The 85,682-nt window shown below is 72.5% G+C and carries 90 protein-coding genes and 1 riboswitch; of the genes, 28 read left to right on the top strand and 62 right to left on the bottom strand.

What is annotated here, in order from left to right:
- Positions 1–74: 74 nt before the first annotated feature.
- From ABTZ99_RS22045 to thyX, 6 genes are all read right to left on the bottom strand, one after another.
- Entirely contained in the window at positions 75–1,757 is a 1,683-nt protein-coding gene (locus tag ABTZ99_RS22045; RefSeq protein ID WP_498780758.1) for a ribonuclease J, read from the bottom strand.
- Positions 1,754–2,650, bottom strand: coding sequence for a 4-hydroxy-tetrahydrodipicolinate synthase (dapA, locus tag ABTZ99_RS22040; protein WP_499613446.1), 897 nt, complete (start codon positions 2,648–2,650; stop codon positions 1,754–1,756). The genes ABTZ99_RS22045 and dapA overlap by 4 nt, the downstream gene beginning before the upstream one ends.
- A 38-nt stretch (positions 2,651–2,688) precedes the next feature.
- Positions 2,689–3,309, bottom strand: coding sequence for a TIGR03085 family metal-binding protein (locus tag ABTZ99_RS22035; RefSeq protein ID WP_498780755.1), 621 nt, complete (start codon positions 3,307–3,309; stop codon positions 2,689–2,691).
- A gap of 9 nt (positions 3,310–3,318) precedes the next feature.
- Positions 3,319–4,770, bottom strand: coding sequence for a serine/threonine-protein kinase (locus ABTZ99_RS22030; protein WP_498780753.1), 1,452 nt, complete (start codon positions 4,768–4,770; stop codon positions 3,319–3,321).
- A 67-nt stretch (positions 4,771–4,837) separates the two neighbouring features.
- Complete coding sequence (locus ABTZ99_RS22025) at positions 4,838–5,227, bottom strand: ACT domain-containing protein (protein WP_498780751.1); 390 nt, start codon at positions 5,225–5,227, stop codon at positions 4,838–4,840.
- 6 nt (positions 5,228–5,233) lie between these two features.
- Positions 5,234–5,986 carry an FAD-dependent thymidylate synthase gene (thyX, locus tag ABTZ99_RS22020; protein WP_499613442.1) on the bottom strand — a complete coding sequence of 251 codons (753 nt, stop codon included), beginning with the start codon at positions 5,984–5,986 and terminating at the stop codon, positions 5,234–5,236.
- A gap of 166 nt (positions 5,987–6,152) precedes the next feature.
- Between thyX and ABTZ99_RS22015 the strand changes: the two genes are divergently transcribed.
- Both ABTZ99_RS22015 and ABTZ99_RS22010 read left to right on the top strand, forming a co-directional pair.
- On the top strand, positions 6,153–6,677 hold the full coding sequence (locus tag ABTZ99_RS22015; protein WP_498780749.1) for a toxin-antitoxin system HicB family antitoxin: 525 nt from the start codon (positions 6,153–6,155) through the stop codon (positions 6,675–6,677).
- Positions 6,678–6,686: 9 nt separating this feature from the next.
- A complete protein-coding gene (locus ABTZ99_RS22010) occupies positions 6,687–7,577 on the top strand; it encodes a DUF4097 family beta strand repeat-containing protein (protein ID WP_498780748.1) in 891 nt (296 codons plus the stop codon).
- A gap of 54 nt (positions 7,578–7,631) precedes the next feature.
- On the opposite strand, the gene ABTZ99_RS22005 is transcribed toward ABTZ99_RS22010, so the two are convergent.
- From ABTZ99_RS22005 to ABTZ99_RS21990, 4 genes are all read right to left on the bottom strand, one after another.
- A complete protein-coding gene (locus tag ABTZ99_RS22005; RefSeq protein WP_498780747.1) occupies positions 7,632–8,219 on the bottom strand; it encodes a TetR/AcrR family transcriptional regulator in 588 nt (195 codons plus the stop codon).
- A 72-nt stretch (positions 8,220–8,291) separates the two neighbouring features.
- Positions 8,292–9,305 (bottom strand): aldo/keto reductase, encoded by a 1,014-nt coding sequence (locus ABTZ99_RS22000; protein WP_499613439.1) that lies wholly within the window; start codon positions 9,303–9,305, stop codon positions 8,292–8,294.
- A 63-nt stretch (positions 9,306–9,368) separates the two neighbouring features.
- Positions 9,369–10,580, bottom strand: coding sequence for a winged helix-turn-helix domain-containing protein (locus ABTZ99_RS21995; protein ID WP_498780744.1), 1,212 nt, complete (start codon positions 10,578–10,580; stop codon positions 9,369–9,371).
- Positions 10,570–11,466, bottom strand: a complete 897-nt coding sequence (locus tag ABTZ99_RS21990) for an EamA family transporter (protein WP_498780743.1) — start codon at positions 11,464–11,466, stop codon at positions 10,570–10,572. The genes ABTZ99_RS21995 and ABTZ99_RS21990 overlap by 11 nt, the downstream gene beginning before the upstream one ends.
- Positions 11,467–11,596: 130 nt before the next feature.
- Here ABTZ99_RS21990 and ABTZ99_RS21985 point away from each other — a divergent pair, with 130 nt between their 5' ends.
- Entirely contained in the window at positions 11,597–12,148 is a 552-nt protein-coding gene (locus tag ABTZ99_RS21985; RefSeq protein ID WP_499613434.1) for a GNAT family N-acetyltransferase, read from the top strand.
- Positions 12,149–12,169: 21 nt separating this feature from the next.
- Complete coding sequence (locus ABTZ99_RS21980) at positions 12,170–12,670, top strand: hypothetical protein (protein ID WP_498780740.1); 501 nt, start codon at positions 12,170–12,172, stop codon at positions 12,668–12,670.
- On the opposite strand, the gene ABTZ99_RS21975 is transcribed toward ABTZ99_RS21980, so the two are convergent.
- From ABTZ99_RS21975 to rimP, 21 genes are all read right to left on the bottom strand, one after another.
- Positions 12,618–12,995, bottom strand: coding sequence for a hypothetical protein (locus ABTZ99_RS21975; RefSeq protein WP_498780739.1), 378 nt, complete (start codon positions 12,993–12,995; stop codon positions 12,618–12,620). The two genes, ABTZ99_RS21980 and ABTZ99_RS21975, sit on opposite strands and share 53 nt — an antisense overlap.
- Positions 12,996–13,059: 64 nt before the next feature.
- Complete coding sequence (locus ABTZ99_RS21970) at positions 13,060–13,839, bottom strand: cellulose-binding domain-containing protein (protein WP_499613431.1); 780 nt, start codon at positions 13,837–13,839, stop codon at positions 13,060–13,062.
- 226 nt (positions 13,840–14,065) lie between these two features.
- The gene (locus tag ABTZ99_RS21965; protein WP_499613428.1) at positions 14,066–14,521 is read right to left on the bottom strand and encodes a tetratricopeptide repeat protein; all 456 of its coding nucleotides are present in this window, start codon (positions 14,519–14,521) and stop codon (positions 14,066–14,068) included.
- A gap of 36 nt (positions 14,522–14,557) precedes the next feature.
- Entirely contained in the window at positions 14,558–15,316 is a 759-nt protein-coding gene (dapB, locus tag ABTZ99_RS21960) for a 4-hydroxy-tetrahydrodipicolinate reductase (RefSeq protein WP_498780734.1), read from the bottom strand.
- A complete protein-coding gene (locus tag ABTZ99_RS21955) occupies positions 15,313–16,620 on the bottom strand; it encodes a M16 family metallopeptidase (RefSeq protein WP_498780766.1) in 1,308 nt (435 codons plus the stop codon). The genes dapB and ABTZ99_RS21955 overlap by 4 nt, the downstream gene beginning before the upstream one ends.
- A 95-nt stretch (positions 16,621–16,715) precedes the next feature.
- Positions 16,716–18,953, bottom strand: a complete 2,238-nt coding sequence (locus ABTZ99_RS21950; RefSeq protein ID WP_498780732.1) for a polyribonucleotide nucleotidyltransferase — start codon at positions 18,951–18,953, stop codon at positions 16,716–16,718.
- A 226-nt stretch (positions 18,954–19,179) separates the two neighbouring features.
- Complete coding sequence (rpsO, locus tag ABTZ99_RS21945; RefSeq protein ID WP_498780731.1) at positions 19,180–19,449, bottom strand: 30S ribosomal protein S15; 270 nt, start codon at positions 19,447–19,449, stop codon at positions 19,180–19,182.
- 122 nt (positions 19,450–19,571) lie between these two features.
- Positions 19,572–20,024, bottom strand: a complete 453-nt coding sequence (locus ABTZ99_RS21940) for a 2'-5' RNA ligase family protein (protein WP_499613424.1) — start codon at positions 20,022–20,024, stop codon at positions 19,572–19,574.
- A gap of 12 nt (positions 20,025–20,036) precedes the next feature.
- Complete coding sequence (locus ABTZ99_RS21935) at positions 20,037–20,525, bottom strand: helix-turn-helix domain-containing protein (RefSeq protein ID WP_498780728.1); 489 nt, start codon at positions 20,523–20,525, stop codon at positions 20,037–20,039.
- Between the two features lie 91 nt (positions 20,526–20,616).
- Positions 20,617–21,558, bottom strand: a complete 942-nt coding sequence (locus ABTZ99_RS21930; RefSeq protein ID WP_499613419.1) for a bifunctional riboflavin kinase/FAD synthetase — start codon at positions 21,556–21,558, stop codon at positions 20,617–20,619.
- Between the two features lie 47 nt (positions 21,559–21,605).
- Positions 21,606–22,055, bottom strand: coding sequence for a hypothetical protein (locus ABTZ99_RS21925; protein ID WP_499613416.1), 450 nt, complete (start codon positions 22,053–22,055; stop codon positions 21,606–21,608).
- Positions 22,056–22,072: 17 nt separating this feature from the next.
- On the bottom strand, positions 22,073–22,990 hold the full coding sequence (truB, locus tag ABTZ99_RS21920; protein WP_499613413.1) for a tRNA pseudouridine(55) synthase TruB: 918 nt from the start codon (positions 22,988–22,990) through the stop codon (positions 22,073–22,075).
- An 11-nt stretch (positions 22,991–23,001) separates the two neighbouring features.
- Positions 23,002–24,351, bottom strand: coding sequence for an MFS transporter (locus ABTZ99_RS21915; RefSeq protein ID WP_498780721.1), 1,350 nt, complete (start codon positions 24,349–24,351; stop codon positions 23,002–23,004).
- Between the two features lie 110 nt (positions 24,352–24,461).
- On the bottom strand, positions 24,462–25,736 hold the full coding sequence (locus ABTZ99_RS21910; protein WP_499613451.1) for an MATE family efflux transporter: 1,275 nt from the start codon (positions 25,734–25,736) through the stop codon (positions 24,462–24,464).
- Between the two features lie 132 nt (positions 25,737–25,868).
- Positions 25,869–26,846 carry a DHH family phosphoesterase gene (locus ABTZ99_RS21905; protein WP_498780764.1) on the bottom strand — a complete coding sequence of 326 codons (978 nt, stop codon included), beginning with the start codon at positions 26,844–26,846 and terminating at the stop codon, positions 25,869–25,871.
- A 127-nt stretch (positions 26,847–26,973) separates the two neighbouring features.
- The gene (gene rbfA, locus ABTZ99_RS21900) at positions 26,974–27,423 is read right to left on the bottom strand and encodes a 30S ribosome-binding factor RbfA (protein WP_123746043.1); all 450 of its coding nucleotides are present in this window, start codon (positions 27,421–27,423) and stop codon (positions 26,974–26,976) included.
- Positions 27,424–27,472: 49 nt separating this feature from the next.
- The gene (locus tag ABTZ99_RS21895) at positions 27,473–27,769 is read right to left on the bottom strand and encodes a DUF503 domain-containing protein (protein WP_498780717.1); all 297 of its coding nucleotides are present in this window, start codon (positions 27,767–27,769) and stop codon (positions 27,473–27,475) included.
- Positions 27,770–27,840: 71 nt separating this feature from the next.
- Positions 27,841–30,933: a translation initiation factor IF-2 gene (gene infB / locus ABTZ99_RS21890; protein WP_499613409.1), complete on the bottom strand. Its 3,093-nt coding sequence runs from the start codon at positions 30,931–30,933 to the stop codon at positions 27,841–27,843.
- 88 nt (positions 30,934–31,021) lie between these two features.
- Positions 31,022–31,447 (bottom strand): YlxR family protein, encoded by a 426-nt coding sequence (locus ABTZ99_RS21885; RefSeq protein ID WP_499613407.1) that lies wholly within the window; start codon positions 31,445–31,447, stop codon positions 31,022–31,024.
- The gene (gene nusA, locus ABTZ99_RS21880; RefSeq protein ID WP_498780712.1) at positions 31,389–32,411 is read right to left on the bottom strand and encodes a transcription termination factor NusA; all 1,023 of its coding nucleotides are present in this window, start codon (positions 32,409–32,411) and stop codon (positions 31,389–31,391) included. The genes ABTZ99_RS21885 and nusA overlap by 59 nt, the downstream gene beginning before the upstream one ends.
- Entirely contained in the window at positions 32,408–32,950 is a 543-nt protein-coding gene (rimP, locus tag ABTZ99_RS21875; protein WP_498780710.1) for a ribosome maturation factor RimP, read from the bottom strand. Before rimP ends, nusA begins: the two co-directional genes overlap by 4 nt.
- A 276-nt stretch (positions 32,951–33,226) precedes the next feature.
- Here rimP and ABTZ99_RS21870 point away from each other — a divergent pair, with 276 nt between their 5' ends.
- The gene (locus ABTZ99_RS21870; protein ID WP_499613404.1) at positions 33,227–33,670 is read left to right on the top strand and encodes a hypothetical protein; all 444 of its coding nucleotides are present in this window, start codon (positions 33,227–33,229) and stop codon (positions 33,668–33,670) included.
- Positions 33,671–33,707: 37 nt separating this feature from the next.
- Positions 33,708–34,142 (top strand): ferritin-like domain-containing protein, encoded by a 435-nt coding sequence (locus ABTZ99_RS21865; protein WP_230570292.1) that lies wholly within the window; start codon positions 33,708–33,710, stop codon positions 34,140–34,142.
- 613 nt (positions 34,143–34,755) lie between these two features.
- On the opposite strand, the gene ABTZ99_RS21860 is transcribed toward ABTZ99_RS21865, so the two are convergent.
- The 4 genes from ABTZ99_RS21860 to ABTZ99_RS21845 are packed head-to-tail and all read right to left on the bottom strand — an operon-like array spanning position 34,756 to position 37,858.
- Positions 34,756–35,511: a hypothetical protein gene (locus ABTZ99_RS21860; protein ID WP_499613402.1), complete on the bottom strand. Its 756-nt coding sequence runs from the start codon at positions 35,509–35,511 to the stop codon at positions 34,756–34,758.
- Positions 35,512–35,536: 25 nt separating this feature from the next.
- A complete protein-coding gene (locus tag ABTZ99_RS21855) occupies positions 35,537–36,544 on the bottom strand; it encodes an aminotransferase class V-fold PLP-dependent enzyme (protein ID WP_498780701.1) in 1,008 nt (335 codons plus the stop codon).
- Between the two features lie 7 nt (positions 36,545–36,551).
- Complete coding sequence (locus ABTZ99_RS21850; protein WP_498780699.1) at positions 36,552–37,031, bottom strand: DUF4442 domain-containing protein; 480 nt, start codon at positions 37,029–37,031, stop codon at positions 36,552–36,554.
- Between the two features lie 41 nt (positions 37,032–37,072).
- A complete protein-coding gene (locus ABTZ99_RS21845; RefSeq protein ID WP_499613399.1) occupies positions 37,073–37,858 on the bottom strand; it encodes an SDR family oxidoreductase in 786 nt (261 codons plus the stop codon).
- A gap of 49 nt (positions 37,859–37,907) precedes the next feature.
- Here ABTZ99_RS21845 and ABTZ99_RS21840 point away from each other — a divergent pair, with 49 nt between their 5' ends.
- Positions 37,908–38,315 carry a YjbQ family protein gene (locus ABTZ99_RS21840; RefSeq protein WP_498780695.1) on the top strand — a complete coding sequence of 136 codons (408 nt, stop codon included), beginning with the start codon at positions 37,908–37,910 and terminating at the stop codon, positions 38,313–38,315.
- On the opposite strand, the gene ABTZ99_RS21835 is transcribed toward ABTZ99_RS21840, so the two are convergent.
- The gene (locus tag ABTZ99_RS21835) at positions 38,211–39,242 is read right to left on the bottom strand and encodes an ABC transporter permease (RefSeq protein WP_498780693.1); all 1,032 of its coding nucleotides are present in this window, start codon (positions 39,240–39,242) and stop codon (positions 38,211–38,213) included. The two genes, ABTZ99_RS21840 and ABTZ99_RS21835, sit on opposite strands and share 105 nt — an antisense overlap.
- A 127-nt stretch (positions 39,243–39,369) precedes the next feature.
- On the opposite strand from ABTZ99_RS21835, the gene ABTZ99_RS21830 reads away from it, so the two are divergent.
- From ABTZ99_RS21830 to ABTZ99_RS21820, 3 genes are read left to right on the top strand one after another with little or no spacing between them, the layout of a single operon-like run.
- Positions 39,370–40,287, top strand: coding sequence for a DUF8017 domain-containing protein (locus tag ABTZ99_RS21830; protein ID WP_498780691.1), 918 nt, complete (start codon positions 39,370–39,372; stop codon positions 40,285–40,287).
- Positions 40,284–40,985: a DUF8017 domain-containing protein gene (locus ABTZ99_RS21825; RefSeq protein ID WP_499613394.1), complete on the top strand. Its 702-nt coding sequence runs from the start codon at positions 40,284–40,286 to the stop codon at positions 40,983–40,985. Before ABTZ99_RS21830 ends, ABTZ99_RS21825 begins: the two co-directional genes overlap by 4 nt.
- Entirely contained in the window at positions 40,982–41,695 is a 714-nt protein-coding gene (locus tag ABTZ99_RS21820) for an HAD family hydrolase (protein WP_498780687.1), read from the top strand. The genes ABTZ99_RS21825 and ABTZ99_RS21820 overlap by 4 nt, the downstream gene beginning before the upstream one ends.
- A gap of 87 nt (positions 41,696–41,782) precedes the next feature.
- On the opposite strand, the gene ABTZ99_RS21815 is transcribed toward ABTZ99_RS21820, so the two are convergent.
- A complete protein-coding gene (locus ABTZ99_RS21815; RefSeq protein WP_498780685.1) occupies positions 41,783–43,528 on the bottom strand; it encodes a proline--tRNA ligase in 1,746 nt (581 codons plus the stop codon).
- A 140-nt stretch (positions 43,529–43,668) separates the two neighbouring features.
- Here ABTZ99_RS21815 and ABTZ99_RS21810 point away from each other — a divergent pair, with 140 nt between their 5' ends.
- A complete protein-coding gene (locus tag ABTZ99_RS21810; RefSeq protein ID WP_499613391.1) occupies positions 43,669–44,022 on the top strand; it encodes a VOC family protein in 354 nt (117 codons plus the stop codon).
- Positions 44,023–44,343: 321 nt separating this feature from the next.
- Positions 44,344–45,081: a peroxide stress protein YaaA gene (gene yaaA, locus ABTZ99_RS21805; RefSeq protein ID WP_498780681.1), complete on the top strand. Its 738-nt coding sequence runs from the start codon at positions 44,344–44,346 to the stop codon at positions 45,079–45,081.
- Positions 45,082–45,084: 3 nt separating this feature from the next.
- Here the strand turns inward: yaaA and ABTZ99_RS21800 are convergent, their stop codons facing one another.
- Positions 45,085–45,330: a hypothetical protein gene (locus ABTZ99_RS21800; RefSeq protein WP_498780679.1), complete on the bottom strand. Its 246-nt coding sequence runs from the start codon at positions 45,328–45,330 to the stop codon at positions 45,085–45,087.
- A gap of 86 nt (positions 45,331–45,416) precedes the next feature.
- On the opposite strand from ABTZ99_RS21800, the gene ABTZ99_RS21795 reads away from it, so the two are divergent.
- The 3 genes from ABTZ99_RS21795 to ABTZ99_RS21785 all read left to right on the top strand — a co-directional run bounded on the left by ABTZ99_RS21795 (position 45,417) and on the right by ABTZ99_RS21785 (position 48,172).
- Entirely contained in the window at positions 45,417–46,364 is a 948-nt protein-coding gene (locus tag ABTZ99_RS21795) for a helix-turn-helix domain-containing protein (protein ID WP_498780677.1), read from the top strand.
- Positions 46,365–46,430: 66 nt separating this feature from the next.
- A complete protein-coding gene (locus ABTZ99_RS21790; protein WP_499613386.1) occupies positions 46,431–46,967 on the top strand; it encodes a hypothetical protein in 537 nt (178 codons plus the stop codon).
- Between the two features lie 224 nt (positions 46,968–47,191).
- Complete coding sequence (locus tag ABTZ99_RS21785; RefSeq protein ID WP_498780673.1) at positions 47,192–48,172, top strand: serine protein kinase RIO; 981 nt, start codon at positions 47,192–47,194, stop codon at positions 48,170–48,172.
- Here ABTZ99_RS21785 and ABTZ99_RS21780 read toward each other — a convergent pair.
- Positions 48,135–48,692: a TetR-like C-terminal domain-containing protein gene (locus tag ABTZ99_RS21780; protein WP_499613383.1), complete on the bottom strand. Its 558-nt coding sequence runs from the start codon at positions 48,690–48,692 to the stop codon at positions 48,135–48,137. The two genes, ABTZ99_RS21785 and ABTZ99_RS21780, sit on opposite strands and share 38 nt — an antisense overlap.
- Positions 48,693–48,718: 26 nt before the next feature.
- Here ABTZ99_RS21780 and ABTZ99_RS21775 point away from each other — a divergent pair, with 26 nt between their 5' ends.
- A complete protein-coding gene (locus tag ABTZ99_RS21775; RefSeq protein ID WP_498780670.1) occupies positions 48,719–49,240 on the top strand; it encodes an HXXEE domain-containing protein in 522 nt (173 codons plus the stop codon).
- A gap of 318 nt (positions 49,241–49,558) precedes the next feature.
- Positions 49,559–50,911: a DEAD/DEAH box helicase gene (locus tag ABTZ99_RS21770; protein ID WP_498780669.1), complete on the top strand. Its 1,353-nt coding sequence runs from the start codon at positions 49,559–49,561 to the stop codon at positions 50,909–50,911.
- 177 nt (positions 50,912–51,088) lie between these two features.
- Here ABTZ99_RS21770 and ABTZ99_RS21765 read toward each other — a convergent pair whose 3' ends face one another.
- Positions 51,089–51,979 (bottom strand): 4Fe-4S binding protein, encoded by an 891-nt coding sequence (locus ABTZ99_RS21765; RefSeq protein WP_499613378.1) that lies wholly within the window; start codon positions 51,977–51,979, stop codon positions 51,089–51,091.
- An 81-nt stretch (positions 51,980–52,060) separates the two neighbouring features.
- On the opposite strand from ABTZ99_RS21765, the gene ABTZ99_RS21760 reads away from it, so the two are divergent.
- Entirely contained in the window at positions 52,061–52,531 is a 471-nt protein-coding gene (locus ABTZ99_RS21760) for a winged helix-turn-helix transcriptional regulator (protein WP_498780666.1), read from the top strand.
- Here ABTZ99_RS21760 and ABTZ99_RS21755 read toward each other — a convergent pair.
- A complete protein-coding gene (locus tag ABTZ99_RS21755; protein WP_499613374.1) occupies positions 52,521–53,375 on the bottom strand; it encodes an ArsR/SmtB family transcription factor in 855 nt (284 codons plus the stop codon). The two genes, ABTZ99_RS21760 and ABTZ99_RS21755, sit on opposite strands and share 11 nt — an antisense overlap.
- Before the next feature lie 114 nt (positions 53,376–53,489).
- Between ABTZ99_RS21755 and ABTZ99_RS21750 the strand changes: the two genes are divergently transcribed.
- The gene (locus tag ABTZ99_RS21750) at positions 53,490–54,431 is read left to right on the top strand and encodes a hypothetical protein (protein WP_498780663.1); all 942 of its coding nucleotides are present in this window, start codon (positions 53,490–53,492) and stop codon (positions 54,429–54,431) included.
- Here ABTZ99_RS21750 and cobA read toward each other — a convergent pair.
- The 10 genes from cobA to ABTZ99_RS21700 all read right to left on the bottom strand — a co-directional run bounded on the left by cobA (position 54,376) and on the right by ABTZ99_RS21700 (position 65,014).
- Positions 54,376–55,593 carry a uroporphyrinogen-III C-methyltransferase gene (gene cobA, locus ABTZ99_RS21745; RefSeq protein ID WP_499613371.1) on the bottom strand — a complete coding sequence of 406 codons (1,218 nt, stop codon included), beginning with the start codon at positions 55,591–55,593 and terminating at the stop codon, positions 54,376–54,378. The genes ABTZ99_RS21750 and cobA overlap by 56 nt on opposite strands.
- Before the next feature lie 51 nt (positions 55,594–55,644).
- Positions 55,645–55,932 (bottom strand): hypothetical protein, encoded by a 288-nt coding sequence (locus ABTZ99_RS21740; RefSeq protein ID WP_498780659.1) that lies wholly within the window; start codon positions 55,930–55,932, stop codon positions 55,645–55,647.
- A 71-nt stretch (positions 55,933–56,003) separates the two neighbouring features.
- On the bottom strand, positions 56,004–56,795 hold the full coding sequence (locus tag ABTZ99_RS21735) for a S1 family peptidase (RefSeq protein WP_498780658.1): 792 nt from the start codon (positions 56,793–56,795) through the stop codon (positions 56,004–56,006).
- 99 nt (positions 56,796–56,894) lie between these two features.
- A complete protein-coding gene (locus ABTZ99_RS21730) occupies positions 56,895–58,154 on the bottom strand; it encodes a cobalamin biosynthesis protein (RefSeq protein ID WP_498780656.1) in 1,260 nt (419 codons plus the stop codon).
- A complete protein-coding gene (locus tag ABTZ99_RS21725) occupies positions 58,151–58,993 on the bottom strand; it encodes a bifunctional cobalt-precorrin-7 (C(5))-methyltransferase/cobalt-precorrin-6B (C(15))-methyltransferase (protein WP_499613367.1) in 843 nt (280 codons plus the stop codon). Before ABTZ99_RS21725 ends, ABTZ99_RS21730 begins: the two co-directional genes overlap by 4 nt.
- A gap of 1 nt (position 58,994) precedes the next feature.
- On the bottom strand, positions 58,995–60,122 hold the full coding sequence (locus tag ABTZ99_RS21720; protein WP_498780654.1) for a cobalt-precorrin-4/precorrin-4 C(11)-methyltransferase: 1,128 nt from the start codon (positions 60,120–60,122) through the stop codon (positions 58,995–58,997).
- A 64-nt stretch (positions 60,123–60,186) separates the two neighbouring features.
- Positions 60,187–61,560, bottom strand: a complete 1,374-nt coding sequence (locus ABTZ99_RS21715) for a cobyrinic acid a,c-diamide synthase CobB (protein ID WP_498780653.1) — start codon at positions 61,558–61,560, stop codon at positions 60,187–60,189.
- Positions 61,557–62,171: a cob(I)yrinic acid a,c-diamide adenosyltransferase gene (gene cobO, locus ABTZ99_RS21710; RefSeq protein WP_498780652.1), complete on the bottom strand. Its 615-nt coding sequence runs from the start codon at positions 62,169–62,171 to the stop codon at positions 61,557–61,559. The genes ABTZ99_RS21715 and cobO overlap by 4 nt, the downstream gene beginning before the upstream one ends.
- An 11-nt stretch (positions 62,172–62,182) precedes the next feature.
- Positions 62,183–64,159, bottom strand: a complete 1,977-nt coding sequence (locus ABTZ99_RS21705) for a putative cobaltochelatase (RefSeq protein WP_499613362.1) — start codon at positions 64,157–64,159, stop codon at positions 62,183–62,185.
- 57 nt (positions 64,160–64,216) lie between these two features.
- A riboswitch (cobalamin riboswitch) is annotated at positions 64,217–64,288 on the bottom strand.
- A 150-nt stretch (positions 64,289–64,438) separates the two neighbouring features.
- Positions 64,439–65,014 (bottom strand): TetR/AcrR family transcriptional regulator, encoded by a 576-nt coding sequence (locus tag ABTZ99_RS21700; RefSeq protein WP_499613360.1) that lies wholly within the window; start codon positions 65,012–65,014, stop codon positions 64,439–64,441.
- A gap of 116 nt (positions 65,015–65,130) precedes the next feature.
- Between ABTZ99_RS21700 and ABTZ99_RS21695 the strand changes: the two genes are divergently transcribed.
- Positions 65,131–66,030 (top strand): quinone oxidoreductase family protein, encoded by a 900-nt coding sequence (locus ABTZ99_RS21695; protein WP_498780649.1) that lies wholly within the window; start codon positions 65,131–65,133, stop codon positions 66,028–66,030.
- On the opposite strand, the gene ABTZ99_RS21690 is transcribed toward ABTZ99_RS21695, so the two are convergent.
- Positions 65,950–67,191 carry a cytochrome P450 gene (locus ABTZ99_RS21690; protein ID WP_499613356.1) on the bottom strand — a complete coding sequence of 414 codons (1,242 nt, stop codon included), beginning with the start codon at positions 67,189–67,191 and terminating at the stop codon, positions 65,950–65,952. The genes ABTZ99_RS21695 and ABTZ99_RS21690 overlap by 81 nt on opposite strands.
- 36 nt (positions 67,192–67,227) lie before the next feature.
- On the opposite strand from ABTZ99_RS21690, the gene ABTZ99_RS21685 reads away from it, so the two are divergent.
- Positions 67,228–68,406, top strand: coding sequence for an 8-amino-7-oxononanoate synthase (locus ABTZ99_RS21685; RefSeq protein WP_499613353.1), 1,179 nt, complete (start codon positions 67,228–67,230; stop codon positions 68,404–68,406).
- Here ABTZ99_RS21685 and ABTZ99_RS21680 read toward each other — a convergent pair.
- Both ABTZ99_RS21680 and ABTZ99_RS21675 read right to left on the bottom strand, forming a co-directional pair.
- Positions 68,360–68,818, bottom strand: coding sequence for a GNAT family N-acetyltransferase (locus ABTZ99_RS21680; RefSeq protein WP_498780643.1), 459 nt, complete (start codon positions 68,816–68,818; stop codon positions 68,360–68,362). The two genes, ABTZ99_RS21685 and ABTZ99_RS21680, sit on opposite strands and share 47 nt — an antisense overlap.
- A gap of 153 nt (positions 68,819–68,971) precedes the next feature.
- Complete coding sequence (locus tag ABTZ99_RS21675; protein WP_499613350.1) at positions 68,972–69,691, bottom strand: serine protease; 720 nt, start codon at positions 69,689–69,691, stop codon at positions 68,972–68,974.
- A gap of 177 nt (positions 69,692–69,868) precedes the next feature.
- On the opposite strand from ABTZ99_RS21675, the gene ABTZ99_RS21670 reads away from it, so the two are divergent.
- Positions 69,869–70,477 carry a LysE family translocator gene (locus ABTZ99_RS21670; protein ID WP_498780640.1) on the top strand — a complete coding sequence of 203 codons (609 nt, stop codon included), beginning with the start codon at positions 69,869–69,871 and terminating at the stop codon, positions 70,475–70,477.
- A 186-nt stretch (positions 70,478–70,663) separates the two neighbouring features.
- On the opposite strand, the gene ABTZ99_RS21665 is transcribed toward ABTZ99_RS21670, so the two are convergent.
- Positions 70,664–71,416, bottom strand: a complete 753-nt coding sequence (locus ABTZ99_RS21665; protein ID WP_499613347.1) for a S1 family peptidase — start codon at positions 71,414–71,416, stop codon at positions 70,664–70,666.
- 72 nt (positions 71,417–71,488) lie between these two features.
- A complete protein-coding gene (locus ABTZ99_RS21660) occupies positions 71,489–72,511 on the bottom strand; it encodes a M48 family metallopeptidase (RefSeq protein ID WP_498780636.1) in 1,023 nt (340 codons plus the stop codon).
- A 70-nt stretch (positions 72,512–72,581) separates the two neighbouring features.
- Here ABTZ99_RS21660 and ABTZ99_RS21655 point away from each other — a divergent pair, with 70 nt between their 5' ends.
- The gene (locus ABTZ99_RS21655) at positions 72,582–73,514 is read left to right on the top strand and encodes an alpha/beta hydrolase (protein WP_498780634.1); all 933 of its coding nucleotides are present in this window, start codon (positions 72,582–72,584) and stop codon (positions 73,512–73,514) included.
- A 290-nt stretch (positions 73,515–73,804) separates the two neighbouring features.
- Here ABTZ99_RS21655 and ABTZ99_RS21650 read toward each other — a convergent pair whose 3' ends face one another.
- Positions 73,805–74,641, bottom strand: coding sequence for a serine hydrolase (locus ABTZ99_RS21650; RefSeq protein ID WP_499613343.1), 837 nt, complete (start codon positions 74,639–74,641; stop codon positions 73,805–73,807).
- Complete coding sequence (locus ABTZ99_RS21645; RefSeq protein ID WP_499613340.1) at positions 74,638–75,579, bottom strand: LysR family transcriptional regulator; 942 nt, start codon at positions 75,577–75,579, stop codon at positions 74,638–74,640. The genes ABTZ99_RS21650 and ABTZ99_RS21645 overlap by 4 nt, the downstream gene beginning before the upstream one ends.
- A gap of 92 nt (positions 75,580–75,671) precedes the next feature.
- Here ABTZ99_RS21645 and ABTZ99_RS21640 point away from each other — a divergent pair, with 92 nt between their 5' ends.
- Complete coding sequence (locus ABTZ99_RS21640; RefSeq protein ID WP_499613337.1) at positions 75,672–76,589, top strand: MBL fold metallo-hydrolase; 918 nt, start codon at positions 75,672–75,674, stop codon at positions 76,587–76,589.
- On the opposite strand, the gene ABTZ99_RS21635 is transcribed toward ABTZ99_RS21640, so the two are convergent.
- Complete coding sequence (locus ABTZ99_RS21635) at positions 76,590–76,781, bottom strand: hypothetical protein (protein WP_498780629.1); 192 nt, start codon at positions 76,779–76,781, stop codon at positions 76,590–76,592.
- A 98-nt stretch (positions 76,782–76,879) separates the two neighbouring features.
- Here ABTZ99_RS21635 and ABTZ99_RS21630 point away from each other — a divergent pair, with 98 nt between their 5' ends.
- On the top strand, positions 76,880–77,851 hold the full coding sequence (locus ABTZ99_RS21630) for a response regulator (protein ID WP_499613448.1): 972 nt from the start codon (positions 76,880–76,882) through the stop codon (positions 77,849–77,851).
- Here the strand turns inward: ABTZ99_RS21630 and ABTZ99_RS21625 are convergent.
- On the bottom strand, positions 77,848–78,429 hold the full coding sequence (locus ABTZ99_RS21625; protein WP_499613334.1) for a TetR/AcrR family transcriptional regulator: 582 nt from the start codon (positions 78,427–78,429) through the stop codon (positions 77,848–77,850). The genes ABTZ99_RS21630 and ABTZ99_RS21625 overlap by 4 nt on opposite strands.
- Positions 78,430–78,504: 75 nt before the next feature.
- Between ABTZ99_RS21625 and ABTZ99_RS21620 the strand changes: the two genes are divergently transcribed.
- On the top strand, positions 78,505–79,146 hold the full coding sequence (locus ABTZ99_RS21620) for a CatB-related O-acetyltransferase (RefSeq protein WP_498780625.1): 642 nt from the start codon (positions 78,505–78,507) through the stop codon (positions 79,144–79,146).
- A gap of 102 nt (positions 79,147–79,248) precedes the next feature.
- Here the strand turns inward: ABTZ99_RS21620 and ABTZ99_RS21615 are convergent, their stop codons facing one another.
- The gene (locus ABTZ99_RS21615) at positions 79,249–79,914 is read right to left on the bottom strand and encodes a hypothetical protein (protein WP_499613331.1); all 666 of its coding nucleotides are present in this window, start codon (positions 79,912–79,914) and stop codon (positions 79,249–79,251) included.
- Positions 79,915–80,308: 394 nt separating this feature from the next.
- On the opposite strand from ABTZ99_RS21615, the gene ABTZ99_RS21610 reads away from it, so the two are divergent.
- The gene (locus ABTZ99_RS21610) at positions 80,309–82,219 is read left to right on the top strand and encodes a patatin (RefSeq protein ID WP_499613328.1); all 1,911 of its coding nucleotides are present in this window, start codon (positions 80,309–80,311) and stop codon (positions 82,217–82,219) included.
- A 9-nt stretch (positions 82,220–82,228) separates the two neighbouring features.
- Here ABTZ99_RS21610 and ABTZ99_RS21605 read toward each other — a convergent pair whose 3' ends face one another.
- The gene (locus tag ABTZ99_RS21605) at positions 82,229–83,029 is read right to left on the bottom strand and encodes an SAM-dependent methyltransferase (protein WP_498780622.1); all 801 of its coding nucleotides are present in this window, start codon (positions 83,027–83,029) and stop codon (positions 82,229–82,231) included.
- Positions 83,030–83,182: 153 nt separating this feature from the next.
- Here ABTZ99_RS21605 and lon point away from each other — a divergent pair, with 153 nt between their 5' ends.
- Complete coding sequence (lon, locus tag ABTZ99_RS21600; protein ID WP_498780621.1) at positions 83,183–85,549, top strand: endopeptidase La; 2,367 nt, start codon at positions 83,183–83,185, stop codon at positions 85,547–85,549.
- The last annotated feature ends 133 nt before the right edge of the window (positions 85,550–85,682 follow it).

The following is an 85,682-nucleotide window of genomic DNA, read 5'->3' as shown; positions in this document are numbered from 1 at the left end:
GGCGCCCCCGCCGCCGCACACCCCCCCCACCACCAGGCAGTTCGCGCCGGCTGCCGCGGGAGGTCGACCGGCGGTCAGTTCACCGGGATGATGGTCGGCACGATCATCGGCCGCCGCCGGTACGTCTCGGCGACCCAGCGGCCCACCACGCGGCGCACGGCCTGCGCGATGCGGTGCGAGTCGGTGATGCCCTCGGCCTCCGTGCGGGACAGTTCCATCTCCACCAGCGAGATCGCCTGGTCCAGGGCCTTCGGGTCGTCGGAGAAACCCCGGCCGGACACCGTCGGCGGCGCGACCGCGCGACCGCTGCCGGAGTCCACGGCCACGGTGATCGCGATGAACCCGCCCTCGCCGAGCACGAGCCGGTCGGACAGGGTCGACTCGCCGACGTCGCCGACCGACAGGCCGTCCACGTAGACGTGGCCCACCTCGACCTTGCCGGTGATCTCCGCCTTGCCGTCGACCAGGTCGACCACCACGCCGTCCTCGGCGATGACGACCCGCTCCGGGTCCACCCCCGTCGCCACGGCCAGCGCCGCGTTGGCCCGCAGGTGCCGCCACTCGCCGTGCACCGGCATCACGTTCGACGGCCGCACGGCGTTGTAGAGGAACAGCAGCTCCCCCGCCGGCGAGTGGCCGGACACGTGCACCTTGGCGTTGCCCTGGTGCACGACCGTCGCGCCGAGCCGCGCCAGGCCGTTGACCACGCCGAACACCGCGTTCTCGTTGCCCGGAATCAACGACGACGCCAGCACGATCGTGTCGCCCGCCCTGATCGAGATCTGCCGGTGCTCGCCGCGCGCCATCCGCGACAACGCCGACAGCGGCTCGCCCTGCGAGCCGGTCGACACGAACATCACCTCGTCCTCGGGCAGCTCCATCGCCTCGTTGAGGTCGACGAACAACCCGTCCGGCACGTTGAGGTAGCCGAGCTCGGCCGCGATGCCCATGTTGCGCACCATCGACCGGCCGACCAGCGCGACCCGCCGCTCGTACTGCACGGCCACGTCCAGCACCTGCTGCACCCGGTGCACGTGGGAGGCGAAGCACGCCACGATCACCCGCTGGTTGGCCTTGCGGACCACGTTCTCCAGCACCGGCCCGATCTCGCGCTCCGGCGCGACGAACCCCGGCACCTCGGCGTTGGTCGAGTCGACCAGGAACAGGTCGACGCCCTCGTCGCCGAGCCGGGAGAACCCGGCCAGGTCGGTGAGCCTGCCGTCGAGCGGCAGCTGGTCGAGCTTGATGTCGCCGGTGTGCAGCACCAGCCCGGCGGACGTGCGGATCGCGACCGCGACCGCGTCCGGGATGGAGTGGTTGACCGCGAAGAACTCCAGCTCGTACGGCCCGTAGGAGCGCCGGTCGCCGTCGGTGATCTCGATCAGCCTCGGCGTCTGGCGGTGCTCCTTGCACTTGGCCGCGAGCAGCGCCAGCGTGAACCGCGAGCCGACCACCGGCAGGTCGGGGCGCAGCTTCAGCAGGAACGGCACCGCGCCGATGTGGTCCTCGTGCCCGTGGGTGAGCACCAGCGCCTCGATGTCGTCCAACCGGTCCTCGATGGCCCGGAAGTCCGGGAGGATCAGGTCGACGCCAGGCTGGTCGTCCTCGGGGAAGAGCACGCCGCAGTCCACGACGAGCAGCCGGCCGGCGTGCTCGAACACCGTCATGTTGCGGCCGATCTCGCCAATTCCACCCAGTGCGACGACGCGCAGACCTCCGTCGGGCAGTGCGGGCGGGGGTGAGTTCGGGTTGATCACGCGTTGACTCCCAATTCGGCCTCGACGGCCTCGATGTCCTCGGTTGAAGCGGGTACCAGCGGCAGCCTCGGGTCGCCGACGTCGAGGCCGCGCAGGCGCAGCGCGGTCTTGGCGTAGGTCACGCCGGGCATCCGCTTGAAGGGCCTCAGCAGCGGCAGCAGCGACTGGTGGATCGCGGTCGCGCCGGCGACGTCACCGGACTCGAACGCGTCGACCAGCTCGCGCAGCCGGTCCGCGGCGAAGTGCGAGATGACGCTGACGAACCCGACCGCGCCGACCGACAGCCACGGCAGGTTCAGCGGGTCGTCACCGGAGTAGTAGGCCAGGTCGGTGGCGGCGATGACCTTGCTGCCCGCGAGCAGGTCGCCCTTGGCGTCCTTCACCGCGACGATCCGCGGGTGCTCGGCGAGCCGCAGCAGGGTCGGCACCTCGATGGGGATCACGGTGCGCGGCGGGATGTCGTACAGCATCACGGGCACGCCGACCTGGTCGGCGACGGTGGTGAAGTGCGCGAACACACCCTCCTGGGTGGGCCGCGAGTAGTACGGGGTGACCAGCAGCAGGCCGTGCGCGCCCGCCGCCTCCGCCTGCTTGGCCAGGTGCGCGCTGTGCGCGGTGTCGTACGTGCCCGCGCCGGCGACCACGGTGGCGCGGTCGCCGACCGCCTCGACCACGGCGCGGACCAGGTCCGCCTTCTCCGCGTCGGTCGTGGTCGGGCTCTCGCCGGTGGTGCCGTTGACCACGAGACCGTCGTTGCCCAGCTCGACCAGGTGCTCGGCGAGCCGCTGCGCCCGGTCCAGGTCCACCGCCCCCTCCGCGTCGAACGGGGTGACCATGGCGGTGAGCACGCGGCCGAACGGGCGGCCGGGCGAGGCGGTAGGACTTCCGGTCATATGCGGAAATCTACCGCGTCACCCTCGGCAAGCTGCGACTACATGCTCCGGTCGAGGGCTCGCACCAGCCGCACGGCGTCGTCCGAGCCGTCGTACTCGACGCGTGCGGCGGCACGGCCGAACACGTGCACCAGCAGTTCCGAGACCTGCCCGGTCAGCACCACGGGGTCCGCTCCACGCTTGGCCACGACCGCCTCGCCGTCCGGGCGGCGCAGCACCACCCCGACCGGGCTCTTGCGGTACATGAGCCGGGCGGTGGGCGCGAGCCGCTGCCACAGCACCGCGTCTCGTACCGGATCGGGTGAACGCGGCTCCCAGTCGTCCCGCGCCCGGCGCACGTCCTCGTGGTGCACGAAGTACTCGACGGAGTTCACCAGCTCGTCGATGAGCGCGTAGGGCGAGAACCGGGGCGGGCCGACGCGGACCAGCTCGACCAGCTCGTCCCACGGCCTGGCCGCGTAGGCGTCCTGGACGCGCTGCGTGTGCCCGGCCAGCGGCTTGACCAGGATGCCGGCCGCCGCGTCCGGGCGGCGTTCCCGCAGCACGAGGTGCGCGGCGAGGTCCCGGGCGCGCCACGGGTCGCACAACGTGGGCGCGTCCGGCCCCACCTCGGCGAACAGCTCGGTCAGCAGCCTGCGTTCGTCCTGCGCGACGCCCATGGACCCACGTTACTTGGCGTACACCTGGTCCTTCAGCGCGGTGCCGTCCTTGTTCCACAGCACGCAGGCCACGTCGCGGTAGCGCTTGTCCGAGGACGAGGACTTCGACGGGTCCTCCGCCCAGACGCCCGAGGTCGGCACGACGGCGACGTAGCGGAGCTTGGACTCCTTGTCCTGCACGGGCACCCGCTCGGACATGAAGTACAGCGTGCAGTAGTTCTCCGCGTACCCGCGCAGCCACTCGTCGCCCGGGTAGGGCATCTTGTCCGACCCGAACGGCTCCGCCGCCGCGTAGACCTCGACCCGGTGCGGCTCGTCGCAGTCGGTGTAGTTGACCGTGGTGTTGGGGTCGACCAGGTTGTCGCCGCACTGCCCGGCGCCCGCCTTGAACTGGGCGGGCTCGATCGTGCCGCCCGGACCGTAGGTGACCGTCTCGGCCATCGCGGCGGGCGGCTGCTCGGTGAACAGCCACCGGCCCAGGAACACGCCGCCGACCAGCAGCGCGACCGCGGCCACCGCCGTGCCGGTGATCAGCAGGCCCTTGAGCCACGGCTTGCGCACCGCGGTGGGCTGCGCGTAGTGCATGGTCGGGTTCGGCGCGCCGAACCCGGTCGGCGGTGTCGGGTGGGCCGCCGCGCGTTCCAGCATCGCGCGCGCCTGCGGGCCGGTCAGCCGGGCGTTCGGGTCGGGCATCATCAGGCCGGTGATCACCGCGCCGAGCACGCCGTGCGCCCTGGTCAGGCGGGGCATCTCGTTCATGATCGCGTGCAGGGTGGACGCGGTGGTCGGCCGGTCGTACGGGTTGGCGCCCTCGACGGCGTAGCAGAGCGTCGCGCCCAGCGCCCACAGGTCGGAGGCGGGCGAGGCCTCGTTGCCGTGGATGCGCTCCGGCGACATGTAGGCGGGCGAGCCGATGAGGCTGCCGCTGGTGGTCAGCCGCGGGTCGTCCACGGCCTGGGCGATGCCGAAGTCGGTGAGCTTCACCCGGCCGTTGGGCGTGACCATGAGGTTGCCGGGCTTGACGTCGCGGTGCACGATCCCGGCCTGGTGCGCGGAGTCCAGGGCGGACAGCGCCTGGACGGCCATCGAGATGACCCGGTCCTGCGGCATCGGGCCGTGCGCGCTGATCAGCGTGGACAGCGTGGCGGCCTCGACCAGCTCCATCACGATGTAGTTCATGCCGTGCTCGGCGACCACGTCGTACACGGTGACCACGCCGGGGTCGTTCAGCCGGCCCGCGGTGCGCGCCTCGCGCATCACCCGTTCCTCCAGCACCCGGCGCTCTTCCAGCGCGATGCCGTCGGGCAGGTGCAGCTCCTTGATGGCGACCTGGCGGCCGATCACGTTGTCCTGGGCGCGCCAGACGACGCCCATGCCGCCGCGTCCCAGCTCGGCGAGCAGGGTGTACCTGCCCGCGATCACGCGGGGTTGCGCGCTCACACCTTGCGTCGGACCAGTCACCGTCACTCCTCGAAACCCGCGGACCGGGCGGAACGCTACTTCAGACCACGTGACGCCCGATCCGGTTTCACGGTTTCGTGACTTCGTGCCCGGACGACCGCAGCGCCTGCACGGCGCGGGCCAGGTCGCCCGACTTCACCAGCAGGTGGTCGGTGTCGTAGGTGGACAGCGCGAACAGGCTCACGCCCGCCGCGGCCAGTTCACCCGACAGGGCGGCCATGATGCCAGTGAGGGTGAACTCCAGCGGACCGCGCACGGTCAGCAACCGCCAGCCGGGCTGCGCGGTCTCCGCCTCGGGCGCGTGCTCGGCCGGGCACACGATCGACAGCTCGTCGGGCGTCCTGGTCACCGAGACCAGGCCGGGCGCGTCGAGCAGCCCCGCCGGGACGGGCGCGTCGGCGGGCAGCCGCGCGACCGTGTACTCCCCCGGCAGGACGTCGACGATCAGCCGCTTCACCGGCCGTCAGCCTTCGGTGACCAGCGGGCTGGAGGCGACCTCGGTGCCGTCGGCCAGGGTCGAGATGGTGAAGTCGGCGAACACGTTGGCCGCCGCCTTCTGCAGCTGGCGCAGGCACTCCACGGCCAGCGCGCGGATCTCCACGTCGGCGTGCTCGGTGGCGCGCATGGCGATGAAGTGCCGCCACGCGCGGTAGTTCCCGGTCACCACGATGCGGGTCTCGGTGGCGTTGGGCAGGATCGCCCTGGCCGCCTGGCGCGCCTGCTTGCGGCGCAGCGTGGCGCTGGGCACGTCGGAGAACTTCTCCTCCAGGCCCTTCAGCAGCTCGTTGTAGGCCTCGACGCTGGCCTGCGCCGCGGCGAGGAACTTCTCGTGCAGCTCCGGGTCGTTCGCGATGACGTCCGGCTCGACCATGGCGGCGTTGCGCTCGGGCACGTACCGCTGGGACAGCTGCGAGTACGAGAAGTGGCGGTGCCGGATCAGCTCGTGGGTGAGCGAGCGGGAGATGCCGGTCAGGTAGAAGCTGACCGAGCCGTGCTCCAGCACGGACAGGTGGCCGACCTCGATGATGTGCTTGATGTAGCCGGCGTTCGTGGCGGTGGCCGGGTTCGGCTTCGTCCACGACTGGTAGCACGCGCGGCCGGCGAACTCCGCCAGCGCCTCGCCGCCGTCGGCGTCGGTGGACCACGGGACGCCGTCCGGGGGGAAGAACTCCGTCTTCGCGATCAACTGCACCTTCGGCGCCACCGTCTCAGCCATGGCTCGAACCCTAACCGAAGCCGTCCGCGCCGTTGCCCGACACCGGCGCTCGGCCGCCGCCGTTCGGCCCACCGGGCGGCGGCCGTTCGCCGGTGCGCACCGTGACGTCATGAACGACATCACCTGCTTCCTTGACTGATGTCAGTTTTGACGTCATGGTGGTGTCATGGATCTGTCGCCGTACATCGCAGCACTGCGCGAGGACCTCGCGACGGCCGCGTCCGCCGGGGACGACAACACCCGGCGCACCGCGGCCCTGCTGTCCGCAGCACTGGAGCCCGCCGCGCGGCTCGCGCTCATGAACGCGCTGTCCGACCTGGCCGCGGAGGTCACCGCGGCCCTCGACGGCCCTGTCGTCGACGTGCGGTTGGACGGACGGGACGTGCAGGTGGTCGTCACCGGCACGGCCGCTCGGGAAGAACACGAACCCGAGCCGCAGGAAGTTCCCCGGCCCTCCGCCGGTGACGCCACGCGCGTCACCCTGCGACTGCTGGACGAGCTGAAGTCGAAGGCCGAGCAGGCCGCCGCGGCCCAGGGGATGTCGCTGAACACGTTCGTCGCGCAGGCCGTGCAGGGGGCGGTCGGCGGGCGGCGCGGTGGTGGTGGCCACAAGCACTGGGGGCCGCCGAAGGACCAGTCGGGCGGCGAGTCGTCGTCGTCCTCCCGCGTCCGCGGCTGGGTCCAGGGCTGAGGGGGGATCATGGAATCGGATGTCGTCGTTCGGCAGCAGAGCTTCGAGGTCGACGGGGTCGTGGAGGTCGACGTGGCGCTGCTCTCCGGCCGGGTGCGGGTGCACCTGGTCGACGAGCCCGGCGTGCACGTCGAGGTCAAGCACGACCCGTCGCCGGGCGAGTCCTGGGCCGCGGGCCTGTCGGGGCTGCTGAGCTGGGTGAACGACCAGTTCGGCAACGGCCGCGGGCAGCCGGCGGGACCGGCCGAGGCGGTGCGCGACGCCCGGCTCGAGCTGACCGGCGGGCGGTTGAGGGTGCACTCCTCCAAGGCGCTGCCGCTGCGCGCCGTGCCGTTGAGCGTGACGGTGCGCGCGCCCGCCGGCTCCCACGTGATCACCAAGGCCGGTTCGGCGGAGGTGACCGTGACCGGCGCGGCGGGTCGGCTGGAGGTCCAGACCGGCACCGGTGACGTGACCGCGGATCGCGCGGACGCGTCGTCGCAGGTCAACTCGGGTTCGGGCAAGCTGAGGCTCGGTCCGATGCTCGGCGGGCTGCGGGCGAAGACCGGCAGCGGCGACGTCGAGGTGTCGTCGATCGGCGGGAACACCGTGATCTACACGGGCACCGGCGACGTGTGGCTGGGCGCCGTGCAGGGCGACGTGCAGGTGCGGACCGGCGGCGGTGACGTCACCATCGCCGACGCCGCGTCCGGCAAGGTCCAGCTGGGCACCGGTTCGGGCGACGTCCGCGTCGGCGTTCGGCCCGGCGTGGCGGCGCAGGTCGACCTGGCCTCCAGCTCGGGCTCGGCGCGCAGCGACCTGGACGTCTCCGACACGCCGCCGGCGGACGAGCCGTCCCTGTTCATCACCGGCCGGACCGGCAGCGGCACCGCCCTGGTGACCACGGCGACCACGGCCTGACCACCGGACCACGCCGCGGCGTGCGCACCCCCGATGCGCGCGCCGCGGTTTTCCCTACTCGCGGGCCCTCAGTCCCGCCACCAGGAGTGACACCACCGCCTCGAAGCTCGCGTCGATGCCCGGCGTCGACCACAGGGGCGCGTGGACCGGGTCGTGGAACCGCGCGGTGGCGGCCAGGACGGCCTCGGCCGCGCCGGCCGGGTCGTCGGTGGCGAAGTCGCCGGACGCCACGCCGTCCTCGACGATCCGGGTCAGGTCCTCGACCAGCGTCGCCACGTGGGCGTCCACCACGGCGCTGTTCTCGGTCACCAGCACCGAGTACGTGGCGAACAGCTCCGGGTCGTCCAGCGCCTTCACGCGCTTGGACTCGAAGAGCGCCGCCAGCCAGTCGCGCAGGCGCCGCGGCGCGGGCGTGTCGGCGGTGGCGAGGTCGGTCAAGCCCGCGTGCGCGCGGGCGAGCCACCGCTGCGTGACCGCCTCGCGCAAGGCGGCCTTGGTCGGGAAGTGCCGGTAGACGCTGCCGTGGCTCACGCCGAGGGCGCGGGCCACGTCCACCACGGTCGCCTTGGCCGGGCCGAAGCGGCGGAGGACGTCCTCCGTGGTGCGGAGGACGTCCTCCGCGGTCAGTGCGCCTTCCGCCACGTGGTGCTCCCTGGTGTCGCCGGCTGGTCCCCGGTCAATTGTGCGCGCACCGGCCGGCGACCCCGACCACGGTCAGCGCTCGCTGTCCAGGTGCGCCATCAGGGCCGGCGCGTAGCGCTCGCCCGCCGCGGCGTCGGCCGGGACCGCGGCCTCGATCCGGGACAGGTCCGACTCGGTGAGCGTGACGTCCAGCGCGCCGAGGGCCTCGGTCAGCCGGTCGCGGCGGCGTGCGCCCACCAGCGGGACGATGTCCTCGCCCTGGGCCAGGACCCAGGCGATGGCCAGCTGCGCGACCGTCGTGCCCTTCTCCGCGGCCACCGCGCGCAGGGCCTCCACCAGCGCCAGGTTGTGGCCGAGGTTGTCGCCCTGGAACCGCGGCGAGACGGCGCGGAAGTCGTCGACCTGCCTGGCCGCCGTCCAGTGGCCCGAGATCAGGCCGCGCGACAGCACGCCGTACGCCGTGATGCCGATGCCCAGCTCGCGGGCGGTGGGCAGGATCTCCTCCTCGATGCCCCGGGAGATCAGCGAGTACTCGATCTGGAGGTCGACGATCGGGTGCACGGCGTTGGCCCGGCGCAGCGTGTCCGCGCCCACCTCGGACAGGCCGATGTGGCGGACGCGGCCCTTCTCGACCTCCTCCTTGATCGCGCCCACGGTCTCCTCGATCGGGACGGCCGGGTCGAGGCGGGCCGGGCGGTAGACGTCGACGTGGTCCGTGCCGAGCCGGCGCAGCGTGTAGGCGAGGAAGTTGCGCACGGCCTCGGGCCTGGCGTCGTTGCCGTGCCAGCCGCCGTCCGCGTCGCGCAGCGCGCCGAACTTGACGCTGATCGCCACGTCGTCGCGGTTGCGGTCGCGCAGGGCCTGGCGGATCAGCAGTTCGTTGTGGCCCATGCCGTAGAAGTCGCCGGTGTCGAGCAGCGTCACGCCCGCGTCGACGGCGGCGTGGATGGTGGCCACGCTCTCCGCCTCGTCGGCCGGGCCGTACAGGTCCGACATGCCCATGCAGCCCAGGCCGAGCGCCGACACCTCGGGACCGGTCTTGCCCAGGACCCGACGCCGGGTCACGCGGTGGGTGGAGTTCGTCATGACTCCACTATGAGACTTGGGCTGACAGATTTCAACTTCTGTCAGTCCATCGAGTGGCCGGTCTCACCGCGCCACCGTCTTCAGCACTCCTGCGAGGTCTCCCTTGAGCACGACCTCGACGTCCTCCAGCTCCAGCCAGTCCGCCATGTGCCGCAGCTCGGCGGCCAGCTCGACCGCGACCCGGCCCACGTCCGCGCCCGGCTCGGCGTACGCCGCCTGCACCCGCAGCACGCCCGCCGCCCGGTCCGCCTTCAGGTCGACCCGCCCCACCAGCTCGCCGTCCAGCAGGAACGGGAACACGTAGTAACCGTGCACGCGCTTGGGCCCGGGCACGTAGATCTCGATCCGGTAGAAGAAGTCGAAGATCCGCTCGGTCCGGGCCCGCTCCCAGATCAGCGGGTCGAACGGGCACAGCAGCGCCCGCCCGGTGATCCGCCGCGGCACGCGCGCCTCGACGTGGCGGTACGCGGGCACGCCCCACCCCCGCACCTCGACCGGCTCCAGCACCCCCGCCTCGACCAGCTCCGCCACGGCCTGCCGGCTGCGCGCGGGCTGCAACCGGTAGTAGTCGCGCAGATCGGGCTCCGTCGCCACGCCCATCGCCGTCGCCGCACGCGTCACCAGCTCGCGCGCGCCCTCCTCCGCCGTCACCGACAGCCGCCGGGCCAGCACCTCCGGCGGCAGCACGCGTTCGCTCAGGTCGTACAGCCGCTCGAAACCGCGCCGCGTCCCGGTCGTCAGCACGCCCTCGCCGAACAGGTACTCGCACACCTTCTTGACCTCGGACCAGTTCCAGCCCCAGTGGTCCTTGGCCCGCGGCCCGCCACCGGCCAACGCCTTCTCGATCGCGCCCGCGCCGAGCGGCCCCAGCTCCTTCACCACCGCCAGGATGTCGTCCACGAGCTGCGGCGAGCGCTCGGCGACCGTCGTGTAGTTCTTCCACCAGCCGGGGCGCTTGGCCCCGGAGTGCAGCAGCGGCCAGTCCTCCACCGGCACCAGGCTCGCCTCGTGCGCCCAGTACTCCACCAGCAGTCGCGGCTTGCGCGCGCTGTGCGACCACGACGCCTCGTCCACCAAGGACGGCGCGTAGGCCCCGAGCCTGCTGAACAACGGCATGTAGTGCGCGCGGACGGCCACGTTCACCGAGTCCAGCTGCAACAACCGGATCCGGGACAGCACCTTGAGCAGGTGCCGCCGGTTGGGCGCGGAGGCGGGGCGCGCGTCGGCGAAACCCTGTGCGCCCAAGGCGATGCGGCGAGCGACGTCAGCGTTCATCTTCTGCACGGCTGGATACTCCCACCGGGGTACGACGTTTCCGCTCGGCCCGGACCACCAGCACCACCGCCAGGACCACCAGCAGACCGCCGAGCAGCTGCGACACCCCGAACCGCTCGTCCGCCAGCCACACCCCGAGCACCACCGCGATCACCGGGTTCACGTAGGCGTAGGTCGCCACGGTCGACACCGGCAACTGCCCCAGCACGTACACGTACGAGCTGAACGCCAGCAACGACCCGAACACCACCAGGTAGCCCCACGCCGCCCACGACGTCGTGGTGATCGCGCCGAACGACACCCGCTCCCCCGCGACCAGCCCCACCACCGTCAACGCCGCCCCACCGGCCAGCATCTCCACCGCCGACAACGCGAACGGGTTCGCCGGCGTGTCCAGCCGGCTGCTCAGGAACGACCCCAGCGCCCACCCGAACGCCGCCAGCAGCACCACCCACGGCCCCCACCACGACGACTCGCCCAGGTCGTCGGACAACAACACGGCCAGCCCCACCAGGCCGATGGTCACACCCGCGTACGTCACGCCGTGCGGCCGTTCACCGGCGATCCGCCGCATCAGCACCACGTACAGCGGCACGGACGCCACCAGCAGCGCCGCCAACCCCGACGCCACCGACTGCTCGGCCAGCACCACGAGCCCGTTGCCCCAGGCGGGCAGCAGCAGTCCCAGCAGCACCGACGAGCCGAACTGCCGCCGCGTCATCCGCAGCCCGCCGCGCCACGCCACCACCGCCGCCAGCACCGCGCCCGCGAGGAGGAACCGCGTGCCGCCCGACAACAGCGGCGGCATCGACTCGATGCTGAACTTGATGCCCAGGTAGGTCGAACCCCAGACCACGTACACGACGCCCAACGCTGCCCACCGCACGTCACCGACGCTTCCACGCCGGCACGGGTGCAATCACGCGGATTTCCGCCCTGCAGCCGTGAGATCGGACTCCCCCGCACGCCGACCCGCCTCCGCACCCGGCGTGCCGAGCGGCGGATAGGGTGCCGGCATGGCCGACGCCACCGTGCGCACCGCACAGCCCGACGACGTGGCGGAGATCGCCCGCATCCACCGAGACACCTGGCGCACCGCCTACCGGGACATCGTCCCCGCCGAGGTGCTGCAAGCCATCGACGTGGACGAGACCGCGCCCGCGTGGGCCGAGGCGGTCGGGCACGGTCAGGTGTTCGTCGCCGCCGAGGGCACGTGGACGGTGGGGTTCTGCGTCGCCGGGCTGGCGCCCGAAGAAGAAGTGGCGCACGCGGACGGCTCACTGCCCGAGGACGCGGCGACGACGGCTCTGGTGAGCGTGCTCGTGGAGCCGCGCTGGGCGCGGCGCGGGCACGGCGGCAGGCTCCTCGCCACGGCCGCCTCCGACCTGCGTGAAGCCGGCGCCACGAGGGGTGTCGCGTGGGTGCCCGAGGCCGACAAGGCGTCGATCGGCTTCTACGGCAAGGCGGGCTGGGAGGCCGACGGCACGGTCCGCACCCTGGACGCGGGCGGGCGGCCGTTGCGCGAAATAAGGGTTACCGGGGGGCTGACCCTACTGCTCGAGCCGTGACCGCACGGGTAGCCTCGCCAAGTGCTCGGGTGGTTGTGCCTCACGTTCGGCGTCGCCTTCGGCTCCGCGCTGGTACCCCTCATCAGCATCGAGATCTTCGTCATCGGTCTGGTCACCCAGCAACCGGGCATCTCGTGGTGGTGGATCGGTATCGCGGTCGCCGTCGGCCAGGTGCTGGGCAAGATGTTCTACTTCCTGGCCGCCCGCGGCTCGCTGCACCTGCCCGCGTTCATGAGGCGCGAGGTGAAGCCGGCCAAGGCGTTATCGCCGTGGCGGCTGAAGTGGAAGGCCAGGCTGGAGTGGGTGCGCGTGCGCTGCCACCGCCACCCGCACTGGATGTTCGGCACGCACGCGGTGAGCTCCGTGGTCGGCCTGCCGCCGTTCATGTTCACCACCGTGCTGGCGGGCCTGGCCGGCATGTCGTCCTGGCTGTTCATCTCCACCAGCGTGGCCGGCCGGTTCGCCCGGTTCAGCGTGCTCGCCGCCTCGCCTGCCGCGGTGGCTGGCTGGTGGGTGCACTGACGGCGCGCTGGTGGCGCACCAGGCGCTGCTCGGGCACGACCAGGCCGTAGTGGTCGTGCAGCTCGGCTTGCTCGGCCTCCGAGAGGTCGCGGTCGCCGACCTTCGGCGCGTCCTCCACCTCGCGCTTGTCGACCGGCACCACGAGCCTGCGGTCGCGGACCTGGGCGCCGCGGATCGGGACGAGCGTCGTGCCGCCGTCGCTGCGCACCGAAGCCCACAGCGGCCGGTCACCGGCCAGCCACACCCCCGCGACCGGTCCGATGGGCCGGCCGTGCCGATCCAGCACGTCACAGTCGTAGAGGCGGTCCACCGCTGTGCGATCCATGCCTCATCGGCTACCCCGCCACTCGGCTGAGCGCACGGTGAACCACCCGGTCGTGTGACCCCGCTCAGGGCCGTTCGTCGGGCCGCTCACCCACCCGTCCGAGGTGGCGGCGCACGACGAGCAGGACGGCGATGCCCACGGCCGCCACGAGCAGGCTGATGACCAGGCCGAGGCGCAGCGCGTCCACCCCGCTGTCGGGGCTCACGTCCGCGGACAGCACGACGGCGGGCTTCGGCGACGCGGTGGGCCAGGTGAACGTGCCCGAGGCCGCCGCCGACGACTCCGACGGCCCGGTCGTGGCCGAGGACGAGGCCGAGGACGCCGACGTGGTCGTGGTCGTCGTGGTGGTGGTCGTGGCGGACGGCTCGGTCGTGAGGGACGGCGTGGACGACGACGCCGGGGCGCCGGTCGTGGTGACCGCGGTGACGGGCGAGCCCGTGCACGGCACGCCGTTCACGGTGAACGACGTCGGCGCGGGGTTGCTGCCCGACCAGGAGCCGTTGAAACCGACCGTCACCGACCTGCCCGTGGCCACCGCGCCGTTGTAACCGGTGTTCGTCACCCGCACGGTGCTCCCGCTCTGGGTGAACACGCCGTTCCACGTCTCGGAGGTGATCCGCTGCCCGGCGGTGAACGTCCACTCCAGGGTCCAGCCCGACAGCGGGTCGCCGAGGTTGGTCAGGGTGACGCGCGCGCCGAACCCGCTGCGCCACTGGTCGGTGACGTCGTAGTCGACGTCGCAGCCGACCGCGGCGTACGCCGTGGCCATCGGGGTGACGAGACCGGTCGCGACCAGGGCCGCGGCGACGGCGAGGGCCGCCCGGACGATCCGAGCGAAGGGCATGGGCACTCCTGGGACGGGCGGCGGTTCGCCTGATTCTTCCCCAGGACGCCGGCGTGATCAGCCGATCGTGAGCGCGATGCCCAGCGCGACGACCACGACCAGGCAGGAGACGGCCAGCCGCAGGTTCTCGCAGGTCTTCGCCATGTACCCACAGTAACCACGCCTACCGGAAGAACCAAGGCAACAGAGCGTGAAGACCGAATGAATCGCGCCTCACTCGAACGGCTTACGCCCGATTCGTCGGCAGGGAGAACAAGTCGATCGCTTTCCGCATGGTCTCGCGGGCCCGGCCGCGGTCACCGGCCAGGTCGTAGGCCTGCGCCAGCAGGAACCACGCCCGCCAGTCCTCCGGGCGCGCCTCGACGTCCACGCGGCGCTCCTCGAACCAGGCGTCGGCCGCCTCGCGGTCCACCCGGCCGGACGGGCGACGCGGCAGCCCGGACGTGTCGAGGAGACCGCCCTCGGCGTCGAGCTGCCGCGCCATCCGCTCCGTGGTGAAGCCGAACCTGAGGTTCGTCCACGCGATCCACGCGCCGATCAACGGCAGCAGGAGCACGCCGACGCCGAGGCCGACGCCGACCGGGTCGCCGGTGCCGAGCAGCACCACGGCCCGGCCGCCGAGCAGCACGAAGTACACCGCCAGCGCGGCGGTGATCACGAACGCGACGGTGCGGGTCTTCACGGTGTCGGCTTCACGGTGTCGGCTGCCCCGGGCGGGTCAGAGGTCCATGTACTTGTCGAGCCCCACGGAGAGCCCGGGGTGCCGCGCGATCGACCGCACGGCCAGCAGCACGCCCGGCATGAACGACTTGCGGTCCAGCGAGTCGTGCCGCAGCGTCAGCGTCTCGCCCTCCGTGCCGAACACGACCTCCTGGTGCGCGATCAGCCCCGCCACGCGCAGCGAGTGCACCCGCACGTCGTCCACGAGCGTGCCGCGCGCACCGGGGGCCTCCTGCGTGGTCGCGTCCGGCATCGGGCCGACGCCCGCCGCCTCACGCGCCTGCGAGATCAGCCGGGCCGTGTGCGCGGCGGTGCCGGAGGGGGCGTCCACCTTGCGCGGGTGGTGCAGCTCGATGACCTCGGCCGACTCGTAGTACGGGGCGGCCAGCTCGGCGAACCGCATGGACAGCACGGCGCCGATGGCGAAGTTCGGCGCGACCAGCACGCCCAGCCCCGGCTTCGCGTCGAGCCACTCGGAGACCGTGCCCAGCCGCTGCGCGTCGAACCCGGAGGTGCCGACGACGGCGTGGATGTCGTTGTCCACGCAGAACCGGATGTTGTCCATGACCACGTCGGGGCTGGTGAAGTCGACCGCGACCTGCGCGCCGGCGTCGGCCAGGTTGAACAGCCAGTCACCCGCGTCGACCATGGCGACGACTTCCAGGTCGCCGGCGGCCTCGACCGCGCGGCACACCTCGGCGCCCATGCGGCCCCTGGCCCCGATGACGCCTACGCGGAGTGGTTCTGCGGAACTCAAGAGATCACCTCGTGCACCTGGGACGGCAGATCGTCGGCGTGAGCGTAAGGGCCGACCACGGCGGCGGCGACGGGACGTCGCAGCAAGTCCTTCGCCAGCGTGGCGACATCGGCCGCGGTGACCTCGTCGATGCGCGCCAACGTCTGCTCGACGGACAGGTAGTCGCCGTAGTTCAGCTCGCCCTTGCCGATGCGCGACATCCGCGAGCTGGTGTCCTCCAGGCCGAGCACGAGCCCGCCGCGCAGCTGGCCCTTGCCGCGGGCCACCTCCGCCTCGCTCAGCCCGTCACGGGCCACGGTGGACAGCACGTCGCGCACGACGCCCGCCACGTCGCCGAGCCGGTCGGGCTGGCAGCCCGCGTAGATCGACAACGTGCCCGCGTCCGCGTAGAGGCCGACCGACGAGTACACCTGGTAGGCCAGGCCGCGCCGTTCCCGGACCTCCTGGAACAGCCGCGAGCTCATCCCGCCGCCCAGCGCGGCGTTGAGCACGTTCAACGCGAACCGGCGCTCGTCGTGCCGGTCGAGCCCGCGCACGCCCAGCATCAGGTGCGCCTGCTCGGTGTCGTCGGAGTGCAGCACCAGCTTGCGCGAACCCGGGATGCGCGCCCGGCCGACGCGCGGCGCGACGGGCGTGCCCACGCGGTCGAGCCGGTCGCCGATCTGCTTGCGCACCAAGCGCATCACGTGCGCGTGGTCGATGTTGCCCGCCACCGCGAGCACCATCCGCGGCAGCGTGTAGCGCTTCTTGTAGAAGCCGAACAGCGCGTCGCGGTCCATGTCCCCGATGGACTGCTCGGTGCCCAGCACCGGCCGTCCCAGCGCGTGCTCGCCCAGCAGGGCGTCCAGGAACGCGTCGTGCAGCAGGTCTTCCGGGTCGTCGTCGCGCATGGCGATCTCTTCGAGCACCACGCCGCGCTCGGTCTCGAAGTCGCGCGGCTCGCACAGCGCGTCGAACACCACGTCGCACACCAGGTCCATCGCCAGCGGCAGGTCCTCGTCCAGGACGTGCGCGTAGTAGCAGGTGTGCTCCTTGGCGGTGAACGCGTTCAGCTCGCCGCCGACCGCGTCGATCTCCTCGGCGATCTGCGCCGCCGTGCGGTTCGCCGTGCCCTTGAACAGCAGGTGCTCCAGGTAGTGCGCGGCGCCCGCGACCTCGACCCGCTCGTCGCGCGACCCGACCTGCACCCACAGGCCGACCGACGCCGACCGGACGCCGGGGATGCGCTCGGTGATGACCCGCAGGCCGGAGGGCAGCACGCTGCGGCGCACGGCGACGCCCGCGTCACCGCGTTCCAGCGACATCGTGCTGCCCGGCTTCTGCAGGTGCCCGAGCCTGCGCGTAAGCGGACGGCCGCGGGTGCCCGAAGCACCCGCGGCCGTCCCGTTGACGCTCGTCGTCACTGCGCGTTGGCCTCGGCAGGTGCGGTGTCCTGCACGGGCGCGTCGCCGGCCGGGGCCTGCTCCGCGTCGTCGCTGACCAGGACCAGGCTGATCTTGCCGCGCTGGTCGATGTCGGCGATCTCGACCTGGAGCTTGTCGCCGACCTTGACGACGTCCTCCACCTTGTTGATGCGCTTGCCGTTGCCCAGCTTCGAGATGTGGATCAGGCCGTCCTTGCCCGGGAGCAGGGACACGAACGCGCCGAACGCCGCGGTCTTCACCACGGTGCCCAGGAAGCGCTCGCCCACCTTCGGCAGCTGCGGGTTCGCGATCGCGTTGATCAGGCCGATCGCGGCCTCGGCCGACGGGCCGTCCGCCGCGCCGACGTAGATCGTGCCGTCGTCCTCGATGGAGATGTCGGCGCCGGTCTGCTCGGTGATCGAGTTGATCATCTTGCCCTTCGGGCCGATGACCTCGCCGATCTTGTCGGTCGGGATCTTGACCGACGTCACGCGCGGCGCGAACGGGCTCATCTCGTCCGGGCTGTCGATGGCCTCGGCCATGACCTCCAGGATGGTCAGGCGCGCGTCGCGGGCCTGGCCCAGCGCGCCCGCGAGCACGTCGGACGGGATGCCGTCGAGCTTGGTGTCGAGCTGGAGCGCGGTGACGAACTCCTTGGTGCCGGCGACCTTGAAGTCCATGTCGCCGAACGCGTCCTCGGCGCCGAGGATGTCGGTCAGCGCGACGTACTCCGTCTTGCCGTCCACCTCGTCGGACACCAGGCCCATGGCGATGCCCGAGACCGGCGCCTTCAGCGGCACGCCGGCGTTGAGCAGCGAGATCGTGGACGCGCAGACCGAGCCCATGGACGTCGAGCCGTTGGAGCCCAGCGCCTCGGACACCTGGCGGATCGCGTAGGGGAACTCCTCGCGCTTGGGCAGCACGGGCATCAGCGCCCGCTCGGCCAGCGCGCCGTGGCCGATCTCGCGGCGCTTGGGCGAGCCCACGCGGCCGGTCTCACCGGTGGAGAACGGCGGGAAGTTGTAGTGGTGCAGGTAGCGCTTGTGCGTCTCGGGGGACAGCGAGTCGATCTGCTGCTCCATGCGCAGCATGTTCAGCGTGGTGACACCCAGGATCTGGGTCTCGCCGCGCTCGAACAGCGCCGAGCCGTGCGCCCTCGGGATGACCTCGACCTCGGCCGACAGCGACCGGATCTCGGTGAGGCCGCGGCCGTCGATGCGCACCTTGTCGCGCAGGATGCGCTGGCGCACGAGCTTCTTGGTCAACGAGCGGAACGCCGCGCCGACCTCCTTCTCGCGACCCTCGAACTGCTCGGCCAGCTTCTCCAGCACCGACGCCTTGATCTCGTCGATGCGGGACTCGCGCTCCTGCTTGCCGCCGATGGTCAGCGCCTGCGCCAGCTCGCCGGCACCGGCCTGCTCGACGGCCTCGAAGGCGTCGGCCTGGTAGGCCGGGTAGGTCGGGAACTCGCCGGTGGCCTTGGCCGCGACCTGCGCCAGCTGGGCCTGCGCCTCGCACAGCACCTTGATGAACGGCTTGGCGGCCTCGAGACCCGCGGCCACGACCTCCTCGGTCGGCGCCTGCGCGCCGTCGCCGATCAGGTCGACGACGTTCTCGGTGGCCTCGGCCTCGACCATCATGATCGCGACGTCGTCACCGACGACGCGGCCGGCGACGACCATGTCGAACACGGCCTTCTCCAGCTGCTCGTGGGTCGGGAACGCCACCCACTGGCCCTCGATCAGCGCCACCCGGACGCCGCCGATCGGGCCGGAGAACGGCAGACCCGCGAGCTGCGTGGACGCCGACGCGGCGTTGATCGCCACGACGTCGTACAGGTCGGCCGGGTTCAGGCTCATCACCGTGATGACGACCTGGATCTCGTTGCGCAGACCGTCCACGAAGGACGGGCGCAGCGGCCGGTCGATGAGGCGGCAGGTCAGGATCGCGTCGGTCGACGGGCGACCCTCGCGGCGGAAGAACGAGCCGGGGATGCGGCCCGCGGCGTACATGCGCTCCTCGACGTCCACCGTGAGGGGGAAGAAGTCGAAGTGCTCCTTGGGGTGCTTCGACGCCGTCGTGGCCGACAGCAGCATCGTCTCGTCGTCCAGGTAGGCGACGACCGAGCCCGCCGCCTGGCGGGCCAGGCGACCGGTCTCGAAGCGGATGGTGCGCGTGCCGAACCGACCGTTGTCGATCGTGGCGGAAGTCTCGTGGACCTCGATGTCCGTCATATGGGTACTCCTCGTCATGCGGGTCACAGCGCGCTCAGGGCGCGGGATCGCGGTTCGGACGAGGCCGGTCTTCGATCGAAGTCCCCTGGGGTTTCCTCTACCAGGGGGCCACTACCGAGGACCGGCGAACTGTCGTCCCGTGCGCCGCGCGTGCTTCCCTCGTCTTTTGTTCTCGAATTAACGCCAAGGGGGAGTGACCTTGGTGGTCACTCCCCCTCGGCAGGTCTCACCTGCGCAGGCCGAGCCGCCCGATGAGGGCGCGGTAGCGCTGGATGTCCACCTTCTGGAGGTAGTTGAGCAGCCGGCGGCGACGGCCGACCAGCAGGAGCAGGCCACGACGCGAGTGGTGGTCGTGCTTGTGCTGCTTCAGGTGCTCCGTCAGGTCGGCGATGCGCTTGCTCAGCAGCGCGACCTGGGCCTCGGCCGAACCGGTGTCCGTGTCGTGGACGCCGTACTCGGAGAGGATGGTCTTCTTCTGTTCGGTGGTCAGTGCCACGTGCTCGTTGCTCCTTGTGCTGGTTAAGTGCCGTGCGGCCCCACGTGAGCGGGGTAGTCGGTACTGGCCGCCACGGACCGCAGCCAGACCCAAATGTCGAGGTTACCAGCAGTGGCGACGCGTTACCCGTTTGCCGTGCTCAAGGGCACTCGGTCGAGCACCGAGTAGCCCTCGGCCGGGTGGCTGCGGACCAGGGCGACCTCGGTGGCCGTCCACTCGCGACCGGTGAACTCCACGTGCGGCAGCACGGCGCCGCGGGCCACGGTGACGTGCGGTCGCCAGTCCGGCGGCACGCGGGCCGCCTCACCCAGCTCGGCCAGGTCGCCGGCCACCCCGATCCACAGCACCTGGCGGAACGTGCCGCTGCCGCGCAGCCTCAGCACGGGCGCGGTCACGCGGTCGAGGCCGTCGAGCTGACCGGCGGGCTCGGCCTCGCCGAAGAACCGGACGGTGACGTGCCAGCGGGCCGGGTGCTGCCAGCGCAGCCGGGAGTGCGCCGCGCGGAACGGGCGGAGGGCGTCGTGCAGCTCCTCGACGACGTCGGCGGGCGGGAAGATGGCGGAGAAGAGGCTCACGAGCGGGGCCGGTCAGGCGTCGCGGACCTTGCCCGCGCGGCGCAGCAGCTCCGCCAGGGCCGGGAAGTCCTCGCCGAGCACGTCGGCGGCCTGGGACAGCTCGCGGCCGTCCGCCAGGCGGCGCAGGAACGGGAACACCACGGCCTCGTCGTCCGCGCTGCCGTTCACCGGCAGTGAGTCGCGGCTCACGGTCGGCTTCGACTGGCGGACGTCCTCCAACGCGCGCTGCAACGCGTCGGGCGAGCCGGACGCGACGTCGGGGGTGAGGACCTTGCGCTCCAGCATGATCATCCGGGCCAGCACGGACGGGTTGCCGATCTTGGCCCGCCGTCCGCTCATGACCTGGCTCAGCATCGGCGCGCTGATGCCGAGCACGTCCGCGAGCTGGGCCTGGGAGATGCTGAACGCGACCACGAGCCGGCGCACCCGGTCGCCCAAGGGTTCCCCGTACCACTCCCGCTGCAACGCGAGATTGCGCTGGACGATCTTGTGGTCCTCCACCTTCGCCTCTCCCCTGACCGACGGACGTGTCAGGCATCTTGCCAGGTCGCCCGGTGTCGCACGGTGGGTTCCACCCACCTGGTTCAACCTGTCAGGCGTCACCCGGATCCAGCAGGAGGTCACGTGCGGTGGCCACGTCGCGGTGCATCTGCTCCAGCAGCGACTCGACGCTGTCGAACTTCACCATGTCCCGCAGCCGGTCCACGAAGTCGAGCGCGACCCGCTGGCCGTAGAAGTCCTCGTCCACGTCGAGCACGAACGCCTCGACCCGCCGCTCCCGGCCGGAGAACGTCGGGTTGGTGCCCACGCTCACCGCGGCCTTGAGGCGGCGGCCGGAGCCGTGCACGAACCAGCACGCGTACACGCCGTCCGCCGGCACCGCGGCGAACCGCGCGGTCGACAGGTTGGCCGTGGGGAAGCCCAGTTCCTTGCCGCGGCCGTCGCCGCGCACCACGATGCCCTCCAGCCGGTGCGGCCGGCCGAGCGCCTGCGCCGCGGCGGCCACGTCGCCCGCGTCGATGCACGCCCGGATGTAGGTCGACGAGTACGTGACGCCGTCGTCGGTCACCAGATCCGCCCCCTCGGTCACGAAACCGAATCTCTTGCCCAGCTCGCGCAGCAGCGTCACGTTGCCCGCCGCCTTGTGGCCGAACGTGAAGTTCTCCCCCACCACCACGGCCGCCACGTGCAGCCGGTCCACCAGCACCTCGTGCGCGAACTCGTCGGCCGGCGTGCGCGAGAGCTCGGCGGTGAACGGGATCACGCAGAACACGTCGACGCCGAGGCCCTCGACCAGCTCGGCCCGCCGGTGCAGGCTCGTCAGCTGGGCCGGGTGGCTGCCCGGCCGGACCACTTCGGACGGGTGCGGGTCGAAGGTGATGAGGACGCTCGGCACGCCCTTGTCCTCGGCCAACCCGACCGCGCGGTCGATCAGCGCCTGGTGCCCGCGGTGGACGCCGTCGAACACGCCGATGGTCACCACGCAGCGGCCCCAGCCGCCGGGCAGGTGGTCGAGCCCTCTCCAGCGTTGCACGCGGGCCAGCCTAGGCCGTCGGCCCCGGCGCGCCGGCCGAGGTCGGGCTAGTCGTGACGGATGTCGCGACCGGCCTGGTGGACGGTGCCGCCGTCGCGCGCGACCGCGTTCTGGTTGACCGTGGTCGGCGAGTTGATCGTGACCGGGCCGAGGTTGCCACCCTGCACGACGGTGCCGTGCACCGTGCCGCTGATGTTGTTGTGCACGTTCGCGGTGGACGGCTGCGACTGCGGTTGCGGTTGCGGCTCGGCGGTGGCCGGTTCGGTCGACCCCGCCGGTTCGGGTCGCTCGGCCGCTTCGGATCGCTCGGCCGGTTCGGCCGGCGGCGTCGGGGCCGGTGCTTGCACGCGCAGGGCGATGACCACGCCCAACGCGGTGAGCAGCACGACCGTCACCCACGCCCACGGGTTCGCGCGGCCGTCGGTGGCGAGGTTGATCGCCACCCCCGTGGCCGACGTCACCACACCGGCCGCGGCCGGCCACACCCATCTCGACATGTCGTCCACGGTAGGCCTCATCCGCTCGGCGTGAGTACCACCAACGGCTTGGCGATCGGACCCTCGTCCTTCGCCAGCGCCACCACGTGGCCGTCCGGGCCGAAGACGCCGTACGTGCCGTCCAGCCCGCCCGCGGCCAGCCGTTGGCCGTGCGAGAGGGCGACCGCCTCGCGGGGCGCGATCTCGCGGCGGGGGAACGCGGTGGCCACGGCCGAGTCCAGGTCCAGGGACAGGCCCGGCGCGCTCTCCAGCTGCTCCAGCGTCTTGGCCACGCGCAGGTCGAACGGGCCGACGCGCGTGCGGCGCAGGGCCGCCAGGTGGCCGCCGACGCCGAGGTCCGCGCCGAGGTCGCGGGCCAGCGCGCGCACGTAGGTCCCGGACGAGCACTCCACCATCACGTCGAGCTCGGTGACGCCCTCGCCCTCGCGGCGGATCGACAGCACGTCGAAGCGGTGCACCGTGACCGGGCGCGCCGGGATCTCCACCGTCTCGCCCGCGCGGACCCGCGCGTAGGCGCGCTTGCCGTCGATCTTCACCGCGCTCACCGCGCTGGGCACCTGCTCGATCGCGCCGGTCAGCTTCGCCACACCGGCCCGGATCGCGTCCTCGTCCACTTCGGACGCGTCGGCCGTGGAGAGCACCTCGCCCTCGGCGTCGTCGGTCGTGGTGGACGAGCCGAGGCGGATCGTCGACAGGTACGCCTTGCTGTCCAGCGCGAGGTGGCCGAGCAGCTTGGTGGCCCGCTCGATGCCGAGCACGAGCACGCCGGTCGCCATCGGGTCGAGCGTGCCCGCGTGCCCGACCTTGCGGGTGCCGAGGATGCGGCGGACCTTGGCCACCACGTCGTGGGAGGTCATGCCGTCGGGCTTGTCGATCACGACGAGGCCGGGCGGGACGGGTGGCCCAGAGGGACGAACACGAGAAGATGCGGACACGGACGAGGATCCTAGGCGTCGACCAAAGCGCGCTTGCCGGCCGCGCCGGTCGCCACGTCCCACCGGCGGCGGCGCAACTGCACGGGCACGGACTCGCCGCGGTCCTCGGCGGCGAACACCGCGGCGCGCGCCCGGCGCCACCACACCACCGTGCGCCACAGGCCCGCCAGCAACACCGCCACCACGGACGAGAACGCGACCCGGTACGCCTGCGGCGCCGAGAGCACGGGCTCGACCACGTCCAGCAGCACGCCGACGGCCAGGGCGGTGAACGTGATCGCGGCGAACCCGCCGACGTTGGCCACGCCGGTCGCCGTGCTCACCCGGTGCAGCGGGTTGTAGTCGCGCACCAGCGCGAACGCCACGCCGGACGCCGGGTTGCCCAGCGCCAGCACCGCGAACACCGCGTACAGCGCGGGCGTCGGCAGCACACCGCCCGGCCAGCCGAGCAGCACGGCCCAGGACAGCACCGCCACGGCGAGGTAGGCGCCGACGATCGGCATCCGCCACTCCGGCCGGTTGCCGATCACCGTGCCCATCACCGGCCCGGTCACGATCGCCACCAGCACCAGCGTGCTCAGCACCGCCGACGCCGACGGCCGCGACAGGCCCTGCGCCTCGACCAGGTACGGGAAACCCCACAGCAGGCCCAGCACGGCGGGCGCGGACATCGACGTGAAGTGCACCCAGAACCCGAGGCGGGTGCTCGGCTCGCGCCACGCCTCCTTCACCTTCGCGCCCACCGCGCGCAACGGCACCGGCTCGACCACGGGCTGCGGGACGCCGTCGGGCACCTCGCGCACGCGCCACGCGACCACCGCCGCGTACGCCGCCGTGGCCAGGCCCGCGACCAGGAACGTCACCGTCCAGCCCGCGTTGTCCAGCAGCAAGGTCAGCGGCACGGTGGCCAGCAGGTTGCCCGCGCCGCCCAGCGCGGCGGACAGCGTCATGACCACGGTGAACCGGCGGGGCGGGAAGTGGGCGGCGGCCAGGCGCAGCACGCTGACCCACGTCATGGCGTCGCCGACGCCGAGCACCGCGCGTGCGGCCAGGCCGAGCGGGTAGGACTCGGCGAGCGCGAACAGGGTCTGGCCCACGCCCATGAGCAGGGCCGCGGCGGTGAGCACGCGGCGCGGGCCGAAGCGGTCCACCAGCAGGCCGGTGGGGATCTGCATCAGCGCGTAGAGGCCGATCTGCAGCACGGTGAACGTGCCGAGCGCGGCGGGTCCGACGGCGAAGCGGTCGCTCGCCTCCAGGCCGGCGACGCCGAGCGAGGTCCGGTGGAACAGGGCGGCGATGTAGACGAGGACGGCGGTTGACCAGATCAGCCACGCTCGTTTGGTGGCACGATCGACCGGCAAGGGGTGTCTCCTAGGCTTCCGTGCGGCAGCACTCGCAGTATCGGGAAACAGTTGCCTACTGTTAACGATTCCGGAGGGTGCCGAACACCACATCACGCCTGGTCACCGCGTCACCACACGGTGCCGACGCGCGCCCACTTCCCCGATCTGGTGCGCATGAGGACCAGCACGAGCCGCAGCACCATGAACGCCGACAGGCCGCTCCAGATCCCGATCAGCCCCCAGCCGAACGCGTGCGACGCCCACACCAGCGGCAGGAAGCCGAGTGCCGCCGAGGCCAGCGTCGCGGTGCGCAGGAACGCCGCGTCGCCCGCGCCGAGCAGCACGCCGTCCAGCGCGAACACCACGCCGGCGATCGGCTGCAGGCCCACGAAGAACCACCAGGCGTGCGGGATCTCGTCCAGCACGGCCCGGTCGCTGGTGAACACCATCGGCAGCGGGCTGGCCAGCGCCGCGAACAGGACGCCGAGCAGCACGCCGAACCACAGCCCGTACCCGGTCACCTGCCAGGCGAACCGGCGCGCCTGCTCACGGCGTTCCGCGCCGAGCGCCGCGCCGATGATCGACTGCGCGGCGATCGCCAACGAGTCCAGCACGAGCGCGAGGAACGTCCACAGCTGCAGCACGACCTGGTGCGCCCCGACCGCGCCGACCGACGTGCGCGCGGCCACCGCCGCGGCGGACAGGAAGCACGCCTGGAACGCGAGGCTGCGCAGGACGAGGTCCCGGCCCAGGCCCAGCTGGGCCCGCATGCGGTGCCGGTCGGGCCGCAGGCTCACCCGTTCCGAGCGCAGCGCCTTGAAGAACAGCCCGGCGGAGAGCACCTGGGCGATCACGTTCGCGATCGCGGAGCCCTCCAGGCCCCAGTGCGCGCCGTGCACCAGGACCGGGCACAGCACGGCCGAGACGGCGTTGCCGACGAGCACGTACCGCAGCGGGCGCCGGGTGTCCTGCACACCGCGCATCCAACCGTTGCCGGCCATCGTGACCAGCACGAACGGCGCGCCGAACAACGCGATCCGCAGCCACGCGACGGCGTTGTCGGCCACCTCGCCGCCACCGCCGAGCAGCCGTGCGGCGGGACCGGCCAGCACCTGACCGAGCACGATCACCAGCGCGCCCACGGCCAGCGCCAGCCACGTCGCCTGCACGCCCTCCTCGACCGCCTCGCGCCGCCGGCCCGCGCCGAACAGCCGTGCCGTGCGCGCCGTCGTGCCGTAGGAGAGGAACGTCAACTGGGTCGCGACCTGCGTGAACAGCACGCCGCCGACCGCGAGGCCCGCCAGCGGCAGCGCGCCGAGGTGCCCCACGACCGCCGTGTCCACCAGCACGTACAGCGGCTCGGCCGCCAACACCACCAGCGCGGGCGCGGCCAACCCGACCATCCTGCGCGCCGGAACCCGCTCCTCCACCTGATCCCCTCAATGCACGACGAACCGTCCCGGACGCAGGACTCACCCGCGTGTCCTACGTCCGGAACGCGCGTGTCCTGCGCCCGGAACACCCGAGTCGAACGCTCAGGACGGCGCGGTCACGGTCTCCAGGGCGGCACGCAGGCTCGCCAGCACCTCGTCGGCCTCGCCGGCGGCGGTGAAGCCCGCGGCCAGCCGGTGGCCACCGCCGCCGAGCAGCTGCGCGACCTCGCGCACGTCCACCCGGCTCACCGCGCGCAACGACACCGACCACGACGACGGCCGCAGCTCCTTCAGCACCGCCGCCACCTCGGCCTCGGCCGTGGTGCGCACGAGGTCGACCACGCTCTCGACCTCCTCGGGCCGCAGCCCGGCGGCGTCCTCCAGCGTCACGACGGCGTGCACGAACCCCAGCCCACCCGCCGCGTCACGCTCCAGGCGCGCCCGGCTCAGCACCTTCGCCAACATGCCCAGGTACCCGAACGGGTGAGAGTCCATCAACGGCCGGGCCACGGCCTCGGCGTCCACCCCGGCCGCGAGCAGCCGGGCGGCCACCTCGTGCGTCGTCGCCGACGCGTGCCGGAACGACCGCGTGTCCGTCACCAGACCCGCGTACACGCACCGCGCCACCGGCTCGTCCAGCTCGACGCCCAGCACGTCCAGCAGCCGCAGCACCACGAGCGCGGTCGCCTCGGCCCGGTCGTCCACCACGTTCACGTGCCCGAACCCCGGGTTCGACACGTGGTGGTCCACCACGACCACCACACCGGCGGTGGACACCCGATCGGCCAACGGACCAAGCCGCCCGACACTGCCCGTGTCCAACGCGACCAGCACCGGCGGCGCGGCGGGCACCGCGGACGCGGGCACCAGCAGCCCCGCCACGTCCAGGTCCCGCAACGTCTCCGGCACCTCGGCCGGCGCGCCGAACGACACCCGGACCACCGCGCCCCGGCGGTGCAGGGCCAGCCCCAGCGCCAACGCGCTGCCCAACGCGTCCGCGTCGGGGTTCACGTGCGCCAGCAGCGTCACGTCGGTGGCGGTGGACAGGACGCGAGCGGCCTCCGCGAGTTCCGCGCTCAAGTCGCCGGTCGCGCGGAGGCCGTCGGACACCCGGGCGCCATCGGACGCGCGGACACCATCGGACGCGCTCGGGTCGGGAGACGCGCTCGGGTCGTTCAAGCTCGGATCGTTGTGCACGGCGAGAACGCTAGTCGGCGTCCTCGGCCTCGCGCGGAGGCTTGTACGGGTCCGGCTCGCCCGCCGGCTCCGCGCCGTGCGCGATGCGCGCCACCTCGGCGTCCAGCTCCCGCGCCTTGGCCAGCAGTTCGTCCATCCGACGCGCCTCGGCGGGCACGTTGTCGGTGACGAACGACAGGGTCGGCGTGAACCGGACACCGGTCTGCTGGCCGACCATGGTGCGCAGCACGCCCTTGGCCTTCTCCAGCGCGGCGGCGGCGCCCGCGAGGTCCGGCTCGGAGTCGAGCTTCTCGCCGAGCACGGTGTAGTAGATCGTCGCGTCGTGCAGGTCGCCGGTCACCCTCGTGTCCGTGATGGTGACGCGAGCCAGCCGGGGGTCCTTCACCTCGTGCTCCAGCGCGGAAGCCACGATCTGCGAGATCCGCTTGGCCAGCTTGCGAGCCCGTGCCTGGTCGGCCACGGCGCTCCCCTCCTGTCGTTGCGATTCGTCGCCTGCTCGGCGACGCTTGCTAGTCGTCCTCCGGCCCGACCAACCTGTGGCGGGCGGAGAGAAGTTCCAGTTCGGGCCGTCCGGCCACCAGCCGCTCGCAGGCGGCCATCAGGTCCCTCACATGCTCGGCGTCGGCGGCGACGGCCGCCACTCCGATCAGGGCCCGGCGGTGCAGGTCCAGGTGGCCCGCCTCGGCGACCGACACCTCGAACCTGCGGCGCAGCTCGGCCACGATGGGCTTGACCACGGACCGCTTCTGCTTCAACGAGTGCACGTCGCCGAGCAGCACGTCCAACTCAAGGGCACCGACGAACACAGATGATCACCAAGGGTGTCCAGAGGTGCGGGGCCGCCGGCTACGACGGCCCCGCACCTGGCTGAAGACGATCAGGCGCGCGGCTTCTCGCGCATCTCGAACGTCTCGATGATGTCGCCGACCTTCAGGTCGCTGTAGTTGCCGAGCGTCAGACCGCACTCGAAGCCCTCGCGGACCTCGGTCGCGTCGTCCTTGAACCGGCGCAGCGAGCTGATCGGCAGGTTCTCCTGCACGACGTTGTTGTCGCGCAGCAGGCGGGCCCGGGCGTTGCGCCGGATCTCGCCCGACATCACGAGGCAACCCGCGATCGTGCCGACCTTGGAGGACTTGAAGACCTCGCGGACCTCCGCGCGGCCCAGCTGGACCTCTTCGTACTCCGGCTTGAGCATGCCCTTCAGGGCCTGCTCGATCTCGTCGATCGCCTGGTAGATCACCGTGTAGTAGCGGACGTCCACGCCCTCGCGGTTGGCGAGCTCGGTGGCCTTGCCCTCGGCCCGGACGTTGAAGCCCAGGACGATGGCGCTACCCGCGACGGCGAGGTTGATGTCGCCTTCGGTGATGCCACCGACGCCGCGGTGGATGACCCGCAGCTCGACGTCGTCGCCGACCTCGATCTTCATCAGCGCGTCCTCGAGGGCCTCGACGGTACCCGAGTTGTCGCCCTTGATGATCAAGGTGAGGGCGCTCGTCTCCTTCAGCGCGGCGTCCAGGTCCTCCAGGCTGACGCGCTTGCGCTTCGCGGCGTTCATCGCGTTGCGGTTGCGGGCCTGGCGGCGCTCGGCGATCTGCCGGGCCACCCGGTCCTCCTCGACCACGAGGAACGTGTCGCCCGCGCCGGGCACCGAGGTGAGGCCGATGACCTGCACCGGACGCGACGGCGTCGCCACCGTGACGTCCGCGCCGTGCTCGTCGACCATGCGGCGCACGCGACCGTAGGCGGCGCCCGCCACGATCGAGTCACCCACGCGGAGCGAACCGCGCTGGACCAGCACCGTGGCCACCGGGCCGCGACCGCGGTCCAGGTGCGCCTCGATGGCGACGCCCTGCGCCTCCATCTCCGGGTTGGCCCGCAGGTCGAGCGAGGCGTCGGCGGTCAGCAGGATCGCTTCCAGCAGGCCGTCGATGTTGATGCCCTGCTTCGCCGAGATGTCGACGAACATGGTCTCGCCGCCGTACTCCTCGGCGACCAGCCCGTACTCGGTGAGCTGCTGGCGGATCTTGGCGGGGTTGGCCCCCTCCTTGTCGATCTTGTTCACCGCGACCACGATCGGCGCGTTGGCCGCCTGGGCGTGGTTGATCGCCTCCACCGTCTGCGGCATCACGCCGTCGTCGGCCGCCACCACGATGACCGCGATGTCGGTCGAGTTCGCACCACGCGCACGCATGGCGGTGAACGCCTCGTGACCCGGGGTGTCGATGAACGTGATCAGGCGCTCGTTGCCCTCGAGCTCCGTGTTCACCTGGTAGGCGCCGATGTGCTGGGTGATGCCACCCGCCTCGCCCTCGGCCACCTTCGCCGTGCGGATGGTGTCCAACAGGCGCGTCTTGCCGTGGTCGACGTGACCCATGACGGTGACGACCGGCGGGCGGATCTGGAGGTCCTCCTCGCCGCCGGCGTCGTCGCCGTAGGTGATGTCGAACGTCTCCAGCAGCTCGCGGTCCTCCTCCTCGGGGGACACGACCTGCACGTTGTAGTTCATCTCGGAGCCGAGCAGCTCCAGGATCTCGTCGGAGACGGACTGCGTCGCGGTGACCATCTCGCCGAGGTGGAACAGCACCTGCACCAGCGAGGCCGGGTTGGCGTTGATCTTGTCGGCGAAGTCGGTCAGCGAGGCGCCACGCGGCAGGCGGATCGTCTCGCCGCTGCCCTTGGGCAGGCGGACGCCACCGACCGAAGGCGCCTGCATGTTGTCCATGTACTCCTGGCGCTTCTGCCGCTTCGACTTGCGGCCACGACGCGCCGGACCACCGGGACGGCCGAAGGCACCCGCGGCGCCGCCGCGACCACCGGGACCGCCACCACCGGGACGACCGCGGAAACCGCCGCCACCACCGGCCGGTGCGCCACCGCCACCGCCGCCACCGCCGCCGGGGCGGAAGCCACCGCCGCCGCCACCGCCGCCACCGGGACGGAAGCCGCCACCGGCGCCACCGCCGCCGCCACCGGGGCGGAAGCCGCCACCGGCGCCACCGCCACCACCGGGACGACCGCCGCCGCCACCAGGACCACGACCACCGCCGCCGCCACCGGGACCGCCGGGGCCACGACCGCCGCCACCACCGCCACCGGGGCGGGGCGCGGGACGACCGGGCATCATGCCCGGGTTCGGCCGGGGCGGCATGTTGCCGGGGTTGGGCCGGGGACCGCCGGGACCGCCACCGGAGCCACCCGGACGGGGGCCTGCCGGACGCGAGTCACCGGGCTTGGGGCCGGACGGCCGCTCGCCGCCACCCGGCGCGGCCGGGCGGGGCGCCTGCGGACGCGGCGCCGGAGCGCCACCGCCCACGCCGAACGGGTTGTTGCCCGGACGCGGGGGCCGCGGGCCGGCGGGCTTGGGGGCCTGCGGGCGCGGCGGGACCACGGACGGGGGGTTCTGCGCCGCCGCGGGCTGCTGCTGCGGTGCGCGGGGGCCGGGACGAGGGCCGGGGCCACTGGTCCGCGGCGCCTGCTGGGGCGCCTGCTGGGGCCGCTGCTGCGGCTGCGGCGCGGGCGCCGCGGTCGGCTGCTGCTTGGGCGCCTGGACGGGCGTCGGAGCCGCGGCCGCTGCCGGGGCCGGGGCCTCGGGCTGCGCGGCGGGAGCCGGAGCCGCGGGCGCCGGAGCGGCGGGCTTGGCCACCGGCTTGGGCGCCATCGGCTTGGGACCGGGCACCGGGCGGGGACCCGGCTTGCCGGCGGTCGCCGGCGGGCGCGGGGCCTCGCTCTTGGTCTCGCCCGAGGCCGCGCTCGTCGGCGCGGGCTTCGGCGGCGCCGGGCGGGCGCCTGCGGGCTTGGGCTTGGACTCGCCCTTGGCGTAGGCGTCACGGAGCCGCCGGGCCACGGGGGCCTCGACGGTGCTGGACGCGGACTTCACGTACTCGCCCTGGTCGGCGAGCTTGGTGAGTAGTTCTTTACTCGTGACTCCGAGCTCTTTGGCGAGCTCGTGCACGCGGGCCTTACCTGCCACTGCACTCCTCTGTGAGGGAGGCCGGCGGGCAAGTCCCGTCGACCTCGTCTTAACGTCGCGCGTTCATGTCTTCAGCTTCACGGCTGACTCATGACGGGTCGACCTGCTTCCTTGCTTCCTGCTGGTCACGGGGCGATCCCGCGACCTCCTGCCCACACTGCTCGAGATGACCGCGCACGCGTTTCACGTCGAGCGGACCCTGGACCCTGAAGGCCCGGGGGAACGCCCGTCGCTTCTCGGCGTTGCGGAGGCAGTCCGGATCGGGGTGCAGCCATGCTCCCCTACCGGGCAACCGTCGACGTGTGTCCGGGACCACAGCCCCGTCCACGACCACCACGCGCAGCAGCTCGGAGGGCAACGTCCGAGAGCGGCATCCGATGCACGTACGAACCGGGCCGATGTGCGCGAGATCCGATCCCCGACGTTGAACCACTGAGAAGTCTATCCCCTGTTGCCTATTCAGCCGAACCGGATGCCGATGCGCCCGCCGGAGCGGCCCCGCCGGCCTCCGCATCACTGCGGATGTCGATGCGCCAGCCGGTGAGCCTGGCGGCCAACCGGGCGTTCTGCCCCTCCTTGCCGATGGCGAGGGAGAGCTGGAAGTCCGGGACCACGACCCGTGCCGTCTTGGCGCGCTCGTCGAGCACCTTGACGGAGACAACCTTCGCCGGTGACAAGGCATTCCCGACGAACGTGGCCGGGTCGTCGGAGTGGTCGATGATGTCGATCTTCTCACCGGCCAGCTCGCTCATGACGTTGCGCACGCGGGCGCCCATCGGCCCGATGCACGCGCCCTTGGCGTTGACGCCGGGGACGGTCGTGCGGACCGCGATCTTCGAACGGTGACCTGCCTCACGTGCCACCGCGGGGATCTCCACGGTGCCGTCGGCGATCTCCGGGACCTCGAGCGCGAACAGCCTGCGCACCAGGTTCGGGTGCGTGCGCGAAAGGGTGATCTGGGGGCCTCGCGAGCCGCGGGACACGCCGACGACGTAGCACTTGAGGCGCGAGCCGTGCTCGTAGGACTCGCCGGGCACCTGCTCGGCGGGCGGCAGCACGCCCTCGGTGTCGCCGACCTGGACCACGACCATGCCGCGGGCGTTGGCGCGGGCGTCGCGCTGCACGACGCCGGCGATGATCTCGCCCTCCTTGGCGGAGAACTCGCCGAACGTGCGCTCGTGCTCGGCGTCGCGCAGGCGCTGGAGGATGACCTGGCGGGCGGTGGTGGCGGCGATGCGGCCGAAACCCTCGGGGGTGTCGTCCCACTCCTCGGCCACGGTGCCGTCCGGGTTGAGCTCCTGGGCGAGCACGCGCACCGCGCCGCTCTTGCGGTCGATCTCGACGCGGGAGTGGGCGTGGTGGCCCTCGGTGTGCTTGTAGGCGGTCAGCAGGGCCGTCTCGATGGCTTCGAGAACGGTGTCGAAGGGGATGTCCTTGTCCCGTTCGATCGCCCTGAGAGCGGCGATGTCGACGTTCACTCCGACTCCTCCTTCAGGTGCTTGCCTTCGAGGAGCGCGAGCTCGTCGACCGGCGGCTGCTTGAACTCGACTTCGACGACGGCGCGCTCGATCGTCCGGTACTCGACGCGGCGCAGCTCGCCCTTGACCAGCAGCACGACGCCGGTGTCGTCGGCATCGCCGACCCGGCCGAAGAACTCGACCGGGTCCGGTTCCTTGGCAGGGGCCTGCGGCTTGACCTTCACCAGGCGCAGCCGGTTGCGCTTCCAGTGGCGAGGCTTGGTGAGCGGGCGGTCCGCGCCGGGCGAGGTGACCTCGAGCGTGTACGGCCCGGCGATCAGGTGCTCGTTGGCGTCGAGGGCGGCGGAGACGGCGCGGCTGGCCTGCGCCACCTCGTCCAACCCGATCCCGTCGTCGCCGTCCACGACCACCTTGACCAGCCTGCGACGCCCAGCCTGGTTCACGTCGAGCAGTTCGAGGTCGAAGCCGATCGCCTCGACCGCCTCCCGCACGACGGGTGTTAGCTGCGCGGCGAGTTCTCCGCGCGGCGGGCTGGACATGTGGTGACTCCAGGTTCTGTTCGAGTGCAGAGGGCACGGCAACCCCGGCCGACGCTGCACTTCGCCGGCCGTGGTCGCCCAGACTATCTCGTTCGGCGGGCTCCCACGTGCCACGGGCGAAGGCGGCACGTGGGGTGGGTGGGGTCGGTGGGGGTGGGTGGGGTCGGTGGGGGTGGGTGGGCGGATGGATGGGTGGGTGGATGGGTTGGGGTGGGAGGTGCGGTGGGGTTGGTGCGGCCGGGTTGGTGCGGTGCGGCTCTGGCAGGATCGGAACACGTGATCGGAAGAACGGCGTTCAGCAGGCGCGCGGTGCTGCTGGCGACGGCGACGGCGCCGTTGGCGGTTGCGTGCACCACACCCCCTCCCCCTCCGCCGCCACCGGACCCGCTGGCGGAGCTGGTGAAGGCGGCGCTGTCGGACGCCGCGCTCGCCACGGCGGTCGGAGCGCCCGAGACGGCCGCGGCGCGAACCGAGCACGCGACGCGGTTGCAGGCTGAGGTCGACCGGGCGACGCCGCGGGTGCCGGGGTCGTCGGTGGTGCCGACGACGTTGCCTTCGGTGGCGCCGCAGGCGGGGGCGACGCGGGAGGCGTTGGCGCCGGCGTTGCAGGCGGCGCAGAAGCAGGCGGCTGAGTTGGTGGCGAAGGTGGAGACGCACCGGGTGGGGTTGGTCGCCTCGGTGGCGGCCGGGTGCGCGAGCCTGGTGGAGGCGCTGTCGTGAGTGGCACGGGCGCTGTCGTGAGTGGTGGGGGTTTGTCGTGAGCGTGGACGCGGTGCAGGACGCGTTGGCGGCGGAGCACGCGGCGGTGTGGACGTACGGGCTGGTCAGCGCGTTCATCTCGGTGCCGCAGCAGTCGGCGGCGGTGGCGGACGGGGCGAACGCCCACCGGGCGCGGCGGGATGTGACGGAGCGGTGGTTGCGCGATGCGGGCGCGACGCCCAGGCCTCCGGCAGCGGCCTACCTGCCGCCTCAGCCGGTGGACAGCGCGGCGTCGGCGATCGCGGCGTTGATCACGGTGGAGACGGATGCGTGCGTGGCTTGGCGCGGGGTGTTGGAGCGGACTGATGACGCGGCGCTGCGGACGTCGGCGTTGGACGCGTTGACGGTGTCGGCGGTGCGGGCGACGCGGTGGAGGAAGGTGGCAGGGGTTACGCCGACATCGATCGCGTTTCCTGGTGCGGGGGTCGGTTGAGGTTGGTTGATGGTCGGCGAGATGTAGGAGCCTCAAAGATCAAAAGAGTCCTCGCCGGACGGGCAGATCAGCAGGATGACGACCGGTGGGTGGGTACGCGCCGGGTCCGTTGTGGGTCGGGTTTCGTGTCATCCCACCGACCTCCCTACGGGCTACCACACGTATCAAGGGGGGCGACATCAGTGAACGCCGAGGTATAGGTCGGACAGCGCCCCCCTTGACACGCGCGGTAGGGCGGAGCCAGGTCGGCGGGATGACACGAAGCCCTTCGTTTGGGGGGAGGGCGAGCGTGACGTGGCCCCTGGTTGGGGGGTGCGCGGTGCGGTGGGTGCGGTGGGTGCGGGCGGTGCGGTGGTGCGGGCGGTGAGGTGGTGCGGGCCGAGTGGGCGGTGCGGGCCGAGTGGGGGTGCGGGCCGAGTGGGGGTGCGGGCCGAGTGGGGGGTGCGGGCCGAGTGGGGGGTGCGGGCCGAGCGGGCCGAGCAGGCGGTGCGGGCCGAGCAGGGGTGCGGGCGGTGAGGGAGTGCGGGCCGAGCGGGTGGTGTGGTGGCGCGGGGTGCGGGCCGGGGGCGGCGCGGGCGGTGAGGGGCCTGGTGGGCCGAGGTGTGGGGGTTGGTTAGGCGTTCAGGTCGGCGGCGAGGCGGAAGGCGTCGTTGCTGATTCGCTTCATCAGCTGGTTGTGCGCGGTCTCGTCGGGGCCGTGTTTGACCGAGTCCGATTCGATGATGATCACGTCGCGGTCTTGCAGGCGGGCGGCGAAGCCGCCGTTGGCCAGGGTGGTCAGGTTCGGCACGCGGACGGCGCCGTCTTTGACCAGGTCGTTGACGTTGCCGGTGCCGTCGCGGGTGGTCAGGTCCTTCAGTTTGGCGGCGTCCTCGGGTGTCTTCATCCGCACGATTGACACGGACGTGTAGACCTTCACCCCGTCAGGGGTGGTCGTCGTGTACAGACCGCGCGTGAGTTGTTGGCACGGCGTGTTGGTCAGGAACGTCTTGGTCTGCCCGTACGCGTGCGACGCGCAGTCGCTGTCCTTCAGCGGCTCGGGGACGTCAGGCGACGCGGCGAAGGAGAACTCCCCCGACGGCGCGGACGTGGTGGTGGGGGTGCCGGTGGGAGTGTTCTTCGGCATCACGACCAGCCACACCAGGCCGGACACCACCGCCACGCCGAGCAGGCCGAGGCCCTTGAGCACCATCCCGCGGCGCGGGTGCGCCGTGGGAGCGGCGGGCCCGCGGCGTGGCGGGGGCGGAGGCGAGCTCAGCAGCGAGTCCAGCTGCCCGATCTCCGACCGCCACAGCGGGGCGGTGTCCGACGGTCGGACGGGCGGGATCCGCTGCGTCACCTCTTCGGGTGATTCGGGAGGAACCGACACAAAGACCCACGGTAACGGAAGCGGGTCAGCTGAGCGCCGTGAGCACCTGATCGACATCCTCGGCGGTGTTGTAGAGGTGGAAGGCCAGGCGGACGCGGCCGGCTCGGATGCTGGACCGCACGCCGGCCGCCGCGAGCCGGTCGGCGGCGTCGGGGAGGTCGAGGGAGACGATCGCGGTTCCGCGGGGAGGCAGGTCGAGGCCGGTGAGCAGGGCGTCGGCCAGGCCCACGTTGTGGTCGCGGACCGCCCCGAGGTCCAGCGAGGCGAGGTGGGGGAGGGAGACGGCGGCGCCGAACTGGGACAGCAGGACCGGGGAGAGGTCGAGGCGGCGGGCGTCGGGGGCCAGGCGGAGCGGGAGGCCGTAGACCGTGCTCCACGGATCGTCGCCGGCGTACCAGTTGGCCGCCACGGGCACCGTGCGCTCCAGGGCCGAGGGAGAGCACGCCAGCCAGGCGCAGCCCCGTGGCGCCATGAGGAACTTGTAGCCCACGGCGACGACCCAGTCGGCCCAGCCCAGGTCGAGCGGTAGCCAACCGATCGCCTGGGAGGCGTCCAGCAGGACCGGCACGCCGGTCGCGCGCAGGCCGTCCAGGTCGACGACGCGACCGTCGGCGGACTGCACGACGCTGACCGCGACGAGGTCGTGCGCGCCCGCGTGGGCGACGATCTCGTCCAGTTCGACTTCGGTGACCCGCAGGCCGCGGGCGGCGAAGGGGAACGTCAGGCTGGTGAACTCGCCGCGGGCGACGAGGACCGAGGCGTCGGCGGGCAGTCCGGCGGCGACGAGGGAGACGAGCTGGGAGCCCGACGCGCCCGCGGCGACGCGGTCGGACGGCACGCCGACGAGCCGGCCGAACGCCTCGCGCGCCGTCGTCACGTGCTCGTCGACCGCGCCCGGCCCGTCCGCGCCGGCCGACCACCGGCGCACGGCGTCCGCGACGGCCGTGGCGGCGGGGGTGGGAGGGACGCCGATGCTCGCGGTGTTCAGGTAGCCGAGGGGGACGTCGAAGGTCGTGCCGAAGGCTGAGCGCATGGGGTGATCACACGGTCTCGGCGACCCCGTCGTCCACCGAATTGCGGTTCTTGCGGCGGGCGTAGACCTGCTTGCGGGTGCGGGCGACGACCTCGCCGGCGGAGTCCACGACGTCGGTGGAGAACCACAGCAGGGCCTTGCTGTCCGAAGCGGCCCGGGAGCGCAGCTCGTCGAGGTGCTCGTCGGTCAGGTGGAACTCGGCGTGGACGGTGCCGCGGCCGGGCTTGACGAACTCGATCTCGCCCGCCCGGTCCCACACCAGGTGCTCGCGGCCGAGGTGGTGCAGCACGAGCAGCATCCAGAACGGGTCGGTCATCGAGAACAGCGAGCCGCCGAAGTGCGTGCCCACGTAGTTGCGGTTCCACCAGTGCAGCCGCATCCGGACCTTGGCGTGGCGGTAGTCGTCGGACAGCTCGACCACGCGGATGCCGGCGAACAGGAACGGTGGCCACAGGTTCATGCCGCGGCGCAGTCGGGATGCCTTCACGGCGACTATGTTACCAGCGGGTAATAGTCGGTCGGGTGGAATCAGTGCAGGGTGATGACGTTCTTCGTCACCTTCGAGGCGGCGTCCGAGCAGAGGAACGCGACCACGTCGGCCACGTCCTCGGGCTGGGAGACGTCGTGCGCGGCGCGCACCGCGTCGTTGACCCAACCGGTGTCGGTGACGCCCGGTTTGACGACGTTGGACGTGATGCCGTGCGGCCACAGCTCGGCCGCCGCGGACATGGCGTAGTTGTCCAGCGCCGCCTTCGCCGCGCCGTAGGACACCTCGCTCGGGAAGCCGAGCGGGCCGCCGGAGGTCAGGCCGACGATGCGGCCCCAGTTGCCGCCGCGGGCGATGTGCCGGCGGGCGAACTCGGCGATCAGGAGCGCACCGGCGCGGGCGTCCACGGCGAACTGCGCGTCGAACGTCTGGGGCGTGACGGCCTGCAGGACGCGGCCGAACTGGTCGGTCTCGACGGCCAGGAACGTGTCCTGCACCCAGCTGGAGGCGTTGTTGACCAGGATGTCGACCGGCCCGAAGAGCTTCTCCGCGGTGTCGAAGAGCGTGCCGGGCGCCAGCGGGTCGGTGAGGTCGATCTCCAGAGCGTGCGCCTTGCCGCCCGCCTCGGTGATGGCGGCGACCACGTCGGCCGCGTCCGACTCGCGGGCGGTGAAGTACTCGCGCGGCAGGCTCGGGTCCGGCGCGGGCGCGAAGCGCAGGAACGAGATGAGGACGTTGACGCCCCGGGCGGCGAGCGCCTTGGCGGTGGCCGCCCCGATGCCCTGGTTGGCCCCGGTGACGATCGCGGTGTGGATCACGTACGGCATCGTGCCTGATCGGGCGGCGGTGGCGCACCGCGATTTAAGCTCTGGAGGCATGCGCAGCGAAGAGATCGAGATCCGCACCGGCTCGGCCGAGGTCGTCCACGATCTGACCCGCGCCTGCGAGGACTTCCTGGCCGGCGTGGACGGCGACGGCCTGCTGCACGTCTGGGTGCCGCACGCGACCGCTGGACTGGCGGTGCTGGAGACCGGCGCGGGCAGCGACGACGACCTGCTGGCCGCGTTGCGCGAGCTGCTGCCCGCCGACGGGCGGTGGCGGCACCGGCACGGGTCGCCCGGTCACGGCCGTGACCACGTGCTCCCCGCGCTCGTGCCGCCCTACGCGACGATCCCGGTGCTAGGCGGTGTGCTGGCGCTCGGCACCTGGCAGTCGGTCTGCCTCGTCGACACCAACGTCGACAACCCCGTCCGCAAGGTCCGGCTGAGCTTCCTGGCCGGGTAGCAGCAGGACGGCCAGACCCGCGACGGCAAGTCCCACGAACACCCAGACCTGGGCGGTGTCCAGCGACCCACCGTGGAGCAGGGCGCGCACGCCCTCCGTGGAGAAGCGGAACGGCGTCCAGGACCAGAGCAGGGTCCGGTAGACGGGGTCGATCAGCTCCGGCACCTGGCCCGCGACGGCGGGCGCGATCAGGTACAGCGGGCCGAGCAGGGCCATCGCCCGGATGCCGAGCAGCCTCAGCAGCGCGCCCTGGACCAGCGCGAACGCCGCACCGACCAGGGCGAGGTAGCCGAGCACGGTGGCGGTGAGGGGCAGGGACGAGTCCCACAGGGCGAACAGGCCCGCGACCACCGCGACGCCGAGCACGGTCGTGGTGGCGACGCCCGTGAGCCGGCCGATCAGGGTCGGCTTGCGGACCACCACCGTGAACGCCGCCGCGGCGATCAGGCCGGTGATCCACAGCAGCGCGCTGGCGGCCGGCGGCGCCGTGCGACCGGCGGCGGACGCCGGGTCGAGCGTGACGACCTTCGCCTCCATCCCGGCCCCTTGGACGACGCCGCCGAGCACCTGCTGGGCGACCTGCGTGCCGGACGGGTTCACCGCGCCGGACAGCAGCACGGTCGCGCCGCCGGGCGCCAGCTCGAGCACCCCGTAGACCTCTTGGCGGGAGAGCAGCTCCCGCGCGTCGTCGGGAGTGGTCACCCGCCACGAGACTTCCGCCACGTCGCTGCCGCCCACCTTCTCGGCGACGCCGCGCAGCTGCGGTGGCGCGTCGGCGCCCACGGCGACCGCGAGCGGCACCGCGTCGGGGTGGACCGTCGCTTGGACGCCGAACGTCAGCAGGCCCAGCACGAGCGCGATCAACGCGCCCGCGACGGCGGTGGCCACCGCGATGACCGACGGCGGCCGGTCGTGCAGTGCGGCCATGGTGCCCTCCTAGGTAGTTCATCAAGTGTTGAATTAGAGGCTACGACCGACCGCCCACGGAAGTCAACGCGCGCTGAATTGATCGGAGCGGTCCGGGGCGCGAGCGGCACCGGGTACGGTTTGGGCCGTGACTTACCCAGGTGACGGGCAGTCCGGCTGGGGCGGCCAGCCCAACCAGGGCGATTGGGGCCGGCAGGACCAGGGCTACCCGCAGCAGGTCTTCCCGCAGAACTACGGCGGTTCGTACGGCGGTCTCGGCGTCTTCTCGGGCGGCGAGGAGCCCCCGCCCGAGAAGAAGAGCAAGGCCAAGCTGTGGCTGGTGATCGGCGCGGTCGTCGTCGTGCTGGTCGGCGGCGGCGTGACCGCGTACGTGCTGACCAGGCCGGACGCCACGCCGCCGGTCGCGCAGAACACCACGACGAGCAGCACGTCGACGACCACGACCACCACGGCGAAGACGACGCCGTCGACCCCGCCGAACGCCACCTGCGAGCCCGTCAAGCAGGGCTGGAACTGCCTGCCGGTGACCGCCCTGTCGTACAGCTACGACGTGCCCAAGGGCTGGTCGCCCGCGCAGGGCAGCGCGCCGGTCGAGGCGATGCCGGACGTGAAGCTGACCGGCCTCACCGTCAACGGCGCGTACGACTGCGGCGGCAAGGACTTCACCCGCGGCGGCGCGGGCGGTGTCGTGGTGCCGCAGACCGACCTCACCGCGGTGGCCAAGGACTTCGCCGAGAAGCTCGCCACGCAGTACTACAAGTCCGCGCCGAAGTCCGAGGTCAAGCTCGGCGAGCCGAAGCCGGTGAAGCTGACGAGCTCGCTGGGCGACATCGAGGGCGTGCAGGTCGACGCCACCGCCACCACGTCCGGCGACGAGTGCCTGGCCACCAAGGGCATGGTCAAGGTCCTGGTCCTCAAGGGGGACAAGGGCTTCCACGTGTTCATGGCGAACGGCGACCTCGAAGGCGGCCCGGCGGAGCCGAAGCCGCTGGCCGAGGCCGAGTTGCAGGGCATGGTCGACTCCGTGAAGCCGCTGAGCCGGTGAGCTACTCCGGACTGGGCGTCTACCAGCAGCAACCGCCGAAGCGGCCCAGCCGCGCGCCGCTGTGGATCGCGCTGGGCGTGGTCGCGCTGCTCGTCGTCGGCGGCGGCGTCACCGCGATCGTGCTGCTGAACTCCGACGACGGCCAGGCGGCGCGGCCCACCTCGACGTCGACCACGTCGGCCGCGCCCGAGCCGGACTGGCAGGCGGTGGAGGACGAGAAGGCCGGCCTGTCCTACGAGCTGCCGCCGTCCTGGGAGTCCAGCGGCGCCGGCTCGTCCGGGCGGGTCAAGCTGAGCACGACGTACGTGTCGCGGCCGTTCCAGTGCCAGGGCCGGAGCATGATCCAGGCGCAGGCGATGGCCGGTTCGGTCGTGCACGACGACCCGGAGCAGGTCGCCGCCGAGCTGGTGAACCGGATCGCCGCCGGCGGGTACACGGTGAACAACGCGCCGCCCGAGATCGGCGAGCCGCGCGTCGAGTCCGGTGACGACGGGGTGGTCCGGCTCAGCGTCGAGGTGACGCCCCAGTCCGCCAGCGCCTGCTACGCGCCCAAGGCCACGGTCAGCGCGGTGGCCATGAGCAACGGGTCCGAGGTGGCGGTGTTCGTGCTCAACGTCGCCGAGGGCGGGCCGCACGTGGCCGAAGGTCCCTCGGACGACGACGTGAAGCGCATCCTGGAAAGCGTGCGGCAGCCGTGAACACGTTGGTGCTGTGGGACATCGACCTGACGTTGATCGACGCCAGGGGCCTCGGGCACGACTGGTACCGCACCGCGTTGCGCGCGACGTCGGGCCTGGACCTCGTGCACGTGCCCAGCTTCCCCGGCCGCACCGAGCGCGCCATCACGCGCGAGCTGCTGACGGCGCACGACCTGGAGCCGACCGAGGAGCTGGTGGCCCGGCTGCACGCCGAGCTGATCGACGTGGCCACGCGGGAACGCGACCTGCTGCCGACCCGGGGGCACGCGCTCCCGGGCGCCTTGGCCGCGCTGAAGGCGTTGGGGGCGCAGGAGGACGTCGTGCAGTCGCTGGTCACCGGGAACCTCGTGGAGATCGCCCGGTACAAGCTGGCCGCGTTCGGGCTCGACGAGCACCTGGACTTCGAGATCGGCGGCTACGGCTCGGTGTCCGAGCACCGGCCCGCGCTGGTGCTGGAGGCGGTGCGGCTGGCCACGGCCAAGCACACCCGCGAGTTCCGGCCCGTGGTCATCGGCGACACGCCGCACGACGTGGACGCCGCGCTGCACCACGGCGCCGTCGCCATCGGCGTGGCGACGGGTCGCAGCGACGTGGCGGAACTGCGGGAGGCCGGCGCGCACGTCGTGCTGGAGGACCTGTCCGACACGGCGGCCGTGCTGGCCGCGGTGTTGAACGGCCGCTGCTCCGCAGACGGCGGCTCAGTCGCCTGAAAGTCGGTCGTCCACGCCCTGATCCCCCGACGATCGACGATCGTGATCGCGGGAGATCAGGACGCGAACAACGCGACCTCGCGGGAACTAGCCCTTGACGGCGTTCAGCAGGTGCTGGACCGCGTCGTCGACCGGCACCTCCACGCGCTCGCCCGTGCGGCGGTCCTTGACCTCGACCAGGCCGTTCGCCAGGCCGCGGCCGACCACCAGGATCGTCGGCACGCCGATCAGCTCGGCGTCGGCGAACTTCACGCCCGGGCTCGCCTTGCGGTCGTCCAGCAGCACCGCCAAGCCCGCCGCGGACAGCTCGCCCGCCAGCTTCTCGCCGCCCGCGAGCAGCGTCTCGTCCTTGCCGGCGACGACCACGTGCACGTCGGCGGGCGCGACGTTGCGCGGCCAGATGAGGCCGCGGTCGTCGTGGCTCTGCTCGGCGATCACGGCGACCAGGCGGGACACGCCGATGCCGTAGGAGCCCATGGTGATCCGGATGGGCTTGCTGTCCGGGCCGAGCGCGTCCAGCGAGAACGCGTCCGCGTACTTGCGGCCCAGCTGGAAGATGTGCCCGATCTCGATGCCGCGCGCGGCGACCAGCAGGCCCTTGCCGTCCGGCGACGCGTCGCCCTCCCGGACCTCGGCCACGTCGATCGTGCCGTCGGGGGTGAAGTCGCGGCCGACGACCAGGTCGACCACGTGGTGGTCGGCCTTGTCCGCGCCGGTCACCCACGCCGTGCCGCGCACCACGCGCGGGTCGGCCAGGTACTTCACGCCGTTGTCCTGGATCGCGGCCGGGCCGATGTAGCCCTTGACCAGGAAGGAGTTGCGGGCGAAGTCCGCGTCCTCCAGCATCGCCACCTCGGCGGGCTCGATCGCCGCCTCCAGGCGCTTGAGGTCGACCTCGCGGTCGCCGGGCAGGCCGATGGCCAGCAGCGACCAGTCCGACTCGCCGGGCGCGCGCGTCTTCACCAGGACGTTCTTCAGGGTGTCCGCGGCGGTGAAGGTGCGGTCGGTGTTGGCGTTGAGGAAGTCGACCAGCGTCTTGATGGTGGGCGTGTTCGGCGTGTGGTGCACCTGCGCCGCGGGGTGCGCCGCCGGGTCCTGCTCGGGGGGCGCGGGCGTGACGACGGCTTCCACGTTCGCCGCGTAGTCCGACTCCGTGCTGCGGACGAAGGTGTCCTCGCCGGTCGGCGCGACCGCCAGGAACTCCTCCGACGCCGAGCCGCCCATCGCGCCCGACGTGGCCGAGACGATCACGTACTCCAGGCCGAGCCGGTCGAAGATGCGGATGTAGGCCTCGCGGTGCCGCTGGTAGGACTCGGCCAGCCCTTCGTCGGCGAGGTCGAAGGAGTAGGAGTCCTTCATCAGGAACTCGCGGCCGCGCAGGATGCCCGCGCGGGGACGCGCCTCGTCCCGGTACTTGGTCTGGATCTGGTAGAGCGTGACCGGGTAGTCCTTGTACGAGGAGTACTCGCCCTTCACGGTGAGCGCGAACAGCTCCTCGTGGGTGGGGCCGAGCAGGTAGTCGGCGCCCTTGCGGTCCTTGAGGCGGAAGAGGTTGGGCCCGTACTCGGTCCACCGGTTCGTCGCCTCGTAGGGCTCCTTCGGCAGCAGCGCGGGGAACTGGATCTCCTGCGCGCCGAAGGCGTCCATCTCCTCGCGCACGACCTGCTCGATGTTCCGCAGCACCCGCAGCCCCAGCGGCAGCCACGAGTAACCGCCCGGCGCGACGCGGCGCACGTAGCCGGCGCGGACCAGCAGCTTGTGGCTGGGTACTTCGGCGTCGGCCGGGTCCTCGCGCAGGGTGCGCAGGAACAGCGACGACATCCTCGTGATCACGGTGGGTGCTCCTCGTGGGCGGGTTGTCCGGGAAAGGGTAGTGAACGTGCTCTGATCAGTTCCAACGGGTTAGGCCGGTGGGCGCGGGCGGCGGGCGTCCGGGGCGGGATTGTCGGTGGTCGTCGCTAGCGTGCCGGGCCATGACGCTCACCATCGGCATGATCACCATCGACACGACGGACCCGCAGCGGCTGGCGGACTTCTGGACCAAGGCGCTCGGCACCTCGATCCAGCACGACTGGGGCGAGTTCCTGGTCCTGGCGGCGGTGGGCGGCGAGGGCGGGCCGCAGCTGGGGCTGCAACGCGTCGACGACCCGACGCCGGGCAAGAACCGGGTGCACCTCGACGCCCACGTCGAGGATCGCGCGGGTGAGGTGGCCCGGCTGGTCGGGTTGGGCGCGACGGAGATCAGCGAGCACACCGTCCCGGGCCTGATCTGGACCGTCCTGGCCGATCCGGACGGCAACCAGTTCTGCGTCGGCCAGTCCGGCTGACCGGGGCGAGTAACCGGGGGCAGGTGACGGGGGGCAACCGGGGGCGGAGGGCAGGCGGCGGCAAGCAGCCCAGGAGGTGGGGGCACGCGGGCAGCGGCTGGAGGGCGGCGGCAGGCGGAGAGGCGACAGGCGACCAGCGGAGGGTGGCCGGCGAGGGCAGGTGCGGCGGGCGACCGGCCGGGGGGTAGGCGCGCGGGGGGCAGGCGGGGGCGAGTGCGGCGGGGAGCCGGCGGCGGGGATCTGGAGGCCGGTGGCGGAGCTGGTGTGGCGGGAGGGTGCGGCGGAGGGAGTGGCTGGTGGGGGCGCATAGGCTGGTCCCTCGTGTTGGTACTGCTCCCCCCGTCGGAGACCAAGGCCCCTGGTGGCTCCGGTGCGCCGCTCGACCTCGACCTGCTCTCGCACCCGGAACTCACGCCGGTTCGCGGGAAGCTCGTCGACGCGCTGGTCGAGCTCGCCGCCGACGTCCCCGCCAGCCTCGCCGTGCTCGGGCTCTCCGAACGCCAGGCCGGCGAGGTGGAGCGCAACGCCCAGCTGCGCCGCTCACCCACCCTGCCCGCGCTGGCCCGGTACACCGGGGTGCTGTACGACGCGCTCGGCCTGGACGCGTTGACGAAGACCGAGAAGTCACGGGCGTTCGCGCGCCTGTCGGTGGCCTCGGCGCTGTTCGGCGTGGTCGGCGGTGGCGATCCCATCCCCGCCTACCGGTTGTCGGGTGGCAGCGTGCCGCCGTCCGTCGGTCCGCTCGGCGGGTTGTGGCGCCCCGCGCTCGAACCGGTGCTGGCCGCGGTCGACGAGTTCGTCGTCGACCTGCGGTCGAGTCCGTACACCTCGCTGGCCCGCATCCCGGCCGCCGCGGTGATCCGGGTGGTCACCGAGGACGACAACGGGCGGCGCAACGCGGTCAGCCACTTCAACAAGGCGCACAAGGGCCGGCTCGCGCAGGCGATCGTCAAGTCGCGCTCCGAACCGGCCGACCTCAAGGGCTTGGTCAAGCTCGCGGGCCGGGCCGGGCTGCGGGTGGAGCCGACCGGCCCCCGGACCGCCGACCTCGTCGTCTAGCGGTCAGGCCGAGCGGACCGGGCGGGTCGAACGCACCGGCGCGACCGTGCGCCGGCGCACGGCGGGGCGGTTCGCGGTCGAGTGCGCGGCGATGGTGCGCAGGTCGGCCGCCACGCGCGGCACGTCGCGGTCGTCGGTGTCCGTGCTGCCCGCCAGGCGGGAGCCGAGGCCGAGTTGACGCCGGTGGTTGCGCTCCAGGCCGTAGACGACCAGTGCGACGACGGCGAGGGCGAAGAGGATCGAAGTCATGGCACTAACTGTGCGATGCGCAAGAAACTGCCACAACTGGCAGTCTTGCCGTTGTGCGTCAAAATCCTGCCAAGTACTGTGACGGCATGCTGCGCACCGTTGCGGCCGTCCTCATCGACGGCGCCACCCCGTTCGAGTTCGGCGTGCTCTGCGAGGTCTTCGGCGTCGACCGCACCGACGACGGCGTCCCGCTGATCGACTTCCGGGTCTGCGGCGAACGCCCGGGCGAACCGATCCGCACGGAGGTCGGCGCGTCCCTGATCGCCGACCACGGCCTCGACGCGCTGGCGGATGCCGACCTGGTCGCCGTGGCCGCCGCGCAGGTCCGCGACGAGTACCCGCCCCGCCTCCTGGAAGCCCTCCGCGACGCCCACCGGCGCGGCGCCACGCTGCTGTCGGTGTGCAGCGGCGCGTTCGTCCTCGGCGCGGCGGGCCTGCTCGACGGCCGCCGCTGCACCACCCACTGGCGCCACGCCGCCACGCTGGCCGAGCGCTTCCCCCTCGCCGAGGTCGACCCGGACGTGCTGTTCGTGGACGACGGCGACATCGTCTCCAGCGCGGGCACGGCCGCGGGCATCGACGCGAGCCTGCACGTGGTCCGCCGCGAGTTCGGCGCGGCCGCCACGGCGGTCATCGCGCGCCGCATGGTCGTCGCCCCGCAACGCGACGGCGGGCAGCGCCAGTTCGTCGAACTGCCGACGCCCCACCAGGCCGACAGCCTCCAGCCGCTCCTCGCCTGGCTCCAGGACCAGCTCGACCAGGAGCACACCGTCACGAGCCTGGCGGAGCGGGCCAACATGTCCGAACGCACGTTCGCCCGCCGCTTCGCCGCCGAGACCGGCACGACACCGCACCGCTGGCTCACCACCCAGCGGGTGCTGCGCGCCCGCCAGCTCCTGGAGGAGACGCGCCTGACCGTGGAGGACGTGGCCCACCGCTCGGGCTTCGGCACGGCGGCGCTGCTGCGCCACCACTTCACGTCCGTGGTGGGAGTGGCGCCGAAGGATTACCGCCGGTCCTTTTCGCACCGCTGACCGCCATCCGCGTGACCGAAGTCCGCGATTTGTCATCACTCGCGAGGGTGGTGACAGAATGACCGGGTGACCCCCGACACACCCGGCGACTCAGCGAGCACCACGTTCTCGGACCCGGTCACCGCGGCCCAGCTGCGGGGCGTCACCGAGGACCTGCGGACCGACGCGCTCGCCGCGCCGGAAGCCCTGAAGCGGGTGTGGTCCGGGGTGTGCCTGGCCCGGCTGCTCGGCCTGCGGCTCGCCCTGACCGACCCCACGTGGCAGCAGCGGCAGATCAACGCGGAGTCGGTGGAGCACCAGCTCGCCCGCGACCTCGGCACCTCGGCGACGTTCACCGACGTCGCCCTCTCGCTGCCCGACACCGCGACGCCCCTCCCGCTCGCGCCGGACGAGGTCGACGACGCGGTGGCCGCGTTGGTGGAGTTCAGCGGCACGGCCCGGCAGCGGATGCTGGCCGTCGCGCCGAAGGCGCCCCAGTGGCACGACGAACGCGTGCTGCGGCACGACTCGCTGGTGATCGCCCAGCTGGCCGCGGCCTGGATGGGCGAGCGCGGCAGCTACCGCGCGGAGTCGCGCCAGAGCGGCGGATCGTCCTCGCGGTAATTCGGTTGCGGCCGGGCCGGACGGCCCGGCAACCTGTGCACGTACGCGCAGAGCGCCGGTGGTGGCAGACCACGGCGGAGTCGAGGAGGTGCCAGATGGCGACAGCTGTCCGGGACGTGGCACCGACCCGTCCGCTCGCCCCGCTCGCCTGACGCGAACCCGCGCGAAAGACCACACCGCGCCGGGTGGGGGCGATCACTCCCACTTCACCTGGAGCACATCCAGTGCGCGAGCACGATCAGTACACCGAGTTCGAATCCGAGTTCGACCACGCCGACGACCTCAAGTGGCGTGCCAAGAAAGCGAAGAAGGCCGCCCAGGCACGGGGTGACGGCGACGTCGCGCCGGGCAGGCGCGGCCGCCTCACCGAGGAGAGCAAGGACCGCCTCGCCCAGATGCGGGAGGACGCCGTCGCGGCGGACGTCCCGGACGACGGCGACCGCTGGTCCACCTGGGGCGACGCCGACCAGGGCCCGAAACCGCACCCCGAGTGGCTGGTCACGGACCTGGCCGCGGTCGACCGCGAGCTGGGGATCGTGAAGACCGGCAAGGAGGCGGACGTCTTCCTGCTCGAACGCGCGATGCCCGGCACCGACCGGTCCTGCCTGCTGGCCGCGAAGCGGTACCGCAGCAACGACCACCGGCTGTTCCACCGCGACGCGGGCTACCTCGAAGGCAGGCGCATGCGCCGGTCGCGCGAGATGCGCGCGATGGCGAACCGCAGCGCGTTCGGCCGCAACCTCATCGCCGAGCGGTGGGCGGTGGCCGAGTTCGCCGCGCTGGCCAGGCTGTGGCAGCTGGGCGCGCCGGTGCCCTACCCGGTGCAGCGCGACGGCACCGAGCTGCTGCTGGAGTTCGTCGGCACGGACGGCGCGGCGGCGCCGAGGTTGGCGCAGCTGCGGCCGGAGCCGGACGAGCTGCTCGACCTGTGGCGGCAGCTCGTGGACGCGCTGGGCGTGATGGCGTCCGCCGGGCTCGGGCACGGCGACCTGTCGGCGTTCAACCTGATGGTGCACGACGGGCGGCTGATCGTGATCGACCTGCCGCAGGTGGTGGACCTGGTCGCGAACCCGCGCGGGCCCGAGTTCCTGGAGCGGGACGTGCGCAACGTGGCGGGTTGGTTCACCTCGCACGGCCTGTCACCGGAGCTGGCCGAGCCGCGCGGCGTCACCGAGATGCTGCTGGACCTGGCCGGACTGCGGTGAACAGGGGCCAGACCAGGTCGAAGACCGCGTCCGGCGAACGGCGGCCGTCCGTCGCCAGCCAGTGGTAGACGAGCGGGCCGAACAGCAGGTCGCGCACGAGCTCCGGGTCGACACCGGCCCGGAGCTCGCCGCGCGCCACCCCTCGCCGCACGACCTCGTCGACCAGCGCGTGCCGGTCGGCCAGGAAGCCGTCGACCAGGCCGGGCACGCGCCGGGCTTCCGCGTGCACCGCGAGCACCACCCACGACAGGCCGTCGACCAGCGCGGTCGCCAGCCGGAGCAGGTCTTCGCGCGCGCTGCCGGTGTCCGGGTCGGTCATCGGCACGACGTCGGTCAGCAGGACGTGCGCGACGAGGTGCAGCTTGGTCGGCCACCGCCGGTACAGGGCCGGTCGGCTCACCCCCGCGCGGGCGGCGACGGCGTCGAGCGCCAACGCGTCGAAGCCGACCTCCTGGAGCAGGTCGAGGGTGGCGCGGGTGAGCGCGCGGTCGATCTCGGCGTTGCGGGGGCGTCCGGCCATGCGTTACATCATGTAACGTAATTGCCATGACGAGCAAGAACGCTCCGGTCGACCAGGGGGTCGGCAAGAGGGTCACCTGGGGTCTGCTCGCCGCGTGGGTCGTGCACGACCTCGAAGAGCTGGCGACCATGGCCCGCTGGACGCGCGAGCGGAAGCACGTGCCGACGACCACGACGGCGGAAGCGGCGATCGCCATCGGCGCGGTCGGGGTCGTGATCGCCGCGGCGGCGGCCGACGGCGCGCGCACCTGCGGGAGGTCGAAGTTCTTCCAGTCGGCGCTCACCGGGTTCGGGCTGCACGCCGTCACGCACGTGGCGAGCAGCGCGGTGTTCCGCGGCTACACGCCCGGAGTGCTCACCGCGCCGACCGTCGTTGCTCCGTTCAGCTGGTGGGCGCTGCGTCGGCTCAAGCGCGCGGGTATCGAGGTGAACCCGTCGCCACGTGGCCTTTTGTGGTTCCCGGTGATCGTCGGCGGGGCGCACCTGATCGCCCGGCTCGCCACCCGTGTGCGCGAGAACACCGCCGGGGTGACGAACTCCGCCGCGTGATCAGCTAGACTGAGTGGTGCACCGCCCGGTGGCGCCACTGAGCGCCCCAGGCCGCCAGAGTGGCCGGTGGTGCTTCCCAACCACTATCGGCGCGATCCGCGCGCCGGGCCCGTCCCCGCGATCGCGCCTGCTCAAGCAGAGCAATCCTCGAGACGTGCCGTGTCCCGGAGGTTTGTTTTGCCGACAATGTCCCAAGGCCGTTCCGAGCGCCCGCAGTTCCGCAAGCCCCGCAGTAACAGGCGCCCAGGCCAGGGCAACCGTCGTCCCGCTCCCACCGCGGAGCCGGCGACCACCATTCCCGACCACGTCGAGAGCACCATGCCCGAGGGCCCGCTGCCCTCGTTCGCGGAGTTGGGCCTGTCCGACGAGCTGCTGCGCGCGCTCGAGCAGGCGGGCATCACCGAACCGTTCCCGATCCAGGCCGCCACGCTGCCGGACGCCATGGCGGGTCGCGACCTCCTCGGTCGCGGCCAGACCGGCTCCGGCAAGACGCTGGCGTTCGGCCTCGCCCTGCTGTCCCGCCTGAGCGGTGGCCGGGCCAAGCCGCTCAAGCCGCGCGCGCTCGTGCTCGTGCCCACCCGTGAGCTGGCGATGCAGGTCGAGGAAGCCCTCAGCCCGTTCGCCCGTTCGCTGGGCCTGTGGTGCCGCACGGTCGTCGGCGGCACGTCGTTCCCGCGTCAGGTCGACGCGCTGCGCCGCGGCGTCGACCTGCTGATCGCCACCCCCGGCCGGCTGTCCGACCACGTGCGGCAGGGCACGGCGGACCTGTCCGAGGTCATGTTCACCGCGTTGGACGAGGCCGACCAGATGGCCGACATGGGCTTCATGCCGCAGGTCCGGGCGATCCTCGACCTGACGCCGCAGGACGGCCAGCGGCTGCTGTTCTCCGCGACGCTCGACGGCGACGTGGACAAGCTGGTCCGCCAGTACCTGCACGACCCCGTGGTCCACTCGGTCTCGCCGCCCACGGGCAGCGTCACCACGATGGACCACCACCTGCTGTTCGTGTCCGCCGAGGACAAGCAGAACGTGGTCACCGAAGTCGCCGCGCGCGAGGGCCGCACGATCATGTTCGTGCGCACCAAGCACCACGTCGACCGGTTGGCCAAGAAGCTGCGGTCCATGGGCGTGCACGCCGGCGCGTTGCACGGCGGCAAGGCGCAGAGCGCGCGCACGCGCGTCCTCACCCAGTTCCGCGACGGCAGCATGCCGGTGCTGATCGCCACCGACGTGGCGGCGCGCGGCATCCACGTGGACGACGTGAGCCTCGTGGTCCACGTCGACCCGCCGGCCGACCCGAAGGACTACCTGCACCGCGCCGGTCGCACGGCGCGCGCGGGCCAGTCCGGCACGGTCGTCACCCTGGTCACGCACGACCAGCGGCGCACCGTGCAGGGCCTGACCGCGCGGGCGGGCGTCCGCCCGACCTCGACCAAGGTCCGCCCCGGTGACGAGGAGCTGGTCCGCATCACGGGCGCTCGCGTGCCCAGCGGCATCCCCGTGGTCGAGCCCGAGGTCCCGGTCCGCGCCCGTCGCGGTGGCGGTGGCGGCGGTGGGCCTCGGCGCAGTGGCGGCGGCAGCGGTGGCGGCTTCGGCGGCTTCCGCGGCGGCCGTTCCGAGCGCGATCGCGGCGGCAGCTCGGGTCGCCCGCGCCGGGTGGCCCAGCACTAGTCCGGCGCTCTTCGGCAACGGCACCTCGTCCACCGGGCGGGGTGCCGTTGCCGTGCGCGGGCTACAGGCCGTTCGAGACCCGGCGGACGGTCTTGTGGGGGAAGCGCTTGCGGACGTGGGTCTCGGCCGCTGAGCCCGGCACCACGTAGACCGGCTCTTCCTTGTCCTGCAAGGGTTTCACCACCGAGGTGAGGAAGGCCTTGCGGTCGTCCAGGAACGGGCCGATGACGTCCTCCCCCGCCGGCACGCCGCCATGCAGTACGCCGCCTTGTAGTTCGGGCGGAACGCCAGGCTCTGCCACATCGACGCCGATTCCGCCGGCGTCACGCGGCTGCGGTAGTCGTCGCGGTCCGCGCTGTCGGCGACGTTCTCCACCCAGTCGGTGAAGCCGCTCATGAACTCCCGGTAGTTGTGGGTGTAGCAGTCGCGGAAGTTGAAGGCGCCGTCCTTCGAGATCGCGCCGACCGGGCACGCCGCCACGCACAGCTTGCACTCCAGGCACGGGTTGAAGTCCGTCGGCCGGGAGTGCTCGTCCACGTCGAAGGCCGCCACGACCGTGCCGAGCAGGATGAAGTTGCCGAACCTCGGGTGGATCACGTTGCGGTGGATGCCGATCCGGCCCAGGCCCGCCGCCTGCGCCACCAGCTTGTGCGAGACGACCCACCCGCGTCCCGGGAAGTCGTCCATCTCCTGGGGGAACGCGGCGGCCGGGTGGACGGCCCGGTACCCGGCCCGCTGGAGGGCCTTGGTCAGCCGGTGCCCCACCGCGTCGGCGTCGTCCAGGGTCTGGTGGAACTCGGTGTTGGCGATGCTGCGCAGCGGGCTGCGCACGTTGTCCCGGTTCATCCGCACGCAGAACGCGATGTAGGTGCGGGCGCCCGGCAACGCCGTCCGCGCGTGCTCCCGGTCCACCTCGACGTCCGGCGAGTCCACGGCCACGAAACCGACGTCGTCGGCCCCCGCCTCCGCCGCCAACTCCCGCAACCACGCCGTGCTCACGGGCGAGGGCGGTGGTGGCGGCGGGTTGTCCCGGACGTGGCGCACGGTCGGGTGGTCTTCGAGTCGCATGGCGTCCCCTCAAGCTGAGTCCTTCTGCGCAACGTAGCCTGGCTGAGTTTCGATCGGCAACCCTGCGGTAGGGTCCGGGGCATGGGAGTCGTCATCGACAACGACCGGTGTTCGATCGCGCGGGCGCTGGCGCTGCTCGGTGAGCGGTGGTCGTTGCAGATCGTGCGGGACGTCTCCAACGGCGTCCGCCGGTTCGAGGAGCTGCGCGATCACCTCGGCGTCGCCAGGAACGTGCTGAGCAACCGGCTGTCCTCGCTGGTCGCGGCCGGGTTGCTGGAACGCGTGCCGTACCGGGAGTCCGGCTCGCGGCAGCGGTTCGAGTACGCGTTGACGCCGTCGGGGCGGGAGCTGTGGCCGGTGTTGACGGCGTTGATGGCGTGGGGTGACCGGCACCTGGTCGACGGGCCGCCGCCGGTCGAGCCCGAGCACGTCGGGTGCGGCGGGAAGGTGTCGCTCGTGCCGGTCTGCGAGCACGGGCACGTGGTGGAGCCCTCGCGGGAGCTCGGGCTCCGGCTCGGTTCGGCCCCGCCCTGGTCCGGGCTCAGCTCATGAGCGCGTCGGCCCGGGCGGTGCGCATGTGCAGCACGTGCCGGCCTTCGCGGCGCGTGGTGACCAGGCGGGCGGCCCGCAGCACGCCGATGTGCTGCGACACCGCGCCCGCCGTGACGCCGACCGCCGCCGCCAGGTCCGTCGTGCTCTTCGGCGCCTCCAGCAACGTGAGCAGGTGGGCGCGGGTCCGGCCGATGAGGGCCGCCAGGTCGTCCGGTGTCCCCCGGTCCTCCCACAGCGTGCCGATGCCCCGCGCGGGGTAGCGCAGCACGCCCTGGCCCACCGGGTCGATCGCGATCCACGCCTTCGGCCAGCAGAACACGCTCGGGCACAGGACGAGACCGCGCTCGGCCAGGTCGACGCGGTGCTCGGGCTTGCGGTGCAGGACCAGTTCGCCGTCGGCCCACGTGACCTCCGGGTGCAGGTCGTGGAACACCGCCTCCACGCCCTGGTCGGCCAGGGTCGCCGCACGTGCCGCGATGTCCGCTTCGAGGACGGCGGTGATGCGCTTCCAGTGCGGCGCGATGAGGCGGTCGTGGCAGCGCCGGATCACGTCGGCCTCGGGCGGCGCGACGTGGCGCAGCTCGGCGTCCAGGTCCGGCATCCGCACGTCCGGCACGGGCATCAGGTCGGCCGGTTTCGCCGGGCCCTCCAGCCGGGCCAGCAACGCGTCCAGGCCGGCGATCCCCTCGACCCTCTCCCGCGCCCACCGCACCCACGGCAGGTGCACGGCGTGCGCGCCCGGCGTCCGGAGGCCGTCGACCGCCATCACGGTCTCGAACGCCGGGGAGTAGGCGAACCGCACCTTGGCCAGCCCCACCCCGGCGAGCCGCACCCACACCGCCACGACGTCCCCGTTCCGCTCGCGGCCATTGTCCCACCGGGGGCATGGACAGCCCCACCTCGCACTGCCCGGTCAGCACCAGTGATCTTGACGGGTCGACGCCCGAGGCTGGTCGGCATGACGAAGACGTGGCACCGGCCCACCCTGTGGTTGGCCGTGGTGATGGCGGTGGGTGCGCTGGGGTGCGCGGTGGCGGTGGTGGTCGACGGGCGGTTGTTGCAGGACGTGCCGCTGTGGTCGAAGCCGTTCAAGTTCACGGTGTCGCTGGCGGTCTACTCGGCGACGCTCTCGTGGATGCTCTCCCTGCCCCACCGGGGGCGGAGGTGGACGTCCGGGACCGCGACGGTGATCGCGGGGATCATGTTCCTCGAAGTCGGGTTGATCAGCGTCCAGGCGGGTCGGGGCATGTTCACCCACTACAACGTCTCCGACGACCCGCTCAACCGGTTCGTGCAGGCGACCTTCGCGACGTTGATCCCGGCGATGTTCCTGGCGAACGTGGTGCTGGCGCTGGTGCTGTCGTTCCAGCGCTTCGCGCGGCCGGACGTGCGGTGGGCCGTGCGCGGTGGGCTCTACCTGGCCATCCTCGGCATGGCGTCGGGCTACCTGATGGTGGGCAAGCGCGAGCCCGTCACGGCGGTGGACGCCGGTGGCCGGGAGGTCGAGCTGGTGGGCGGGCACAGCGTCGGCGTGCTCGACGGCGGGGCGGGCATGCCGATCACGGGCTGGAGCACGACGGGCGGCGACCTGCGCGTGCCGCACTTCGTCGGCATGCACGGGTTGCAGGTGATGATCCTGCTGGCGCTCGGCCTGGCCGCGCTGGGCCTGGCCGAACGGGTCCGCACCCGGCTGGTCGTGGTGGCCGCCCTCGGGTACGCCGGGTTGTTCGCGGTGCTGGTCTGGCAGGCGCTGCGCGGTGAGCCGGCGGTCCACCCCGGCGCCACGACGTGGGCAGCCCTGGGCGGGCTGGCGGTGGTCGTGGCCGCCGGGGCGGGGTTGGCGCTCAGGAGCGGAACGGCAGTTCGTCCGCCAGCGCGGCAACCGGTCCCGCAACGATGATCGCGGGCGGGCGGATGCCGTGCTCGGCGATGTCCGCGGCCAGGGACGCCAGCGTGGACCGGACGACCTTCTGCGTGCGGGTGCCGCCCTCCTGGATCACCGACACCGGGGTGTCGCCCGGACGGCCCGCCATGAGGGCGTCCGCGAACGCCGCCGCCCGCTCGACCCCCATCAGGATCACGACCGTGCCGCTCAGCCGCGCCAACGCCGACCAGTCGACCAGCGACCGCTCGTCGTCCGGCGCCACGTGCCCGGACACGACCACCACCTCGTGCGACACACCCCGGTGCGTCACCGGCACGTCCGCCAGCGCGGGCACGCCGAACGCGCTGGTCACGCCGGGCACGACGGTGACCGGCACGCCCGCCTCGGCGCACGCGATCAGCTCCTCGAAGCCCCGGCCGAACACGTACGGGTCACCGCCCTTGAGGCGGACCACGAACCGGCCGGCCTTGGCGTGCTCGACCAGCGTGGTGTTGATGAAGTCCTGCGTCGCCGCGCGGCCGTACGGGATCTTCGCCGCGTCCACCACCTCGACGTGCGGCGGCAGCTCGTCCAGCAGCTCGCGCGGCGCGAGCCGATCGGCCACCACGACGTCCGCCCTGGCCAGGAGCCTGCGACCGCGCACGGTGATCAGCTCGGGGTCGCCGGGGCCGCCGCCGACCAGCGCCACGCCCGCCGGCTGGTCGTGGTGGTCGGCGATGGAGCCGTCGCGCAACGCCGAGAGCAGGCCGTCGCGCACCCCGGCGGACCGGCGGTGCTGCCCGCCCGCGAGGACGCCCACCAGCAGGCCGTCGTGCTCGCCGACCGCCGGCGTCACGGCGGTGCCCTTCACGGCGACGTCGGCGCGCACGCAGAACACGCGGCGCTCCTCGGCGTCCGCCGTGATCCGCGCGTTCACCTCGGGCGAGGACGTGCAGGCCAGCACGTACCAGGCGCCGTCGAGGTCGCCGTCGGCGTACTCGCGGGCGTGCCAGACGGCCTCGCCGCCGTCGACGAGGCCCTGGACCGCCGGGGTCACCTCGGGCGAGATCACCTCCACCCTGGCGCCCGCCGCGACCAGCCTGGGCAGCCTGCGCTGCGCGACCGTGCCACCGCCGACGACGACGACCCGCCGACCGGTCAGGTCCAGGCCCACGAGGTAGTGCTGTTCACCGTGCATGGGTAGAAGCATCCACACCGGACATGTCCTGTCCAACCCGGGTGCTTCACATCATGGGAACGTCGGCTCGCGCTGCTCGATCCCGGCGTGCACGGCGTTCGACCGGCAGTGCACCTTGGTCCTGGCGACGCCGTTGAGGACGGTGAGCCACGAACTGGTGACGGTCGTGCCGTCCGCGCAGGAGGCGACCAGGCGGAACGACCCGCGGCCCTCGCACCGCCCCGAGGCGGCCTTGCCGTCGATCGACGTGGCGCACGAGTGCAGACCTTCCGCCGCGGACGCCACACCCGGCACGGCGGACACCACGACCAGCATCACGAGCAGTAGTAGTCGGCGCATGGCACCGGATCGAACACGCCGGACGGGCCCACGACCGGCAAGCACCCGGTCGTGGGCCCGTCGCGGGGTGATTACAGCTGCGCGGTGATCACCGAGTAGTACGAGGCGATCCGCGCGTACACGCCGGGGTAGCCGGCGAGCGCGCAGCCGCGGCCGAACGAGGTGGCGCCGATCAGCTTGCCACCCGCGACCAGCGGGCCGCCCGAGTCACCCTGGCAGGTGTCGGTGCCGCCGTTCGGGTAGCCGGCGCACACCATCGAGGTCGGGCTGTAGTTGGAGTAGGCCGTGCGGCAGGTCGCGTCGGACGTCACCGGCACGGTCGCGCCGAGCAGGTACCGCGAGGCCGAGCCGCCGGAGGACGTGGTGCCCCAGCCGTAGATCCGGGCGCTCGTGCCCGCCGCGTACAGCGCGGTGTCGGACGGGGTGGCCAGCGGCAGGTAGGTCGAGTTGATGTTGGTGCCCAGGGTCAGCACCGCCACGTCGTAGCCCGAGCTCGCGGTCCGGTAGCTGGGGTGCACCCAGATCCGGCTCACCGTGGCCACGGTGCCCGCCGTGCTCTGCTTGTCGTCGCGGCCGTGCACCACGCGGGTGCTCGACGCGCTCCGGCCGCTGACGCAGTGCGCGGCCGTGACGACCTTGTTGGCCTTGACCAGCGTGCCGCCGCAGAACTGGCCGCCGGTGCTGGTGGCCAGGTAGACGACCCACGGGTAGGTGCTGGTGGACACGCGGGTGCCGCCGACGATGAACGGCGACACGCCGGTGTCGGAGGAGGTCTCGGCCGAGGCGGGCGCGGTGGTCATCAGACCGATCGCGGCCACCGTCGCGGCCAGGACGGTGAGCAGGCGACGCAGGGTTTTCGCCATGTCGATCCTTCCGGTGCAGGGACGCCCTGTGCGGGCGCACCTCCAGCTAGGACCAAGACGACGGAGCCGACAACCGCCTTTAGACGGCTCGTCGGCACTTCACAGTTGACGAGTGACACCCGTCACGCGCACGACATCGGCGTGAATCGGCCCGGAAACGTCCGGCCCGGCGCCCGCCTCGACGAACGCCACCGCCGCGCCGTCCTCGGCCAGCCGCACCGCGCCGTCCGCCACCACCCTGGTGCCCGGCCGCAGCAGGTGCCGCACCTGCGCCACGCACTCGGCGCTGCCCACCACGACCGACGCCCGGCGCAGCTCGGCCTCGGCGCGCGGCGTGCGCTCGTCCGCGTCACCCGGGCCCAGCCCCACCAGCGCCAACCGGCCGCGCGGCAGCACCCGTGCGGCGGCGACCGTCACCCCGACGCCCTTCACCTTCTCGGCCGCGATCTCCACCCGGCCGCCGGCGGAGAGCTCCATCGCGCCGCGCAACGCCGCCGCCTCGGCCACGCTCGGGATGCCGATGGCCAGCTCCGCCGGGTTCGGCACCGGGATCACCGCCAGCTCCTCGCCCGGGTAGGACAGCAGCGGCGCGGTGGTCGAGTCGTGCCAGAAACCCCAGTCCTCCAACGCGTCCGCGATGCCCTGCTCGGCGACCTTGCGGTCCAGCGTGGCGAACGCCCGGACGGCGCGCAGGTCCAGCCCGCGCTCCTCCTCCAGCGCCGCCAGCGCGGCCGACACCGCCGCCGCCGACACACCCGTGCTCGACCCGACGCCCACGACGAGCGTGCGCGGCACCACCCGCACCACGCGGTCGTCGACGGGGCCCTTGGGCACGCGGTCGTCCACCAGCACGCTCCACGCCGCGCCGTGGCCGTGGGCGACGACGTTGTCCGGCAGCGCGGGCAGCGGGAAGCCGAGCGGGTTGGCCAGCAGCACGGGCTCGCCCGACCGGACCGCTTCGCCGCACGCCGCCAGGTCGCCCTCGACGGTGGCGTCCAGCAGCTCGACCAGCTCGTCCAGCGGCGAATCGGCCGACGCCGCGGTGGTCACGGCCTGCGCGCCGAGCACGTCGGCGACCCGTTCGGCCACCGCGTCCGCGCCGCCGAGCAGCGACACGGCGAACCCGCCGTCCACGCACACCACGCCCGGGTCGGCCCGCTCGTCGCGCAGCAACGGCGCCACCAGGCGCACGGTCGCCTCCGTGCCGAGGAAGAACACCGCCGAACCCAGCCGGGGCCACAACGCGCGCAGCGCGGGCCCGATCGGACCGTCCGGCACCACCGCGTCGGGCCCGAGGAACCCGGCCAGCTCGACCGCGGCCCGCCGCCCGCGCTCGCCGGCGGCGAACACACCGATCACGCCTTCTTCACTCCCCACAGCACGGTCACCGGGTTGGTGGCCAGCAACGTGCCGCCGGCGAGCCGGGCGGCGGCCACCTGGCTGCCCTCGACCTCGTACCCGGCCTCCAGCAACGCGTCACGCGCGGGCAGCACGCGGTCCAGGTCCGGGGTCGCCACCACGACCCGCCGGGCGCCCGACCGCACGCACCGCCGCACCACGTCCGCGCCACCGCCGCCGACGAACACCGCGTCCGGCCGGGGCAGCTCGCCCGCGTCACCCAGCTCGGCCTCGACCACGCGCACGTCCACGCCGTGCGCGGAGGCGTTGGCGATGATCCGCACGCACTGCACCGGATCGCGCTCCACCGCGACGACGGCCGCGCCGAGCCGGCCGCACTCGACGCCGATCGCGCCGGGGCCCGCGCCGACGTCCCAGACCAGCACGCCGGGGCGCGGCGCGAGCCGGGCCAGCACCAGCGCCCGCACCTCGGCGACCGCGATCATGCCGTCGCGTTGCGCGAAGTCGCCGTCGGGCAGCGCCCAGCCCTCGCCGGCGGGCGCGAAGTTCTGCTCGGCCAGGCACAGGATCGCGCCGGGCTCGGACCACTGGCGCGCGACCGCGTCCGCCGGGTCCACAGTGGACAGACCGGCGGCCGACTCGACGACCAGCGCGCGCCGCCACCCGGTCAGGCCGCGGGCCAGTTCCGCCGGATCGGCGCCGGGCACGACGACGGCGGGCTTGGCCCGGCACACGTTCAGCGCGTGCCGGGTGCCGACGGCCTCCGCGTCCACGACGGTCACGTCATCCCACGAACGGCCGGCGTCCGTGACGAAGCGGTGCAGCGCGACGACGTCCACGTCAGTTCACGCGCTTGTTCTTCTTGGCCCGCGACCCGGACGGCTTGCGCGGCGTGGTGCTCGCCTGCACGGTGGTGGGCTTGCGCTTCGCGGCGGCGGCGACCACGGGCTTGGGCTTCGGCTTGGCTTCGTGCTCCACCGAGGTCTCCACCGGTGCGCTCTCCGGCGCGTTGCCCAGTGCGTTGTCGGGCGCGTTCTCGGGCACGTCGACGACCAGCTCCAGCAGCGGCTCGCCGACCGGCACGGCCTTCGGCCTCGCGGGCGCGGAGCGCTTGGTGCGCGCGGTCTCCTGCCAGTCGTGCACCGCCGACCACGCCGCCGCCGACGGCGAGTCACCGACCGACTTCACCACCGGCCGGTTCGCGCGCGCGGCCCACTTCGACGCCCGCGGCCTGCGCACCGGCTCGTCGCCCTCGACCACCGGTGACCGGCGGCGCGACGAGGGCTGCGCGAGCACCTTGCCGACCAGGAACAGCGTGGTGCGGTAGAGCTTGTGCTCCTTGACGCACGCCTCCAGCTCGCCCACCGTCGTCTGCGCGACCGTTTCGTCGGGCAGGGAAACCTTGTACGCCACCACGACCGGCGTGTCGTCGGCGTAACCGCCCGCGCGCAGCCGCTCGACCAGCAGGCCGGCCCGGGAGCCGGACGCGGAGATCGCCATCGTGGTGCCGTGCGCGGCGAGCTCCGCGACGTGCTCGGCGGTGTCGGGCCCGACCAGCAGCAACGACTGCGCGACGTCCGAAGTGGTCAGCTCGCGGCCGACGGCCGCCGCCGCGGCGGACACCTGCGACACGCCCGGCACGACGTCGGTCACCAAGCCGAGCCGCTGGCACGCGTCCTGCTGGTCGCGCAAGCCGCCCCACAGCGACGGGTCGCCCGCGTGCAGCCGCACCACCTTGAGCCTGCCCGCCGACGCGCGCCGGTACACCTCGACCACCTCGGCCTCGGTGACGCGGGAGAAGTCGACCAGCTCGGCGTCGGCGCGGGCGTGTTCGCGCACGCACTCCACCTCGATCACGCTCGGGGCCCACAGCACGACGTCGGCCTCGGCTATCCGCTTCGCGCCGCGCACGGTGATGAGATCGGCGGCGCCGGGACCGGCGCCCACGAAGGAGACCCGACCAGTCATCACAACTGCTCCCCACGACGTGTTCGGCTGGTGGGCAAGGACCGTACCGCGCGAGCGCGATCCACTAACGAGTGGCCTCGAAGCGCACGGACTCGTTCGCGCAGGCCCGGACGAAGCGCGTCACGGCCTCCGGCGCGGAGGCCGGGTGGGTGTGCAGGTACGACGCGTGCACCCCGCCGAGGACGAATCCCTCGGCCACCGGGCGCAGGTCGTGGCCGCGCCACTGCCAGGCGGGCTTCGCCCCGTGCGGGACGCTCAGCGCGGTGCGGTGGAACTCGTGCCCGGTGATCCGGGAGCCCGCGCGGGCCAGCACGGAGTCCTGCGGCGCGACGGCGTCGCGGTAGCCGAGGGTGAGCCGGGACGTCATCGAGCCGTCCGCGTCGATCACGCCGCACATCGGCGCGCCGTCCAACGAGTTCGCCAGGTACAGCAGGCCGCCGCACTCGGCGTGCACGGGCGCGCCGCCGCGGGCCAGGGCGGCGACGGCGGCGCGCAGCTTCTCGTTGGCCGACAGCTCGGCCGCGTGCTGCTCGGGGAACCCGCCGGGCAGCACCAGGCCGGCCGTGCCCTCGGGCAGCGCCTCGTCGCGCAGCGGGTCGACCACGACGACGTCCGCGCCGGCCGCGCCGAGCAGCTCGACCTGCTCGGCGTAGCCGAACGTGAACGCCGCGCCGCCCGCGACCGCGACCGTCGGCCTGCCGTCCACCTGCTCGACCTCCGCCCGCGGGTCCCACGTCGGCACCGCCATCGCGGGCACCTCGGCGGCGAGCCGCCGCACGGCGTCCAGGTCGACGTGCCGTGCGACGGCGGCGGCGATGGCGTCCACGGCGGCGGTGGCGGCCGGTCCGTGCTCGGCCGCGGTGACCAGGCCGAGGTGGCGTGACGGCAGCGCGAACTCGGGGTCGCGCGGCAGCACGCCGAGCACTTCCAGGCCGACCTCGGCGCAGGCGCCGCGCAGCACCTGCTCGTGCCGGGCCGAGCCGACCTGGTTGAGCACCACGCCGCCGAGCCGCACGGTCGGGTCGTAGCCGCGGAACCCGTGCAGCAGGGCGGCGAGGCTGCGGCTCTGGCCCCGGGCGTCGACCACGAACAGCACCGGCGCGGACAGCAGCTTGGCGACGTGCGCGGTGGACCCGATGCCCTCGGTGTCCACCCGCCCGTCGAACAGGCCCATCACGCCTTCCACCACGGCCAGGTCGCAGCCGCGCGCGCCGTGCGCGAACAGCGACGCCACCCGGTGCTCGCCGACCATGACGGGGTCGAGGTTGCGGCCCGGCCTGCCGGTGGCCACCGAGTGGTAGCCGGGGTCGATGTAGTCCGGGCCGACCTTGAACGGCGCGACCTTGTCGCCCGCGCGGCGCAACGCCGCCATTAGGCCGGTGGCCACGGTGGTCTTGCCGCTGCCCGACGCGGGCGCGGCGACCACCAGCCGGTTCACCACTCGATCCCCTTCTGGCCCTTCTGGCCCGCGTCCATCGGGTGCTTCACCTTGGTCATCTCCACCACCAGGTCGGCGGCCTCGACCAGCTTGTCGGGCGCGTACCGGCCGGTGATGACGACGTGCTGGTGGCCGGGTCGGTTGATCAGCGCCTCGACCACCTCGTCCACGTCGATCCAGCCCCAGTGCAGGGGGTAGGTGAACTCGTCGAGCACGTAGAGGCCGTGCTGCCCGGCGGCGAGGCGGCGGGCGATCTCCTGCCAGCCCTCGCGCGCGGCGGCGGCGTGGTCGTCCTCGGTGCCCTGCTTGCGGGTCCAGGACCAGCCCTCGCCCATCTTGTGCCACTCGACGGGGCCGCCCTCGCCGGTCTGCTCGTGCAGGCGGCCGAGCGCGCGGAACGCCGACTCCTCGCCGACCTTCCACTTCGCTGACTTCACGAACTGGAAGACGCCGATGGACCAGCCCTGGTTCCACCCGCGCAGCGCGAGCCCGAAGGCGGCGGTCGACTTGCCCTTCATCTCGCCGGTGTGCAGCACGACCAACGGCCGGTTGCGGCGCTGGCGGGTGCTGAGGCCGTCGTTCGGGACGACGGACGGTTGACCTTGAGGCACTTTCGACGCTCCTAAGCGGCTCGGGCGGCGCGGACGACGCCCGCCACCTGGTCTGCGGACAGTTCCTCCAAGCGCACGCACGCCGCGGCCAGCGCGCCCGCCACCCGTGCCGCCAGGCCGAGCCTGACCGGGCCGTGCTCGCAGTCCACGACGACCGACGCCACCCGGTCGGCCGCCAGCAGGCCGGCCGCGCGCAGGGCGTCGCGCATCGGGTCGCCGCCCGTGCCGGTGGCCGTCGCGCGGCCGTCGGTGAGCAGCACCAGCAGCGGTCGGCGGCGCGGGTCGCGGACGCGTTCGGCGTCCAGCACGCGGCGGGCGCGCAGCAGGCCGTCGGCCAACGGGGTCCGGCCGCCGGTGCGCAGGGCGCGCAGCCGGGCCGCCGCCGCGTCGACCGAGTTCGTCGGCGGCAGTGCGACCTGGGCCTCCCGGCCGCGGAAGGTCACCACGCCGACCTTGTCCCGCCGCTGGTAGGCGTCGCGGAGCAGGGAGATCACCGCGCCGGTGACCGCCGACATCCGCTGCCGGGCCGCCATCGAGCCGGAGGCGTCGACGACGAACAGCACGAGGTTGCCCTCCTTGCCCTCGCGCACCGAGAGCCGCAGGTCCGCGCCGCGCAGTTCCAGGCCGGGACCGGTGCGGCCCCGGGCGGACTGGTGGGGCGCCGCCGCGCCGAGCGTGCCGACCAGGTGCAGACCCGCACCGTCCACTGTGGACGAGCGGACCACGCGGCCGGTGCGGGCACGGGCGCGCGACCGCTTGCCGGGCGCGCCCTCGCCGACCCCCGGCACCTGCAACAGGCGGGCGCGGAACGCCGGGGCCGGTGCGTGCGACCGGTCGGACCGGCCGTTGCCCTGACCGTCCGAAGTGGACTCCGGCGGCTCGCCGGGCAGCTCCGAGCCGTCGCCGCCGCCGTCCGGGCCGCCGGGGTCGGTTCCGGGGCCTTCGGGGTCGTCGTCGGGGTCGTCCTCGGGTTCGCGGGCGGCTTCCGCGCCCTGCTGGAGGGCGTCGTCGAGCTGCTCTTCCTCCAGCCCCGGCTCGTCGAACGGGTCCCGGCGCTTGCGGTGCGGCAACGCCAGCCGCACGGCCGCCTCCACGTCCTGCTCGGCCACCTCGTCGGCGCCCCGCCAGGCGGCGTGCGCGGTCGCGGTGCGGGCCACCACGAGGTCCGCGCGCATGCCGTCCACCTCGAACGCGGCGCAGATGCCGGAGATGCGGCGCAGTTCCGCGTCCGGCAGCACCACGTCCCCGAGCCGCTCGCGGGCGGCGACGATCCGCCGGGCCAGCTCCCGGTCGGCCTCGGCCCAGCGGGCGGCGAAGCCCTCGGGGTCCGCCTCGTACGCCAACCGCCGCCGCACCACCTCGGTGCGCGTCGGCACGTCCCGCGAGGCGCGGACCGCGACCGTGAGGCCGAAGCGGTCCAGCAGCTGCGGGCGCAGCTCGCCCTCCTCCGGGTTCATGGTGCCCACCAGGAGGAACGACGCGGCGTGCGACACGGACACGCCTTCGCGCTCGACGTGCGCGCGGCCCATGGCGGCGGCGTCGAGCAGCAGGTCCACGAGGTGGTCGTGCAGGAGGTTCACCTCGTCCACGTACAGCACGCCACGGTGCGCGGCGGCCAGCAGACCGGGCTGGTAGGCGCGGACCCCCTCGGTCAACGCGCGTTCCAGGTCGAGCGAGCCGATCAGCCGGTCCTCGGTCGCGCCGACCGGCAGCTCGACCAGCCGTGCGGGCCGCCGTTGGGCGCCGTGGTCGTGCGGCCCGTCGGGGCAGTCGGTCGGTGTCGCCGGGTCGCAGCCGAAGCGGCAGCCCGGCACCACGTCCAGCTCGGGGAGCAGCGCGGCGAGGGCGCGGACCACGGTCGACTTCGCGGTCCCCTTCTCGCCTCGGACGAGCACCCCGCCGATACCGGGGTGCACGGCGTTGAGCAGCAGAGCCGTGCGGAGGTCGTCGTGGCCGACGACAGCGGAAAAGGGGAAACGCGCGCCCATGCGGCGGTGTCCTTCCTCGGGTGTCCACGCCCGTGTCCGGTCGATGAGTCGGGGGTCGAGTTCCTGACTCCCGGGCTCCTCGGTCCGGTCACAGTGGCGGGACCGTGCCGGATTCACACCGGCTTCCTCGCGCACCCCCTCAAGCCTGGGCATCGTCGCACTTCCCCCGGCGCGCTCCAAGTCCCGGGCGGGCGAGGACGATCACACCGGCGAATCCCGGACAGCGCCGATGCGGGCCGGCGCGGGTGCGGGCCCGGTGCCGGTGCGGGTGTTGGTCGGTCAGCTCCCGGCAGGCGCCAGGTCACCCGACAGCACGCCCCGGGCGAGCGAGATCACGCCGGCGCGCACCCGTGCCACGTCCAGACCGCACCGCTCGACCATGTGCCGCAGCGTGTCGGCACGCACCTGCGCGATCAGGGCGTGCGCCAGGTACTCGGCGTCCGCACCGGGCTTGACCTGCGAGATCAACGCGACGAGGCGCTGGTGCGTGAGCTTGGCGTCCGCGTCGCACGCGATGCTGCGCGTGGACACCCGCTCGAAGGCGATCACCAGCGGCAGGGCGGCGATCACGTGGTCGAACAGGGTCGCCACGAACGTGATCACCCGCTCCTCCGGCGGCACGTCGCCGGCTTCCAGCAACGCCTCCGCCTCCGCCCGCCACGACTCGGAGGTCTCGTCGACCACCGCCTGCACGAGGCCGTCGCGGTCGCCGAAGCGGCGGAACACGGTGCCCTTGCCCACGCCCGCGGCGGCGGCGACGTCGTCCATGGAGAACCCGTCCGGCCCGCGTTCGGCGATCAGGCGCGCGGCGGTGGCCAGGACCGCGGCGCGGTTGCGCTCGGCGTCCTTGCGCATCGTGGACCTCCTCCGACCCGCGGCTCGATCGACTCGCTTGACAAAAGCGGACCAGCAGTCCGTATGGTAGCGGACAGGAAACGGACCGGCGGTCCGTTTGAAATTCTGGAGGCGTTGTGCGAGCGGTGCGGTTCCACGAGTTCGGTCCGGCGGACGTGCTCGGCGTGGAGGAGGTGCCCGATCCGGTCGCCGGGCCGGGCCAGGTCCTGGTCCGCGTCACGGCGATCGGCGTGAACTACGGCGAGACGATCATCCGGTCGGGCACGGGCGCGCGGGTGGTGCCCTGGTACGACCTCGCGCCCGGCGCGCTGGGCGGCGAGGTGGTCGGCGTGGGCCCCGACGGCAGGCGGCTGATCGGCTTCGCGCTCGGCGAGGGCTACGCCGAACTGGCCCTGCTGCCCGAGGACGCGACCGAGGTGCCCGACGACGTGTCCGACCACGAGGCGCTGGCCCTGTACCTCCAGGGCACGACGGCGGTGGCCGCCGCGGACGCGGTCCGGCTCGCCGCGGGCGAGCGGGTGCTGGTCGAGGCGGCGGCGGGCGGTGTCGGCAGCCTCCTCGTGCAGGTCGCGGCACGGGCGGGCGCGACGGTCGTGGCCGCCGCGCGGGGCGAGCGGAAGCTGGCGCTGGCCCGTGAGCTGGGCGCGCACGAGGTCGTGGACTACGGCGAGCCGGACTGGCCGACCGGGGTCGAGCCGGTCGACGTGGTGTTCTCCTCGGTCGGCGGCACGGTGGCGCGGCAGTCGTTCGAGCTGCTGCGCGACGGGGTCGGCCGGCTGGCCGTGTTCGGCTTCGCGAGCGGCGAGCCGCTGGACGTGACCGCGTCCGACGTGTTCCGCAAGGGCGTCGCGGTCCTCGGGTTCGGCAACCCCGTCAACCCCGACACGGTGCGGCGGGCGTTCACCTCGGGCCTGCGCCCGGTGCTGGGCGAGGCGCTACCGCTGGCAGACGCCGCCCGCGCCCACGAACTGCTGGAGACCCGGGCCTCGACCGGCAAGGTCGTGCTGGTCCCCTAGCTCGACCTCCACGCTCAACGGCGCGCGGAACGACAGCAGGCCCAGCATCGGCGGCGGCCCGGTCGAGGCGAGGCGCAGGTCCGGGAACCGCCGTGCGGTCTCCCGCAGCACGACCTCCGCCTCCAGCCTCGCCAGGCCGGCGCCGAGGCAGAAGTGCCTGCCGAAGCCGAACGCCAGGTGCTTGCGGGCGTTCGGCCTGGCCGGGCAGAAGCGCTCGGGCTCGCCGAAGACGTCCGGGTCCGAGCCGCTGCCCGCGAGCATGAGCAGCAGCGGTTCGCCCGCCGGCACCTCCACCCCTGAAAGGGTGACGGGCTCGGCCGTGATCCGCCGCCACGTGCTCACCGGCGGATCACGGCGCAGCACCTCTTCCACGCACGCGCCGGCCACCCCGGGCTCGTCCAGCCGCGCCCACAGGTCGTCCTGCCCCAGGACCGCGTGGAACGCCGCGCACAGCAGCTGGGTCGTCGTCTCCTGGCCCGCGATCAGCAGGAAGTAGCAGAGCCCGGCCGCGTCCCGGATCGGCACGTCCTGCGCCCGCAGCGCGCCGAACAGGTCGTCGCCCTCCGGGTCGGCGGCCTTGATCCGCGAGGTGAGCCACTGGTGGAACGCGGCGGCGGGACGGGCCAGCTCGTGCTGCCGCTCCGCCGTGACGTCGCCCCAGAACAGCTCCAACGACGCCGTGCTCCAGGCCTTGAGCGCCTCGACGTCGACGTCCCGGATGCCCAGGACCTCCAGCAGCACGATCGCGGGCAGGTCGCGGGCCAGCGCCGGGTGCAGGTCGGCACGTCCGGCGCGGAGGTCGAGCCGGTCCAGGCGCTCACCGGTCAGCTCCGCGATCCGCGGCCCCATCGCCGCCACGCGGGCCGGGGTGAGGAACCGGGACACCAGTCGGCGCAGGTCGGCGTGCGTCTCGGTGCCGTTGTTGGCCAACGTCGGCGGCAGCGAGAACCCGGCGCGGGCCAGCACCCGCAGCACCGGCCGCGGGATCGGGGTCACCGCGGTCAACGCGTTGTCCGGGTGGAAGCGACGTGGGTCGGCCAGCACCGCGCGCACGTCGTCGTAGCGGCTGACCAGCCACATCCCGGTGCGCTCGTCGCGGTGGACCGGCGCGTTCTCCCGCAACGAGCGCAGGTCGGCAGGCTCCGGCTGGAAGAGGTCCACGCCGGCACCGTAGCCGTCGGATGCGACACTGCCGGCGTGAGCGTGCGCACAGGTGACTCGGTGTTCGACTGGATCGACACGCGTGCCGAGGCGCGCGCGAAAGCCGGTCTCGCCCGCCGGGTCCGGCCACGGCCGGCGGACTCGACGAACCTCGACCTGGCCTCGAACGACTACCTCGGCCTGGCCCGCGACAAGCGGGTCACGGGCGCCGCCGCGGCGGCCGCGTTGCGCTGGGGCGCGGGCTCGACCGGGTCGCGGCTGGTCACCGGCTCGACCGAGCTGCACACCGAGCTGGAGTACGAGCTCGCGAACTTCTGCGGCGCGCAGTCCGCGCTGGTGTTCTCCTCGGGCTACGCGGCGAACCTGGGCGCGCTGACCGCGTTGTCCGGCCCCGGCACCGCGATCGTCGCCGACCAGCACATCCACGCCTCCCTGATCGACGGCACCCGGCTGTCCAAAGCGGACGTCGTGGTCGCCGGGCACTGCGACGTCGACCAGGTCACGCACGCCCTGGCCACGCGCGGCAAGCGGCGGGCGCTGGTGGTGACGGACTCGGTGTTCTCCGTCGACGGCGACCTCGCGCCGCTGGCCCGGCTGGCCGCCGCGTGCCGCGAGCACGACGCGGCGCTGGTCGTGGACGACGCGCACGGCCTCGGCGTGATCGGTGACGGCGGACGGGGCGCGGTGCACGCGGCGGGCCTGGCCAAGGCGCCCGACGTGGTCACCACGGTGACGCTGTCCAAGTCGCTCGGCGCGCAGGGCGGCGCGGTGCTCGGGCCGAGCCGGGTGATCAAGCACCTCGTCGACACCGCGCGCACGTTCATCTTCGACACCGGGCTCGCGCCGGCCAGCGCGGCGGCGTCGTTGGCCGCGTTGAAGGTGTTGCGGGACGAGCCGGAACGGCCCGCCCGGGCCCTGGAAGTGGCTCAGGACCTGGCGTTCCGGCTGAAGGAGGCGGGGTTGCGGGTCAGCACGCCGACCGCAGCCGTCGTGTCCGTGCAGGCGCCGTCGCCGGAGGCGGCGTTCGACTGGGCCGAGGCGTGCCGGGCGCAGGGCGTGGTCGTCGGCTGCTTCCGGCCGCCGTCGGTGCCCGACCGGATCTCCCGGCTGCGCCTGACCGCCCGCGCCGACCTGTCCGAGGGCGAGATCGAGCGCGCCGTGCGGGTGATCACGGAGACCGGCGCATCCGCAGGTGCGGTATCCCGTCCTCGATGAACTCCGCGCCCTGCGGCTCGAAGCCGAACGACGCGTAGAAGTCGGCCACGTAGGTCTGGGCGTCCAGCACGCACTCCACCTGGCCGATCTCGGCCAGCACCGCCTCCATCAGCCGACGGCTGTAGCCGCGGCCGCGGGCGGCGCGGGCCGTGCAGACCCGGCCGACGCGGAACGTGCCGCCGGGTTCCTCCAGCAGGCGCAGGTAGGCCTGCGGGCCGGGCAGGTCGTCGGCTTCCAGCCAGAAGTGGCGGGTGCCCGGTTCGAGGTCACGCCCGTCCAGTTCGGGGTAGACGCAGTTCTGCTCCACGACGAAGACGTCGGAACGCAGTTTGAGCACGGCGTAGAGCTGGTCGGGGGTCAGGTCGGCCGACCACTGCCGGCGCAGCGTCGCCGGGTACGGGTGTGAGCGCACCCCACCGTGGTATCACACGGGTCCTGGGGTGGGTTGTGTGGTGGCTCCTGTGGTCGAGCCTGGTGGGTCCTGTGGTCGGGCCCGGTCGGGTCTGTGGTCGGGCCGCGTCTTGGGAAGAGCTTCCTGTGGTTCTGTGCGGCGGCGTCCCGATTCTTAGAGCTCCGCCCGGTACCGGCTCAAGCGCGTGTAGACGCCGGGTTGGCCCGGTCGGGCGCAGCCGCGGCCGTAGGACACGAGGCCCACCAGTTCGCCGGCCACGGTGAGCGGTCCGCCGGAATCACCCTCGCAGGCGTCCTTGCCGCCCTCGGGGTAGCCCGCGCACAGCATCCCGCCCGGCCGGTAGTCGGGCACCTCGGCGGCGCACTCGGCGTCCGCGCGGATCGGCACGTCGACCTCGCGCAGGCGGCGGCTCGGTGCGCTCAGCTCGGCGGTGCGGCCCCAGCCGTAGACGGTGGCCCGGCCCGGCGCGGCGTCCGCGATCCGGACCGGCCGGTACGGCAGCGGGGTGGCGAGGGTGAGGGTGGCCACGTCGTCGCCCGCGGACACCTCGGTGAACGCGGGGTGGCGCCAGAGCGCGGTGACACCCACGGCCCGTCCCTCGGTGGTGTCGAGGTCGGCCCGGCCGGCGACGACGGTCAGGTCGGCGGGCACCCGGTCGCGGACGCCGAGCGCGGTGCGCGCGACCGTGCAGTGCGCGGCGGTGACCACCTTGTCCGGTGCGATCAGCGCGCCGCCGCAGAAGAAGGTGCCCCCGTCGAACAACGCCACCGCCCACGGCGTCGCGGGCGCCTCCCGACCGCCGACGATCGCGTCCGCGGGCAGCGCCGAGAGGATCAGAACGAGAACGGCGAAGACCGGCGCGCTGATGCGCATGGAGCACCTCTCTACGTCAAGTGGCGGAACGGGCACCGACGGTAGCGGAAGGTCCGAGCGGACGGGATCCGGGTATGAGATCCGGAAAATCTGTTGTTAGAGTGCGGTGGTGCCGAAGATTCAACGGCCAGTGAGGCAGATCACGGCGATCTGTCCGGAACCTGAGGGAGGTTTTCCATGCACCTGGACTTCACCCAGCTGCCGGCGTTCCTGATCGCCTGCGCGGTGGTCGTGCTGACGCCCGGCGTGGACGCCTTCCTCCTGCTGCGCACCTCGATGAGGTCCGGCACGCGGGCCGGGCTGCTGGCGCTGGCGGGCATCCACACCGCGGCCTTCGTGCAGGTGGCCCTGGTGATCTCGGGCCTGGGCGTGGTGATCGCCCGCTACCCGGCCGTGCTGACCGGGCTGCGCTGGATCGGCGCGGCGTACCTGCTCTACCTGGCCGTGACGATCACCCGCGGGCTGCTGCGGCGTTCGGGCGGCGAGGTGGTGGGGGTCGCGCCGCCCCGGCCGTTCCGGCAGGGGTTCCTGACCAACATCACCAACCCGAAGATGCTGCTGTTCTCGCTGGCGTTCCTGCCGCAGTTCATCGGAACGGGCGACCCGACGTGGCAGCTCGGCCTGCTCGCGGCCGTGTTCCTCGGGCTCGCGGCGTTGTGGGAGCTGACGATCGTGGTGGCGGCGGCGCGGGTGGCCGGCTCGTTGCGGCGACCCGGTGTGACGACGGCGTTGGACGCGGTCTGCGCGGCGGTGTTCGTGACGATGTCGATCGGGCTCGTGCTGTAGGTCGACAGCCCCGGCGCAGGTCGAGTTCCGGGTGTAGGCCAGTTCCGGGTGCAGGTCGGTTCCGGGTGCAGGTCGGTTCCGGGTGCAGGTCGGTTCCGGGTGCAGGTCGGTTCCGGGTGCAGGTCCGGCGCAGGGCGAGGCCCGACCGGCGTGCGAACCCGTCCGAAGGGTCCGCACGCCGGTTGGTCACGCCGCCAGTTGTTCCTCGATCACCTGGGAGTAGGCGGCGATGTTGCTGTAGACGCCCGGCTTGCCCTCCCGCGCGCAACCTTCACCCCAAGAGGTGACGCCGATCAGCTTCCCGCCGGCCACGAACGGGCCGCCCGAGTCGCCCTGGCACGTGTCGACGCCACCCTCCGGGTAACCGGCGCACGTCATCTCGTCCGGGTCGAACTGGGGGTAAGCGGTGCGGCAGTACTCGTGGTCCGTCACCGGCACGGTCGCGCCGAGCAGGTAGCGCGAGCCCGAGCCCTGCTCGCTGGTCCGGCCCCAGCCGAACACCCGACCGCTCGTGCCCGGCTCGTACAGCGCGCCGTCGGACGGCTGCGCCAGCGGCAGGGGCGTGTAGTCCACCGGCGAGCGCAAGGTCAGCACGGCGACGTCCGCACCCTGGTCCGCGGACACGTACTCCGGGTGGACCCAGATCTCGGACAGCCGGGCGACCACGCCCTCGTCACCCTTGCGATCCTCGCGGCCCAGCACGACCCGCGTGTTGCGGGGCGTCCGGGTGGTGGCGCAGTGGGCGGCGGTGACCACCTTGGTCGGCGCCACCAGCGTGCCGCCGCAGAACTGGTTCCCGGTGGCGTCGGCCACGTACACCACCCACGGGTGGTCCGCGATCGACACCCGTTCACCGCCCACTACGCGCTCGTCCACGTCCGCCGTGGCAGTGCCCGCGAGAGCCATCGACAACGTCATCAACAACGCGGCAAGCCGCATCGGCCCCTCCTCCTGATCAAAGGCGTCAGGAGGAGGTTAGCCAGAATGGCCGGTTCCGCTGGGCCAAGCGGACTAGTCCGCTCCGGTGAACTTGCTGCGCACCCGGCCCGCCGCGCCCGCGAGCACGTCGCCGACCTCGTTGAAGACCTTCATCAGCGGGTCCTCGGACTCGGCCGCCGACTCCTTGTACGACCGGGCCGCGGACTTGATGTCCTCGGTGAACGAGCTCGTCGGCCGGTCGTCCTCGCGCCGCTGGTACGAGCCGGTCAGGATGGCGCGGTACTCCTCGCCCGCCGCCCACTTCTGCAGCTCGGCGGCGCGGACCACGGCCATCGGGTGGGTCAGCGGCCACGTGCGGATCAGCTTGAGCACGCTGTCGCGCACGTCCTCGACCTGCTCGTACTCCTTGGCCTGCTTGAGGAACTCGGCCGTGTCGACCTGGCTGAGGTCCATGCCGCCCGCCATGGCCACGTGCACGCGCAGCGCGGCGGCCGGGTCCTGCCCGCAGAGCAGGCCGGCGCGGTCGCAGGACAGCTCGGTCTTGCGGTACCACTCGCGCAGCGCGGCGATGATCGCGGTGATCGCCCAGTAGCCGCCCGGCATCCAGCCCAGACCGTGCTGCAGCTGCATCAGCCGCTGCAGGATCGTCTGGTACAGCGCGTGCCCGGACAGCACGTGCCCCATCTCGTGCCCGATGGCGAACCGCAGGCCCTCCGCGTCCAGCAGCTCGATCAGGCCCGTGGTGAGCACGATGAACGGCTTGTCGATGCCCAGCGTCATGGCGTTGGGCACCGGGTCGCGCTTGACGAACAGCTCCGGCACCGGGTCGACGTCCAGCGTCGCCGCCGCCTCGAGCCGGAGCCGGTCCAGCTCCGGGTACTGCCTGGGGCCCACCCGGATGCTCGACGCCAGGTAGCCCAACCTCTCACCGCGTTCCGTGAACGCGCCCGCCACCGCCTGCAGCACCGGGCCGATGCCCGGCACCGCGCGCAAGACCGCCAACGCCCCCCGGTCGACCGGGTGCTCGTACGCACGCGGGCTGATGCCCGGGAACCGGACACGCGCGCTCGACCGTTCGATCTCCTCGCTGCTCATGGTTCCCACAGTGCCACGACCCGTGCCCCACATCTCCCCGATCGGACGAATCGACGTGCACACTGGCCTGGTGAACGCAGACGTGCTCGGCACCGACTACGAGACCCGCGCGCTGCCCTTGGGCGGCGGTGACACGACCGCGACCCTGGTCCGCCGTCGCGCGCAGCCGGCCGTCCGCGGCGCGGTGCTGTACGTGCACGGTTTCGCGGACTACTTCTTCCAGCGGCACGTCGCCGAGCACTTCACCGCGCGCGGCTTCGACTTCTACGCCATCGACCTGCGCGCGTACGGGCGGTCGTTGCGGCCGGGGCAGGTGGCGAACTACGTGACCGACCTGGCCGAGCACTTCGAGGAGATCGACGCCGCGGCACGGGTGATCCGTGAAGAGGACGGGCACCGGCACCTGGTGGTGATGGGCCATTCGACCGGTGGGCTCATCACGAGTTTGTGGGCGCACGAGCGGCGTTCGGACGACGTGCTGGACGCGTTGGTGCTCAACAGCCCTTGGTTGGACCTGGCCGAGCCGTGGCTGGTGCGGACGGTGGGGACGGCGTTGATCCGGGGCGTGGGTCGGGTGGCGCCGAAGCTGGTGCTCAAGCCCGGGCTGGGGCCGGTGTACGGCGAGAGCATCCACCGGGACCACCACGGGGAGTGGGACTTCGACACGACGTGGAAGCCGATCGAGGCTTTCCCGGTGCACGCGGGGTGGTTGCGCGCGATCCGTCGCGGTCAGGCCCGGCTGCACCGGGGGTTGGAGGTGGGGGCGCCGGTACTGCTGCTGCGGTCGGGGCGCAGCCACCTCCACGCGAAGCGGTGGACGCCCGAGGCGATGACGGCGGACACCGTGCTGGACGTGGAGCACATGCGGGTGTGGGGGCCGAAGATCGGCAGGCAGGTCAGGGTGGTGCAGGTGGAGGGCGGTATGCACGACCTGTTCCTGTCCGCGGAGCCCGTGCGGTTGAGGGCGTTGGCCGAGGTGGACGAGTTCTTGGACGAGATTTGATGTGGGTGCGGTGTGGGGTGTCTGCGGCAAGGGCTGAAAGATCAAAAGATTGAAAGAGTCCTCGCCGGACGGGCAGATCAGCAGGATGACGGCGGGGTGGGTGGGTACGCGCCGGGTCCGTTGTTGGTCGGGTTTCGTGTCATCCCACCGACCTCCCTACGGGCTACCACACGTATCAAGGGGGCAGGCATAGGTGGAGGGGCGGGCAAGGGACGCACAGCCCCCTTGACACGCGCGGTAGGGCGGAGCCAGGTCGGCGGGATGACACGAAGCCCTTCTGTTGCACGGCTTCAGCGGAGGTGTTCGATGGCGAGTCTGGCGGCTGTGCCGATGACGGCGTCTGCTGGTGGCAGGGTGAAGGCGGTGCTCGCGCTGCGGGTGAAGACGGCGACGGCGTAGCGGCCGCCGTCCGGGTACTCGACGACGCCGATCTCGTTGCGGATGGTCGGGAGGGTGCCGGTTTTGCCGGCTACGCGGACGTCGTCGAAGGGGAAGCCGGAGGCCAGGCGGTGTGGCCAGACTTGAAGGGCCATGTTGCGGCGGATCGGGGCGCAGGCCTCGTGCTGCCAGACGTGCCGCAGCAGGGTGGTCAGGTCGCGTGCGGTGCCGCGGTTGGTTCGGGTCGGGTCCAGGGCGCGCAGTCGGGACAGGACGACGGGGTCGGTGAGGGCGGCCGGTGGTTCGGCGGGGACGGCGTCTTCGGCCATGGTGCGCATGAAGTCCCGTGCCCGGTGGACGATCCGCGTGTGGCTGAGGTGCAGTTCGTCCAGGGTGTGGTTGATGTCGTCCAGGCCGATGAGGTCGACGAGGGCGTCGGCGGCGGCGTTGTCGGAGACGGTGATGGCCAGGTAGGCCAAGTCGCGCAAGGACATCGTGACCGGGTCGAGCATGCCGCCCACGCCGGTGGGGCCGGTGCTGCGGTCGTGGTCGAGGGTGATCCGGGCGGTCAGGTCGTGGGTGCTGTGGTGCAGGGCGACGAGCAGTGGGACTTTGAAGACGCTGGCGAGGACGACGGGGTCGTCCGCGCCGACCGACAGTTCGCGGTCGGGGTGGTCGAGGTCGACGGCGTGGAGCTTGCCGGTGACGCCGGCGTCGGCGAACGCGGCGCGCACCCTGGCGGCGGTCATGACAGGTACTCCGCGGCCGGGCGGGGGTAGCGGGGCAGGGTGCCCTCCGCGTGGCGCATCCCTTGTGCGGTGAGGACTTCGGTGACGGCGTCGGCGAACGCGGTGACGGCGGGGGTTCGCCGGCCGCGTGGCCAGGCGGCCGAGGTGCGCCACAGGATCGGGTTGCCGCGCAGTGGTCGCCAGGCGGCGTCCGGTGGTGGGGTGATGCCGTCGTGCAGGGCGACCGCGCCGCCGGCCAGGACGAGCCCCAACGCGAACTCCGGGTTGCCGGCTTGGTGGACGTCGGTGGGTGTGTAGCCGTGTCGGGCGCACGTGGTCAGCACCTCGTCGTGCAGGGCGGGTGCGGTGGTGCGGGGGAAGAGGACGAGGGCCAGGCCGTTCAGGTCGGCCAAGCGGACGTCCGGGGCGGTGGCCAGGGGGTGGTCGCGGGGCAGCAGGACGCCCAGCGGGCTGGTCAGGACCGGGCCGAGGCTCAGCCAGGAGACGTCGAACGGGAAGCGCAGGACGCCGACGTCCAGGCTCCGGTCGGCCAGGGCGCGGAGTTGTTCGGCGGTGCCGATCTCGCGGAGCTTCAGGTCGACGGGGCTGCGGTGGCGGAAGGCCGGGAGGAGTGCGGCCACGGCTCGTCCGCCCAGGTCCGGTGGGACGCCCGCGCGCAGTGAGCCGGCCTCGCCATGGCGGAAACGTCCGGCGAGCGCGCGGAGTCGGTCTTCGCCTGCGAGGAGGCCTCGGGCCTCGGTGAGGATCTGGCGGCCCGCATCGGTGAGGGCGACGTGCCGGGCGTCGCGGTCGAGGAGGCGGACGCCGAGTTCGCGTTCCAGGCGTTGGATGCTCTGCGACAGCGGCGGCTGGGACATGTGCAGGCGGGCCGCGGCTCGGCCGAAGTGCAGTTCCTCGGCCACGGCGAGGAAGTGCCGCAGGTGCCGGAGGAGGTCCACGAGCAGGGATGATAGCTGTTCGGATATCGCAGGCGTGGTGATATCGGACTTGGACACGTGCGGCTGGGCGCTGGTGTTGTTGTGGCATGTGCGTGAACAGGCGGCAGGTGTTGATCGGTTCGGCGGCGGTCGCGGTGGCGGGTGCGGGGTTGCCGGGGGTGGCGTTCGCGGCGGGGCGCAGCGGGGTGGGCTTGCGCTGGTTGGGCGTCGCCGGGTGGGAGTTGCTGTTCGACGGCCGGCGGGTGCTGATCGACCCGTACCTGAGCCGGTTGCCGGTGTTCGACCGGGACGGCGAGTTCATCCCCGACCACCCGTTGGCGGTGCGGAAGGAGTTGGTCGACCGGCACCTCGGTGAGCGGCCGGAGCTGGTGCTGGCCACGCATGGGCACTACGACCACTTGTTGGAGATCCCGTACGTGGTGGAGAAGCACGGTTCGCGGGTGATCGGCACCGAGACGCACCGGCACCTGTTGACGGCGCAGGGCGTGCCGGGTGACGACGTGGTCGTGGCGTCCGGTGGGGAGTACCTGGACTTCCACGGCTTCACCGTCCAGGTGTTCCGGAGCCTGCACAGCCAGTTCGGCTCGTACGGGTACTTCGCGCCGGGCAGCCTGACCGCGCCGCCGGAGGCGCCCACGACGATCAGCGACCTCGTGGAAGGCGGCTCGCTCGCGTACCTGATCACCGTGGGCGGGTTCTCGGTGCTGTTCCTGTCGGGCACGGCGAACTACGTCGAGCGGGAGATCGCGGGGCTGCGGCCGGACGTCCTCGTGCTGGGCATGAGCGGCCACGCGAACGTGCACGACTACACCGCGCGGGCGCTGCGGGCGACCCGGCCCAAGTTGCTCGTCCCGAGCCACCACGACGACATGGTGACCCAGTTGGACGACCCCGCCCTGCCGCCGCGCGGCAACCCCGCGGCGGCGGCGGAGTTGGCGGAGACGGCGCGGCGGATCGGCCTCGCGGCCCGGGTGCTGGACCCGGAAATCCTGCGCTGGTACGAGCTGTAGCTATCGACGGCGGGCGGTCTGCTTGTAGGCGGTGATCGCCTTGACCCGGTCCACGTCCCGCGTCGACCGCAGCACCAGCCACAGGCCGAGCAGGAACACCAGGTGGTCGACCAGGCGGAAGGCGGCGTAGGTGATCACGACGACACCTGGCACCCCGGCCACGGCCAGGTGCAACAACTCGCCGCCGTTCACCCGCGCCTCCCCGGCTCGGAAGCAGTGAACTCGATGGTGCCGGAAGCTAGGTAGATCCGCTAGAGTTTCTGACACCTTCTGACACTGGGCGGGTGCGCATGGGACGGTTGCGCCGACCGGAACTTCCCGGCGGACCACTGGCGATCCTCTTCGACCAATTGCGACGCCTGCACATCGAAGCCGGTGAGCCGAGCAGCCGGCACATCGCCCGCCAAGCCGGGATCAGCCACGACACGGTCCACCGCACGCTCACCGGCCCGGCGCTGCCGCGCTGGACGAACGTCGAACTGGTGGTGCACGCGCTCGACGGGGACGTCGAGGCCTACCGCGCACGGTGGCTGGCCGCCCGTGCGGCCGAAGAGCCCGCCCGACCGGCTGCCGGGCCGGCCATCGCAGAGCACGACCCGCCCGCGGTGAGCGTCGACGATCCCATCCCCGCACCGGACGGGGCACAGGTGCGGATCGTGGTCGTCGACGGCCACCCCGTGTTCCGGTTCGGTTTGGTGACCGTGCTGAGGAACGCCGGGGTCACCGTGGTCGCCGAAGCTGGGGACGGCGAGGCCGCGGTGCGCGCGTGCTCGGCGAACCGGCCCGACCTGGTGGTGTCGGACATCGCCATGCCGATCGGCCTGGACGTGATCGCTCGGCTGTCGGCGGAGAACCCGCGACTCGGCGTGCTCGTGCTCACGGCCTTGGACGACACCAAGACCATCGTCCGGGCGCTCAGCGCCGGTGTCCGCGGTTACCTGCTGAAGAACGCGGAGCCGGAGGTCGTGGTCGACGCCGTGCGCAGGGTCCTGCTCGGCGAGGCCGTGCTGGCACCCCGCGCCGCGACCGCGGCCATGGCGGGTCTGCACCGGGCCGGGCGCGCCGACCTGGGTCTCACCTCTCGGGAGACGGAACTGATCCGGTTGCTGACGGCGGGCACGAGCCACAAGTCGATCGCGTCGGCTCTGGGTGTCAGCGTCACCACGGTCCGGCACACCGTCATCAACATCCTCGGGAAACTGGGTCTCACCAACCAGATCCAGTTGGTCCGATACGCGATCGAACACGACTTGACGGATTAGAGCAGGCCGGCTCGGGCGGCGGCCAGGGCGGCTCGGGCGGAGCGCTCGGCGGTGGGGCGGTCGACCGGCTCGCCGGTGACGAAGATCCGGTGGTACAGCGGGGCGCAGGTGAGGCGGACGAGTTCGACCGGGTCGGCCTGCGGTGGGAGTTCGCCGCGTTCGACGGCGCGGGTGACGACCTTGGCCGCTTCGGCTTGGCGGGCGGCGTAGAAGCGGCGCTTCGCGTCCTGGGCGCGGGTGGACTGCTGTGCGGCGATGACGATCGCGATCGGGACGAGCCGGCGTTCCGGGTCGGCGAAGGTGTCCGCGATCTCGGTGGCGACGGCGATCAGGTCGCCCTCCAGCGTGCCGGTGTCGGGCACCGGCCACTCGGACTCGCGGGTGTGGTCGAGGGCGTCGGCGATGAGCACGTCGACCGTCCCCCACCGGCGGTAGACGGTGGTCTTGTGCACGCCCGCGCGTTCGGCGACGTTCTCCACCGTCATGCCGGCGTAGCCGTGCCGGTTCAGCTCGGCGTACACGGCTTCCAGGACGGCTTCGCGGACGCGTGCCGAGCGTCCACCCGGTCGTGAGGTCAACTGCAACTCCAGTTGCGTTAGTGGGCGAGTTGTGCCACTCTAACGCAACACGAGTCGCGTTAGGAGCCCTCCACTTTGATCCCAGACCCCACCGTCCTGCACCCGCTGCCGCACGCGGACCGCGTCGTCCAGCTCAAGCCGTTGGTGACGTCGCCGACGATCGAGGTCGGCGAGTACACGTACTACGACGACCCGGAGCACGCGCTGGAGTTCGAGACCCGCAACGTGCTCTACGGGTACGGCGCCGAGAAGCTGGTCATCGGCAGGTTCTGCGCGCTGGCCACCGGCACCAGGTTCATCATGGCCGGCGCGAACCACCTCAACATCGGCGTCTCGACGTTCCCGTTCACGATCTTCGGCGGCACGTGGGCCGAGCAGACGATGGACCTGATGACCGGCATGCAGACGCGGGGCGACACGGTGGTCGGCAACGACGTCTGGTTCGGCTACAACGCGCTCGTGATGCCGGGCGTGACGATCGGGGACGGCGCGATCATCGCGACCGGCGCCGTGGTGACGTCGGACGTGCCGCCGTACACGGTGGTGGGCGGCAACCCGGCCAAGCCGGTGAAGCGGCGCTACGCCGAGGAGGACGTGGCCCGGCTGCTGCGCGCCAAGTGGTGGGACTGGCCGATCGAGCTGGTGACCGAGCACGTCCGCACGATCATGTCCGGCACGCCGGCCGAGATCGAGCAGATCGCGCGATCCCAGCTGTGAACGCCCACACCGCCTGGGCGACCCGTTGTCCACGCCGAACCCCGCGGCGCCGCAACACCTCTTCGTGCCGGCCGACGGGCGACTTCCCACCAGTCCTCGACCTCAGGACGGCGTGATCGTCCAGTTCCCACCGGACGTGACCTGGATGACAGCCGGCCCGGTCAGCGGAACGGTGCCCTCATAACCGCCGATGTGGTTCACCAGGAGTTTGATCCGACTCTCTTGCAGCGAAACCGCATGGACGGCGAAGTTGCTCTCCCCCACGTTGGTAATCCTCGCCTTCTTGCCGGCTCCAGAATAGATCAACACTGCATCGCCCGTTCCGGACATCGGACCTTGCGCGATTTCCGCCACCTCAAGACCACCGACCGTGACCGTCCAGGAGCCCGTCGCGTTGACCGTCAGCGTGGAGGTGCGAGCACCGTCCCGGATGTCCAACCACCGAGTACCGCTATAAGCGCCGATCTCATTCACCAATAATGACTCGAAACCGTCACTCTTCAACACCGTATTACCCGAGCACACCGGGCACTCGAACTTCACGACCTTGACCCCGGCCGGGCGGTCCAAAGTGATCACATCGTCCCCGACACCGGTGAACACGGACGGCGGAGGAGGCGGAGGGATGGTGGTAGTAGTGGTGGCGAACACCGAGGTGGTGGTGGCCGGCACGGCCGTGGTGGTCGAGGTGCGCGTTGCGGCCGACGACCGCTCCGCCCCCTCACCGACCTGATCCCCACCCGATCCGATCGCCGCGACACCCAGCACCAGAACGACGGCCGCACCAACAACCGCAGGCCATTTGGGACTCTTCTTCGGCGCCGGCGGAACAGGTGGCGGGACACCCCACGCGCCCGTCGGGATCGGGTGCGGAACCCATTGCCCGGTCGGACCGGGACGATTAGGCCCGAAAGAGTTCGGGCCGGGTGGGAGGTGTGCCATGCTTTCGCTCCGCATTCTCCGGTGCTCACCGTCGGAGGATCCGACTGAAATGTCATTCGGAACGTGTGCACGCAGCGTTATGGGCCTTGTCGGACATTCACCCGAACGGACGCATGGCGGCTCAGGTAGAAGGCAGCGGCAAGGCGCTTCGGTGAACAACCGATTGGTCTAGCGCCACACCGGCCGGCGGCACGAGACCATGGAGGCCGGGAGGTTCGCCATGGCCGAGGACTTCAACCGGTACTGCGACCTGACCATGCGGGGTGGGGCGGCCAGTGGCGTCGTCTACCCGTTGGCCGTCGTGGAGTTGGCCGGGCACTACCGGTTCCGGTCGTTGGGCGGTGCGTCGGCCGGTGCGATCGGGGCCGCCTTCACCGCCGCCGCGGAGAAGGGCCGGGACCGGGACGGGTTCCGCAAGCTCGGGGAGGTCGTCGACTGGTTCGCCGCGCCCGGCTGGCGGCTGGCCCAGCTCTTCCAGCCCAGCGAGCACACCCGCAAGCTGTACCGGATCGTGGCGGCCTCCATGCAGCGCCGCGACTCCACCGGGCGCAGCCCGCTCACGTGCCTCCTGCTGGCCCTGATCAGCGCGATCGGCTGGCGGGCACGGGCCTTCCTCGCCTTGGCGCTGGGGCTGTGGCTCATCGGTCCGACCCTGTGGTTCCACTCGATCGACTGGGGCGCCACGCCGACGTGGGCGCTGATCGGCCTCACCGTCGCGGCCCTCGTCGCCGTGCCCGGCATCGTGCTGAGAGTCCTGCCGAACGGCCGGGACGCGTGGTTGCGCCGCGTCGGCACCGCGCTGCTCCTGGTCGTCCCGCTGATCCCGGTCGCCCTGAGCACGCGCTGGACGGCCCCGAGCCTGGCGAGCGCCGCCACCGCCGCCGTGTGGTGGCTGGTGCTCGGGTTCGCGTTCGTCAGCGCGGTCGCCCTCACCTACGGCCTGGGCGCCAAGCGGTTCCTCGACCGGATGGCGACCACCATCCACTTCGGACTCATCCCGGGCACCGGCGCGTTCCGGCCGAACTTCTGGGACCGCCGGTGCGGCGTGCCCGCGTCGACCGGCGTGCCCCCGCTGAGCGACTGGATCGCCGACGTGCTGGACGACCTGTCCGGGACGACGGACCTGACGTTCGACGACCTGACCACCAACCTGGTCCTGATGACCACGGACCTGTCCGAGGGCCGCCCCTACCGCCTGCCGTTCACCGAACCGTCGGCCGCGTGGCTGTTCTGCCCGACGTGCCTGGGGACCGTCCTTCCGCCGCGGACCGTCGACAAGCTCGGCCACGACGCCTCGCCGCACCACTGCCCGCTGCACCCCGCCGAGACCCTGCACGTGCTGCCGAAGAACCTGCCGGTCGCGCTGGCCGTCCGGATGAGCATGCCGCTGCCCGGCCTGATCGCCGCGGTGCCGCTGGTGCGCGCCGAGCCGGAACCCCGCGTCCACTGGTTCTCCGACGGCGGCATCACCAGCAACTTCCCGATCCACTTCTTCGACAACCTGCTGCCGCGCTGGCCGACGTTCGGCCTGAGCCTGCAGTCCTACCCGCCCGGCGACGACCGGGACGTCTGGCTGCCCGAGCAGGACGCGTCCACCGGCGGCACGCCGTGGCGCGGCATCGGGCTGGTGCAGCACTTCGCGTCGGCGATCCTCAACACCATGCTCGACTGGCGCGACACGATGCAGTCCGCCCTGCCGGGCTACCGGGGACGGATCGCGCACGTCCGCGTCGGAGCCCTGGAAGGCGGCACGAACCTCTTCATGCGCCCGGAGACGATCCGCGCCCTGGCCGAACGCGGCGCCGAGGCCGGGCGGCTGCTGCGCACCCGGTTCACCGAGGACGACTCGACCAAGACCGACCGCTACCGCTGGATCCGCATGCGCCTGGCCATGCGCGAGTACCAGCAGCTGGCCGACCAGTCCGGCGACCGCGCCGCCCTCTACCGCGACCTCACCGCCCGCTACCGGATCCCCGAGGACCTGCACGCCTGGTTCACCACGCCACCCGACACCGACCCGAACGCGCGCGAGATCGGACTCACCCTCGACGCGCTGGGCGCGGTGCCCGCGGGCCCGTTCGACGGCGAGCCGCCGATCGACCCGGACCTCCGCCTCACCCCGCCCGAGTGACGGACGCCGTCAGACCTTCTTCCCGACCCCCGCGTACGCGTTGATGTAGGCGTCGTCCGAATCCGGCCACCACTCGCTCAACGGCACCACGCCGGGCTCCACGACCTCCAGCCCGTCGAAGAAGGTGGCGACCTCCGCACCGGTCCGCAGCACCAGCGGGCTGTCCGTGCGGCGGTAGATGGCGTTGACCTGCTCGCCGCTCTCCCGCCCCTCCTGCGACACGCCGTCCCAGCTCGCGTGCGAGATTGCCACGAAGCTGCCCGGCGCCAGCACGTCCCGGTACCGGGCGATGGCCGCCGCCGGCTCGGCCTCGTCCGGCACGAAGTGCAGCACGGCGACCATCAGCAGCCCGATCGGCCGGTCGAAGTCGAGCACCGACCGCACCTCCTCGTTCTCCAGCACGGAGTCCGGGTCGCGCAGGTCCGCCTGGATCGCGCTGGCCAGCGGGTTGTCCGCCAGCAACGCCGTGCTGTGCGCCACGGCCACCGGCTCGACGTCCGCGTACACCACCCGTGCCGCCGGGTTGGTCTGCTGGGCGATCTCGTGCACGTTGCCGACCGTCGGGATGCCCGACCCCAGGTCGAGGAACTGGTCGATGCCCTGCGACAGCAGGTACCGCACCGCCCGCCGCAGGAACGACCGGTTGGCCCGGGCCGCGCCGGACATGCCGGGGAAGATCTGCTCGACCGACTTCGCCGCCTCGCGGTCCACCGCGAAGTTGTGCGACCCACCCAGGAAGTAGTCGTACATCCGGGCCGCGCTCGGCCGGTCCAGGTCCACCGAAGACGGAACCCAGCTCGCCTGCTCCATGCGCACATCTCCTCGTCAGCCGACCGCGTGATCGTCGCGGCGCCATCCACGGGGCACAACCCCCGAATGGACGCTCGCTCTGGGCGAACACCTACCGGAAACAAACCCACGCTCATCTTGGTTGAGCCAGTCAGACTCAACTTTGGAGGGATCATGGGCGAGACGTTGGCGCTGCCGGTGCTGCCGCTGGACGACGTGGTCGTGCTGCCGGGCATGGTCGTGCCGATCCGCCTCAGCGGCTCGGACGCCACCGCCGAGGCCCGCGCCGCGATCGAGGCCGCGACGGCGACGGGCGGTCAGTCGAAGGTCCTGCTGGTGCCCCGGCTGGACGGCAAGTACGCCAAGGTGGGCACGCTGGCCCTGATCGAGCAGGTCGGCAGGCTCTCCGGCGGCGAGCGCGCGGCCGTCGTGCGCGGCACCGAGCGGGTCCGCATCGGCACCGGCACCACCGGCCCCGGCGCGGCGCTGTGGGTCGAGGCGACCATCGCGGACGAATCACCGGTCGACGACCACACCCACGAACTGGCCCGCGAGTACCGGGGGCTGGTCACCACGATCCTCCAGCAGCGCGGCGCGTGGCAGGTGGTCGACTCGGTGCAGCAGGTGGACGACCCGTCCGCCCTCGCCGACCTCGCCGGCTACGCCTCGTACCTCAGCGACGAGCAGAAGGTCTGGCTGCTGGAGACCAGCGACGTCACCGAGCGGCTCGAGAAGCTGCTGGAGTGGGGCCGCGAGTACCTGACCGAACTCGACGTCGCCGAGACCATCCGCAAGGACGTCAAGGAAGGCGTCGAGAAGCAGCAGCGCGAGTTCCTGCTGCGCCAACAGCTGGCCGCGATCCGCAAGGAACTGGCCGAGCTCGACGGCAAGCCCGCCACCGAGGAGCAGGACTACCGAGCCCGCGTCGAAGGCGCCGACCTGCCGGAGAAAGTCCGCGAGGCCGCCCTGGCCGAGGTCGACAAGCTCGAACGGACCTCCGAGCAGTCACCCGAGGTCGGCTGGATCCGCACCTGGCTCGACACCGTCCTCGACCTGCCGTGGAACGAACGCACCGAGGACGCCTACGACATCGCGGGCGCCCGCGCCGTCCTGGACGCCGACCACGCGGGCCTGGACGACGTCAAGGAACGCATCACCGAGTACCTGGCCGTCCGCCGCCGCCGCGCCGACCGCGGTCTCGGCGTCGTGGGCGGCCGCCGTTCCGGCGCGGTCCTGGCCCTGGTCGGACCTCCCGGCGTCGGCAAGACCTCCCTCGGCGAATCCGTCGCCCGCGCGATGGGCCGCAAGTTCGTCCGGGTGGCCCTGGGCGGCGTCCGCGACGAAGCCGAGATCCGCGGCCACCGCCGCACCTACGTGGGCGCGCTGCCGGGCCGGATCGTCCGGGCCATCTCCGAAGCGGGCTCGATGAACCCGGTCGTCCTCCTGGACGAGATCGACAAGGTGGGCGCCGACTACCGCGGCGACCCGACCGCCGCCCTCCTCGAAGTCCTCGACCCGGCCCAGAACCACACGTTCCGCGACCACTACCTCGAAGTCGAACTGGACCTCTCCGACGTCGTCTTCCTGGCCACCGCCAACGTCCTGGAATCCATCCCGGGTCCCCTGCTGGACCGCATGGAACTGGTCCAGCTCGACGGCTACACGGAGGACGAGAAGGTCACCATCGCCCGCGACCACCTCCTGCCGCGCCAGGTCGAACGCGCCGGCCTCACCCCCGAGGACGTCACGATCACCGAGCCGACCCTGCGCAAACTGGCCGGCGAGTACACCCGTGAAGCAGGTGTCCGGCAGCTGGAACGCGCGCTCGCACGCATCCTCCGCAAGGTGACCGCACGCGTCGCCCTGGACGAATCCACCCTGCCGGTCACCGTCGACATCCCGAACCTCCGGACCTACCTGGGCTCGCCCAAGCACACCCCGGAGTCCGCCGAGCGCACTGCCGTCCCGGGCGTCGCCACGGGCCTGGCCGTGACCGGAGCCGGCGGCGACGTGCTCTTCGTGGAGGCCTCACTGGCATCCCCGGGGACCGGCGCGTCCGGCGTCACCCTGACCGGCCAACTGGGCGACGTGATGAAGGAGTCGGCCCAGATCGCCCTCTCCTACCTGCGCTCCAACGACGAACGAGCCGAAGTCCTGGCAGACCGCGGCGTCCACATCCACGTCCCAGCCGGCGCCGTGCCCAAGGACGGCCCTTCAGCAGGCGTCACCATGACCACGGCGCTCGCCTCCCTGCTCTCCGGCCGCCCGGTCCGCTCCGACGTCGCCATGACCGGCGAGGTCTCCCTGACGGGCCGCGTCCTCCCCATCGGCGGCGTCAAGCAAAAGCTGCTGGCCGCCCACCGCGCCGGCATCACCACCGTCCTCCTGCCCAAGCGCAACGAACCGGACCTCGACGACGTCCCGGACTCGGTCCTGGCCGAACTGACCGTCCACCTCGTCACCGACGTCCGCGAAGCCCTCGACCTAGCCCTCCAACCAACCACCACAACCACCACAACCACCACCACCGCAGCCGCCTAACCCCAACCCCAACCCTCACCACCACCACAACGGACCCGCAGCGCACCCTCAGAGGCCCGATTTGACATGGGTTCGGGTGCTTTAGGCTGGTCGAAGCCGGCAGGCCCGGCGGGACGCTTTTCCCCGCCGGGCC

The sequence above is a fragment of the Actinosynnema sp. NPDC002837 genome, from assembly GCF_040295345.1.
Taxonomy (GTDB): domain Bacteria; phylum Actinomycetota; class Actinomycetes; order Mycobacteriales; family Pseudonocardiaceae; genus Actinosynnema.
This window is presented reverse-complemented; position numbering and strand designations above follow the sequence as displayed.

Bases quoted from the DNA above. Each gene is read 5' to 3' on its own strand.
- dapA (WP_499613446.1), bottom strand. From the start codon at position 2,650: ATGACCGGAAGTCCTACCGCCTCGCCCGGCCGCCCGTTCGGCCGCGTG.
- ABTZ99_RS22035 (WP_498780755.1), bottom strand. From the start codon at position 3,309: ATGGGCGTCGCGCAGGACGAACGCAGGCTGCTGACCGAGCTGTTCGCC.
- thyX (WP_499613442.1), bottom strand. From the start codon at position 5,986: ATGGCTGAGACGGTGGCGCCGAAGGTGCAGTTGATCGCGAAGACGGAG.
- ABTZ99_RS22015 (WP_498780749.1), top strand. From the start codon at position 6,153: ATGGATCTGTCGCCGTACATCGCAGCACTGCGCGAGGACCTCGCGACG.
- ABTZ99_RS22010 (WP_498780748.1), top strand. From the start codon at position 6,687: ATGGAATCGGATGTCGTCGTTCGGCAGCAGAGCTTCGAGGTCGACGGG.
- ABTZ99_RS22000 (WP_499613439.1), bottom strand. From the start codon at position 9,305: ATGACGAACTCCACCCACCGCGTGACCCGGCGTCGGGTCCTGGGCAAG.
- ABTZ99_RS21995 (WP_498780744.1), bottom strand. From the start codon at position 10,580: ATGAACGCTGACGTCGCTCGCCGCATCGCCTTGGGCGCACAGGGTTTC.
- ABTZ99_RS21985 (WP_499613434.1), top strand. From the start codon at position 11,597: ATGGCCGACGCCACCGTGCGCACCGCACAGCCCGACGACGTGGCGGAG.
- ABTZ99_RS21975 (WP_498780739.1), bottom strand. From the start codon at position 12,995: ATGGATCGCACAGCGGTGGACCGCCTCTACGACTGTGACGTGCTGGAT.
- ABTZ99_RS21970 (WP_499613431.1), bottom strand. From the start codon at position 13,839: ATGCCCTTCGCTCGGATCGTCCGGGCGGCCCTCGCCGTCGCCGCGGCC.
- ABTZ99_RS21955 (WP_498780766.1), bottom strand. From the start codon at position 16,620: ATGTCGCTGGAACGCGGTGACGCGGGCGTCGCCGTGCGCCGCAGCGTG.
- ABTZ99_RS21950 (WP_498780732.1), bottom strand. From the start codon at position 18,953: ATGACGGACATCGAGGTCCACGAGACTTCCGCCACGATCGACAACGGT.
- ABTZ99_RS21925 (WP_499613416.1), bottom strand. From the start codon at position 22,055: ATGTCGAGATGGGTGTGGCCGGCCGCGGCCGGTGTGGTGACGTCGGCC.
- ABTZ99_RS21910 (WP_499613451.1), bottom strand. From the start codon at position 25,736: ATGGTCGGGTTGGCCGCGCCCGCGCTGGTGGTGTTGGCGGCCGAGCCG.
- ABTZ99_RS21885 (WP_499613407.1), bottom strand. From the start codon at position 31,447: ATGCGGAGGCCGGCGGGGCCGCTCCGGCGGGCGCATCGGCATCCGGTT.
- rimP (WP_498780710.1), bottom strand. From the start codon at position 32,950: ATGTCCAGCCCGCCGCGCGGAGAACTCGCCGCGCAGCTAACACCCGTC.
- ABTZ99_RS21855 (WP_498780701.1), bottom strand. From the start codon at position 36,544: ATGCGCTCAGCCTTCGGCACGACCTTCGACGTCCCCCTCGGCTACCTG.
- ABTZ99_RS21845 (WP_499613399.1), bottom strand. From the start codon at position 37,858: ATGCCGTACGTGATCCACACCGCGATCGTCACCGGGGCCAACCAGGGC.
- ABTZ99_RS21840 (WP_498780695.1), top strand. From the start codon at position 37,908: ATGCGCAGCGAAGAGATCGAGATCCGCACCGGCTCGGCCGAGGTCGTC.
- ABTZ99_RS21835 (WP_498780693.1), bottom strand. From the start codon at position 39,242: ATGGCCGCACTGCACGACCGGCCGCCGTCGGTCATCGCGGTGGCCACC.
- ABTZ99_RS21810 (WP_499613391.1), top strand. From the start codon at position 43,669: ATGACGCTCACCATCGGCATGATCACCATCGACACGACGGACCCGCAG.
- ABTZ99_RS21800 (WP_498780679.1), bottom strand. From the start codon at position 45,330: ATGACTTCGATCCTCTTCGCCCTCGCCGTCGTCGCACTGGTCGTCTAC.
- ABTZ99_RS21795 (WP_498780677.1), top strand. From the start codon at position 45,417: ATGCTGCGCACCGTTGCGGCCGTCCTCATCGACGGCGCCACCCCGTTC.
- ABTZ99_RS21780 (WP_499613383.1), bottom strand. From the start codon at position 48,692: ATGGCCGGACGCCCCCGCAACGCCGAGATCGACCGCGCGCTCACCCGC.
- ABTZ99_RS21775 (WP_498780670.1), top strand. From the start codon at position 48,719: ATGACGAGCAAGAACGCTCCGGTCGACCAGGGGGTCGGCAAGAGGGTC.
- ABTZ99_RS21770 (WP_498780669.1), top strand. From the start codon at position 49,559: ATGCCCGAGGGCCCGCTGCCCTCGTTCGCGGAGTTGGGCCTGTCCGAC.
- ABTZ99_RS21765 (WP_499613378.1), bottom strand. From the start codon at position 51,979: ATGCGACTCGAAGACCACCCGACCGTGCGCCACGTCCGGGACAACCCG.
- ABTZ99_RS21760 (WP_498780666.1), top strand. From the start codon at position 52,061: ATGGGAGTCGTCATCGACAACGACCGGTGTTCGATCGCGCGGGCGCTG.
- ABTZ99_RS21750 (WP_498780663.1), top strand. From the start codon at position 53,490: ATGACGAAGACGTGGCACCGGCCCACCCTGTGGTTGGCCGTGGTGATG.
- cobA (WP_499613371.1), bottom strand. From the start codon at position 55,593: ATGCACGGTGAACAGCACTACCTCGTGGGCCTGGACCTGACCGGTCGG.
- ABTZ99_RS21740 (WP_498780659.1), bottom strand. From the start codon at position 55,932: ATGCGCCGACTACTACTGCTCGTGATGCTGGTCGTGGTGTCCGCCGTG.
- ABTZ99_RS21735 (WP_498780658.1), bottom strand. From the start codon at position 56,795: ATGGCGAAAACCCTGCGTCGCCTGCTCACCGTCCTGGCCGCGACGGTG.
- ABTZ99_RS21720 (WP_498780654.1), bottom strand. From the start codon at position 60,122: ATGACTGGTCGGGTCTCCTTCGTGGGCGCCGGTCCCGGCGCCGCCGAT.
- ABTZ99_RS21705 (WP_499613362.1), bottom strand. From the start codon at position 64,159: ATGGGCGCGCGTTTCCCCTTTTCCGCTGTCGTCGGCCACGACGACCTC.
- ABTZ99_RS21700 (WP_499613360.1), bottom strand. From the start codon at position 65,014: ATGCGCAAGGACGCCGAGCGCAACCGCGCCGCGGTCCTGGCCACCGCC.
- ABTZ99_RS21675 (WP_499613350.1), bottom strand. From the start codon at position 69,691: ATGCGCATCAGCGCGCCGGTCTTCGCCGTTCTCGTTCTGATCCTCTCG.
- ABTZ99_RS21670 (WP_498780640.1), top strand. From the start codon at position 69,869: ATGCACCTGGACTTCACCCAGCTGCCGGCGTTCCTGATCGCCTGCGCG.
- ABTZ99_RS21665 (WP_499613347.1), bottom strand. From the start codon at position 71,416: ATGCGGCTTGCCGCGTTGTTGATGACGTTGTCGATGGCTCTCGCGGGC.
- ABTZ99_RS21660 (WP_498780636.1), bottom strand. From the start codon at position 72,511: ATGAGCAGCGAGGAGATCGAACGGTCGAGCGCGCGTGTCCGGTTCCCG.
- ABTZ99_RS21650 (WP_499613343.1), bottom strand. From the start codon at position 74,641: ATGACCGCCGCCAGGGTGCGCGCCGCGTTCGCCGACGCCGGCGTCACC.
- ABTZ99_RS21630 (WP_499613448.1), top strand. From the start codon at position 76,880: ATGGGACGGTTGCGCCGACCGGAACTTCCCGGCGGACCACTGGCGATC.
- ABTZ99_RS21610 (WP_499613328.1), top strand. From the start codon at position 80,309: ATGGCCGAGGACTTCAACCGGTACTGCGACCTGACCATGCGGGGTGGG.
- ABTZ99_RS21605 (WP_498780622.1), bottom strand. From the start codon at position 83,029: ATGGAGCAGGCGAGCTGGGTTCCGTCTTCGGTGGACCTGGACCGGCCG.
- lon (WP_498780621.1), top strand. From the start codon at position 83,183: ATGGGCGAGACGTTGGCGCTGCCGGTGCTGCCGCTGGACGACGTGGTC.